General features: G+C 60.1%; 103 protein-coding genes and 1 riboswitch (2 of these 104 cut by a window edge). Of the genes, 60 read left to right on the plus strand and 43 right to left on the minus strand.

Going from position 1 to position 113,663, the window contains the following annotated elements; translation table 11 throughout:
• The 4 genes from ACSQ16_RS02680 to ACSQ16_RS02695 form a co-directional block, all read right to left on the minus strand.
• On the minus strand, positions 1–319 hold the beginning of the coding sequence (locus tag ACSQ16_RS02680; protein ID WP_243261790.1) for a diacylglycerol/lipid kinase family protein. 599 nt of this gene lie to the left of the window's left edge; the window shows 319 of its 918 coding nt (coding positions 1–319); the start codon lies at positions 317–319; its stop codon lies beyond the left edge, outside the window.
• 320 nt (positions 320–639) lie between these two features.
• Positions 640–1,038: an 8-oxo-dGTP diphosphatase MutT gene (mutT, locus tag ACSQ16_RS02685; RefSeq protein ID WP_243261789.1), complete on the minus strand. Its 399-nt coding sequence runs from the start codon at positions 1,036–1,038 to the stop codon at positions 640–642.
• Positions 1,039–1,042: 4 nt separating this feature from the next.
• Positions 1,043–2,269 carry a bifunctional glutamate N-acetyltransferase/amino-acid acetyltransferase ArgJ gene (argJ, locus tag ACSQ16_RS02690; RefSeq protein ID WP_243261788.1) on the minus strand — a complete coding sequence of 409 codons (1,227 nt, stop codon included), beginning with the start codon at positions 2,267–2,269 and terminating at the stop codon, positions 1,043–1,045.
• Positions 2,270–2,272: 3 nt separating this feature from the next.
• Positions 2,273–3,121 (minus strand): peptidylprolyl isomerase, encoded by an 849-nt coding sequence (locus ACSQ16_RS02695; protein ID WP_243261787.1) that lies wholly within the window; start codon positions 3,119–3,121, stop codon positions 2,273–2,275.
• Between the two features lie 173 nt (positions 3,122–3,294).
• Here ACSQ16_RS02695 and secA point away from each other — a divergent pair, with 173 nt between their 5' ends.
• The 3 genes from secA to ACSQ16_RS02710 all read left to right on the plus strand — a co-directional run bounded on the left by secA (position 3,295) and on the right by ACSQ16_RS02710 (position 8,649).
• The gene (gene secA, locus ACSQ16_RS02700; RefSeq protein ID WP_243261786.1) at positions 3,295–5,997 is read left to right on the plus strand and encodes a preprotein translocase subunit SecA; all 2,703 of its coding nucleotides are present in this window, start codon (positions 3,295–3,297) and stop codon (positions 5,995–5,997) included.
• Positions 5,998–6,098: 101 nt separating this feature from the next.
• Entirely contained in the window at positions 6,099–7,070 is a 972-nt protein-coding gene (locus tag ACSQ16_RS02705; RefSeq protein ID WP_243261785.1) for a hypothetical protein, read from the plus strand.
• 19 nt (positions 7,071–7,089) lie between these two features.
• Positions 7,090–8,649, plus strand: coding sequence for a phosphate ABC transporter substrate-binding/OmpA family protein (locus ACSQ16_RS02710; protein ID WP_243261784.1), 1,560 nt, complete (start codon positions 7,090–7,092; stop codon positions 8,647–8,649).
• Positions 8,650–8,660: 11 nt separating this feature from the next.
• Here ACSQ16_RS02710 and radC read toward each other — a convergent pair whose 3' ends face one another.
• From radC to dnaK, 3 genes are all read right to left on the minus strand, one after another.
• Complete coding sequence (radC, locus tag ACSQ16_RS02715; RefSeq protein ID WP_243261783.1) at positions 8,661–9,422, minus strand: RadC family protein; 762 nt, start codon at positions 9,420–9,422, stop codon at positions 8,661–8,663.
• A 116-nt stretch (positions 9,423–9,538) separates the two neighbouring features.
• The gene (gene dnaJ, locus ACSQ16_RS02720) at positions 9,539–10,687 is read right to left on the minus strand and encodes a molecular chaperone DnaJ (protein ID WP_093927552.1); all 1,149 of its coding nucleotides are present in this window, start codon (positions 10,685–10,687) and stop codon (positions 9,539–9,541) included.
• Between the two features lie 80 nt (positions 10,688–10,767).
• On the minus strand, positions 10,768–12,687 hold the full coding sequence (gene dnaK, locus ACSQ16_RS02725; protein WP_243261782.1) for a molecular chaperone DnaK: 1,920 nt from the start codon (positions 12,685–12,687) through the stop codon (positions 10,768–10,770).
• Positions 12,688–12,894: 207 nt separating this feature from the next.
• Between dnaK and ACSQ16_RS02730 the strand changes: the two genes are divergently transcribed.
• Positions 12,895–13,497: an alpha-ketoglutarate-dependent dioxygenase AlkB family protein gene (locus ACSQ16_RS02730; RefSeq protein WP_243261781.1), complete on the plus strand. Its 603-nt coding sequence runs from the start codon at positions 12,895–12,897 to the stop codon at positions 13,495–13,497.
• Between the two features lie 51 nt (positions 13,498–13,548).
• Here ACSQ16_RS02730 and ACSQ16_RS02735 read toward each other — a convergent pair whose 3' ends face one another.
• The gene (locus tag ACSQ16_RS02735; RefSeq protein WP_243261780.1) at positions 13,549–14,157 is read right to left on the minus strand and encodes a COG3650 family protein; all 609 of its coding nucleotides are present in this window, start codon (positions 14,155–14,157) and stop codon (positions 13,549–13,551) included.
• Entirely contained in the window at positions 14,154–14,978 is an 825-nt protein-coding gene (locus tag ACSQ16_RS02740; RefSeq protein ID WP_243261779.1) for an ABC transporter permease, read from the minus strand. Before ACSQ16_RS02740 ends, ACSQ16_RS02735 begins: the two co-directional genes overlap by 4 nt.
• Positions 14,979–15,094: 116 nt before the next feature.
• Between ACSQ16_RS02740 and cysQ the strand changes: the two genes are divergently transcribed.
• The 10 genes from cysQ (at position 15,095) to ACSQ16_RS02790 (ending at position 27,413) form a co-directional block, all read left to right on the plus strand.
• Positions 15,095–15,892 carry a 3'(2'),5'-bisphosphate nucleotidase CysQ gene (cysQ, locus tag ACSQ16_RS02745; protein ID WP_243261778.1) on the plus strand — a complete coding sequence of 266 codons (798 nt, stop codon included), beginning with the start codon at positions 15,095–15,097 and terminating at the stop codon, positions 15,890–15,892.
• Positions 15,892–16,692, plus strand: coding sequence for a 3-deoxy-manno-octulosonate cytidylyltransferase (locus tag ACSQ16_RS02750; RefSeq protein ID WP_243261777.1), 801 nt, complete (start codon positions 15,892–15,894; stop codon positions 16,690–16,692). Before cysQ ends, ACSQ16_RS02750 begins: the two co-directional genes overlap by 1 nt.
• Positions 16,689–17,966: a glycosyltransferase family 2 protein gene (locus ACSQ16_RS02755; protein ID WP_243261776.1), complete on the plus strand. Its 1,278-nt coding sequence runs from the start codon at positions 16,689–16,691 to the stop codon at positions 17,964–17,966. The genes ACSQ16_RS02750 and ACSQ16_RS02755 overlap by 4 nt, the downstream gene beginning before the upstream one ends.
• Positions 17,967–18,029: 63 nt before the next feature.
• Complete coding sequence (galU, locus tag ACSQ16_RS02760) at positions 18,030–18,923, plus strand: UTP--glucose-1-phosphate uridylyltransferase GalU (RefSeq protein ID WP_093927544.1); 894 nt, start codon at positions 18,030–18,032, stop codon at positions 18,921–18,923.
• A gap of 20 nt (positions 18,924–18,943) precedes the next feature.
• Positions 18,944–20,140 carry a glycosyltransferase family 4 protein gene (locus ACSQ16_RS02765; protein WP_435988584.1) on the plus strand — a complete coding sequence of 399 codons (1,197 nt, stop codon included), beginning with the start codon at positions 18,944–18,946 and terminating at the stop codon, positions 20,138–20,140.
• A gap of 45 nt (positions 20,141–20,185) precedes the next feature.
• On the plus strand, positions 20,186–21,196 hold the full coding sequence (locus ACSQ16_RS02770; RefSeq protein ID WP_093927542.1) for a glycosyltransferase family 2 protein: 1,011 nt from the start codon (positions 20,186–20,188) through the stop codon (positions 21,194–21,196).
• Positions 21,193–22,890 carry a beta-1,6-N-acetylglucosaminyltransferase gene (locus tag ACSQ16_RS02775; RefSeq protein ID WP_243261774.1) on the plus strand — a complete coding sequence of 566 codons (1,698 nt, stop codon included), beginning with the start codon at positions 21,193–21,195 and terminating at the stop codon, positions 22,888–22,890. Before ACSQ16_RS02770 ends, ACSQ16_RS02775 begins: the two co-directional genes overlap by 4 nt.
• Positions 22,891–22,893: 3 nt before the next feature.
• A complete protein-coding gene (locus ACSQ16_RS02780) occupies positions 22,894–24,321 on the plus strand; it encodes a nodulation protein NodH (protein ID WP_243261773.1) in 1,428 nt (475 codons plus the stop codon).
• An 83-nt stretch (positions 24,322–24,404) separates the two neighbouring features.
• Positions 24,405–25,061 (plus strand): YczE/YyaS/YitT family protein, encoded by a 657-nt coding sequence (locus ACSQ16_RS02785; RefSeq protein ID WP_243261772.1) that lies wholly within the window; start codon positions 24,405–24,407, stop codon positions 25,059–25,061.
• A gap of 162 nt (positions 25,062–25,223) precedes the next feature.
• Complete coding sequence (locus ACSQ16_RS02790) at positions 25,224–27,413, plus strand: NADP-dependent isocitrate dehydrogenase (RefSeq protein WP_243261771.1); 2,190 nt, start codon at positions 25,224–25,226, stop codon at positions 27,411–27,413.
• 158 nt (positions 27,414–27,571) lie between these two features.
• On the opposite strand, the gene gyrB is transcribed toward ACSQ16_RS02790, so the two are convergent.
• The 8 genes from gyrB to mutM all read right to left on the minus strand — a co-directional run bounded on the left by gyrB (position 27,572) and on the right by mutM (position 37,124).
• Entirely contained in the window at positions 27,572–29,986 is a 2,415-nt protein-coding gene (gene gyrB / locus ACSQ16_RS02795) for a DNA topoisomerase (ATP-hydrolyzing) subunit B (RefSeq protein ID WP_243261770.1), read from the minus strand.
• Positions 29,987–30,065: 79 nt separating this feature from the next.
• Entirely contained in the window at positions 30,066–30,602 is a 537-nt protein-coding gene (locus ACSQ16_RS02800; protein ID WP_435988585.1) for a LysE family translocator, read from the minus strand.
• A 68-nt stretch (positions 30,603–30,670) separates the two neighbouring features.
• Positions 30,671–31,768: a DNA replication/repair protein RecF gene (gene recF / locus ACSQ16_RS02805; protein WP_243261768.1), complete on the minus strand. Its 1,098-nt coding sequence runs from the start codon at positions 31,766–31,768 to the stop codon at positions 30,671–30,673.
• A gap of 59 nt (positions 31,769–31,827) precedes the next feature.
• A complete protein-coding gene (gene dnaN / locus ACSQ16_RS02810; RefSeq protein WP_093927535.1) occupies positions 31,828–32,946 on the minus strand; it encodes a DNA polymerase III subunit beta in 1,119 nt (372 codons plus the stop codon).
• A gap of 164 nt (positions 32,947–33,110) precedes the next feature.
• Complete coding sequence (gene dnaA / locus ACSQ16_RS02815) at positions 33,111–34,472, minus strand: chromosomal replication initiator protein DnaA (protein WP_093927534.1); 1,362 nt, start codon at positions 34,470–34,472, stop codon at positions 33,111–33,113.
• 521 nt (positions 34,473–34,993) lie between these two features.
• Positions 34,994–35,257 (minus strand): 30S ribosomal protein S20, encoded by a 264-nt coding sequence (gene rpsT / locus ACSQ16_RS02820; protein ID WP_067622964.1) that lies wholly within the window; start codon positions 35,255–35,257, stop codon positions 34,994–34,996.
• Positions 35,258–35,431: 174 nt separating this feature from the next.
• Positions 35,432–36,208: an enoyl-CoA hydratase gene (locus ACSQ16_RS02825; protein WP_093927533.1), complete on the minus strand. Its 777-nt coding sequence runs from the start codon at positions 36,206–36,208 to the stop codon at positions 35,432–35,434.
• A 64-nt stretch (positions 36,209–36,272) separates the two neighbouring features.
• Positions 36,273–37,124 carry a bifunctional DNA-formamidopyrimidine glycosylase/DNA-(apurinic or apyrimidinic site) lyase gene (gene mutM / locus ACSQ16_RS02830; protein ID WP_243261767.1) on the minus strand — a complete coding sequence of 284 codons (852 nt, stop codon included), beginning with the start codon at positions 37,122–37,124 and terminating at the stop codon, positions 36,273–36,275.
• Positions 37,125–37,224: 100 nt separating this feature from the next.
• On the opposite strand from mutM, the gene ubiE reads away from it, so the two are divergent.
• Together ubiE and ubiB are read left to right on the plus strand one after the other, a co-directional pair.
• Positions 37,225–37,977, plus strand: a complete 753-nt coding sequence (ubiE, locus tag ACSQ16_RS02835; protein WP_093927531.1) for a bifunctional demethylmenaquinone methyltransferase/2-methoxy-6-polyprenyl-1,4-benzoquinol methylase UbiE — start codon at positions 37,225–37,227, stop codon at positions 37,975–37,977.
• Positions 37,977–39,509 carry a 2-polyprenylphenol 6-hydroxylase gene (gene ubiB / locus ACSQ16_RS02840; protein ID WP_243261766.1) on the plus strand — a complete coding sequence of 511 codons (1,533 nt, stop codon included), beginning with the start codon at positions 37,977–37,979 and terminating at the stop codon, positions 39,507–39,509. Before ubiE ends, ubiB begins: the two co-directional genes overlap by 1 nt.
• Before the next feature lie 28 nt (positions 39,510–39,537).
• On the opposite strand, the gene ACSQ16_RS02845 is transcribed toward ubiB, so the two are convergent.
• Positions 39,538–40,719 (minus strand): acetyl-CoA C-acyltransferase family protein, encoded by a 1,182-nt coding sequence (locus ACSQ16_RS02845; RefSeq protein ID WP_243261765.1) that lies wholly within the window; start codon positions 40,717–40,719, stop codon positions 39,538–39,540.
• A 115-nt stretch (positions 40,720–40,834) separates the two neighbouring features.
• On the opposite strand from ACSQ16_RS02845, the gene ACSQ16_RS02850 reads away from it, so the two are divergent.
• The 3 genes from ACSQ16_RS02850 (at position 40,835) to tdh (ending at position 43,719) form a co-directional block, all read left to right on the plus strand.
• Positions 40,835–41,401, plus strand: coding sequence for a helix-turn-helix domain-containing protein (locus ACSQ16_RS02850; RefSeq protein WP_243263235.1), 567 nt, complete (start codon positions 40,835–40,837; stop codon positions 41,399–41,401).
• A 93-nt stretch (positions 41,402–41,494) separates the two neighbouring features.
• The gene (locus ACSQ16_RS02855) at positions 41,495–42,682 is read left to right on the plus strand and encodes a glycine C-acetyltransferase (RefSeq protein WP_243261764.1); all 1,188 of its coding nucleotides are present in this window, start codon (positions 41,495–41,497) and stop codon (positions 42,680–42,682) included.
• Complete coding sequence (gene tdh / locus ACSQ16_RS02860) at positions 42,679–43,719, plus strand: L-threonine 3-dehydrogenase (protein ID WP_243261763.1); 1,041 nt, start codon at positions 42,679–42,681, stop codon at positions 43,717–43,719. The genes ACSQ16_RS02855 and tdh overlap by 4 nt, the downstream gene beginning before the upstream one ends.
• 5 nt (positions 43,720–43,724) lie before the next feature.
• Here the strand turns inward: tdh and ACSQ16_RS02865 are convergent, their stop codons facing one another.
• From ACSQ16_RS02865 to ACSQ16_RS02875, 3 genes are all read right to left on the minus strand, one after another.
• A complete protein-coding gene (locus tag ACSQ16_RS02865; RefSeq protein WP_243261762.1) occupies positions 43,725–44,453 on the minus strand; it encodes a metallophosphoesterase family protein in 729 nt (242 codons plus the stop codon).
• 132 nt (positions 44,454–44,585) lie between these two features.
• Positions 44,586–46,181 carry a phosphoglycerate dehydrogenase gene (gene serA, locus ACSQ16_RS02870; RefSeq protein WP_067622990.1) on the minus strand — a complete coding sequence of 532 codons (1,596 nt, stop codon included), beginning with the start codon at positions 46,179–46,181 and terminating at the stop codon, positions 44,586–44,588.
• Between the two features lie 77 nt (positions 46,182–46,258).
• Positions 46,259–47,422 (minus strand): phosphoserine transaminase, encoded by a 1,164-nt coding sequence (locus ACSQ16_RS02875; RefSeq protein WP_243261761.1) that lies wholly within the window; start codon positions 47,420–47,422, stop codon positions 46,259–46,261.
• Positions 47,423–47,576: 154 nt separating this feature from the next.
• Between ACSQ16_RS02875 and serB the strand changes: the two genes are divergently transcribed.
• A complete protein-coding gene (gene serB, locus ACSQ16_RS02880; protein ID WP_243261760.1) occupies positions 47,577–48,452 on the plus strand; it encodes a phosphoserine phosphatase SerB in 876 nt (291 codons plus the stop codon).
• 50 nt (positions 48,453–48,502) lie between these two features.
• On the opposite strand, the gene ACSQ16_RS02885 is transcribed toward serB, so the two are convergent.
• Positions 48,503–49,483, minus strand: a complete 981-nt coding sequence (locus tag ACSQ16_RS02885; protein WP_243261759.1) for an asparaginase — start codon at positions 49,481–49,483, stop codon at positions 48,503–48,505.
• A 186-nt stretch (positions 49,484–49,669) separates the two neighbouring features.
• Between ACSQ16_RS02885 and ACSQ16_RS02890 the strand changes: the two genes are divergently transcribed.
• Positions 49,670–50,194 carry an invasion associated locus B family protein gene (locus ACSQ16_RS02890; protein ID WP_394805059.1) on the plus strand — a complete coding sequence of 175 codons (525 nt, stop codon included), beginning with the start codon at positions 49,670–49,672 and terminating at the stop codon, positions 50,192–50,194.
• Between the two features lie 175 nt (positions 50,195–50,369).
• Here ACSQ16_RS02890 and ACSQ16_RS02895 read toward each other — a convergent pair whose 3' ends face one another.
• Genes ACSQ16_RS02895 through ectA form a run of 4 tightly spaced genes read right to left on the minus strand, consistent with a single transcriptional unit; the run spans position 50,370 to position 54,089 of the window.
• Positions 50,370–51,761 (minus strand): aspartate kinase, encoded by a 1,392-nt coding sequence (locus ACSQ16_RS02895; protein ID WP_243261758.1) that lies wholly within the window; start codon positions 51,759–51,761, stop codon positions 50,370–50,372.
• Between the two features lie 50 nt (positions 51,762–51,811).
• The gene (locus tag ACSQ16_RS02900; protein ID WP_067625025.1) at positions 51,812–52,204 is read right to left on the minus strand and encodes an ectoine synthase; all 393 of its coding nucleotides are present in this window, start codon (positions 52,202–52,204) and stop codon (positions 51,812–51,814) included.
• A 5-nt stretch (positions 52,205–52,209) separates the two neighbouring features.
• Complete coding sequence (gene ectB / locus ACSQ16_RS02905; protein WP_093927518.1) at positions 52,210–53,502, minus strand: diaminobutyrate--2-oxoglutarate transaminase; 1,293 nt, start codon at positions 53,500–53,502, stop codon at positions 52,210–52,212.
• Between the two features lie 53 nt (positions 53,503–53,555).
• Positions 53,556–54,089 (minus strand): diaminobutyrate acetyltransferase, encoded by a 534-nt coding sequence (gene ectA, locus ACSQ16_RS02910; RefSeq protein ID WP_067937246.1) that lies wholly within the window; start codon positions 54,087–54,089, stop codon positions 53,556–53,558.
• A 234-nt stretch (positions 54,090–54,323) separates the two neighbouring features.
• On the opposite strand from ectA, the gene ACSQ16_RS02915 reads away from it, so the two are divergent.
• The gene (locus ACSQ16_RS02915) at positions 54,324–54,824 is read left to right on the plus strand and encodes a MarR family winged helix-turn-helix transcriptional regulator (RefSeq protein ID WP_243261757.1); all 501 of its coding nucleotides are present in this window, start codon (positions 54,324–54,326) and stop codon (positions 54,822–54,824) included.
• Positions 54,825–54,913: 89 nt separating this feature from the next.
• Positions 54,914–56,095, plus strand: coding sequence for a 23S rRNA (adenine(2503)-C(2))-methyltransferase RlmN (gene rlmN, locus ACSQ16_RS02920; RefSeq protein WP_243261756.1), 1,182 nt, complete (start codon positions 54,914–54,916; stop codon positions 56,093–56,095).
• Here the strand turns inward: rlmN and ACSQ16_RS02925 are convergent.
• Positions 56,092–57,222: an NAD(P)/FAD-dependent oxidoreductase gene (locus ACSQ16_RS02925; RefSeq protein ID WP_243261755.1), complete on the minus strand. Its 1,131-nt coding sequence runs from the start codon at positions 57,220–57,222 to the stop codon at positions 56,092–56,094. The genes rlmN and ACSQ16_RS02925 overlap by 4 nt on opposite strands.
• Before the next feature lie 240 nt (positions 57,223–57,462).
• Between ACSQ16_RS02925 and ACSQ16_RS02930 the strand changes: the two genes are divergently transcribed.
• The 13 genes from ACSQ16_RS02930 to ACSQ16_RS02990 all read left to right on the plus strand — a co-directional run bounded on the left by ACSQ16_RS02930 (position 57,463) and on the right by ACSQ16_RS02990 (position 70,786).
• Positions 57,463–58,950 carry an ABC transporter substrate-binding protein gene (locus ACSQ16_RS02930; protein ID WP_243261754.1) on the plus strand — a complete coding sequence of 496 codons (1,488 nt, stop codon included), beginning with the start codon at positions 57,463–57,465 and terminating at the stop codon, positions 58,948–58,950.
• 50 nt (positions 58,951–59,000) lie between these two features.
• The gene (locus tag ACSQ16_RS02935; protein WP_243261753.1) at positions 59,001–59,945 is read left to right on the plus strand and encodes an ABC transporter permease; all 945 of its coding nucleotides are present in this window, start codon (positions 59,001–59,003) and stop codon (positions 59,943–59,945) included.
• Complete coding sequence (locus ACSQ16_RS02940; RefSeq protein ID WP_243261752.1) at positions 59,942–60,760, plus strand: ABC transporter permease; 819 nt, start codon at positions 59,942–59,944, stop codon at positions 60,758–60,760. The genes ACSQ16_RS02935 and ACSQ16_RS02940 overlap by 4 nt, the downstream gene beginning before the upstream one ends.
• Positions 60,757–61,722, plus strand: a complete 966-nt coding sequence (locus ACSQ16_RS02945) for an ABC transporter ATP-binding protein (RefSeq protein WP_243261751.1) — start codon at positions 60,757–60,759, stop codon at positions 61,720–61,722. The genes ACSQ16_RS02940 and ACSQ16_RS02945 overlap by 4 nt, the downstream gene beginning before the upstream one ends.
• Positions 61,715–62,503: an ATP-binding cassette domain-containing protein gene (locus ACSQ16_RS02950; RefSeq protein WP_243261750.1), complete on the plus strand. Its 789-nt coding sequence runs from the start codon at positions 61,715–61,717 to the stop codon at positions 62,501–62,503. Before ACSQ16_RS02945 ends, ACSQ16_RS02950 begins: the two co-directional genes overlap by 8 nt.
• Positions 62,500–63,306 carry a metallophosphoesterase family protein gene (locus tag ACSQ16_RS02955; RefSeq protein ID WP_243261749.1) on the plus strand — a complete coding sequence of 269 codons (807 nt, stop codon included), beginning with the start codon at positions 62,500–62,502 and terminating at the stop codon, positions 63,304–63,306. The genes ACSQ16_RS02950 and ACSQ16_RS02955 overlap by 4 nt, the downstream gene beginning before the upstream one ends.
• A 222-nt stretch (positions 63,307–63,528) precedes the next feature.
• Complete coding sequence (locus ACSQ16_RS02960) at positions 63,529–64,098, plus strand: helix-turn-helix domain-containing protein (protein ID WP_435988586.1); 570 nt, start codon at positions 63,529–63,531, stop codon at positions 64,096–64,098.
• A gap of 64 nt (positions 64,099–64,162) precedes the next feature.
• On the plus strand, positions 64,163–65,755 hold the full coding sequence (locus ACSQ16_RS02965) for an ABC transporter substrate-binding protein (RefSeq protein WP_093927507.1): 1,593 nt from the start codon (positions 64,163–64,165) through the stop codon (positions 65,753–65,755).
• 78 nt (positions 65,756–65,833) lie between these two features.
• On the plus strand, positions 65,834–66,943 hold the full coding sequence (locus ACSQ16_RS02970; RefSeq protein ID WP_243261748.1) for a M24 family metallopeptidase: 1,110 nt from the start codon (positions 65,834–65,836) through the stop codon (positions 66,941–66,943).
• Positions 66,937–67,944, plus strand: coding sequence for an ABC transporter permease subunit (locus ACSQ16_RS02975; RefSeq protein ID WP_243261747.1), 1,008 nt, complete (start codon positions 66,937–66,939; stop codon positions 67,942–67,944). Before ACSQ16_RS02970 ends, ACSQ16_RS02975 begins: the two co-directional genes overlap by 7 nt.
• A complete protein-coding gene (locus ACSQ16_RS02980; RefSeq protein ID WP_243261746.1) occupies positions 67,944–68,849 on the plus strand; it encodes an ABC transporter permease subunit in 906 nt (301 codons plus the stop codon). Before ACSQ16_RS02975 ends, ACSQ16_RS02980 begins: the two co-directional genes overlap by 1 nt.
• A gap of 3 nt (positions 68,850–68,852) precedes the next feature.
• Positions 68,853–69,830, plus strand: coding sequence for an ABC transporter ATP-binding protein (locus tag ACSQ16_RS02985; RefSeq protein WP_243261745.1), 978 nt, complete (start codon positions 68,853–68,855; stop codon positions 69,828–69,830).
• Entirely contained in the window at positions 69,827–70,786 is a 960-nt protein-coding gene (locus ACSQ16_RS02990) for an ABC transporter ATP-binding protein (protein WP_093927504.1), read from the plus strand. Before ACSQ16_RS02985 ends, ACSQ16_RS02990 begins: the two co-directional genes overlap by 4 nt.
• 15 nt (positions 70,787–70,801) lie before the next feature.
• Here the strand turns inward: ACSQ16_RS02990 and doeB are convergent, their stop codons facing one another.
• The 8 genes from doeB to ACSQ16_RS03030 form a co-directional block, all read right to left on the minus strand.
• Positions 70,802–71,791 carry a N(2)-acetyl-L-2,4-diaminobutanoate deacetylase DoeB gene (doeB, locus tag ACSQ16_RS02995; RefSeq protein ID WP_243261744.1) on the minus strand — a complete coding sequence of 330 codons (990 nt, stop codon included), beginning with the start codon at positions 71,789–71,791 and terminating at the stop codon, positions 70,802–70,804.
• Positions 71,788–72,969, minus strand: a complete 1,182-nt coding sequence (gene doeA / locus ACSQ16_RS03000; RefSeq protein ID WP_243261743.1) for an ectoine hydrolase DoeA — start codon at positions 72,967–72,969, stop codon at positions 71,788–71,790. The genes doeB and doeA overlap by 4 nt, the downstream gene beginning before the upstream one ends.
• A gap of 60 nt (positions 72,970–73,029) precedes the next feature.
• Entirely contained in the window at positions 73,030–73,821 is a 792-nt protein-coding gene (locus ACSQ16_RS03005; RefSeq protein WP_243261742.1) for an aspartate/glutamate racemase family protein, read from the minus strand.
• 17 nt (positions 73,822–73,838) lie between these two features.
• Positions 73,839–74,279 carry a universal stress protein gene (locus tag ACSQ16_RS03010; protein WP_243261741.1) on the minus strand — a complete coding sequence of 147 codons (441 nt, stop codon included), beginning with the start codon at positions 74,277–74,279 and terminating at the stop codon, positions 73,839–73,841.
• Positions 74,280–74,291: 12 nt separating this feature from the next.
• Complete coding sequence (locus ACSQ16_RS03015) at positions 74,292–75,578, minus strand: TRAP transporter large permease (RefSeq protein WP_243261740.1); 1,287 nt, start codon at positions 75,576–75,578, stop codon at positions 74,292–74,294.
• 3 nt (positions 75,579–75,581) lie between these two features.
• Positions 75,582–76,220 carry a TRAP transporter small permease gene (locus tag ACSQ16_RS03020; RefSeq protein ID WP_201722001.1) on the minus strand — a complete coding sequence of 213 codons (639 nt, stop codon included), beginning with the start codon at positions 76,218–76,220 and terminating at the stop codon, positions 75,582–75,584.
• A gap of 76 nt (positions 76,221–76,296) precedes the next feature.
• Entirely contained in the window at positions 76,297–77,307 is a 1,011-nt protein-coding gene (locus ACSQ16_RS03025) for a TRAP transporter substrate-binding protein (RefSeq protein WP_243261739.1), read from the minus strand.
• A 137-nt stretch (positions 77,308–77,444) separates the two neighbouring features.
• Positions 77,445–78,821 (minus strand): PLP-dependent aminotransferase family protein, encoded by a 1,377-nt coding sequence (locus ACSQ16_RS03030; protein WP_243261738.1) that lies wholly within the window; start codon positions 78,819–78,821, stop codon positions 77,445–77,447.
• Between the two features lie 64 nt (positions 78,822–78,885).
• Here ACSQ16_RS03030 and ACSQ16_RS03035 point away from each other — a divergent pair, with 64 nt between their 5' ends.
• The 5 genes from ACSQ16_RS03035 to ACSQ16_RS03055 all read left to right on the plus strand — a co-directional run bounded on the left by ACSQ16_RS03035 (position 78,886) and on the right by ACSQ16_RS03055 (position 84,023).
• On the plus strand, positions 78,886–79,377 hold the full coding sequence (locus ACSQ16_RS03035; RefSeq protein WP_120352307.1) for an Lrp/AsnC family transcriptional regulator: 492 nt from the start codon (positions 78,886–78,888) through the stop codon (positions 79,375–79,377).
• A 128-nt stretch (positions 79,378–79,505) separates the two neighbouring features.
• A complete protein-coding gene (locus tag ACSQ16_RS03040; protein WP_243261737.1) occupies positions 79,506–80,990 on the plus strand; it encodes an NAD-dependent succinate-semialdehyde dehydrogenase in 1,485 nt (494 codons plus the stop codon).
• Between the two features lie 47 nt (positions 80,991–81,037).
• Entirely contained in the window at positions 81,038–82,408 is a 1,371-nt protein-coding gene (locus tag ACSQ16_RS03045; protein ID WP_243261736.1) for an aspartate aminotransferase family protein, read from the plus strand.
• A 287-nt stretch (positions 82,409–82,695) separates the two neighbouring features.
• Positions 82,696–83,667 (plus strand): response regulator, encoded by a 972-nt coding sequence (locus ACSQ16_RS03050; protein WP_435988587.1) that lies wholly within the window; start codon positions 82,696–82,698, stop codon positions 83,665–83,667.
• A complete protein-coding gene (locus ACSQ16_RS03055; RefSeq protein ID WP_093927495.1) occupies positions 83,664–84,023 on the plus strand; it encodes an Hpt domain-containing protein in 360 nt (119 codons plus the stop codon). Before ACSQ16_RS03050 ends, ACSQ16_RS03055 begins: the two co-directional genes overlap by 4 nt.
• A 90-nt stretch (positions 84,024–84,113) precedes the next feature.
• Here ACSQ16_RS03055 and ACSQ16_RS03060 read toward each other — a convergent pair whose 3' ends face one another.
• The 3 genes from ACSQ16_RS03060 to ACSQ16_RS03070 all read right to left on the minus strand — a co-directional run bounded on the left by ACSQ16_RS03060 (position 84,114) and on the right by ACSQ16_RS03070 (position 89,487).
• On the minus strand, positions 84,114–84,485 hold the full coding sequence (locus ACSQ16_RS03060) for a response regulator (RefSeq protein ID WP_093927494.1): 372 nt from the start codon (positions 84,483–84,485) through the stop codon (positions 84,114–84,116).
• A 12-nt stretch (positions 84,486–84,497) separates the two neighbouring features.
• Positions 84,498–86,150 carry a PAS domain-containing sensor histidine kinase gene (locus ACSQ16_RS03065; protein WP_243261735.1) on the minus strand — a complete coding sequence of 551 codons (1,653 nt, stop codon included), beginning with the start codon at positions 86,148–86,150 and terminating at the stop codon, positions 84,498–84,500.
• Positions 86,151–86,289: 139 nt separating this feature from the next.
• Complete coding sequence (locus ACSQ16_RS03070; protein ID WP_243261734.1) at positions 86,290–89,487, minus strand: CHASE domain-containing protein; 3,198 nt, start codon at positions 89,485–89,487, stop codon at positions 86,290–86,292.
• Positions 89,488–89,777: 290 nt separating this feature from the next.
• Here ACSQ16_RS03070 and ACSQ16_RS03075 point away from each other — a divergent pair, with 290 nt between their 5' ends.
• Together ACSQ16_RS03075 and ACSQ16_RS03080 are read left to right on the plus strand one after the other, a co-directional pair.
• Entirely contained in the window at positions 89,778–91,391 is a 1,614-nt protein-coding gene (locus ACSQ16_RS03075) for a GMC family oxidoreductase (protein ID WP_243261733.1), read from the plus strand.
• 3 nt (positions 91,392–91,394) lie between these two features.
• Positions 91,395–92,360, plus strand: a complete 966-nt coding sequence (locus tag ACSQ16_RS03080) for an NAD(P)H-dependent flavin oxidoreductase (protein ID WP_243261732.1) — start codon at positions 91,395–91,397, stop codon at positions 92,358–92,360.
• Positions 92,361–92,380: 20 nt separating this feature from the next.
• Here the strand turns inward: ACSQ16_RS03080 and ACSQ16_RS03085 are convergent, their stop codons facing one another.
• Complete coding sequence (locus tag ACSQ16_RS03085) at positions 92,381–93,244, minus strand: LOG family protein (RefSeq protein ID WP_243261731.1); 864 nt, start codon at positions 93,242–93,244, stop codon at positions 92,381–92,383.
• A 172-nt stretch (positions 93,245–93,416) separates the two neighbouring features.
• Between ACSQ16_RS03085 and dapD the strand changes: the two genes are divergently transcribed.
• The 7 genes from dapD to ACSQ16_RS03120 all read left to right on the plus strand — a co-directional run bounded on the left by dapD (position 93,417) and on the right by ACSQ16_RS03120 (position 100,506).
• Positions 93,417–94,244, plus strand: coding sequence for a 2,3,4,5-tetrahydropyridine-2,6-dicarboxylate N-succinyltransferase (dapD, locus tag ACSQ16_RS03090; RefSeq protein ID WP_243261730.1), 828 nt, complete (start codon positions 93,417–93,419; stop codon positions 94,242–94,244).
• Positions 94,245–94,300: 56 nt separating this feature from the next.
• Positions 94,301–94,555, plus strand: a complete 255-nt coding sequence (locus tag ACSQ16_RS03095; RefSeq protein WP_093927489.1) for a GlsB/YeaQ/YmgE family stress response membrane protein — start codon at positions 94,301–94,303, stop codon at positions 94,553–94,555.
• A 75-nt stretch (positions 94,556–94,630) separates the two neighbouring features.
• Complete coding sequence (locus ACSQ16_RS03100) at positions 94,631–94,969, plus strand: hypothetical protein (protein WP_093927488.1); 339 nt, start codon at positions 94,631–94,633, stop codon at positions 94,967–94,969.
• Between the two features lie 125 nt (positions 94,970–95,094).
• Entirely contained in the window at positions 95,095–96,240 is a 1,146-nt protein-coding gene (dapE, locus tag ACSQ16_RS03105; RefSeq protein ID WP_243261729.1) for a succinyl-diaminopimelate desuccinylase, read from the plus strand.
• Entirely contained in the window at positions 96,237–96,806 is a 570-nt protein-coding gene (locus tag ACSQ16_RS03110) for a TIGR04282 family arsenosugar biosynthesis glycosyltransferase (protein WP_243261728.1), read from the plus strand. Before dapE ends, ACSQ16_RS03110 begins: the two co-directional genes overlap by 4 nt.
• A gap of 32 nt (positions 96,807–96,838) precedes the next feature.
• Positions 96,839–99,106: a ribonuclease R gene (rnr, locus tag ACSQ16_RS03115; RefSeq protein WP_435988588.1), complete on the plus strand. Its 2,268-nt coding sequence runs from the start codon at positions 96,839–96,841 to the stop codon at positions 99,104–99,106.
• Positions 99,107–99,207: 101 nt separating this feature from the next.
• Positions 99,208–100,506, plus strand: coding sequence for a lytic murein transglycosylase (locus ACSQ16_RS03120; RefSeq protein WP_243261726.1), 1,299 nt, complete (start codon positions 99,208–99,210; stop codon positions 100,504–100,506).
• A 32-nt stretch (positions 100,507–100,538) separates the two neighbouring features.
• Here ACSQ16_RS03120 and ACSQ16_RS03125 read toward each other — a convergent pair whose 3' ends face one another.
• Both ACSQ16_RS03125 and ACSQ16_RS03130 read right to left on the minus strand, forming a co-directional pair.
• Positions 100,539–101,936, minus strand: coding sequence for an aspartate aminotransferase family protein (locus ACSQ16_RS03125; RefSeq protein ID WP_243261725.1), 1,398 nt, complete (start codon positions 101,934–101,936; stop codon positions 100,539–100,541).
• Between the two features lie 75 nt (positions 101,937–102,011).
• Entirely contained in the window at positions 102,012–102,713 is a 702-nt protein-coding gene (locus ACSQ16_RS03130; RefSeq protein WP_093927482.1) for a GntR family transcriptional regulator, read from the minus strand.
• Positions 102,714–102,858: 145 nt separating this feature from the next.
• On the opposite strand from ACSQ16_RS03130, the gene ACSQ16_RS03135 reads away from it, so the two are divergent.
• From ACSQ16_RS03135 to ACSQ16_RS03155, 5 genes are all read left to right on the plus strand, one after another.
• Entirely contained in the window at positions 102,859–103,944 is a 1,086-nt protein-coding gene (locus tag ACSQ16_RS03135; RefSeq protein ID WP_093927481.1) for a polyamine ABC transporter substrate-binding protein, read from the plus strand.
• A 79-nt stretch (positions 103,945–104,023) separates the two neighbouring features.
• Positions 104,024–105,151 (plus strand): ABC transporter ATP-binding protein, encoded by a 1,128-nt coding sequence (locus ACSQ16_RS03140; RefSeq protein ID WP_243261724.1) that lies wholly within the window; start codon positions 104,024–104,026, stop codon positions 105,149–105,151.
• A gap of 2 nt (positions 105,152–105,153) precedes the next feature.
• Positions 105,154–106,029 (plus strand): ABC transporter permease subunit, encoded by an 876-nt coding sequence (locus ACSQ16_RS03145; protein ID WP_243263232.1) that lies wholly within the window; start codon positions 105,154–105,156, stop codon positions 106,027–106,029.
• Positions 106,026–106,847 (plus strand): ABC transporter permease, encoded by an 822-nt coding sequence (locus ACSQ16_RS03150; RefSeq protein WP_243261723.1) that lies wholly within the window; start codon positions 106,026–106,028, stop codon positions 106,845–106,847. The genes ACSQ16_RS03145 and ACSQ16_RS03150 overlap by 4 nt, the downstream gene beginning before the upstream one ends.
• Positions 106,844–108,172 carry an NAD(P)/FAD-dependent oxidoreductase gene (locus ACSQ16_RS03155; protein WP_435988589.1) on the plus strand — a complete coding sequence of 443 codons (1,329 nt, stop codon included), beginning with the start codon at positions 106,844–106,846 and terminating at the stop codon, positions 108,170–108,172. The genes ACSQ16_RS03150 and ACSQ16_RS03155 overlap by 4 nt, the downstream gene beginning before the upstream one ends.
• Before the next feature lie 6 nt (positions 108,173–108,178).
• Here ACSQ16_RS03155 and trhO read toward each other — a convergent pair whose 3' ends face one another.
• Positions 108,179–109,078 carry an oxygen-dependent tRNA uridine(34) hydroxylase TrhO gene (gene trhO / locus ACSQ16_RS03160; RefSeq protein WP_243263231.1) on the minus strand — a complete coding sequence of 300 codons (900 nt, stop codon included), beginning with the start codon at positions 109,076–109,078 and terminating at the stop codon, positions 108,179–108,181.
• Between the two features lie 98 nt (positions 109,079–109,176).
• Between trhO and pncA the strand changes: the two genes are divergently transcribed.
• Complete coding sequence (gene pncA, locus ACSQ16_RS03165) at positions 109,177–109,773, plus strand: bifunctional nicotinamidase/pyrazinamidase (protein ID WP_243261721.1); 597 nt, start codon at positions 109,177–109,179, stop codon at positions 109,771–109,773.
• Positions 109,774–109,842: 69 nt separating this feature from the next.
• Positions 109,843–111,135 carry a nicotinate phosphoribosyltransferase gene (pncB, locus tag ACSQ16_RS03170; RefSeq protein ID WP_243261720.1) on the plus strand — a complete coding sequence of 431 codons (1,293 nt, stop codon included), beginning with the start codon at positions 109,843–109,845 and terminating at the stop codon, positions 111,133–111,135.
• 3 nt (positions 111,136–111,138) lie between these two features.
• On the opposite strand, the gene ACSQ16_RS03175 is transcribed toward pncB, so the two are convergent.
• Positions 111,139–112,149 carry a PAS domain-containing protein gene (locus ACSQ16_RS03175; RefSeq protein ID WP_243261719.1) on the minus strand — a complete coding sequence of 337 codons (1,011 nt, stop codon included), beginning with the start codon at positions 112,147–112,149 and terminating at the stop codon, positions 111,139–111,141.
• Positions 112,150–112,314: 165 nt separating this feature from the next.
• A riboswitch (cobalamin riboswitch) is annotated at positions 112,315–112,531 on the plus strand.
• Between the two features lie 34 nt (positions 112,532–112,565).
• On the opposite strand from ACSQ16_RS03175, the gene ACSQ16_RS03180 reads away from it, so the two are divergent.
• From ACSQ16_RS03180 to ACSQ16_RS03190, 3 genes are all read left to right on the plus strand, one after another.
• Positions 112,566–112,736: a CbtB domain-containing protein gene (locus ACSQ16_RS03180; protein WP_082849519.1), complete on the plus strand. Its 171-nt coding sequence runs from the start codon at positions 112,566–112,568 to the stop codon at positions 112,734–112,736.
• Between the two features lie 215 nt (positions 112,737–112,951).
• Positions 112,952–113,635: a CbtA family protein gene (locus ACSQ16_RS03185; protein WP_243261718.1), complete on the plus strand. Its 684-nt coding sequence runs from the start codon at positions 112,952–112,954 to the stop codon at positions 113,633–113,635.
• A gap of 11 nt (positions 113,636–113,646) precedes the next feature.
• Positions 113,647–113,663 carry the 5' end (the start) of a hypothetical protein gene (locus ACSQ16_RS03190; protein WP_243261717.1) on the plus strand. Its footprint extends 481 nt past the window's final position, so the window shows 17 of its 498 coding nt (coding positions 1–17); it begins with the start codon at positions 113,647–113,649; its stop codon lies off the right edge, out of view.

Here is a 113,663-nt window from a genome sequence, read left to right on the forward strand (position 1 = left end):
GGTCTTCGGGGATGCCCATAGAGCGTGCAAAGTAATTAAAAGTGCCCTGTGGAATGATTCCGAGCGGCCGATCTTGGTCTACCATCGCCGAGGTCACGCCCGAGATGGTGCCATCACCGCCGGCGACGGCAATGATGCCATCGCCCCTAGACAGCGCCTGATGCGCTGCACTTTTGGGATCATTACGCTTGTCGATATGAATAAATTCAGCCGTGATACCGTGTCGCGCAAATGCGTTTCGGATCGTTGTTTCGGCTTGGTCACCGTTTTGACGGCCTGAACCGCGGTTCAGAATGACAATTGCGCGCTGCGATGACATAATTTTCCCTACCACATGGTAAGGTAAAACGCGCCGGAACGCCTATTCGTTCACTCTGATAGGCGTTCCGTTGTGATTTTCTTAGACTGGCGTGCCTTCGAAAATCTTTCCGTCAACTTGGACGGCCATGCGGCCCCCAGCTAACATTTTTACAAAAATACCCTGAACGTAAATGGAACTTCCGATAGTGATTGTTTTCAGCATGTCGGCACCCTTTCATACAGATGTTACAAGTCTGCCTCAGTATGGTGCGCTAGTGGTTAAATATTTCGCAACATGCCGAGCTAGAGTAATTACTAGGGCATTTTTGCAACGATCCGCTAGAGCCAGTCACGCAGAGTTGATATAAGCGGCACGTCTGCTTCGGGCATGGGATAGGCGCGCATTTCGTTTGGGCGCACCCATTTCAACGTCTGCCCCTCACGTGAAACAGGCGTTCCGCCCCATTTTCGACAAGCGAAAAGCGGCATCAGAAGATGAAAATCACTATAGCTATGACTGGCAAAGGTCAGTGGGGCGAGGCAGGATTCCCACGTCTCGATCCCCAGTTCTTCGTGCAGTTCCCGGATCAGCGCCGCTTCGGGTGTTTCTCCGGGGTCGATCTTGCCGCCCGGAAACTCCCATAGGCCAGCCATGGGCTTGCCTTCGGGCCGCTGGGCCAGAAGGACGCGACCGTCGATGTCGATCAACGCGGCGGCAGAGACGAGCACTGTTTTCATCGGGTCAAGACCGGTAATCGGCGTTGATGTCGATGTAGCCGTGGGTTAGGTCGCAGGTCCAGACCGTGCAAGCGCCTTCGCCGAGGCCTAGGTCAACGCCGATCACGATATTTTCGCCCTGCATATGCGCGGCGGCGTCATCCTCTGAATAATCAGGACTGCGCCAGCCGTCTCGTGCGACTTCAACATCGCCGAACCGGATCGACAGGCGGTCGCGGTCTGCTGCGGCACCGGATTTGCCGATGGCCATCACGACGCGGCCCCAGTTAGGGTCTTGTCCTGCGATGGCGGTTTTGATCAGCGGAGAGTTCGCGATGGCCATGGCGTGAACCTTGGCTTCGGTATCGTTCGACGCACCCGTCACGGCCACTTCGACGAACTTTTGTGCCCCTTCGCCGTCTTTGACGACCTGATGCGCCAGATCAAGCATCACATCGCGCAGCGCTGCGTCAAAGTCTTCGTTGTCGGATACATCGACGCCGGATGCTCCCGTAGCGGCCATAATCAGCGCGTCTGACGTTGATGTGTCGCTATCAACTGTGATGCAGTTGAACGTCGTCTCTGTATGGGTCGACAGGCGCTGTTGCAGTTTGTCTTGGGAGATAAGAGCGTCAGTAAAGATATAGACCAGCATGGTGGCCATATCGGGGGCAATCATGCCCGATCCTTTGGCGATACCGGCGATTGAAACCGTTTTGCCGTCAATCTCGAGCTTGGCGCTCGCGCCTTTAGGGAAAGTGTCGGTGGTCATGATCGCCCGCGCGGCGTCTTCGATGCCTGCAGGGTCAAGTTTCGCGTGAAGGTCCCCCAATACGGCAGTGATACGCTCATGGGGCAGGGGTTCACCGATGACGCCGGTGGAGGAGGTGAAGACTCGCGATTGCGGCACACCGCAGGCTTCGGCAGCGGCGGCGGTGATCGCCTCAACCGCGTCGGTGCCGCCGCGCCCGGTAAAGGCGTTGGCATTGCCGGAGTTCACGACGATGGCGGCGCCCTCATCTGAGGCGCCGCCGATTTTTGCCTGGCAGTCCAGCACCGGGGCCGCACGGGTGGCAGAGCGTGTGAACGCCCCCGCCACAGCACTGCCCGGCGCCAGTTTCGCCAACATCACGTCGGTGCGGTCTTGATAGCGCACGCCAGCGGCGATGGTGGCAAATGTCACGCCGTCGATGACCGGCAGTTCAGGGAAACGGGCCGGGGCGAGCGGCGAGACAGCCAGTGATTTAGCCATGAGTTAGTTCAGCCATTCAGTGTTTTTGAGAACAGTAGGATCGATGCCTTCGGCGGCGCTGCGGTCAACCTCGGCGGCTTCGGTCAGGCTTTCGATGGCATCCTGCACTTTGGTCTGGCGCACTTGGGTCTCAAGCTCTTCACGCACATCTTCCAGCGCGGGCGCTTCGGCGGTGCGGGTCTCGTTCAGCTTGATGACATGCCAGCCAAACTGGGTTTCCACGGGATCAGACACGCTGCCGGCTTCCATGCCAGCCACGGCCTCTTCAAAGGCGGGAACCATCATGCCGGGGCCGAACCAACCGAGCGAACCGCCACCGGGGCCGGAGGGGCCGGTCGATTTCTCTTTGGCGATTTCAGCAAAGTCCGCACCGCCGTCGAGTTCAGCCTTTATCGCGTCGGCTTCTTCCTTGGTTTCGACAAGGATGTGCGAGGCGTTGAATTCCTGCTCAGGCTCGGCGTCTTTGTACTGCGCGTCATAGGCGGCTTGCAGTTCTTCGTCGCTGACATCTTCGGCCATCACGCCTTCGATCGCCTCACCTGCGGTGAGCGAACGGGTTTCGTTTTCGATCGACAAGGTCACGCGTGGCGGCAATTCGCCGGTAAAGCTGTCGGCGAGGGCTGTCTGCTGCACAAGCTGGTCAAGGATGCCTTTGAACAGCACGTCATCGGGCAACTGCTGATACTGCTGGGGCAGGGTGACACGTGCTACGAGCATATGCCCAAGCGTGATCTCGGTGTCGTTGACTGTGGCAACAACCGTGTCGACACCCGGTTCGTCTTGGGCGGCTACAGGCAGCGCCACAGCGGCAGCAAGCGCCAAAGACGACAGAAAAGTGAGGGGTTTTTGCATGGTTGGGTCCAATCGCTTCCTTCGTAGCAGGGCTGCTACATTGACAGTGTATGGCACGCCCCTTACATCGCCTTATGGCGCTGAGAGGCGCGGGCTCATCCACTATCTATGGGCTGCTATGGCGCTCGGCAAGCGGGTCGGCGCAAGACACCATAACTTCGGCGGGAGATTACATGCTGGGTATCGGAACAATCGCCAAAAAGGTCTTTGGCACGCCAAACGACCGGAAAATCAAGGCGACCCGTCCGCTTGTGGCACAGATTAACGCGCTGGAGCCTGAGTTTGAAAAGCTGAGCGATGATGAGATCAAGGTGCGCACCGCCGAGCTGGGCAAGCGCGCCGAAGCGGGCGAAAGCCTTGACGATCTGTTGCCCGAAGCCTTTGCAAACTGCCGCGAGGCTGCGCGCCGCACATTGGGTCTGCGCGCCTTTGACACGCAGCTTCTGGGCGGGATCTTCCTGCATCAGGGCAATATCGCGGAGCAAAAAACAGGTGAAGGCAAGACCCTGACCGCGACCTTTGCCGCCTATCTGAACGGGCTGACGCATAAGGGCGTGCATATCGTCACCGTCAACGAATACCTCGCCCAGCGTGACGCGGAGTGGATGGGCAAAGTCTTTGGCGCTTTGGGTTTGACCACTGGTGTTGCCTATTCCGGCATGCCCGAGGACCAGAAGCGCGCAGCCTATGCCTGCGATATCACCTACGCCACAAACAACGAGTTGGGCTTCGACTACCTGCGCGACAACATGAAGTCGAACCTGTCGGACATGCTGCAACACGGGCATAACTTTGCCATCGTGGACGAAGTCGACAGCATTCTGATCGACGAAGCGCGGACGCCGCTGATCATCTCCGGCCCCTCGCAGGATCGTTCCGAGATGTATCAGATCATCGATACGCTGATCCCCTCGTTGACCGAAGAGCATTACGAGCTCGACGAGAAAACCCGCAACGTGACCTTCACCGATGAGGGCAATGAGTTCCTCGAAGAGCAGTTGCGCGCCCGTGATCTGATCGAAGAGGGCATGACCCTTTATGATCCGGAAAGCACGACCATCGTGCACCACGTCAACCAAGGTCTGCGTGCGCATAAACTGTTCCAGCGCGACAAAGACTACATCGTCCGCGATGGCGCTGTGACGTTGATCGACGAATTCACCGGTCGCATGATGCCGGGCCGCCGCCTCTCGGATGGCCTGCACCAAGCGATTGAGGCCAAAGAGGGCGTCGATATCCAGCCTGAGAACGTGACCCTCGCAAGCGTTACTTTCCAGAACTACTTCCGTCTTTACGACAAGCTGGGCGGTATGACCGGCACGGCCCTGACCGAAGCCGAGGAATTCGCCGAGATCTACGGTCTTGGCGTTGTCGAAGTGCCGACCAACGTGCCAATTGCCCGTGTCGACGAAGACGACGCCGTTTACCGCACCGCGCGCGAGAAATACGAGGCGATGATTGAAAAGGTGAAGGAGGCCCACGCCAAGGGTCAGCCCTGCCTTGTCGGCACCACCTCGATCGAAAAGTCCGAACAGCTGAGCGCTATGCTGACGGCCGATGGGATCGCGCATAATGTGCTTAACGCCCGCCAGCACGAGCAAGAAGCACAGATCATCGCCGATGCTGGTAAGCTGGGTGCCGTGACCATCGCCACCAACATGGCGGGTCGGGGCACCGACATCCAGCTGGGCGGCAACGTTGAGTTGAAAGTGTTGGATGCACTGGACGCTGACCCCGAAGCTGACCCGGCGAACATCCGTGCCCAGATCGAGGCGCAGCACGCCGAGGAAAAACAGAAGGTGCTAGAGGCCGGTGGTCTCTACGTTCTGGCGTCTGAGCGTCACGAGAGCCGCCGCATCGACAACCAGCTACGCGGCCGTTCGGGCCGTCAGGGCGATCCGGGCCGCACCTCTTTCTTCCTGTCGCTTGAAGATGATCTGATGCGCATCTTCGGCTCGGAACGGCTCGAGAAAGTGCTGACCACGCTCGGCCTCAAAGAAGGCGAAGCGATTGTGCACCCTTGGGTAAACAAGTCGCTTGAGCGCGCGCAGGCGAAGGTCGAAGGTCGCAACTTTGACATCCGTAAGCAGTTGTTGAAGTTCGACGATGTGATGAACGAGCAGCGCAAAGTCATCTTTGGCCAGCGCCGCGAGATCATGGAGGCGGAGAACCTTAATGAGATCGTCACAGACATGCGCGAGCAGGTGATCGACGATCTGATCGACACCTATATGCCGCCCAAAACCTACGCCGATCAGTGGGACACCCAAGGCTTCTATGCCGCGGTGATCGAACAGCTGAACGTCGACGTGCCGATCATCGCATGGTGTGAAGAAGATGGCGTGGATGACGAAGTGATCCGCGAGCGTCTGATGAAAGCCACGGATGAGCTGATGGCCAAAAAGGCCGAGGCCTTTGGCGAAGAGAACATGCGCAACATCGAGAAACAGTTGCTGTTGCAGGCCATCGACACCAAATGGCGCGACCATCTGCTCACGCTGGAACATCTGCGCTCGGTCGTGGGCTTCCGCAGCTACGCGCAGCGTGATCCGTTGAACGAGTATAAGAACGAAGCCTTCCAACTGTTTGAGACGATGCTCGACAGCCTGCGGCAGGACGTGACCCAGAAGCTGGGCCAAATCCAACCGATGAGCGAAGAGCAGCGCCGCGAGATGATGCAGGAAATGGCTGACCGTCAGGCCGCGATGCAAGCCGCTGCAACCGAGGCCGCAGATGAGGCATCTGAGCAGGCAGAGGCTGCCGCACCGGGCTTTGATGAGAATGATCCGTCCACATGGGGCAACCCAGGCCGGAACGATCTCTGCCCCTGTGGCTCGGGCAAAAAGTTCAAACATTGCCACGGCGAAATCAAATAGGTCCGCCACCTTTTCGCCCATAACTTGGCTTTTCAGGGCCATACCCCGGCCCTGATCCTAGCCCATAAAGTCTCCAACGAATCCGTTGAAGGAGACTTGTCATGCGCCGCACCAAAGAAATTCTGACCGCTGTCGGTACTCTGGCCTGCGCCGTAGGCATCGGCTTTGTCATGCAAAGCTCTGACACTGCCGAACAGCGCTATGGTGCGGCCGAAAAGCAGCGCCCTGTGGCGAGCAATGGCGCGTTGCTAGAAGTTGAGGGCATCACCCTAACTTCTGCCACCCTTGACAGTGAAATCGCTCTTCCGCTGCCTGACGCGCAGGTGACCAAGGCCGCCGCCCCGCAAGGTCTGCCGCCCGCCCCCGAAAGCCATGGCGTCGCGATCACCGCTGCATGTGACATTACCGCAGATGCTCAGGCCGTTGCAGCGGCGATGGTAAAGTTGGCGCTGGATGCTGCGTGCCTGCCCAATGAGCGGCTGACCGTGCACCACAACGGGATGATCTTCACCGAAGTAACGGATGACAAGGGGCGGTTGAATGTCACCGTGCCCGCCCTGGCCGAAGAGGCGGTTTTTATCTTGGCCTTCGGCAACGGCGATGGCGCTGTGGCGCAAACCACTGTGCCGGAACTGTCTGACTTCAACCGCGTGGTGTTGCAATGGAAAGGCGCCGCTGGCTTTGAACTGCATGCCCGCGAATTTGGTGCGGATTACGGCGATGCAGGCCATGTTTGGTCGGGAGCGCCCCGCGATATGGCAACCGCCGTGCTGGGCGAAGGTGGCTTCATGATCCGCAATGGCGATACCGATGTGGCTGAGCCGTTGATGGCCGAAATCTATAGCTTTCCAGTCGCCGCAGCGGCGCAAGAAGGTGATGTCGCGCTGAGTGTGGAGGCCGAGGTCAGCAAGTCCAACTGTGGGCTTGAGATCGAAGCACAGGCGCTGGAATTGCGTGGCACCGATCAGGTGAAAACCCAGAACCTGACCCTCGCGGTGCCGGACTGTGATGCGGTTGGCAACTTTCTGGTGTTGAATAATTTGCTCCAAGACCTGAAAGTCGCGCAGAACTGACGCAACCGGGTAGGTCTAGATGAACGGGTTGAAACGTGCGGCGATCAGCGCCGCACTTTTGCTTTTTACGGCGGTTACGGGCGCGGCGCAGGATGTCGCGCTATCCTCACGCGATGGCAGCGTCGAACTCAGCGGTACCCTGCTAGGGTTTGACGGGGAATTCTACCGGGTCGAAACCGACTATGGCGAGTTAACTGTCGACAGCAGCGGCGTGTCCTGCGCCGGGCCGGGTTGCCCCAACCTAGAGGATTTCGTGGCCGAGGTGCGCTTCTCGGGCTCCGCCACCATGGGAGCAGTCTTGATGCCCGCGCTGATCGATGCCTTCGCTGCGCGGCAGGGCTATACCGTCGACCGCGAAGACGGCGAAGCGGGGCGTTTTGCGCTGCTGCTGTCGCGTAAGGGTGACGGCAAACTTGCCGCCCGGTTTGATTTTCGCGCGACCAATACCAACGAAGGCTTTGCCGATCTATTGGCGGATGAAGCAGATGTGGTGATGGCCCTGCGTGAAGTGCGCCGCGACGAGCGGATCAACGCCCGCGATGCGGGGCTGGGTGATCTGACCGGGACCAACCGCAGTCGGGTCCTAGCGCTGGATGCTGTGGTTCCTGTGGTGGCGGCGTCAAATCCGGTGAAACAGATTTCTCCGCTGACATTGGCGCGGGTGTTTGCCGGAGAGATCAAGAACTGGCAGCGCTTAGGTGGTCCAGACGCGCCCATTGAATTGCACCTGCCGACTGTCGACAGCGGGCTGAGCCAAGCGATCGTGGATCAGGTGCTCACACCCGCCGGGCTGGAACTGAGCGCCGATGTCACCCGCCATGCCATGCCCGACGCGCTGGCTGAGGCGGTCGCGCGGGATGTCTTTGCGCTTGGCATCACCAGCTATGCCGAACAGGGGGGGACCGAAGTGCTGACCCTTGGCGGTAACTGCGGCTTTGCGCTGGATGCCGCGCGGCGCACGATCAAAACCGAAGACTACCCGCTGACCGCGCCAATGTTCCTCTATTTCCCGGCGCGTCGGCTGCCGCTAATTACACGCGAATTTCTCGCCTTTACCCGCGGCCCATCGGCACAGATCGTGATCCGTAGGGCCGGCTTCGTGGATCAAACACCCGAAGAAATCCCGGTAGAGGAACAGGGCAATCGTTTTGCAAATGCGATCATCACCGCCGGTGTTGAAACCCCGCTGGAAGAGTTGCAGCGCATGACGGCGACGCTTGTGCCGATGGCGCGGCTCACCACCTCTTTCCGGTTCGAGGCCGGGTCGATCCGGCTTGATGCGCAGTCGCGGTCCAACATCCAGCAATTGGCCCGCGCGCTGGAGCAGGGCCAGTATGACGCGCGGCGGTTGATGTTCGTGGGGTTCAGCGATGGAGAGGGGGCCGCAAGGGCCAATCGTGAAATCGCGCTGCGCCGCGCCGAGGCGGTGCAACGTGCGGTCAGCGCTGCTGCGGTGACCGCCAATCTGTCGCGTATTGATCTGCGGGTGGATGCCTTTGGCGAAGCAATGCCGATTGCCTGCGATGACAGCGAATGGGGCCGTCAGGCCAACCGTCGGGTTGAGGTTTGGGTGCGCTAAGGGGCGCGTGCCTAAAGGTGCCCCTCGCTCCGGAAACTTAGCTCGCGCGATTTGCCGATGATCAGGTGATCATGCAGGGTTAACCCCAAAGCGTCACAGGCAGCGGCGACTTGCCGCGTCATGTCGATGTCTGATCTTGAAGGGCTGGGATCGCCCGACGGGTGGTTGTGCACGAGAATGATTGCGCTGGCATTCAGTTCTAACGCCCGTTTGGCAACTTCGCGCGGGTAGACCGGCACATGATCAACGGTCCCCTTGGCCTGTGCTTCATCCGCGATAAGGACGTTCTTGCGGTCCAGATAGAGGACGCGAAACTGCTCCATCTCCAGATGGGCCATGGTGGTGTGACAGTAGTCCAGCAAAGCATCCCAAGAGGACACGATATGCCGCTGCAGCACCTTCGCACGGGCCAATCGCTGGGCTGCAGCCTCAATAATCTTGAGTTCGACAATCACCGCTTCGCCGATGCCTTTGATATCACGCAGGCGCGGTGCGGGTGCTGTGATGACGCGGTTGAAGTCGCCGAAATGGTCCAGCAATTCGCGGGCGAGTGGTTTCACATCGCGGCGGGGAATGGCTCGGAAAAGAATAAGTTCCAGCATCTCATAATCCGGCATCGCCGCCGCGCCCCCTTCGATAAAGCGGCAGCGCAGGCGTTGCCGGTGATCTGCGATATAGGAGGGTTGTTTGCCTGTGTTAGACGGCGCATTTCGCGTCTCGTGCAGCAGATAGGGCAGGGGCTGGTCAGCCAAGGTTCTCGGGGCGCGGGTCATGCCTAGAGTTTCGCGCCAAAGTGGTTAGTAATTGATTAACGGGTAATTAAAAGTTCTTTCACCATGTTTAGCCGTGGCGAAAAAGGGAGCCGCATCTGTCGCGGCTCCCTCAGATATCAGCCTTTCATCGAATCCCAAAAGGATTTGACGGACGAGAAGAAATTGCTGCTTTCCGGGTTGTTGTTATGGGCTTCGCCCTCAAACTCCCGCAGCAGTTCTTTCTGACGGCCGGTCAGGTTCACCGGGGTTTCCACCGCCAGTTCGATAATCATGTCACCCACACCACCGCCACGTAGCGGCGGCATGCCCTTGCCGCGCAGACGCATCTGACGGCCCGATTGGCTACCTGCGGGAATCTGCACGCGGCCACGGCCTCCGTCGATGGTGGGCACTTCGATATTACCACCCAAGGCGGCTGTGCTCATCGACACGGGAACGCGGCAGAAGAGGTTCGGCCCGTCACGCTCAAAGAGTTCATGATCGGCCACCTCGATAAAGATATAGAGGTCACCCGACGGTCCGCCGCGCATGCCCGCCTCGCCCTCACCGGCCAGCCGGATGCGGGTGCCGGTTTCGACGCCTGCGGGGATGTTGACTGAGAGCGTGCGCTCTTTCTCAACACGGCCCGCGCCGCGGCATTTCTTGCAGGGGTTCTTGACGATCTGACCCATGCCAGAGCAGGTGGGGCAGGTGCGTTCAACAGTGAAGAAACCCTGCTGCGCACGAACTTTACCCATGCCCGAACAGGTGGGGCAAGTTGTCGGCTCTGCGCCGCCCTCGGCACCGCTGCCGTCACATGAATCACACTGGACCGAGGCCGGAACGGTGATCGACTTTTGCATGCCCGAGAAGGCATCTTCGAGCGAAATGCGCAGGTTGTAGCGCAAGTCGGCACCGCGTGCGGCACGGCGTCCGCCGCCCCCCCCACGTTGGCCCATGAAGTCACCGAAAAGATCGTCAAAGACGTCGGAAAAGGCCGAAGAGAAATCGCCCTGACCGCCGCCCATGCCGCCGCCGGGACGCCCGCCGCCCATGCCACCTTCAAAGGCGGCGTGGCCGTAGCGATCATAGGCCGCTTTCTTGTCGTCGCTTTTCAGCACGTCATAAGCTTCGCCCACTTCTTTGAACTGGGCTTCGGCGTTTGGATTGTCTTTGTTGCGGTCGGGGTGAAGGTCTTTGACCTTGCTGCGGTAGGCCTTCTTGATCTCGTCGGCAGAGGCCCCTTTGGCAACGCCAAGCACCTCGTAGTAGTCACGTTTTGCCATGGGTTATCATGCTCCTACGCTGGAACGTGATGGGCCGGCCCGTCTGACGGACCGGCCCTTTCACAGGTTCCGTTTCACGCTTACGCGCGCTTGTCGTCGTCCAGATCTTCGAACTCGGCGTCGAGGATGTCGTCGTCGCCACCCTGCGATTGCTGAGCATCGGAAGGCTGTGCCGTATCGTCGTTGCCTTCCTCCTGAGCGTTCTTATAGATGGCTTCGCCCAGTTTCATTGCTGCTTCGGTGACGTTCTGGATGCCGGATTTGATCTTGTCGGCATTATCGGTTTCCAGTTCGTCTTTCAGCGCGGCAATGGCCAGTTCGATCGCTTCGACGGTGGTCGGATCGACCTTGTCGGAATGCTCTTCCAGCGACTTTTCGGTCGAGTGGATCAGCGATTCCGCTTGGTTTTTCGCTTCGATCAGCTCGCGACGGGATTTGTCCGCCTCGGCGTTCTCTTCCGCGTCCTTGACCATCTTTTCGATATCCGCATCCGACAGACCGCCCGACGCTTGGATCGTGATCTTCTGCTCTTTGCCGGTGCCTTTGTCGAGCGCGCCCACGGACACGATGCCGTTGGCGTCGATGTCAAAGGTCACTTCGATCTGCGGCATGCCGCGCGGGGCAGGCGGGATGTTCTCAAGGTTGAAGGCACCGAGCATCTTATTGTCGGCTGCCATCTCACGCTCACCTTGGAAAACCCGGATTGTCACAGCGTTCTGGTTGTCTTCGGCGGTCGAGAAGACCTGAGACTTCTTCGTCGGGATCGTGGTGTTACGGTCGATCAGACGGGTGAAGACACCACCAAGGGTCTCAATGCCCAAGGACAGCGGTGTCACGTCCAGCAGAACCACGTCTTTGACGTCGCCTTGCAGAACACCGGCCTGAATGGCGGCACCAAGGGCCACAACTTCGTCAGGGTTCACACCCTTGTGCGGCTCTTTACCGAAGAACTTGGTCACTTCTTCTGCGACTTTCGGCATACGGGTCATACCACCGACCAGCACGACTTCGTCGATGTCGGAAGCCGAGAGACCGGCATCCTTCAGCGCTGCGGCGCAGGGCTTCATCGACGCTTTGATCAGGTCGCCCACAAGGCTTTCCAGCTTGGCGCGGGTCAGCTTCATCACCATGTGCAGCGGCGAGCCGTCTTTGCCCATCGAGATGAAGGGTTGGTTGATCTCGGTCTGGCTGGACGAGGAAAGCTCGATCTTCGCTTTCTCGGCAGCTTCTTTCAGACGCTGCAGCGCCATCTTGTCTTGCGTCAGGTCAACGCCGTTGGCCTTTTTGAACTCATCGGCAAGATAGTTGACGATGCGCATGTCAAAGTCTTCACCACCAAGGAACGTGTCGCCGTTGGTGGATTTCACTTCGAAGAGGCCGTCGTCGATCTCAAGGATGGTCACGTCGAATGTACCGCCGCCAAGGTCATAGACCGCGATGGTTTGCGTGTTCTCTTTGTCGAGGCCATAGGCCAGCGCGGCGGCTGTCGGCTCGTTGATGATCCGCAGCACTTCGAGACCGGCGATCTTGCCAGCGTCTTTGGTCGCCTGACGCTGGGCGTCGTTAAAGTATGCGGGCACGGTGATAACCGCCTGCGTGACTTCCTCACCCAGATAGCTTTCTGCGGTTTCTTTCATCTTACCAAGGATGAAGGCCGAGATTTGGCTAGGGGAGTACTTTTCACCACGGGCCTGCACCCATGCGTCGCCGTTGCCGCCATCAATGACGTTGAACGGCATGTTCTTTTTGTCTTTGGCCAGATCCGCATCGTCGTTGCGGCGGCCAATCAGGCGCTTAACGCCGAAGACTGTGTTTTCTGGGTTGGTGACCGCTTGGCGTTTCGCTGGTTGGCCGACAAGGCGCTCATCGTCGGTGAAAGCAACGATCGACGGCGTTGTGCGCGCGCCTTCAGCGTTTTCGATCACACGCGGCTGGCTGCCATCCATGATGGCGATACAGCTGTTGGTGGTGCCAAGGTCAATACCGATTACTTTGGACATGTTTCGATCCCTCTTTGAATCTAAGGCGATGACACGAGACGCGGACCCGTTTTGGCATCCTGCCCCGATCTGTTGACATCGAAGACCACGTGCCTTCGACGGTTCGGAGCGTATATAGGGAGGGTATTTGCACCCTGCAACCATTGGCTTGTCAGGATGGTCGCGATTCCGTGATGTTTTTGCCAAACGAGTGGGGAAGAACGAAAAATGACTGCTTTGCGCCTGCGGGGCTTCGATATCCACAAAGAATTTCTGGGCAGGGTCGCTCAGCAGGAGGTGCTGGACGCGGTACGGGGCGTGGTGCGGCAGGCGCCGTTTTTTCGCCCCGAAGTCCCGCGCGGTGGGCGCATGTCGGTCCGGATGAGCGCGGCGGGGCGCTATGGCTGGTTCTCGGACCGGCGTGGCTATCGTTACGTCACCGAACATCCCGATGGGCAGCCTTGGCCCGAGATCCCCGCACCGGTTCTGGCGATCTGGGACAAGTTGACGGGGTTGGAACGCCGTCCCGAATGCTGCTTGATAAACTACTACGATGCCGATGCGCGCATGGGGCTGCATCAGGACCGGGATGAGGCCGACTTTCAGTGGCCCGTGGTCTCGGTCTCTCTGGGAGATGACGGATTGTTTCGGATCGGCAACCTGACGCGCGGCGGCAAGACGGAATCGATCTGGCTGCAGTCGGGCGATGTGGTGGTGATGGGCGGTGATGCGCGGTTGACCTATCACGGGGTGGATCGGATCAAGCCCGGCACGTCGACGCTGCTGCCCAAAGGGGGGCGGATCAATCTGACGCTTCGGGTGGTGGAGTGACGTTTTCTTTTAAAGAAAACGGAGACGAACTTTTTTGAAAAGTCCGTCGTTTCAGCGGCTGAGCGAACAGCATCCCGTTTGATGTTGCCAGCCGTCATTTCCTTGCAAGAGGAGGTCGACAGAAAGCCCGTAGGCGCGGTCTGACATGCCGTCACTACAGGCGCGGGTCGTCAGTGTGGCGATCGCCGCACCCTGCGGCCCCACACCAATCAAATGAAAGCTGTCACGCCGTCCCTGCGCCGCCCCGGACTGCGTGATGCGAAAATCGCGCGGGCTGTCCGCCAATGCATCATAGCTCAGCGTTTCGCCGGTCACGTCGAAGGACCAGAACGGCTCCGTCCCCCCACAGCGCGCCACGGGTGGCATCGCACCAGCCCATTGCCCCGGTTGCCGGGTGAGATAGCGAAGGGAGACCCAGCCGCGCCCTTCGCCGCTGTTTACCAAGCCCCAGCCGTGGTGGTCATCGGGGCGGACCACTTCGATCCCTTCCGCATCGGGCGCAAGGCTGCCGATAATCGGCGCGGCAGCATCAGGCGCTTGTCGGATGTTCAGTGCATCATTCTCTGCCACGCCGCTCACGTCATACAAGGCGGGCCATGCGTCCTGTGTTGCGGTGGCAGGAAGCGCCCAGAGACAAAGGAGGACGGCCAGCAGTCTCATCGCCGCGCGTTCCAACTGATCGAAGCATGGCGGCGGGTATAGAATTCGCCCATCAACCCGACCATCAGCAAGACAAGCCCCACCCAAAGCGGATACTCCCAATTGCTGTAACGCGGGTTGTAGTTGATGAAGGCGAATCCGCGCGCTTGATCAATGCTGTGGAATAGTGGGTTCCAGTCAAACATCGCCAGCATGTAGCCGGGCAGGGAGTTGGCCAGAAACATCTTGCCTGAGGCGATCATATTGGCCCGCTGATAGACGGTTGAAAAGATCGTCACAAAAGAGGGAAACCACGGTTTAATCGCCAGCATCACCAGCCCAAGCGCGCAGCCAGTAAACCATGCCGTCAGCAACATGCCAAAGGCGGGGATCGGCTGATCAATGGTGATCGGCGTGAAAGCCACATGGTAGATGAACAAGATTACAAAGAGCGACAGCACCTGAATATAAAGCGCCCCCATCGCCGCCGATGCGATGGCAATAATCGTATTCATCGGCGCGTGTTGCATCATCGGGCTGGCCGGCCCTTCAGACCCGACGACGGCCCCCAGTGCCTTTACATGCGTCAGGTAAAGGAAGATTCCCGACATCAGATAAACAAGGAAATCGCCTCGTACTGCCGATCCGCGCATCCCGAGGATTGAGAACATCACGTAAAAGGCCACCACAAACAGTACGGTTTGCAGCATGTTCATTACAATGGCGACGAGGGCATTGTTGTGCTGTTTGCGGACGTTGCGCACGACAGAATGGTAAATCAGCTCTGCCATAGAGAGGGCAGACCCGATGCCGGATTTCCGTTTTCTGTTGGATTGGAACATGCGCGCGTCCTTGACGAAGCCCTAACGTGGCACGGAATTCTTGCTGTTCCGTTAGCTGCACAGCATAAGGGAAACGATTAATTGAAGCAACGACAGCCCGCAGGGCCGGAGGCAAAATGGATTACGAGAAATTGGTCGCAGAAATGCGGCGGCTGGCATTGGAAGCCGGGGATAAGATCATGGAGATCTATGGTCAGAATGATTTCGAGGTGAAGTCAAAGTCTGACGACAGCCCCGTCACCGCCGCCGATGAAGCCGCCGATGCGATCATTTCGGAAGGACTGCGCCGTGCGTTCCCCGACATGATGTTGGTGACGGAAGAGCAATCTGTGACCCATACCGCCAAGGGCGACACGTTTCTAATCGTCGACCCGCTGGACGGAACAAAAGAATTTGTTCACCGCCGGGGGGATTTCACAGTGAATATTGCATTGGTCGAAGGGGGCGTTCCTACACGCGGTGTGGTCTATGCGCCTGCCAAGTCGCGGATGTTCTTCACCCAAGCCGACGGTCAGTCTGTCGAAGAAACAGGCGATTTCGCCAAAGATCAGTTGGGAGAGACCAAGGCAATTTCCGTCTCTGATCCAGACAATTCTGCCCTGATGGTTGTCGCCTCTAAATCGCACCGCGATCAGGCGACCGACGATTACATCGGCAAATACGGTGTGCGTGATATGACTTCGGCAGGATCTTCACTGAAGTTCTGTTTGGTGGCAACGGGCGAGGCTGACCTCTACCCGCGTCTTGGCCGCACGATGGAATGGGACACTGCAGCTGGCCATGCGGTTCTGAACGGTGCCGGGGGCGACGTGGTGCGTTTTGATGATCTCACGCCGCTGACCTATGGCAAAGAAGATTTCGCCAACCCCTTCTTTATCGCCCATGCGCCGGGCGTTGATCTGAAGGCGGGCTGATGTCTGTCCTTATCGTCATTCCTGCCCGCTATGCCTCGACCCGCTATCCGGGCAAACCGCTCGTCGCACTTACCGGTGCGTCGGGCAAAAAGCAGTCACTAATTGAGCGAAGCTGGCGGGCGGCCTGCGCCGTGTCTGGCGTGGACCGCGTTGTGGTGGCCACCGATGACGACCGCATCCGCGAAGTTGCCGAGGGTTTTGGCGCTGAGGTGGTGATGACCTCGGAAACCTGCGCCAACGGGACTGAACGCTGTGCCGAAGCACATGCCGCGCTGGGTGGTCGATATGATGTAGTGGTGAACCTGCAAGGCGATGCACCGCTGACGCCGCATTGGTTTGTCGAGGGGCTGGTGCAAGGACTGAAAGACATGCCCGAGGCTGAAATCGCCACTCCCGTTCTGCGCTGCGATGGTGCCACGCTCAACAGTCTGCTGGGCGATCGCAAAGCAGGCCGGGTCGGCGGCACGACGGCGGTTTTCAGTGCCGACAACCGGGCGCTCTACTTCTCGAAAGAGGTCGTTCCCTATACCGGAAAGCCCTATACAGAGGCTGAGATGACCCCGGTTTTCCACCATGTCGGCGTCTATGCCTACCGGCCTCAAGCCTTGGCGCAATACCCAAGCTGGCCTGTCGGTCCCTTGGAGCAGTTGGAAGGGCTGGAACAGCTTCGTTTCCTTGAAAATGGCCGTTCGGTGCTTTGTGCCGAGGTTGAAGCGAAAGGGCGCGAGTTCTGGGAGTTGAACAATCCCGAAGATGTGCCGAAGCTCGAAGCCATGATGGCGAAAATGGGATTGGAATGACAACCACCCCCGTCAATGGCGCGCTGGGAAACGGTGTGCCGGTCAGCATCGTGATTGTCAGCCGGAATCGGCCTGAAGCATTGCGGCGCTGTTTGACGGGGGTCGGGCAGCTTCAGTATGCCCCTTTCGAAGTTATCGTTGTGGCAGATCCTGCCGGGATCGCCGCGGTGCGTGATCTGCCCTTTACCGACGCATTGAAATTGGTGAACTTTGATACAGCCAATATCTCTGTCGCGCGTAACCTTGGGATCGCGCAGGCCGCGGGAGAGGTCGTCGCCTTTATCGACGATGATGCCGTGCCAGAGCCACTATGGCTGCGCCACTTGATGGCCCCAGCGGCGCAGCCCGACGTAGCCGCCATGACCGGCTTTGTTCGGGGGCGCAACGGGATCTCCTTTCAGTATCGTGCGCGCCAGCTAAATGCGCTGGGTGAGCCGGAACACTTGGACGTTGACGCCGAAACCCCTAGCGTTATGCTTCCTTCGCCCAGCCGGGCGATCAAAACCGAAGGCACCAATATGGCCTTTCGGCGTGATGTCTTGGCCGACCTCGGTGGGTTCGACCCCGCCTTTCACTATTTTTTGGATGAGACCGATTTGAACATGCGCCTCGCGCGGGCGGGGCATGCCACGGCAATTGTGCCTTTGGCCGAAGTCCACCACGGGTTTGCGGCTAACCAGATGCGCAGTGCCAACCGTGTGCCGCGCGATCTGTATGATATCGGCGCCAGCTGGGCTGTGTTTCACCGCAAACATCTGCCTGAGCAGGATCGCGCTGCCCAATGGGCGCATTTGCGCGCATCTGAACGCCGCCGGTTGTTGCGCTATTTGGTGAGCGGCGGGCTTGAACCGCGCGATGTCATCCGGCTGCTGCATAGGCTAGATAAGGGCCACGCCGAAGGAATGGAGCGCGTGATCGGCAACAGCGCCGTACCACGCGAAGCCCACAGCGCATTTCGCCCATTTCCTGCTTGTCTGCGTCGCAGCGTGGCGATGTTCACGCGGCCTATAAAACTGGCCAAGGACCGAGCAAAAGCCGCAAAGCGCGCCGAATCTGGCGAAATCGTCACTCTATTCAGCCTGTCACCCACAGCCCTTTATCACCACGTTGCCTTTGACCCGATCAACGCTATCTGGCTGCAAACTGGTGGAATATATGGAAAATCTTCACGGGATGAAGCGGTTTTTCGCTTAACTCGGCGGCAGGATCGGCTGAAAAAGGAAGTCAGGCGAGTTGCCAGACAGCGCGGTTTCAGCGATGATAATTGCCGGTAGAAAAGCGCAGGTGAGAATTGACCGTGGCGTTCTGTATATTTCGAATAAGTTGTAAGGATTAAAATGCGCAAGAAGGTAACAAAAGCGATCTTTCCCGTTGCAGGAATGGGAACACGCTTTCTGCCCGCCACCAAGTCGGTGCCTAAAGAGATCATGACTCTCGTTGATCGGCCGTTGGTTCAATATGCAATCGACGAAGCGCGGGCTGCCGGTATCAAAGAGTTCATTTTTGTAACCTCGCGCGGCAAGGGGGCGTTGGAGGATTACTTTGACCACGCGCCGCAGCTTGAGCAAGAGTTGCGCAAGAAGGGTAAACTCGAACTTCTCAAGACCCTAGAAGACACCAATATGGACAGCGGTGCGATTGCTTATATCCGCCAACATAAGGCGCTTGGCCTAGGTCACGCCGTCTGGTGCGCGCGCCGTTTGATCGGCAATGAACCCTTTGCGGTGATGTTGCCGGATGACGTGATCGCCGCCGATAAGCCCTGTTTGAAGCAGATGATCGAAGCCTATGAAGAAACCGGCGGCAGCATGGTCGCCGCGATGGAGGTCGAACCCGCGCGGGCGTCCTCATACGGTATTCTAGATACAAGCGAAGAGCAGGGCGACCTGGTCAAAGTCAAAGGCATGGTGGAAAAACCCGCCGCAGATAAAGCGCCTTCAAACCTTGCTGTGATCGGGCGCTATATCCTTGCGCCGACGGTTCTAAAGAACCTCAACAAGCTTAAGTCTGGTTCCGGCGGAGAAATCCAACTGACCGATGCGATCGCACAGGAAATCGAACAGGAGCGTGATGTTTACGGCTTCCGTTTCCGGGGCCAGCGGTTTGATTGCGGTTCTAAGGCAGGTTTCTTGCAGGCGACAGTGGCCTTTGGCCTTGCGCGCGAAGAACTGCGGGATGATCTGTCAGCTTACCTACAAAGCATTGCCCAAGTTGACCGGGCAGCGCAGTAAGCTCTTACAGCGGCATACCAATGATTGAACCCGCAGTTCGGCTGCTCGACCTGACGCGCTCTTTGCGCCGGGTCGGGCGGACGGCTACGGGGGTTGATCGGGTCGAACTGGCCTATCTTTCACATCTTCTTACAGTAGACGCGCCGCTATTTGGCGTGGCACGTACGGCTTTGGGCTATGTCTTGATTGATCGTGCCGGATTGCAAGCTTTCTATAATCGGCTAGCAGGCCGACGGCCTTGGGGCCGGGCCGATTTGTTGTCCCGTCTGCCGCGGGGGCGACAGGTGGCTTTAATGCGGGCGGAAAGCGATTTGCGGCGCTTGGCGCTGGCGCGGTGCTTGCCTTCTGAGTTGTCACGTATGCTTGGGCGCTATTTGCCGCCGGGCTTTGCCTATCTAAACGTGGGGCACAGCAATCTGACAGACCGGGTTTTGGTCGCCGTAAAAGAGGCGCAGGGGCAGATTTCGGTTCTGATACACGATGTGATCCCGCTGGAATATCCTGCATACCAGCGCCCCGGCACGGTCGCGCCTTTTCGGGCCAAAATTGACCGAGTGTGCGCACATGCCGATCTGGTAATCTACAATTCTCAAGATACGAAACGTCGCTGTGAGGCGCAAATGCAGGGACGGGTGCCGCCCGCGGTGGTGGCCCATCTTGGGCTTGAAGCACCAACACCAGACGCAAGCGCATTGCCCATCGGCCTGCCGCCCAAACGGCCCTACTTCATAATCGTTGGCACGATAGAGCCACGCAAGAACCATGAGTTCTTGCTTGATCTGTGGCAGACCATGGGCCTTGGCGCACCACCATTGTTGATCTGCGGCAGCCGGGGGTGGAATAACGCGGCGGTCTTTGATCGGCTCGACCAACTGCCGCCCGATGGCCCGGTTCAAGAGCTTTCTGGCCTTGGCGACAGTGCAATGGCGGCCTTGGTGCAGGGGGCGGCGGGAATGCTTTTTCCCAGCCATGCCGAAGGCTTTGGCCTGCCCCCCGTCGAAGCACTACACCTAGGAGCGCGTGTTTTATGCAACGATTTACCGGTCTTGCACGAGGTCTTGGGTGACAAAGCCGTTTACGCCGCCACAACCGAGCCCTATTCATGGATCAGAATAATCGAAGAATGGGCCACATCTCCGCCAGACCCGCGCCCTGCGACGACTTTTATCGCGCCAACATGGGCCGAACACTTCAAGACCGTGTTAAAGTCGACGTGATAGCGCAGCTAAAGAGCGGTCAGGTCCGAAAAGGTAAGGGGCGGTTTGGGCTTAATTCAGTCATATCGGTTGCGGCTGCAACGCAAGCGCTGGCGCATCCGCGCCTTTCGCAAGCGGCGCGAGTTGACCTCTGTGGCGAACCGGACGGCGCAGATCAAAGCTGACGATATTTTGCTATTCTGCACGCAGCGCAACGAAGCGATCCGGCTGCCCTATTTCCTGAAATACTACCGTGAGATGGGTGTCGGGCATTTCTTCTTCGTGGACAATGACAGCGACGATGGCGCCCTCGACTATCTGGCCAAGCAACCCGATGTTTCGGTCTGGAGCGCCAAGGCCAGCTACAAGCGCGCGCGCTTCGGCGTCGACTGGCTGAACTGGCTACAAATGAAATACGCCCATGGCCATTGGGCGCTGACGGTCGATCCCGATGAATTTCTGGTCTACCCCTTTTGCGACACGCGGCCCCTGCGGGCGCTGACCGATTGGCTTGATGCGTCGTCGATCAAAAGCTTTTCCGCGATGTTGCTGGATATGTATCCCAAAGGGCGGCTTGACGAGGAACCTTACCAAGCGGGCCAAAATCCGTTTGAGATTGCGTCGTGGTTCGACAGCGGCAACTACACCATTTCGCGCAATAGACGGTTCGGGAACCTTTGGATTCAGGGCGGGCCACGGGCGCGGGTATTCTTTCCCGACGCGCCCGCAAAGGCCCCGGCGCTTAACAAGGTGCCGCTGGTCAAATGGGACCGGCGTTATGCCTATGTCAGTTCGACCCATATGCTGCTGCCGCGTGGGCTTAATCAGGTCTATGACGAATGGGGCGGAGAGAAAGCCTCCGGCGTGTTGCTTCATGCCAAGTTCCTCGACACCTTCGGTGCCAAGGCGGCAGAGGAGCTACAGCGCAGCGAGCATTACGCGGCTTCGGTCGAATACAAAGCCTATGCAGCGCAGTTAAAGGACGATCCGCAGCTTTGGTGCAAGTGGTCAGAGCGGTACATCAATTGGCGGCAGCTTGAGATTCTCGGCCTTATGTCCAAGGGGAACTGGGCATGAGCGTCGGGATCGTCATGCTGGTGCACAACGCTTTTGACCGGGCCGAGCAGGTCGCGCGCCATTGGGCCGCTGCGGGATGCCCCGTGGTGATCCATATCGACAAGGCCGTGCCCCGGCGGGCGCATGATGCTTTCGTGGCGGCACTCTCTGACCTGAAGGATGTGCATTTCAGCCCCCGCAAACGCTGCGAGTGGGGCACTTGGGGGATCGTTGCCGCCTCGCAGGGGGCGGCGGAACTGATGCTCTCGCGCTTTCCGAAGGTAGCCCATGTCTATCTCGCCTCCGGTTCCTGCCTGCCGCTGCGCCCGGTGCAGGAATTGATCGACTATCTTGAGGACCGCCCCCAGACCGATTTCATCGAAAGCGCCACCACGGCGGATGTGCCCTGGACCGTGGGCGGGCTGGATGCGGAGCGGTTTACCCTGCGGTTCCCCTTCTCGTGGCGGCGCAATCGCTATCTGTTCGACCGCGCGGTCGAGGTGCAGCGCCTGCTGCGGCTGAAGCGCTGGATTCCGCGCGGGATCGTGCCTCATATGGGCTCGCAATGGTGGTGCCTGACCCGGCGCACCCTGTCGGCGATCCTGCAAGACCCCGACAGGCCGACCTACGACAAGTTCTTTCGCCATGTCTGGATCCCGGATGAGAGCTATTTCCAGACCCTTGCAAGGCTCTATTCCAGCAAGATCGAAAGCCGGTCGCTGACCCTGTCCAAGTTCGATTTTCAGGGCAAGCCGCATATTTTTTACGACGACCACCTCCAGCTTCTGCGCCGCTCGGACTGCTTTGTCGCGCGCAAGATTTGGCCCCATGCGGACAGGCTCTATGATGCCTTCCTGACTGACCCCGCAGGGGCGATGAAAAAGACCGAGCCGAACCCCGGCAAGATCGACCGCATCTTTGCCAAGGCCGTGGAACGGCGGACGCGGGGCCGTGCGGGGCTCTATATGCAAAGCCGGTTTCCCAATGAGGATTGGGAGAATGGTGTCACCGCCGCGCCTTACTCGGTATTTCAGGGTTTCACCGAGATTTTCGAGGATTTCGAACATTGGCTGAGCCGTGCCAGCGGGGCCCGGGTGCATGGGCATCTCTTTGCCCCTGACCGTGTGCATTTTGCTGAAGGCCAGACCGCGCTGAACGGAGCCTTGTCGGACAACCCGGTGCTGCGCGATCACAATGCCAGTGCGTTCCTGACCAACCTGATCTGGAATACGAGGGGCGAGCGACAGTGTTTTCAGTTCGGCCCAATGGACAACCAAGACATCAATTGGCGCGTGGCCAGAGACCCTAACGCACAGATTTCGGTCATCACAGGTGCTTGGGCAGTGCCGCTGTTCCGCTCAAACCTTGATTTTGCTGATATTCGCCGTCTTGCTGCAAAGCTGCAAAAAACGGAAAGTACGCATATGGATGTGCTGCGTTCACCCCATGCCAAAGCGCGCGTGCGGATCTGGACGATGTCTGAATTCATCGAAGCGCCGATGGAGCCTTTACAGGGCATATTGGACGAGATTGGCCGCCCCCGTCTGCGCCGTCTGTCAGAGGCGCCGCGCATGGTTGATCTGAACGGATTCGGCCAATTCCTTCAGAACCTCAAGAACCAAGGTATGCATCCCTATTTGGTCGGCGATTTCCCCGTCGCCCGCGGGGTGATTGGCGATGCCAAACCCTCTCCTAAACCCTATCTGGTGAAATAATCCATGCGCGATAAATTCGATAGTTTCGTGGTCTTCGCCGAGATGCGAACCGGGTCTAACTTTCTGGAAGCGAACCTGAATGCCTTTGCGGGGATCGCTTGTCATGGAGAGGCCTTTAACCCTTTCTTCATGGGCTATCCCAAAAGTGAGCCGATCCTTGGCGTCGATCAGGCCACGCGGGACGAAAACCCCAAAAAGCTACTGGCGGCGATCCGGGGGCAGCAGGATGCTCTGGGCGGCTTCCGCTATTTCCACGATCACGATCCGCGCGTCTTTGATACCATTATCAAAGACCAGCGCTGCGCGAAAATCGTGCTGACCCGCAATCCGGTCGACAGCTACGTGAGTTGGAAGATCGCGCAGGCGACGGGACAGTGGAAGCTGACCGATATGAAGGCGCAGAAGGTGGCACAGGCGGTCTTTGACGCTGACGAGTTCAGCGCGCATCTGGACGCCTTGCAGCGCTTTCAGATCACGCTACTGAACCGCTTGCAGACCTCGGGCCAGACGGCGTTTTACGTGGCTTACGAAGACCTGCAAAGCGTTGAGGTGATGAACGGCCTTGCGCGGTACCTTGGTGTGGATGAGCAGTTGGAAGCGCTGGACAAGAACCTTAAGAAACAGAACCCCAGCCCGATCTCGGCCAAGGTCAGCAACTATGACGAGATGCTGGAGGCGCTGGCGCGGTTGGACCGTTTCGACCTGACACGCACCCCCAACTTTGAACCGCGGCGCGGGCCAAATGTGCCCTCCTATGTGGCCGCTGCGACCAGCGGGTTGATCTATCTGCCGATCAAGTCCGGGCCAGAGGATCAGGTGTTGAATTGGCTGGCCGCGCTGGATGGTGTGCCGCGCGAGGCGCTGCGGGATAAGTTGTCGCAAAAAGAGCTGCGCCAGTGGAAACGCAAAACGCCGGGGCATCGCGGCTTTACCGTGCTGCGCCATCCGGCCTTGCGGGCACATGATGCCTTTTGCCGCCATATCCTAACCACAGGGGAGGGCAGCTATCGTCAACTGCGCAACACGCTGATGCGCCGCTACAAGATGCCGCTGCCGAAGGACGGCCCTGATGCGGGGTATGACCGTGACGCGCATCGCACCGCCTTTGTCGCCTTTCTGAAATTTCTTAAAGGCAATCTGGCCGGACAAACCTCAATCCGTGTGGATTCCGCGTGGTGCTCGCAGGCCCAAGCCATCGCGGGTTTCGGCGAGTTTTGCCTGCCGGATCGTATCATCCGCGAAGAGGATTTGGCCGCTGAATTGGCCGCACTGGCCGCGACCCAAGGCCATGCGACCAGCCCCGGCGTACCAGCGCCTGTCGAGCCGGGCCCTTTCATGCTTGCCGATATTTATGACAATGAGATCGAAGCATTGGCGGCGGATGCTTATCAGAAAGATTATATGACCTTCGGCTTCTCGCGCTGGCGTTAAATTCGTGGGCGGATTGACCTTGCCGGGTCTGGCGTAAACTGGAACAAGTGCGCATCTAGATTGCATCGCCAGAGGTCGCGCCCGTGAGTTTCCTGTCTGTCACCTCTGTCCCCACGCTGCGGTGGAGTTCGCCCAAGGCCTTCACCCTCAAGCCACCCTTCGTCTCGATGGTGTTTCTGATCCTCGGGCTGGTGATGTTCGGCACGGGCGAAGCGCTTTTGGTAAATGCAGGCGTTGGAGTCAGCCCTTGGACCGTTTTTGCCGAAGGCGTGACCAACATCACGGGCTGGAGCCTTGGGCTCGCGACATTCCTCATCAGTGCGACGGTGCTGCTGCTTTGGATTCCGCTGCGCCAGACGCCGGGCATCGGCACCATTCTGAACGCGGTGATCGTGGCGCTGGTGCTGGAATATGCACTGCCGATCCTGCCACGGTTTGAGAGCTATCTGGCGAATGCCCTGTTGGCTTTGACAGGTGTTTTCGTAACAGGCTTTGGCGGCGCGATTTATCTTGTGGCAAACCTCGGCCCCGGCCCGCGTGATGGGCTGATGACGGGACTGCAGCGGGTCACGGGCAAACCCATCGCGCTGGTGCGCATGAGTATTGAGTTGACCGTGGTCGCGATTGGCTGGGCGTTAGGAGGCACTTTGGGCCTTGGCACGTTGCTGTTTGCGGTGGGCATTGGCCCGGCCATGGCGGTTGGGATGCAGATCCTACAGCTGCGCAGCGTGTCTCGCTAAGGTAATCGCCACGCTTTCTGGCCGCTTGGCCCGCCCGATGGCTGGAATCCGCTAAATCACCGCATTTTCCCATGCCGACCCCACCGCATACTGCGGTATACCGTCGACCTTCGCTGTCTGTTCAGCTATCAGGGCAACAAATGCAGCAATTTGGAGCATATCATGTCCGACATCATTTACACTAAAGTTGACGAAGCGCCGGAGCTGGCCTCGGCGTCCCTGTTGCCGATCATCCAAAAATTCGCCAAAGCCGCTGGTGTGAGCGTCGGCACGAAAGACATCAGCCTTGCCGGGCGTATTCTGGCGACCTTCCCTGAGGCTTTGACCGAAGACCAGCGTCAATCCGACGATCTGGCCGAACTGGGCCGTTTGGTAAAAACCCCCGAGGCGAATGTCATCAAGCTGCCGAATATCTCTGCCTCTGTGCCGCAATTGGTCGGCGCCATCAAAGAGCTGCAGTCCCAAGGCTTTGCCTTGCCTGATTACCCAGATTCCCCCAGCACCGACGAAGAGAAAGCCGTTCGGGCCAAGTATGACACGATCAAGGGCTCGGCTGTGAACCCGGTTCTGCGCGAAGGCAACTCTGACCGCCGCGCTGCCAAAGCGGTGAAAAGCTTCGCGCAATCGAACCCGCACCGGATGGGCGATTGGGCATCCGACAGCAAGACGCATGTGTCGTCGATGTCTGGCAATGACTTCTTCTCGAACGAAGTGTCGGCCACGCTCGACAAAGCCTCCGGCGCGAAAATCGTGCTAGAGACCGCGGATGGTGAGAAGGTGCTGAAAGACGGCCTTGATTACCCCGCAGGCACCGTCGTCGACGCGACATTCATGAGCGCTGCGGCCCTCAAAGAATTCCTCGCCACTCAGATCGAAAAGACCAAAGAAGACGGCATCCTTTTCTCGCTGCACCTCAAAGCGACGATGATGAAGGTTTCTGACCCGATCCTGTTCGGTCACGCAGTCAAAGCCTACCTTGCGCCGGTGTTTGAAAAGCATGGGCAAAAGCTCAAGGAACTGGGTGTGAACCCCAACTCCGGCCTCGGCGACCTGATGGAGCGCGTGAAAGGCGAGAGCGAGATCATGGCCGATATCGATGCCTGCATGGACGACCGTCCGCCGATGTATATGGTCGATTCCGACAAGGGCATCACCAACTTGCATGTCTCCTCTGACGTGATCATCGACGCCTCAATGCCCGCGCTGATCCGCGCCGGCGGCAAAGGCTGGGGCCCGAACGGCAAGGAACACGACGCCAATTGCGTGATCCCCGACAACTCCTATGCCCCGGTCTATGACGAAGCGATCAATTTCTTCAAAGAAAATGGCAAGCTGAACCCGGCGACCGCAGGCACCGTGCAGAACATCGGTCTGATGGCCCAAAAGGCCGAGGAATATGGCTCGCACCCGACCACCTTTGAACTGGCTGAGGCCGGCACCGTGAAAATGATCCTCGACGACGGCACCGTGCTGCACCAGCACAAGGTCGAGGCCGGTGACATCTGGCGCTCTTCCTCCGCGCGCAAGGCGCCGATTGAGGATTGGGTGAACCTTGCCATCTCGCGTCAAAAGGCCGAAGGCTGCCGGGCGATCTTCTGGCTGGACGAAAGCCGCGCCCATGATGCCGAACTGATCTCCTACGTGAAGCCGATCCTTGAGGCCCAAGGTGTCGCCGACAAGTTCGAGATCATGGCCCCCCGCGAAGCCACCCGTGCCTCGCTTGAGACGATCACCAAAGGCGAGAACACGATTGCCATCACCGGCAACGTGCTGCGCGATTACCTGACCGACCTCTTCCCGATCTTGGAATTGGCGACCTCTGCCAAGATGCTATCGATCGTGAAGCTGATGAACGGCGGCGGCTTGTTCGAAACCGGCGCGGGTGGTTCGGCCCCGAAACACGTGCAGCAACTTGTCGAGCAGAACCACCTGCGGTGGGACAGCCTTGGCGAATTCTGTGCGCTTGGCGAGAGCCTGATGTTCTTGGCCGATGCCAAGGGCAACGATAAGGCCCGCATCTTGGGCGAAGCCGTCGAAGTGGCAACGCAGGGCATCCTCGACAATGGCCGCTCCCCCTCGCGCAAAGTGGGTGAGCCGGACAACCGCGACAGCCACTACTGGTTCGCGCGGTATTGGGCCGAAGCGGTTGCCGCACAAAGCAAGGATACAGAGCTTGCCGCCCACTTCGCGCCAATCGCAGAAGCACTGGCAACCAATGAAGCGGCTATTTTAGCCGAGCTTGCAGCGGTTCAGGGGCCAGCGGCTGATCTGGGCGGATACTACCGCACCGACGCGGCCAAGACCGACTCCGTGATGCGCCCATCCAAGACGCTAAACAGCATCATCGGCTAAATCACCCGATTTAAAAAATGTGCCGCGCAGTTACGGCTGCGCGGCACATATGTCTGAAAGTCAAGGTAAAGCGCTAAGGGGTTTGTCATAGGCCGCTATAAGTAAACGGATTATTGTACCTATACGCAGCGGAGACAGTCCCGCTTCCCTACACCTCCCTAAAAATCCAAGTTCTCCACGCTCAAGGCGTTCTGTTGGATGAATTCGCGCCGTGGTTCGACCACGTCGCCCATCAGCTTGGTAAAGAGATCATCCGCTTCGGCCATGTCCTCCACCCGGACCTGAAGCAGCGTACGCGCGTCAGGGTCTAGCGTGGTCTCCCACAGCTGATCGGGGTTCATCTCGCCCAGACCTTTGTAGCGCTGCAACGACAGGCCCTTCTCGCCCTCAGCAAGGATCGCATCTAGCAGGTCCATGGGGCCATAGATCATCTGGCTGCGGTCCTTGCGGATCAGTTTGGCAGGCTGGTCGTAGACCTCTTGCAAGTGCTTGGTGAAGCTGCCGGATTTCTTGGCCTCGCCGGAACGCATCATGCGGCCGTCCAGCGTGCGCACCTCTTCGACGCCGCGCAGAATGCGGGCGAGGCGGATGCCGTGGTCTTGGGTGATGCGACCCTGCCAGCCGCGCTCGTATTCCAGCGCGATCAGGTTCAGACGGTCGGCGACCTTGTCGGCGACGCCTTGCAGGTCACTGTCCACCGCGCCATCGACGAAGGCGCCGGCGATGGCGGCTTGTTCGAGGATGTGGCGCGGATAATGGGTCGGGAAGGCTTCCAGAACGCGGCGCAACTGGCGGGCCATGTCGACCACACGGGTCAGGTCTTGGCCGCTGATCTCTTCACCGTTGCCCTGACGCAGCATTGCGCCGTCGACGCCCTGCTGGATCAGATAATCTTCCATCGCCGCTTGGTCCTTGAGGTAAACTTCGGACTTGCCACGCGACACTTTGTAGAGCGGCGGCTGCGCGATGTAGAGGTGACCGTTTTCGATCAGCTCAGGCATCTGGCGGTAGAAGAAGGTCAGCAAAAGCGTCCGGATGTGCGCGCCGTCGACGTCGGCGTCGGTCATGATGACGATCTTGTGGTAGCGCAGCTTGGATAGGTTGAACTCGTCCCGCCCGATCCCGGTGCCGAGCGCCATGACGAGATTGCCGATCTCCTGGCTTCCCAGCATCCGGTCGAACCGCGCGCGTTCGACGTTGAGAATCTTACCCTTCAACGGCAGGATCGCTTGCGTCTGCCGGTCGCGGCCGGTCTGGGCGGAGCCACCGGCGCTGTCACCCTCGACGAGGAAGACTTCGGTTTTCGACGGGTCTTTTTCCGAGCAATCTTTGAGCTTCCCGGCAAGGAAGTTCACGTCCATCGCCGATTTGCGGCGCGTTAGTTCGCGTGCCTTGCGAGCGGCTTCGCGGGCCTGTGCGGCTTCGACGATCTTGCCGACGATCTGCTTGGCTTCATTGGGGTTTTCTTCAAACCACTCGGCCAGCTTTTCGTTTACCAGACCTTCGACAGCCGGGCGCACTTCGGAGGAGACCAGCTTGTCCTTGGTCTGGGAGGAGAACTTTGGATCCGGCACTTTGACAGACAACACGCAGGTCAGTCCTTCGCGGGCATCGTCGCCAGTAAAGTTGATCTTCTCACGTTTGGCGATGCCGCTGGATTGCGCATAGCCGTTGATCGTGCGGGTCAGCGCACCACGGAAGCCCGCCATATGGGTGCCGCCATCGCGCTGCGGGATATTGTTGGTAAAGGGCAGGACGTTTTCATGGTAGCTGTCGTTCCACCACATCGCCACTTCGATGCCGATGTCGTCCCGCTCCCCGGTGATAAAGATCGGTTCGGGCATGACAGAGGTTTTGTGCCGATCAAGGTATTTAACGAATTCCTTGACGCCGCCGTCGTAGTAAAGCTCTGTCCGCAGCGGCTCTACTGGGCGTTCATCGGTAAGGATTATGCGCACACCGGAGTTCAAGAAGGCCAGTTCGCGCAGGCGCTTTTCCAGCGTTTCAAAGCTGTATTCCCGGTTCGAGAACGTGTCGGTAGAGGCCATAAAGCGGACCTCGGTGCCGGTACGGTCGGTGTCGCCCAAGACTTCGAGGTGTTTGGTCGTAAAGCCACCTTCGAACCGGGCGATATGTTCCTTGCCTTCGCGCCAGATGCGCAATTCCAGCCAGTCAGACAGGGCGTTCACAACGGAAACGCCGACCCCGTGCAGACCGCCGGATACCTTGTAGGAGTTGCTGTCGAACTTACCGCCTGCGTGCAGCTGGGTCATGATGACCTCGGCCGCGGAAACGCCCTCTTCCTCGTGGATGCCCACCGGAATGCCGCGTCCGTTGTCGCTGACCGAAACGCTCTCATCCGCGTGGATTGTGACCGTCACCGCGTCGGCGTGACCGGCCAGTGCTTCGTCAATCCCGTTGTCCACGACCTCATAGACCATGTGGTGCAAGCCAGAGCCATCATCGGTGTCACCGATATACATGCCGGGGCGTTTGCGGACGGCCTCCAACCCTTTGAGAACCTTGATGGAATCGGCGCCGTATTCCTGTGGTGTCTGCGCGGTATCGGACATGCGGAAATAACCCTTCTCGTTTGCCCGATTTATAGTGTTTTCGACCAGCATTGTCACGCGAATGACACAAGATTTTGTGTCAGGCGAAGGGGATGACAAGGCCCACGAAAACCAGCATGCCACCAGAGACTAGATTGATCCGCCTCAGCGTACGCGGGGTGGTCAAAAAGCCGCGCAAACGGCCGACCAAAAGCGCGATGGAAAGGTTACCGATTAGCGGTACAATGACCGACGCGGCGAGGATCAGGCCAATGTCAGGCCCGGTGACTGCGCGCAGATCAAAAAAACCGGGCAGTACGCCGATGTAGAACAGCACCGCTTTCGGATTGCCAAGGATCGCGACAATGCCCGCGACGAAACCGGACCACATCCCGGGGCGGGTCAGGCGGCTGTCGCTGCTGATCTTCTCGCCCGCCTGCCGGATCAGGGCCACGCCCATCAGGATAAACACCCCACTGGCGATCCAGCGCAGCACCTCCATCACCGTATCAAAAACCGAGAGGATCCATGTGATCCCGAGCACCGCCACCAGCGGCCAGAGCATGTCGCCAATCGCGACGCCAAGTGCCAGCGGCCATGCGGCCTGAAACCCGCCTGAAAGCGCCCGCGCCATCATCGCCAGCCAGACCGGGCCGGGGGTAAGGAAGAGGATCAGCTAGAGCAGCAGGTCGGCAAGGGAAATGGTCATACGCTGGCCTCCACCCGAGAGAGACCCTTCTCTTCGGTCACTTCGACATACTGCGCGCGGTTGCCAAGATTCTCAAACAGTTCAGGCCCGGTGCCGGTCATCCAAGCTTGGGCGCCAAGCGCACAGATTTCATCGTAAAGCGCCGCGCGACGGGTGGCATCAAGATGTGCCGCTACCTCATCCAGCAGCAGCAGCGGCGGGGCACCGAAATCGGCGGCGATGGCGCGGGCATTGGCGAGGATCAGCGAGACGAGAAGCGCCTTTTGCTCTCCGGTAGAGCAATCGCGCGCAGCGACCCCCTTGGCGGCATAGGTGCCTTCCAGATCGGCGCGGTGCGGGCCAATCAGTGTACGCCCAGCAGAAAGATCCCGCATTCGGTTGTCTGACAGGGCACGGCGCAGCGCGTCGGTCTCACTCGGCATGTCGCATTGTAAGGCCAAAGTGGCGATAGGGAATGCGGTCTGCGCTTCGTCTTGAGCGGCTTCCAGCGCCGCGAGGGCGTGGAGGCGGTTGGCATGAATTTGCGCGCCCGTTTCGGCCATGCTACTTTCAAGCGCGGCATACCACGCAGGCTCGCGCACCATATCCTTTAGCAAGCGATTCCGCTCGCGCATGGCCTTTTCGTAGCTCAACGACAGTTCCGCATGATCGGGCAGCATCGACAGGGTGACGCGATCCAGAAACCGCCGCCGCCCTTCGGCCCCTTCAATCCACAGCCGGTCCATCGCGGGGATCAACCAAAGCACCCGCGCGATCCGACCTAGCGCGGTCTGCGCGGCAGCTTTGCCGTCGATCTTGGTTTGCCGCGCAGCGCCCGCCTCAGACCAGATGTCGACCTCATGCAAAACCGACGGGCCGTGCAGCAAGCCGGTCACCTTCCAACCAAGCGCTTCGGGCCGACGTGCCATATCTTGCGCGCTGGTCCGGCGCAGGCCGCGGCCCGGGGAGAGTAGAGAAATGGCCTCGATGATATTGGTCTTGCCCGCACCGTTCGGCCCATAAATCGCCACGGGTCGCGCGTCGACATCGATCACCGCGCGGCGGTGCGAGCGGAAATGCGAGAGGCCGAGGTTGGATAGATACAGCTGCGTCATTCAGACTCCGTTTTCTTTCAAAGAAAACGGCGCGGGAATTTCAAAAATTCCCGCCCAAGTCACACGCGCATTGGCATGACGACATAGACCGCAGACGTATCATTGCCTTCGCGCATCAGTGTCGGGTCGCCAGAGGAGTTGAACAGGAAGACGGCGTTCTCGCGGTCCACTTGGCTTGCGATCTCAAGCAGGTATTTCGCGTTGAAGCCAATCTCCAGCCGCTCGTCGGCATAGGCCACGGCAAGCTCTTCTTCCGCAGCACCGCTGTCAGGTGCGTTGACCGACAGCACAAGACGGTCTTCGTCCAGTTGCAGTTTCACGGCGCGCGAACGCTCGGAACTCACGGTTGCCACGCGGTCCACCGCGCGGGCGAAATCGGCGGCGTCGACTTCCATCTTGCGGGTGTTCCCTTGGGGAATCACACGGGTGTAGTCGGGGAAAGTACCGTCGATCACCTTGGATGTCAGGGTGATGGCAGGGGTGGCAAACCGGATCTTGGTCTCCGAAACGGAAACCGCAATCTCCATCTCGTCGTCATCCAGAAGTTTGCGCAGTTCGCCCACGGTCTTGCGCGGCACGATGACGCCGGGCATCTCAGCTGCGCCCTCAGGCATTGCGGCGTCGATCCGCGCGAGGCGGTGGCCATCGGTCGCCACGCAGCGCAGCGCTTTGCCGCTTTCGGCATCCGCAATGTGCAGGTAGACGCCGTTGAGGTAGTAGCGCGTCTCTTCGGTAGAGATGGCAAATTTGGATTTGTCGAACAGGCGGCGCAGCACCGGAGCAGGCGCCGAGAAGTTGGAGGCATATTCCGACGAGGCCATAACCGGGAAATCTTCGCGCGGCAGTGTCGCCAGTGAAAAGTTTGACCGGCCCGCTTCGACGGTCAGACGGCCAGCGGCGGTGTCGGCGGTAAGGCTGATCAACGCACCGTCGGGCAGTTTGCGCACGATCTCATGCAGCAGCGTCGCCGAAACGGTGGTGGCCCCGGCGCGCTCAACCTGCGCGGCGACCTTGTCGACCACTTCGATATCCAGATCGGTGGCGCGGAAGGAGACATCGCTGCCCTCAGCCTCGATCAGCACGTTGGCGAGGATCGGAATGGTGTTGCGGCGCTCGACCACGGATTGGGCTTGCGAAACGGCCTTGAGCAGTGCCGCGCGTTCGATGCTGAATTTCATATGCCTTCTCCCATACCGATTGCCGGGAGAGGCAAACTACCCGGTTCCCACGCTTACACAAGAACTTTTGTGGCTTTGTTGCTGCGATTGCAAGAGGGGCGCAAGCTGCGCCCCTGATCGCTGTTTAACCGTGTCCTGAACACAACCCCGTCAGCAGATTTGGATCAGGATTCGAGCGCCCGGCGCAGCAGCTCCAGATCCTCGGCGATCTGACCGTCGGAAACCTTCAGTTCTTCGATCCGGCGCACGCCATGCATGACGGTGGTATGATCACGCCCGCCAAAGCGGCGGCCAATCTCTGGCAAGGAGCGGCTGGTCATCTGCTTGCACAGATACATCGCCACCTGACGTGGGCGGGCATAGCTGCGCAGCCGTTTGGGGCCGATCATGTCGCTCAGACGGATGTTGTAGTGATCCGACACTTTTCGCTGGATTTCCTCGACCGAGATTTTGCGCTCGGAGGCGCGCAGCACGTCGGCCAGACAATCTTGGGTCAGGCCCATGTCGATCTCACGGCCCACGAGCGAGGCGAAAGCGAACAGGCGGGTCAGCGCACCTTCAAGCACGCGGACGTTCGAGGTGATGCGATGCGCGAGGAATTCCAAAACGCCATCGGCAACTTCGAGGTCTGGATATGTCTTGCGCTGCACTTCGACCTTGCTTTGCAGAATGCCGAGGCGAAGCTCATAGTCCGTCGGGTGCAGGTCCACGATCAAGCCGCATTGCAGGCGTGATTTCACCCGATCTTCGAGGTCTTTGATCTCACCCGGTGCGCGGTCGGCAGAGATGATGATCTGTTTGTGCTGGTCCACGAGCGCATTGAAAGTGTGGAAGAACTCTTCCTGCGTTGAATCCTTGCCCGCGATGAATTGCACGTCATCGACCATCAGCACGTCGACCGAACGGAAGATCTCTTTGAAGTCCATCATCTTACGGTCGCGCAGCGCCTGCACAAAACGGTACATGAATTGCTCGGCCGACAGGTAAAGCACATTCATCTCGGGCTTGCGCTCATGCAATTCGCGGGCGATCGCGTGCATCAGGTGGGTCTTACCCAGACCAACACCGCCATAGAGGAACAGCGGGTTGAACGTGACCGGGCCACCTTCGGCGACACGGCGCGCGGCGGCATGGGCCAGTTCGTTTGGTTTGCCGACAACAAAGTTGTCAAAGCTAAAGCGCGGGTCGAGCGGGGCAGTGCTCAGCTGGCTATTGGCGGCGGGCTTTGCAGCGGCGGTGGTCTGCCGCGCAGCTGGGGCGGGCTTGTCGGCGGCATTGGCGGGCTGCTGGTTCAGCGCAAAATTCAGGCGCGTGGCATCGGTGCCAGCGGCGTTAATTTCATGCAAGATCAGGTCCGAGAAGTTCTGGCTAACGTAATTGCCAAAGAAGTTCGTGGGCACCTTGAGTGTCACGATTCCATCTTCGACATCGCCGGGCACAAGCGGCTCAATCCAAGTGGTGTAGTTGTTTTGCCCAACGGTCTTCAGAAGCCGCTCTTTGATCTCGCCCCAGTGATCTAATGTCATCGTGCCTAACGTCCCGCTTTGCTCTTCGCACAGAGGCCGAGTGGATCCCGACCCTAAATTTTCGTTTCACCCGGCAACAGATCATCCACCCGGTCCCACGCGGATGACCGACCTGTGTCCTTCGGACTTTGCTAGAATGGCCTGCCCATTAGCCTGTCACACCGTAAACCGGCGCAAGAGGCGCTGAACGAACCGTTCGTGTTCTCATCGACAGGGTAAACGTGCTGGCAGCAGCATTCACGACAGTGCATCGTGCCGTATTTCAACGGCCATCCGCACTTCCCTGAAGTTGGCATTCTGCCAATTGGCTGACGCCTGTTTCAGGGCCTGTCCCCCCAAGCGAAATGAATCGCTGAACCTTTGGTAGCAAGTGTTTCAGGTCCGCTTCAACATATCTTCCATCTTGACTCAGAGATTGCCTGAAAAGAATCTCTGACGTGTTTTTTTCGCTGCACTCGCACGAAAAAAGGCGCCGCAATGCGGCGCCTCTTGTCTTTCAAAGGGTTGGCTGTGGAGCCAGATTAACCCAGTGCTTTGACCCGTGCGGCCAGACGCGACATTTTGCGCGAAGCGGTGTTTTTGTGGAAAACGCCTTTGGTGACGCCGCGCATCAGCTCGGGCTGGGCGGCTTTCAAAGCGGCGGTTGCGGCTTCTTTATCACCGGAGGTGATCGCCTCTTCGACTTTGCGCAGGTAGGTGCGGATGCGCGAACGACGGGCTTTGTTGATCGCAAAACGTTTCTCGTTTTGACGTGCGCGCTTTGCGGATTGTGTTGTGTTTGCCATGAGTATCAGCCTTCGGGTTCATTTTGTTGCGTAGCAATGCGTGACGCCAACCCTACCGGAAATCCGGGCCCCCAAAGGGCAGGTGATTCTAGCCAGAGCGGGCTGCACGCGCATGTATTGGGGCTGCCTATAAGACAGCAGGCGCGGCAATGCAAGCCGCGCCACTGGAATCGCTTACTTGTCGCGGAACTGCGCTTCGCGCTTTTCAAGGAAGGCCGACATGCCTTCTTTCTGGTCTTCGGTGTTGAACAGCGAATGGAACATGCGGCGCTCGAACAGAAGGCCTTCGCTCAGCGGCACCTCATAGGCGCGGTTCACGCATTCCTTGACCACGGTGGCCGAGATCATCGATTTCTCGGCAATCTTGCCGGCGGCGGCCATGGCTTCTTCCATCAGCTTTTTCACCGGCACAACGCGGGAGACGAGGCCCGAACGTTCCGCTTCTTCGGCATCCATGAAACGGCCCGTCAGGTTCATGTCCATCGCTTTGGACTTGCCCACCAGACGGGTCAGACGCTGTGTCCCGCCGATGCCTGCCACAACACCAAGGTTGATCTCGGGCTGACCGAACTTGGCGCTTTCCGAACAGATGATGAAATCGCACATCATCGCCAATTCGCAGCCACCGCCCAAGGCATAGCCCGACACGGCTGCGATGATCGGCTTGCGCACGCGCAGGATTTGATCGGTCTCTGGCGTGAAGAGATCCCCCATGAAGACGTCGACAAAGCTTTTCTCGCGCATCATTGCGATGTCGGCCCCGGCAGCGAATGCCTTTTCCGACCCGGTAATAACGATGCAACGCACCTTGTCGTTTTCCTGCGCGCCTTTCAGCGCCTTGGCCAATTCACCCAGCAACGCGTCGTTGAGCGCATTGAGCGCATCCGGGCGGTTGAGGGTGATCAGGGCCACATGGTTGTCCACGTCCACGGTGATCGTTTCGTAAGCCATCAAGAATGCTCTTTGTTGTTGCGCTCAGGGGAATGTGCATACCACGGCACCCCCATGTTTCAAGTTATCTTTGGCAACGGGGGCAATAGAAGGAAGATCGCCCGCTCTGAACAATGCGGCCAATGGTGCCATCACAACCCGGTCTGCGACAGGGTTCGCCCTCCCGCCCATAGACATCAAAGCTATGTTGGAAGTAGCCCAATTCGCCATCGGCTTGGCGGAAGTCTTTCAGTGACGATCCCCCCGCCTCGATCGCATCGGCCAGCACGTTGCGGATGATCGGCACCAGCCCCGCGATCCGGGTGGCCGAGATACGCCCGGCCTTGCGGGCCGGGTGAATGCCCGCCCGGTAAAGCGCTTCGCAGACATAGATATTTCCCAAACCTGCTACGATCCGCTGATCCAGCAGGGCGGACTTGATCGGTGTATTGCGCCCCTTAAGCTTTGCCACCAGATGCGCTTCGTGAAAGTCATTGCCCAAGGGTTCCGGCCCGAGCGAGGCCAGCAGTTTATGCGTCTCGGCCCCGGCGGTGGGCATCAGATCCATCGCGCCGAAACGGCGGGGGTCGTTAAAGGTGATCCGCGCACCGTTACCCATATGCAACACGACGTGGTCATGTTTCTCGGGCGCGGGGTGGTTGTGCTGAAATTGCCCCAGTGGGTCGCCCGAGACCAGCATCCGCCCGGACATGCCCAGATGCACCAGCAGCGATTCCCCACTCGCCAGATCGGCGAGGATGTATTTCGACCGCCGCCGCAGCAGCCCGACCCGCTGCCCGGTCAGCCGCTCTGCCATCCGTTCGGGGAAGGGCCAGCGCAGGTCGGGGCGGTTTACCTCGGCGCGGGCGATCACCTGCCCTTCCATCGCGGGGGCCAGCCCTCGGCGGACGGTTTCGACCTCTGGCAGTTCCGGCATCTCGGTTTCCCCTCTGGCTTGCCTGTGACAAAAGGCACGCATTGTCCCCAGCCTACGGCACCCTATAACAAGGGACTGAACCAGAGGATCGCAAGAGCAGATGACCCAGGACGCCGACAAAACCACCCATTTCGGGTTCGAGACCGTACCCGAGCATGAAAAAGCAGGTCGCGTGCAGGGTGTGTTCAACTCCGTCGCCAGCAAATACGACATCATGAACGATGTGATGAGCATGGGGATCCACCGCGTCTGGAAAGAAGCGATGATGGATTGGCTCGCCCCGCGTCCAGGTCAGAAGTTGCTCGATGTGGCGGGGGGCACGGGCGATGTGTCTTTCAAATTTCTAGGCCGCGCGGGCCACGGTCATGCCACGGTGCTTGACTTGACCGAGCCGATGCTCGTCGAAGGCCGCAAACGGGCCGAGGCCGACAGCCTGACCGGCAGCCTCGATTGGGTGGTGGGCGATGCCATGGCGCTGCCGTTTCCCGAAAATACATTCGACGTCTACACGATCAGCTTCGGCATCCGAAACGTGACCCGCCCTCAAGAGGCGCTGAACGAGGCTTACCGCGTGCTGCGCCCCGGTGGCCGTCTGATGGTGTTGGAGTTCAGCCAACTGCCCAACCCGGCGATGCAAAAAGCCTATGACCTCTACAGTTTCAACGTGATCCCGCGCATGGGACAGGCCATCGCGGGCGACCGCGACAGCTATCAATATCTGGTCGAATCGATCCGTAACTTCCCCGATCAAGAGACCTTCTTGTCGATGGTCCGCGCGGCGGGCTTTGGGCAGGCCAAATATCGCAACCTGACCATGGGGATCGCGGCGTTGCATTCGGGCTGGAAACTCTGATGCGCGGTCCGCACAACATCTGGCGGTTGATCCGCACCGGCGCGACGCTGGAACGCGCGGGCGCGATGAATGTGGTGCTGGATGCTTTTGACGCCTCCCCGCCGCTGCGTTTCGTCGCCCGCGCGCTTGGCCTGCCGTTCAAATGGCTGGGCTACAAGGGCGACCCGAACATGCCGCCCGCCACCCGCGCGCTCACGGCGCTTGGCCCGGCCTACATCAAATTTGGTCAGGTGCTGTCGACCCGGCCTGACGTGGTGGGCGACGATCTGGCGGTGCAATTGCGCGTGCTGCAAGACAAGCTGCCGCCTTTTGAAACGGCGCTTGCCCGCAGGGCGGTCGAGCAAGAGTTGGGTGAGCCGGTCAACGCGATCTTTTCCGAGTTCAGCGAACCCGTCGCCGCGGCCTCCATCGCGCAGGTGCATCACGCGCGGCTGGCCGAGACCGGCGAAGAGGTCGCCGTCAAAGTCCTGCGCCCCGGCATCGAAAAAGCCTTCCGCAAGGACATTGACGCCTTCTACCTCGCCGCGCGCATGGCCGAGATTTTCTCGCCCGGTTCACGCCGCCTGCGCCCGATGGACGTGATCGAGCATTTCGACGGCGTGGTGCGTGGCGAGTTGGACCTGCGGCTGGAAAGCTCTGCCGCGTCCGAGTTCGCGGCCAACACCAAGGATGATCCCGGCTTTCAACTGCCCGAAATCAAATGGAATTATTCGGGCCGCCGCGTGATGACGCTGGGCTGGGCCGATGGCCTGCCGCTGGGCGACAATGCCGCGCTGGATGCGGCGGGTCACGACCGGGTAGCGCTGTCGGAACGGGTGTTGCAACTCTTCCTCCAGCACGCCCTGCGCGATGGTTATTTCCACGCCGACATGCACCAAGGCAACCTCAAGGTTGCGGCCAATGGCGATATCATCGCCTATGACTTCGGCATCATGGGCCATATCGACAGCTATACCCGTCGGGTGTACGCGGAAATTCTCTATGGTTTTATCCGCCGTGACTATATGCGCGTGGCCAAAGTGCATTTCGAGGCGGGTTATGTCCCCGCCGACAAGGATGTCGATGAATTCGCCCGCGCCCTGCGCGCGGTGGGCGAGCCGATTTTCGGCATGGACGCTACCCGCATTTCCATGGCTCGGTTGCTGACCTACCTCTTTGAAGTGACTGAGCGTTTCGGCATGGAAACCCGGACCGAGCTGATCTTGCTGCAACGTACCATGGTCGTGGTCGAAGGGGTCGCCCGCTCGCTCAACCCGCATATCAACATCTGGGAAGTCGCGAGCCCGATTGTGACCGATTACATCACCAAGTCGCTAGGGCCGCGCGCGATCGTTTCTGACCTACGCGATACGGCGATGGTCATGGCCCGCTTTGGCCCGCGCCTGCCGGGGCTGGTCGAGCAGGCGCTGAATCGTCAAGCCGAGGAGCAGCCAGAGCGCCGCCCGCGGTTCTGGCGCTACATCGCGGCGACTGCGGTGATGTCCGGCATTGCCGGGGCCACCACAATCGCCCTGATTGGCGCGCTGCTTTAGGGCAGGGGGCCGCGGAGGCCCCCCGCATTTAGGCAATACGTTCGATGGCCATGGCGATGCCTTGCCCGCCGCCGATGCACATGGTGATCAACGCGCGCTTGCCGCCGATCCGCTCCAGCTCATAAAGCGCCTTCACGGTGATGATCGCCCCCGTCGCGCCGACCGGATGGCCAAGCGCAATCGCCCCACCGTTGGGGTTCACCTTCGCAGGATCAAAGCCCAGCTCTTTGTTTACAGCTAGTGCTTGGCTGGCGAAGGCCTCGTTGCTTTCGATCACGTCGAAGTCGCTGGCTTTCAGCCCGGTGCGTTTCAGCAGGTTCTGCACGGCAGGGATCGGCCCGATGCCCATCACCTCAGGCCGCACACCAGCATGGGCGTAGCCTATAATGCGCGCACGGGGTTTCAACCCAGCGGCCTCAGCCGCTTCGGCGCGAGCCAGCACCAGTGCTGCCGCACCGTCATTGATGCCGCTGGCGTTGCCCGCTGTGACGCGTCCATCTTTCTGGAACACCGGACGCAGCCCGGCCAGCGCTTCGGCGGTGGTCGCCTTGGGGTGTTCGTCGGTGTCGAACGGCACCATGTCGCGTTTGACCTTTACGTCGACCGGCACGATCTGATCCTTGAAATGCCCCGCCGCGATGGCCGCCGCTGCGCGCTCTTGGCTTTGCAGGGCAAAGGCGTCCATCTCCTCGCGGGTGACGGTATGTTCATCTGCCACATTCTCGGCGGTGACCCCCATGTGGCCGGTGCCGAAGGGGCAGTTCAGTGTGCCCAAAAGCATGTCGAGGCTGCGGACATCGCCCATCTTTTGGCCCCAGCGGGCGTCGGGCAGGATATAGGGTGCGCGCGACATGCTCTCGGCCCCGCCAGCAAGGGCGAAATCCGCATCGCCCAGCATGAGGCTTTGAGTGGCCGAGACCAGCGCCTGCACGCCCGAACCGCACAGGCGGTTCACGTTCATCGCAGGCACTTCATCAGGCACACCCGCCTCCCGCGCGGCGACGCGGCTGAGGTACATGTCGCGCGGCTCGGTGTTAATGACATTGCCGAAAACCACATGGCCGATCTGCGCCGGATCAACGCCCGCCTGCTCCATCGCGGCGCGGGCCACGGTGCTGCCCAAGGTGGTTGGCGGGGTCGCGGCAAGGCTGCCGCCGAAAGTGCCGATGGCGGTGCGTGCGCCGCCCAAGATGACGATATCGTTTGACATGAAGCTCTCCTCTATCCGTTGGCGGCACTATGCGGCGGAGATGACCCATTGTCAGGCGAAACGTCCCGTCAAAGCGCCGCTTGACAGGGGCAGTGCGCCGCGCGACATATCCGCCATGACGGAAAATAATGACAAGATCCTGACGCAACTGCCCGCCCGCTTGAAAGAAGCGCGGCAGGGGCAGGGGTTGTCGCTTGATGCCGTGGCCAAGCTATCGGGCGTGTCGCGCTCTATGGTGAGCCAGATTGAGCGCGGGGAATCGAGCCCGACCATCGCCACGCTGTGGAACCTGACCCGTGCATTGCAGGTGGATTTCGCGGGTCTTTTGGATGGCGCGCCAACCGAAGCGCAGATTGAAGTGCTGCGCAATGCGGCGGTGCCGACGATCAACAACCTTGGCTCCGGCTGTCGCATCCGCATCCTATCCCCGCCGGAAGAAGCTGGGCATCATGAGGTGTATGAGTTGCTCATCGCCGAGGGCGGCATGTTGGACAGCGCCCCGCATACCCGTGGTGCCCGTGAGCATCTGAGCGTCTTTGAAGGTGCTGTCGAGATCACAAGCGGCACGGGGACCGAGCAATTGCAGGCCGGAGACACCGCCCGTTATGCTGCCGATGTGCCCCACGCCATCCGCGCCACGGCGGGACCGGTGCGGGCCTTCCTGGTCGTGCAGGACGCCTGATATCCGGTATATCGGAAAAAATCCGCTATTCAAGAAATCCTCTATTCCGGAATAGCCTCCGCTATGGTAGATGATTCTCAAAAGGAGAGTCTCATGACCAAAGCATTTCTGGACCACATCACCGACACTCTGGCCGAGATCGACGCCGAGGGCATGATGAAGCGCGAGCGCCTGATCACCACACCGCAGGGCGGGGAGATTGAGGTTGGCACCCGCGAAGTCATCAACCTCTGCGCCAACAACTATCTCGGCCTTGCCGATCATCCCGACCTGATCGCCACCGCCAAAGAGGCGATGGACGAGAAGGGATTCGGCATGGCCTCGGTCCGCTTCATCTGCGGCACGCAGGACATCCACCGTGAGTTGGAGCAGAAGCTGGCGAGCTTTCTCGGCCATGACGATTCGATCCTCTTTGCCGCCTGTTTTGACGCCAACGGCGGGCTGTTCGAGCCGCTTTTGGGGCCGGAGGATGCGGTGATCTCGGACGCGCTGAACCATGCGTCGATCATCGACGGCATTCGTCTGTGCAAGGCAAAGCGCTATCGCTACGCCAACAGCGACATGGACGATCTGGAGGCCAAGCTGAAGCAGGCCCGCGATGACGGTGCGCGTTTCATTATGATCGCCACCGACGGGGTCTTCTCCATGGACGGCTATCTGGCGAAGCTGCCCGAGATCACCGCACTGGCGGAGAAATACGAGGCGTTGGTGATGGTCGACGACTGCCACTCCACCGGCTTTATGGGGCCGAAAGGCGCAGGCACGCCCGCGCATTACGGGGTCAAGGTCGACATCGTGACCGGCACGCTGGGCAAGGCGCTTGGCGGGGCGATTGGCGGCTATATCGCCGGGCCGCAGGCGGTGATCGACCTGCTGCGCCAGCGCGCGCGGCCCTATCTGTTTTCCAATTCGCTGCCCTCGTCGATTGTCATGGCAGGGATGCGGGCGCTGGAACTGGTGGAGCAAGGCGATGATCTACGCGCGCAGTTGTTCGAAAACACAGCATACTGGCGTGCGGGGCTGGAAAGGCTTGGCTTTGACCTGCTGCCGGGCGAGCATCCCATCGTGCCGGTCATGCTGGGCGAGGCGCAACTGGCGCAGGACATGGCGGCACGGCTTTTCGAGGAGGGGGTCTATGTCTCCGGCTTCTTCTTCCCGGTCGTGCCGCGCGGTCAGGCGCGCATCCGCACGCAGATGAACGCAGCCTTAACGCGCGAGCAGCTGGACCGCGCGTTGAAGGCATTCGAAGTCGCGGGCAAAGCCTGTGGGCTGATCCAATGACCACGAATGAAATGAAAGCGTTGGCCAAGCTGCACCCCCGCGAGGGGCTGTGGATGACCCACGCCCCAGTGCCGGAAATCGGCCCGGATGACGTGCTGATTAAGATCAACAAAACCGGCATCTGCGGCACCGATATTCACATCTGGAACTGGGATGACTGGGCCGCCGGGACCGTGCCGGTGGGGCTGATCACCGGCCATGAGTTCGCGGGCGAGATCGTGGAATTGGGCCGCAACGTCGAAGGGCTGGAGATCGGCCAGCGCTGCTCAGGCGAGGGGCATCTGATCGGCAAGCAGTCGCGCCAGAGCCGGGCGGGCAAGTTCCACCTCGATCCCGCGACGCGGGGCATCGGCGTCAATGAACAGGGCGCCTTTGCGCAGTATCTCAAGCTACCTGCCTTCAACGTTGTCCCGCTGCCGGATGAGATTTCGGACGACATCGGCGCGATCCTCGATCCCTTAGGCAACGCGGTGCATACAGCGCTCAGCTTCGATCTGGTGGGCGAGGATGTGTTGATCACAGGCGCTGGCCCCATCGGCATCATGGCCGCCGCTGTCGCGCGGCATGTAGGCGCGCGGCATGTGGTGATTACGGATGTGAACCCCGCCCGGCTGGCGCTGGCGGAAAAAGTCGCCGATGTGGTGACAGTGAACGTCGCCAAGGAGGACTTGGCGGATGTGATCCCCCGATTGAAAATGAAGCAGGGCTTTGACGTGGGTTTAGAGATGTCCGGCAACCAACAGGCGCTGGATCAGATGGTTGAGGCCATGACCATGGGCGGGCGTATCGCCATGCTGGGCATCCCACCGGGCAAGTCGCCGATGGACTGGAGCCGGATCGTTTTCAAGGCGATCACCATCAAGGGCGTCTATGGCCGCGAGATTTTCGAGACGTGGTACAAGATGATCGCCATGCTGGAAAACGGGCTCGACGTCTCGCAGATCATCACCCATCGCTTCGGCGTAGATGATTTCGAGAAGGGCTTCGCCGCGATGAAGTCCGGCCAGTCGGGCAAAGTAGTCCTCGACTGGACGTGAACCACTCAGGGGCGCAGGCGATTGCGCCCCTGTTGCGTCAGAACCCAAACGTCTTCGCCCTCAAACACCGCTGCACAAAGCGGTTTTCCGTAGCCCGCGCCGGTGTCGAGGTTGACGCGGTTACCGTAATGCGTAGCGCTATCCACGGGGGTGTGGCCGTGCACGATCAGTTTGGGATGTGGTGCGGTGTACTCGTGAAACTCTTTGCGGATCCACAGCAGGTCATTCTCGGTCTGATCATCCAGCGGCACGCCGGGGCGGATACCCGCATGGGCAAAGAAGTAGTCGAGCGTTTGATGCGACAGCGCGAGGGTTTTCAAGAAATCGACATGCGCCTGCGGTACCGCTTCGCGGGCCTTTGCATGAACGTCTGACATCCGGTCGCGTCCGTTGACGGGTACACCGTAAGAACCAAGCGTCGTGTCGCCGCCTAAGCGCGGGTTCAGCCAATTCAGTTCAACTAGCAAAAGCGGATCATGACGCGGGAAATCCTCCATAAACCAGCTGAACATGCGGTCATGATTGCCCATCAAAAAGGTCCAGTTGCGGCCGTCGGCCTTGCCGGTGGCCAGCCGGTCAATCACCGCTTTGCTGTCGGGGCCACGGTCGGTGTAATCGCCAAGGAAGAAGATGCGCGCGTCTGGCCCGCCGTCTTCTTCGATCAAAGTCAGCACGCGCTCAAGCTCGGCAGCGTAACCGTGGATATCTCCGATGGCATAGATGGGGTTTGGCATGGTCGTTCCTGTCCTTCTGCGCCCCCTCGTGATGCCGCAAAGCCAGCGCGAAGGAAAGGCTTGGACCAAGGATACTCCCAAAAGCAAAAGCGCCCCACGAGGGGGCGCTTTCAGATTGTGCAGTTGCGAGGCTTAGGCCACGTCGAATTGCAGCGGCTTGATCTGCCGGAACATGCCGGTGTCGCGCAGCTTGCCGATCACGGTTTCTGGCACCTGATCGTCGACGTAAAGCAGGGCAATCGCCTCGCCCTTGGCGGTGTGGCGGCCCAAGGTGAAGTTGGCGATGTTCACGCCGTTTTCGCCCATGGTCTGGCCCAAGGTGCCGATGATCCCCGGCACGTCTTCGTTCGTTGTGTAGAGCATGTGCTCCCCGATCTCGGCGTCGATGGTGATGCCTTTGATCTGGATGAAGCGCGGCTTGCCATCTGAGAACACGGTGCCCGCGATGGAGCGCTCGCGCTTTTCGGTCACCACGGTCACTTTGACATAGCCGTCGAAGACCCCGGATTTGTCTTGATTGGTAGTGCTGATCTGAATGCCCTTTTCACGGGCGACCACGGGGGCGGAAACCATGTTCACGTCCGGGTTGGCGCGTTTCATGATACCCGCCACGACGCCACAGTTCAGCGCCTTGAGGTTCATCTGTGCGACGGAGCCGTCATAAAGGATATTGATCGCCTTGATCGGCTCGTCGGTCATCTGACCGATGAAGGCACCGAGGTGACCAGCCAGTTTGACCCATGGGCCCATGACCTTGGCTTCTTCGGCGGTGACCGATGGCATGTTCAGCGCGTTGGTTACGGCACCGGTCAGTAGGTAGTCCGACATCTGCTCGGCCACTTGCAGCGCCACGTTTTCCTGCGCCTCTGTGGTCGCGGCACCAAGGTGCGGCGTGCAGACCACGTTGGGCAGGTTGAACAACGGGTTCTCTTTGGCCGGTTCCTCTGCGAAGACGTCGAAACCCGCGCCCGCCACATGGCCGGATTTCAACAGGTCGGCGAGCGCTTCTTCGTCAACCAGACCCCCACGGGCGCAGTTGATGATACGCACGCCGGGCTTGGTCTTTTCAAGGTTCTCGCGGCTGAGGATATTCGCCGTCTGCTCGGTAAAGGGAACGTGGAGGGTAATGAAATCGGCGCGGGTCAGCAGTTCGTCCAGCTCGACCTTTTCGACACCCATCTTCTCGGCCTTTTCTTCGCCCAAGAAGGGGTCATAGGCCACGACTTTCATCTTGAGGCCCCGCGCGCGGTCGCAAACGATGCCGCCGATGTTGCCCGCGCCGATGACGCCCAGCGTCTTGCCGGTCAGCTCAACGCCCATGAACTTCGACTTTTCCCATTTGCCCGCGTGGGTGGAGGCCGACGCTTCGGGGATCTGGCGCGCCACGGCGAACATCATCGCGATGGCATGTTCGGCAGTGGTAATCATGTTGCCGAAGGGCGTGTTCATCACGATCACGCCCTGCTTCGACGCGGCTTCCTTGTCGATGTTGTCGGTGCCGATGCCCGCGCGGCCGACCACTTTGAGGTTGGGCGCATTGGCGAGGATCTTTTCCGTCACCTTGGTGGCGGAGCGGATCGCGAGCCCGTCATAGTTGCCGATAACTTCGGCCAGTTTGTCTTTGTCCTTGCCCAGATCGGGCTGGAAATCAACGTCGATGCCACGGTCGCGAAAGATCTGAACGGCGGCTTCCGACAGGCTGTCGGAAATGAGTACTTTGGGAGCCATTTTTTGGTCCTTTTCAAAAATAGGGGACAGGGGCGGCGCGTAGGATCACGCGCCCGCCGGAATGCTTTAGGCGTTGATTAGGCGTTGATTTCGGCTTCAAAGGCCCATTCGAGCCACGGCAGCATCGCTTCGATATCAGCCGTTTCAACCGTGCCGCCGCACCAGATGCGCAGGCCCGGAGGGGCATCGCGGTAAGCGCCGACATCGAGGGCCGCACCCTCGTCCGCAAGCCGTTTGGCCACGGCCTTGGCAAAGGCTGCACCGTCCTGAATGCGATCATCAGTGAACTTGAGGCAGACCGAGGTGTTGGACCGTGTCGCCGGATCGGTGGCGAGGAAGTCGATCCAGTCATGCGCTTCGACGAATTCGGCGATGGCCGCCGTATTGGCATCGGCCCGTGCGATCAGCCCCTTGAGGCCGCCTACGGATTTCGCCCAATCGAGTGCCAGCAGGTAATCTTCGACGCAGAGCATCGAAGGCGTGTTGATCGTCTCGCCCTTAAAGATGCCCTCGTTCAGCTTGCCGCCTTTGGTCAGGCGGAAGATTTTCGGCAGGGGCCATGCGGGGGTGTAGCTTTCCAACCGCTCAACTGCGCGGGGGCTGAGGATCAGCATGCCATGGGCCGCTTCGCCGCCCAGCACCTTCTGCCAAGAGAAGGTCGTCACATCCAGCTTGTCCCACGGCAGGTCCATTGCAAAGGCCGCCGAGGTGGCGTCGCAAAGCGTCAGGCCGGCGCGGTCAGCGGGGATCGCGTCGCCGTTCGCCATCCGCACGCCGGAGGTGGTGCCGTTCCAAGTGAAGCAGACATCGTTGTCGTAGTTCAGCGCGGCCATGTCTACGATCTCGCCGTATTCGGCGGTGTGAACCTGCGCTTCGATTTTCAGCTGTTTGACCACATCGGTGACCCAGCCTGCGCCGAAGGATTCCCAAGCCACCATCTCAGTCGGGCGTTCGCCCAAGAGCGACCACATGGCCATCTCGAATGCGCCGGTGTCAGAGGCGGGCACGATGCCGATGCGGTAATCCGCAGGCACGCCGAGCACCTCGCGGGTGGTCTCGATTGCCTCAAGCAACTTGGCCTTGCCGGGTGCGGCACGGTGGCTGCGGCCCAATGGTGCATCGCCAAGCTTGGTCAAATCGAATGTGGGGATTTTGGCGCAGGGGCCGGAAGAGAAACGCGGATTTGCCGGTACGGCAACAGGTTTCGTGTCCGGGCGCGATGCCGGTTGTGTAATAGCCATTTATGCTACCCTCTCAGATAATCGCCCTTCGTTGGGGAAGGGTGTCCCACTTGTCGGCATACGCGGGGAGGCTGGACTGGCGCAAGTCGCAAAATGGCGCTAGGACGCCGGTCATGTCGCTTTGCGCGGCGCGAATGATGCGGATCGGAAACTTATGTTCACGGCAATCTTGTTGACCTCCCCCTCCAACCCCTCTCTCGATGCGGCGCTGGTCGAAAGCCTGCGCAACGCTTGGGGCGGGGGCGACGCACTTTGGCTGGCCCCGGATGAGGCGGCGGAATTCTCGCTGGCCCAGATGCCGGAAAACCGTTGGGACGTTTGGGAAAGCTGCCAATCCATGGGCGTCGATCTGGTGATCGTGCCCAGCGAAGGCCGCCGCAAGAAGATGCTGCTGGCCGATATGGACAGCACGATGATCCAGCAGGAATGTATCGACGAATTGGCCGAAGAAGCGGGCGTTGGCGCGCATGTGAAAGAGATCACCGCCCGCGCCATGAACGGTGAGTTGGATTTCGACGGCGCGCTGCGCGAACGTGTCGGTCTGCTGAAAGGGCTGGAAGCCGCTGTCATCGACAAGGTTTTGGCCGAGCGGATTACCCTGATGCCCGGCGGCGGTGCCTTGGTGGGCACGATGAAGGCCAACGGCGGCTATGCCGCGCTGGTTTCGGGTGGGTTCACTGCCTTTACTGCCAAAGTGGCCGAGATGCTGGGCTTTGATGAGAACCGCGCCAATACGCTGCTGGTCGATGGGGCCGCGCTGACCGGCGATGTGGGTATGCCGATCTTGGGCCGCGAAGCCAAAGTCACCGCGCTGGAAGAGATCACCGCGAAGCTAGGGATCACCGAAGATCAGGTCGTCGCCGTGGGCGACGGGGCCAATGATCTGGGCATGTTGGGGCGGGCTGGCATGGGCGTAGCGCTGCACGCAAAGCCGTCGGTCGCGGCGGAATGCGACATCCGCGTCAATTTCGGCGATCTGACCGCGCTGCTGTTCGTACAGGGCTATGCGCGCACCGAATTTGCGGGCTGAGACTGCGTGGCGCTGCGGCTTCGTTTGAATAAAGCGGCAGCGCGAGAGGTTTAGAGCAGTCCCGCCGCCGGTTTCAGCATCCCGGTTTCTAGCCCACGCCAGTTCGTAATCGGCGTGTTCATCCGCTTGATCGCCGCCGGGTGATTGGCGTCCAGCGCGCCCAGTTTGACCAGCAGCGCGGTGATCGCGCATTCGGCGGCCCGGGTGGTGCCGCAGGCGGCTTTGAGCGCGATGCCCAACTTGCGCTCGGGCCAGATCGCGATGAAGAAGCCTTCGGCCCCAGTTTTCAGTGCTACCTTACCGTCCATTGCCCGCATCAGTTCCGTGCAGGCGCGGCCTTCGCCGGCGACCAGTTCGGGGTGCAGCCGCATGGCTTGGTGCAGGCGCGCTTCGGCAGAGCCTTCGGGGGCGGCGGCGAAATGCGCCATGGCGCGGGCCATGCCGTGTAGGGTGCAGGCCGGGTTGGGGGCCGAACAGCCGTCAATGCCATAGCCGGGCGAGGTTTCTTGGGTGACCGTCTCGAAAGCCTCAAGGCAGGCTTTTTGCACCGCGTGATCGGGCTTTTCGTAATCCGCTCCCCCGCCGAGGTGTTTGTTCAGCGTGAGGAACCCCGCGTGTTTACCCGAACAGTTGTTGTGGATCTGGCAGGGTTTCTCATGGGCGCGGATCAGCGCTTCCATGGCGTCACGGTCATTGGGTTCCTGTGCGCCGCAGCGAAAATCATCATCGCCCAGCCCCAGCGTGTCGAGCCAGACGCCGACACGGTCGGTGTGGATCGCCGCCCCTTGGTGCGAGGCACAGGCAAGGGCCAGTTGTTCGGTGCTCAGACCCGCTGCGTCGGCGGCGCCGGAATTGATCAGCGGCAGCGCCTGGATCATCTTGGAGGACGAACGCGGCAGGATTACCTTTTCCGGATCGCCCCATGCTTCGACGATCTGGCCGCTCGCGTCGCAGATCACGGCATGACCAGAATGAACGCTTTCCAGAAAGGGTCCGCGCCAGATTTCCGCAAATGGGGCTGCTTTGGTCATGAGGTTCATCCTGTTTCTGGGCGAAATCCTGCCAATCAGGGTTTCGTCGGTCGCGCGTTTGCCGTTATTGTGGTTGGTGTCGAACAGATAGCAGACACCCGCAAGAGAGCAACCCGCCCAAGGTTGCCCGGACGGGGTCTGTGGACGTGTTGAGGTCAAGGACGGCTGGAGGCTGGACAGATGGGAATGATGAAGACATGTGGTCTTGCACTTGGGGCGCTCGCCCTTGTGGCAAGTGGCGCCGTGGCGCAGGAGCAGAGCACCAACCGGGTGGCTGCCAAGACCGACTGGAGCGTCTTTGTAGAAGATAACCCGACAGAATGCTGGGGCGTTTCAACGCCTAAGGAAGTCGTCAACACGCGCGATGGGCGTGTGGTGGCGGTGAACCGGGGTCAGACATTGCTGATGGTATTCTACCGCCCCTCGGCTGAGGCCAAGGGTCAGGTCGCTTTCACCGGCGGGTATCCTTTCGCATCCGGTTCGACCGTGACAATGGATATTTCGGGCGATAGCTACGAGCTGTTCACCGAAGGGGAGTGGGCATGGCCTGCAACCACGGCGGATGACGCCAAGATCATCGCCGCCATGAAACGCGGCGCGGATGCGACTTTGGTCGGCCGCTCATCGCGCGGCACACAGACCAGCGACAAGTTCTCGCTGCTGGGGTTCACAGCGGCGGTGGAAGATGCGGCGAAGCGCTGCGGCGGCTGAGAGCGGCCAGAGCAATTTTTGGAACGGCCTCGCGAATTGCGGGGCCGTTTTTGTTTGTGGCAGTGCGTTTGCAACCCGGAACCGGGACAAGCCGTAGGCGCCGGACCTCAGGCATGAAAAAGCCGCGGCTTCCTTTTGGGAGCCGCGGCTAAGGATACGTCGAATGTACCGGGCCTCAGGCCGCCCGCGACAGCGACGTCGCGACTTCTTCCTCAATGAAAGCACCATGCAGCGCCTTGATCACCAGTTGCAGGCTCTCCCGCTCGACGATGAACTGCACATCCACGTTGCGCGGCCCTTGGCTCGCACCGATCGCCGTCTCTCCGGCCTCGGCGATGGCCACGAGGCCCCGCTGCAGTACCGACAAGCCGTTCAGATCGCGCCCGATGACCGAAGCCATCGACAGGGTGCGGGTGGTGATCTCGGCAGCGGGATAAATCTGTGCCAGATCCTTCTCCACCCGGCGCATCGTCTTGAGCGACGCATCAAGGTAGTGCGTAATCGTATTGGCGTTCGAGACCTTCGAGACGATCCGCACATTGTGCCGTGTCAGCACGTCGAGAATCGCGGTGTCATAGCCTTTCACGCCGACCATATCCTGCTCGAACAGCTCGAAAGCCACGATATCGAGGCCCGTGACAATCTCCACCGCAGGCGTCTCGGCCTTGCGGTCGTCGATCAGCGTGCCGGGGTCTTCGGGCTCAAAAGCGTTTGTTACGCGTAGCGGTACGTCAGCTTGGCGCAGGGTCTTGGCTGCCTTGGGGTGGATCGCCTCCATCCCCATGTTCGACAGTTGGTCCGCCACGTCATAGTTCGTGCGCCCGATCTTTTTGACGGCATGCTCGCCGACCAGTTTCGGGTCGCAGGAGGACAAGTGGAATTCCTTGTGAATGATCGCCTCGCGCGCACCCGTCAGGGCCGCCAGCTTGGAGAAGGTCACTTCGGAGTAGCCACGGTCAAACTCACGCATCAAGCCTTCGGCGCATTGTGCATAGCCGGTGACGATGGGCATTTCGGTGTGTGGATCAATGCCGTCCATCGCCTGCTCGATGCGCTCGTCCAGCGTGACATTACCCTCATCGCGCCAACCGGAGAGGTCAACGAAACGGGCATTCACGCCAGCGCGCTGCAGCAGGATCGTGGTGACGAAAGCGGAATGCGCCTCGCCCAACCCGGACAGCAACTCGCGTATTTGCAGCATGTGCTCCGACAGGCGGAAGTGGCCGTAGGCGCAGAGGCGTTGCAGATCGATCAGGCAGTTGCGGGCACCATGGGTGCGCTCAGACACAAAGGCGTCGGCCTGTTCGATGTCACCGGGATGCTCCAGCACCTCGCGGTGCACGCGCTGCATCTCGGCAGACACCCGGGTCAGCGCCTCGTGCCAGCCGTGATCGTTGCTGGCGTTGGCCAGATGCGCATAAACGCCCGGCTCGCCGGATTTCTTATGCTCCAGCAGCAGGTTCGTGATCCCGCCAAAGGCGGAGACCACGAAGACGCGCCCATAGATGTCCTCGCCCTTACGGTCACCGACAAAGAGTGTATCCTTGAGCTGGTTCACGCGGGACATGGACGTCCCGCCGATTTTTTCGACAGTGTGGGACGGTTGAGTCATATAACTTACGCTACCTCCTCGGCAGGCGCATAGGAGCCGTCTTCACGGTGCACTTCGTTGCCGGTGACCGGCGGGTTGAAGCAGCACGCCATGTGCAGTTCTTCCTCTGCGCGCAATGTGTGTTTGTCGTTCAGGTTCAGGGCGTACATCACGCCGGGGGTGATCTCATGGGTCTCGCCAGTGGCGAGATCAGTGATCGAGCCCTTGCCCTTCATGCAATAGACGCTCTCAAAGTGGTGCTTGTAGTGGAACGTGTGTTCCGACCCGGCCTCAAGAACGGTGATGTGGAAAGAGAATCCCATCTTGTCATCAGCCAAAAGCAAGCGTGTGGACGTCCATTGAGCGTCACCAACGTGACGGTCTGTGCCCTGAAGTTTGTTAAAATCACGTACAATCATCGGTATTACTCCGCTGCCAGTTTCATGTTGCCCGTCACGTCACGGGTCGCTTGAAGGAGGATATCAAACCCTTCGCGCATGACCTTCTCCGGTGTGGTGAGCGGGGCAAGATATTTAACGATTTCGTCGTTCGCGCCCGATGTTTCGATCACAAGGCCCAATTCATAGGCACGCGCACAGATCGCACCGGCCAGTTCACCAGAACCAACGTCGACACCCTGCATCAGGCCGCGGCCTTTCAGCGTGGCGCCCTCGACCAGATCGGCAACGTCCTTGAGCGCGGTGGTCAGTACCACGGCTTTTTCGGCCAGCGACTTTTCGAACTTGTCGTCGGACCAGAATTTTTCAATCGCGACGCGGGCGGTGACAAAGGCGTGGGTGTTGCCACGGAAGGTGCCGTTGTGCTCGGCGGGCTTCCAGATGTCATGCTCAGGCGCGATCAGCAGGGCTGCGAAGGGCAGGCCAAAACCGGAAAGCGATTTCGCTTGGGTGATCATGTCAGGCTTGATGCCGGACGCCTCAAACGAGAAGAAGCTGCCCGAACGGCCACAACCGGCCTGAATGTCGTCGATGATCAGGAGTGCGCCATGCTTGCGGGCGATTTTCTCAATGCCCTGCATCCATGCGTCGGAGGCCGCGTTCAGACCGCCTTCGCCTTGGATCGGCTCAAAGATGAGTGCCGCAGGGGCGTCGATGCCCGATGACGGGTTCGACAGCATTGCGTCGATCATTTCCAGCGTGTCGACATTTTTGCCCAGCGATCCCTCGAAGGGCATATGCGTCACATCGGCCAACGAGCCACCGCCCGCGCCGCCGCGTTTGCCTTTGTTGCCGGTCAGCGCCAGCGCGCCCATGGTCATGCCATGAAAGCCATTGGTGAAGGAGATCACGTTCGTGCGGCCTGTCACCTTGCGCGCAAGCTTGATCGCGGCTTCGACGGCATTGGTGCCGGTCGGGCCGGTCATCATGACTTTGTAATCCATGCCGCGCGGCTTGAGGATGTTTTCCTCATAGGCGTTCAGGAACGCCGCCTTGGTGTCGCTATGGAAGTCGAGACCATGGGCGATGCCGTCATTGGTGATGTGTTCCACCAGCGCGGCCTTCATGTCCGCATCGTTGTGGCCGTAGTTCAGCGAGGAACAGCCGGCGAGGAAGTCGATGTAGCGATTGCCTTCGCCGTCAAACATCTCGGACCCACTGGCGCGGGTGAAAACGGCGTTCATGCCACGGCAATAGGAGCGTGCTTCGCTCTCGCGGCGGGTAAAGATCGTTGTGTTCTGTGCCATGTCTTTAGGCATAGGAATATCCTTTCTCTTCAAGAGAATCTGTCGTGTGAATTGTCAGCTGCGGTTTACGCGGCGCGTTTGAGCGCGGCAGTCTCGGGCAGCGTGATCGTCACCATATGTTCGGTGTCATGCGCGCCCTCGAAATGGGCGTCTTTGGTAAAGTGCGGGGCATCCGAAAGGTCGCCGCCGACGTGATTGGCAAAGCTGCGGAACAGCCCCCAGGAGGCGTCGTTGTCCCTGGTGATCGTGGTCTTGAGGGTCTTGGCGTCCTCAGTCTCATCGCGGTTCACCAGTTCCATCAGCATGGTTTTACCCAGACCAAGGCCACGGGCCTTGGGGCTGACGGCGACCTGCCAGACAAAGAAGGCGTCTTGGGCAGGGATCATATGGCCAGAAATCCAGCCAACGATGTCGCCGTCCATTTCCGCTACAACACAAGTGTCGCGGAAGTGGTCGGCTTGGATCAGGTTCGCGTAAAGCGAGTTCTCGTCGAGCGGCTTGCAGTCGCGAATCAACCGCCAGATGGCGGCTCCGTCCTCGGCAATGGGCTTACGCAGCTTGGGTGTGCGGGCTTTCTTTATGTCGAGTTCATTCTGCATCCGGTCGGGGCTCCCTTGTTGTTTCGATAAGCTAAGTAGGGCATGTCCGGTGATACTTCAACATTCAAAGCAAAATACCTGAAAATACGCTTATAGCGTGGTTTCAGAGGCATACTTATGTGCATATTTGTTTCGTAAGACTAATGAAATTGGACCGTTTCGTTTAGCTATACTAAGCATTCAGGGTGGTTTTGACCGATTGCTGAAATTGGCTGCGTTGTGCAATGATGCACCATGACGCAAAAACATCCTGACCGGGTCGACGAGAGTCTAATCGCTTTACGCCGCATTTTGCGGGCCACAGAGCTTTATGCCCGCGATTTGGCGCAGGCTGCGGGGGTCACCCCCGCGCAGCTGCGCGTGTTGCAGATCGTGGGAGAGAAGAAAGACCCAACCGCCAAGACCCTCGCCAACCAGATGGGCGTCAGCCAAGCCACCGTCACCGCCTTGGTCGATAAGCTGGTGGCACGCGAATTGGTATCGCGGCAGCCCTCGGCGCAGGATCGTCGGCAGACCAACATCACCCTGACCACTCAAGGTGAGGATGTGTTGGAGGAAGCCCCTGATGCCTTGCAGCAACGCTACGTCCGCGCCTTTGCGGATCTTGCAGATTGGGAGCAGGCGCAGTTGGTGTCCTCGTTGGAACGGGTGGCGGCGATGCTGAATGTGGACAGTCTGGATGCCGCGCCGGTTCTGGCGACGGGTGAATTGCGGACAAGCAAGAAGGCCTATTGAGCGCGGCTCTATGCCCGCGAGGCCAAACCCTTTTGCAAATCGCGCCATTTCTTATATAGAGACCCATCCCTAGCCTGTGAGTCTTTGAAATGTCCGCTTCCGCGCCCATCACCCAAGACGTGATGACCCTCCCCCGCAAGTTGCCTGAGGGGCCGATCAACCTTGTCGGTCTGACCCGTGACGCCATGCGCGATGTGTTGATCGCAAACGGCACGCCTGAGAAACAGGCGAAGATGCGTGTGGGGCAAATCTGGCAATGGATTTATCAATGGGGTGTGCGTGACTTCGACTCCATGACCAACCTTGCCAAAGGCTATCGCGCTGAACTGGCAGAGAAATTCGTGATCGAAGTGCCTGAGGTCGTGACCCGTCAGGAAAGCGAAGACGGCACGCGCAAGTATCTTGTGCGGATCGCGGGCGGCCACGAGGTTGAGGTGGTCTATATCCCCGAAGAGGGTCGCGGCACGCTGTGTGTGTCCAGCCAAGTCGGCTGCACGCTGACCTGTTCCTTCTGCCACACGGGCACGCAGAAACTGGTGCGTAACCTTACCGCCGCTGAGATTATCGGTCAGGTTATGGTGGCGCGCGACGATCTGGATGAATGGCCCGAGACTGGCACTCGGACCGAAGAGGCCCGTCTTTTGAGCAATATCGTGCTGATGGGCATGGGTGAGCCACTCTATAACTTCGAGAACGTGCGCGACGCGATGAAGATTGCGATGGACCCCGAGGGCATCCAGCTTTCGCGCCGCCGCATCACGCTGTCGACATCCGGCGTTGTGCCGGAAATTCATCGCACCGCCGCCGAGATTGGCTGCCAGTTGGCCGTGTCTTTCCACGCCACCACCGATGAGGTGCGCAACAAGCTGGTGCCGATCAACAAGCGTTGGAACATCGAAGAACTGCTCGACGCCCTACGCGCCTATCCCAAGGTCAGTAATTCCGAGCGGATCACCTTTGAGTACGTGATGCTGAAAGGTGTGAACGACAGCGACGAAGACGCGCATCGGCTCGTTGAGTTGATCAAGGGCATCCCGGCCAAGATCAACCTGATCCCCTTCAACGAATGGCCCGGTTCGCCTTACGAGCGGTCGTCCAACAACCGCATCCGCGCTTTTGCCGATATCGTTTATAACGCGGGCTATGCCTCGCCCGTGCGTAAACCGCGTGGCGAAGACATCATGGCCGCTTGCGGTCAGCTGAAATCGGCGACAGAGCGCGCGCGCAAGTCGCGCAAGCAGATCGAAGCTGAAGCTGGGATGAACGGCTAAGCCAATCCCGCACGGCCCCTTGCAAGGGCTGCAGCAGTAACCCCCTCGGCGGCAATGTCGCCGGGGATATCTTCGCCCCGTACCAGTGCGGCGGCAGCGCGGGCCAGAGCGGGCGCGGTTTGAATGCCATAACCGCCTTGCCCCGCCAGCCAAAAGAACCCTTCCCCATCAGGATCATATCCCGCCACTGGATCGCCATCTGGCACAAAGCTGCGCAGACCGGCCCAGCGGCTCTCAATCCGGCGCAAGCTGAGGTCAAAGGCGGTTTCGATCCGGTCAATACAGATCGCCACGTCCAACTCCTCGGGTTGCGCATCGCAGGGCGCGGAGGGGGTCGCGTCTGCAGGAGAGATCAGCAGCTTGCCTGCATCGGCCTTGAGGTAGAACTGCTCGTCTATATCCACCACCATAGGCCAGCGGTCTGGCAGCATGCCCTCAGGCGGGGCCACGGTCAGCGCGGTGCGGCGTTTCGGGGTCAGACCGACAGGGGTGAGGCCCGCCATTGTGGCGATCCCGTCCGCCCAGGCCCCCGCTGCATTAACGACGAAGGGCGCGTGGAACATGCCCTGATGGGTCTCGACTTGCCAATCGCCCTCCTTGCGGAGCGATAGCACCTCGGCCTTGGTCTGTAAAACCCCGCCCGCCGCGCGGAAGGTTTTGAGGTAATGCTGGTGTAGCCCATTCACGTCTATATCTGCCGCCGAGGCATCGCGCAGCCCGGCAGTGGCATAGCTTTTGCGCAGCAGCGGCACGAGGGTTTCGATCTCCGCTCCGGTCAGCGGTGTCACATGCGGCCCTAGTTCCTCGGCAGTGCGTGCCAGCGATGCTTGCTGGTCCTGTCGTGCAATAAACACTGCGCCGCGCGGCTCCAGCAACGGGTGGTCCAGATAGGGGCTGGCGGGATCGTTGAAAAAGGCGGCGGAGGCGCGGGAAAGGGCGCGGATCACCTTCGGCCCATAGGTCACCGTGAACAGCGCGGCAGACCGGCCCGTGGTGTGATAGCCCGGCTGGCTTTCCCGCTCCAGCAGAAGAACCCGGCGGTCGCTGGAGAGTTCAGCCGCGACAGAAGCGCCCGCGATGCCCGCGCCGACGACAATGCAATCGAAACCGATGGTTGAATTGTTCATAGATGCCCCCTTTGCGCGGAGGCTAGCACCGCCGTCCATTAGGCAAAAGGGCCGAACCACGGTCAATCTCAACCTTATAACCCATCCGGTGAAGCCAGCCAGAGTGTTGCAATTGCATGAAGTTTTTCCGCAGCGCCGCAAAGCCGTTGACCGGACGCCCCCGCCCGTCGCAGTCTGTCATAAAGGGGGCGCTCGGCCGGACAGGTCGCATGGTGCTCCTGCCAACAGGAGTGCTGCCCCATGTCTCATTTGCCCCTCACCAAAACCCTGCCCGCGCTAACACTGGCTTTCGGCCTTATGGCCTCGGCCTCTGCCGCCGCCGAGCTTGTCATCGGTATGCAACAGGAGCCCACGTCGCTCGACCCGACGGCGGATGCCACCGCCTCCATCGACAGCATGATGACGCAAAACGTCTTCGAATCGCTCACAACCGTGGCCGAGAACGGGGAGGTTCAGCCCAACCTTGCGACCTCATGGGAGGTCTCCGAGGACGGTCTGACCTACACGTTCAAGCTCGCCGAAGGCGTGACCTTCCACGACGGCAGCACGCTGGATGCAGAGGATGTCGTCTATTCCTTCGACCGCGCCATGGGCGAGGACAGCGTGAACCCTTCGAAGGACATCTTCGAGCCAATCGAAAGCGTCAAAGCGGTCGATCCGCAAACGGTCGAGATCACGCTCAAGGCCAAAGATGCCTTCTTCCTCTTCAACATGGGGCAGGGCGACAGCGCCATCGTGGCCGCCGAAAGCGCGGAGACCAACAACGCCAACCCGGTGGGCTCCGGCCCCTTCAAGTTTGACAGCTGGACCCGTGGCGACCGTCTGACTTTGGTCAAGAACCCCGATCACCGCGATGCCGCCGATGTGGCGCTCGATAAGGTCGTCTTCCGCTTCATCTCAGACCCCGCCGCGGCGACAGCGGCAATGATGGCCGAAGAGCTGGACGCCTTTCCCGGCTTCCCCGCGCCGGAGCTGCTGCCGCAGTTCGAAGCCGACCCGCGCTTCCGCGTCAACGTTGGCTCGACCGAGGGCGAAGTGATCCTCGCCATGAACAACGCCAAGCCGCCCTTCGACAATGTCGAGGTGCGCCGCGCCGTGGCCACCGCCATCGACCGGGACGAGATCATCGAGGGCGCGATGTACGGCCAAGCCGTGCCCATCGGCAGCTTCTACCCGCCGCATGGCACCGCCTATGTCGACCTGACGGACGCCTATCCGCATGACAGCACCAAGGCCGAAGAGATGTTCGAAGCCGCCGGCGTGGCCGGCACGACGATGACCCTGCGCGTGCCGCCGTTTCCTTATGCCACCCGCTCGGCCGAGATCATTCAGAACCAGCTTTCAGAGGCCGGGATCGACGCCAAGGTTGAGAATGTCGAATGGGGTTTCTGGATCGATGAGGTCTATAAGCAGAAGCACTACGACATGACCATCATCGCCCACACCAGCCCCAACGACATGGGCAATTTCGCCCGTGGGCCGGACTACTTCTACGGCTATGACAATGCCGAGATGACCGCCCTGTGGGAGCAGATCACGACAGAGGTCGACCCCGCCAAGCGCGATGAACTGCTCAAGCAGGGCCAGCAGATGCTGTCGGATCAGTCAGTTCATGGTTTCCTGTTCCAGCTGCCATTGCTCGGTGTTTTCCGTGAGGGGGTAGAAGGCTATTGGTCCTCTTCGCCTGTGCTCTACATGCCGCTCAAGGGCGTCAGCGTCGCCAATTGACCTAAACCGGCTGCGGTGCCACGCGTGCCGCAGCCATTGGACCTGACCCCGTGGCCTATTTCCTTTTCCGCCGCACGCTTGGTTTCGTGCTGACCCTTTTGGCCGTGTCGGTCGTGGTCTTTGCCGTGATGAACGTGCTGCCGGGTGACCCTGCGCTGACGATCCTTGGGATGGACGCCAGCGAAGACGCTTTGGCGGCGCTGCGCGAGCAGTTGGGGCTGAACGCGCCGCTGGTGACGCGCTATGTTTCATGGGTCTGGAACGCCTTGCAGGGAGATTTCGGGATCAGCCATTCTTTCCGTGTCCCGGTCTCGGAACTGATTTCCGAGCGGTTGCCAATGACCATTTCACTTGCTGTGGCGGGGATGTTGGTGACGCTGGTGCTTGCCCTGAGCCTTGGCATCACGGCTGCGGCGCAGCATGGCCGCGCGGGCGACTGGGGGGTGATGTTCCTCAGCCAGCTTGGCATCGCCGTGCCGGCGTTCTGGCTGTCGATCCTCTTGGTGATGCTCTTTGCGGTGAAGCTGCGCTGGCTGCCCCCCGGGGGCTTTGCGGGCTGGGAAAATCCGGTCGCTGCGCTGCGCTCGCTCATTCTGCCCACGGTGGCGCTGGCACTGGTGCAATCCGCGGTACTGGCACGGGTCACGCGGTCTTCGGCGCTGGAGGTGATGCGCCAAGATTTCGTGCGCACTGCGCGGGCCAGTGGGTTGTCGCACCGTCGGATACTGTGGCGGCATGTGCTGCCCAATGCGTTAGTACCTATTGTCACTATTGTCGGGATGCAGTTTGCGGCTTTGGTGACGGGGACCATCGTAATCGAGAACGTCTTCTACCTGCCCGGTCTGGGACGGCTGATTTTTCAATCCATCGCCAACCGAGACCTGCCCACGGTGCAAGCGCTGGTGATGCTCTTTGCCGCCATCGTAGTAACGGCGAATTTCGTGGTCGATCTGCTCTACGTCGCGATCGACCCCCGGCTGAAGGCGCGGGCATGAGGCGGCTTCCCGCGAATTTCTTGTTGGGCGCGGTTCTGGTCAGCTTAGTGATCGGGGTGGCGGCTCTGTCGTTGATCTGGACCCCGCATGACCCGCAGACCATGTCGATCTCGACCAAATTCGCGCCGCCTTCGATAGAGCATTGGCTGGGCACCGATCAGCTGGGCCGCGACGTGGTGGCGCAGCTTATGGCGGCGGCGCGTAATTCGATGACCGTGGCGCTGGTGGCGGTCCTGCTGGGCGGTAGCATCGGCGTAGCGCTTGGGTTGCTCGCCTCGGCGCTTGGCGGTTGGGTCGAGGATGCGGTGATGCGGCTTGCTGATCTGGGGTTCGCCTTTCCGGCGCTCTTGTTTGCAATCATGCTGGCGGCGGTCTTTGGGCCGTCGCTGACCAATGCGGTGCTGGCAATCTCATTTATCAACATCCCCATCTTCGCCCGCGTCACCCGTGCCTCCGCCAACCAAATCTGGACGCGCGATTACGTCGCCGCTGCACGCGCGGCGGGGCGGGGGCGCTTCGTGATCAGCCGCGATCACATCCTGCCCAATATCGCCGCGGCCATCATCGTTCAGGCCACCATCGAATTTGCCGTTGCAATCCTCGCCGAAGCGGCGCTGAGCTATCTTGGCCTCGGTGCGCAGCCGCCTGCGTCTAGTTGGGGGCGGATGTTGTCGGAGGCGCAGACGTTGATGTATCTCGCCCCGCAGCTGGCAATCTATCCCGGCCTTTGCATCGTCGTGGCGGTGCTGGGCTTCGGCCTTCTGGGCGACGGGCTGCGCGATATCACTGACCCCCGACTGGTGCGCGCGCGATGATTGAGCTTAGCAATCTTTCGATCCATTTCGGCACTGCCGCCGCCCTACGCGACGCCAGTTTGGTGATCCGGCGCGGCGATCGGCTGGGCATCGTGGGCGAAAGCGGGTCTGGCAAGACGCTGCTTGCGCTTTGCCTGATGGGCATGGCACCCGACAGCGCGCATCTGACCGGGCGGCTCAGCATCGACGGGCGGGAAATGGCCCGCGCGGCTGAACGGGACTGGCAGAGGCTGCGCAGCCGCCGGGTGGCGATGGTGTTTCAGGAGCCGATGGCGGCGCTCAACCCGCTGCGGCGGGTGGGCGATACGGTGATAGAGCCGATGCTGTTGCACGACGGTCTGACCCGCCGCGCGGCCCGCGACCGGGCGCTGAGCCTGTTCGAAGAGGTGGGCATCCCCGACCCGGACCGACGCCTGCGGCAGTTCCCGCATGAGATGTCAGGGGGGCAGCGGCAGCGTGTGTTGATCGCGCTGGCCTTGGCCTGCAACCCTATGCTGCTGATCGCGGATGAGCCAACCACTGCATTGGATGCCAATGTGGCGCTGCGGATCACCGACCTGCTGCAGCGGCTGGCGCGAGAGCGCGAGATGGCGCTGGTTTTCATCAGCCATGACCTTGCTGCCGTGGCGCGGGCCACCGAAGACATCGTGGTGATGTATGCGGGCGATATGGTTGAGCGGGGCCGCACGTCAGAGGTGCTTGGCGCGCCCGCGCATCCCTATACCAAGGGGCTATTGGGCGCGCGGCCTGATGTCGGTGTGGCGGGACGGAATGCCGATGGGAAACGGCGGCGCCTACCAACCATTCCGGGATCTGTGCCGCCCCTCCAGGGCCTGCCCGAAGGCTGCCGTTTCGCAGGGCGCTGTCCCGTCGAATTGCCCCAATGCGCCACGCAGCGCCCGGCATTCACGCAGACCGAAGTTGCTGCCTGTCACTTATTGACGGAGGCACGCCATGACTGACGTGCCGCTCTTGGAGGTCCGCAACCTCACCCGCCACTACAAGCTGCCACGGCAAAGCCTTCTGCGCCGGGCACCCGTGCTGGCGGCGCTAGAGGGGGCTGCATTTTCGCTGCGCGCCGGAGAGACCTTGGGCGTGGTCGGCGAAAGCGGTTCGGGCAAATCGACCTTGGCGCGGCTCATTATGGCGTTTGAGCGTCCGGAGGCGGGGGAGGTGCTGTTTCAGGGCCGCGATCTGCACGGCTTGACCGCAGAGGAATTGCGCAAGCTGCGGCGCGGCTTTCAGATGGTGTTTCAAGATCCTTTCGGCTCGCTTAATCCGCGCCGCCGCATTGGCTGGTCCATCGCGGAGCCGCTGCGCGCCAACGGAGAGACGGAGAATATCACCCATCGCGTCGCCGAAGCCTTGGAGCAGGTCGGGCTGCATCCAGCCGACGCAGGCAAATATCCGCATGAGTTCTCAGGCGGGCAGCGTCAACGCATCGCCATTGCCCGCGCGATCATAACCCGGCCCGCGCTGCTGGTCGCGGATGAGGCGGTCTCGGCCTTGGATGTGTCAGTGCAGGCGCAGATCCTGAACCTTCTAATGGACCTGCAAGATGATCTGGGCCTTGGCATGGTCTTTATCAGCCATGACCTTGCAGTGGTGGCGTCGATCTGTGACCGGGTGCTGGTGCTTCAGCACGGCAAGACGTTGGAAAGCGGTCCCGCCGCTGATGTGTTGCGCGCGCCTAAGCACCCTTATACGAAAACCCTGCTGAAAGCCGCAGGAGTACGCCCATGACCCGCTTTATCCACCTGACCGACCTGCACATCTCGCACCCCGATCTGAACGATCCACATCTGCAAAGTGACACCCCCGCAACGCTGCGCCGCGTGGTTGAGGTGATCAACGCGATGGACCCGCAGCCCGATTTCGTGGTGGCCAGCGGCGATCTAACAAATCAGGGCGACCGTGAAAGCTATGCGCTGGTGCGCGACATTCTTAGCGATCTGCGCGCCCCTTTGGTGCTGGCGCTTGGCAATCACGACAAACGCGCCGGGTTCAACGCGGTCTTTGCGCCGGGGCTGGCGGATGCGCCTTATTTCCACGATGCACGGCACGGTGACCTGCACGTGATTGCGTTGGATAGTAGCGTGCCGAACAAGGTGGCTGGAGCGCTTGATGATCCGCAGTTCGAGTTTCTTGAGGCGGCGTTAGAGCGCCATTCCGATCTGGCAAAGCTATTGGTCATCCACCACCCGCCGCGCATTGACCCTGATGCGCTGGCTTGGGGCAGTCTTGATGAGGCAAGCAGCGCGCGCTTGGCCGGAATGCTGAAAGGTAAGCACGTCGCGGGGATTTTGTCGGGCCATGTGCATGTGAACCGGGTGAGCCATTGGCATGGTATTCCAGTGGTGATCTCTAACGGGCTGCATTCCACCATCGACCTGACAGAAACGCGCGATCTGCGTATCGTCGAAGGCACCGGATTCGGCCTGTGCGACTGGCATTCCAGCGGGCTAAGCGTTGCATTTGCTCCGCTTGACCCCACGGCGCGTGAACTCGCGCGGATCGGCCACGATCGGCTAAGGTCCTTTGAATAAGAAGATTTTACCCGATCCGGTGCCGAAAATTTAGGCACATCGCCCTTTCGGTAAAAAAATTATTGTTGACCCTCAACCTTTTTAATTTCACACAGCGATACATCATAATGCAATATCCGGCGTTAGATCGGGTTGCTGTTCACGGGGAGGGTGAATTTGCCAACTGCCAATGGCGATAGTGTATCCACACTTGGCGCGCGTATGCGTAGGCAGCGCCACCGTTTGTCCCTGACATTGCAGCAGTTGGGCGAAGCTTCTGGCGTGTCGGTTGGCTATCTGAGCCAAGTTGAACGGGGCAGGGCCACGCCATCACTGGGCACCCTGTCGCAGATCGCGGTCGCCTTGCAGGTTGAGGTTAGCTTTTTCATCCATACCCCCAAGACCCAAGACAGCCTGACCCGCGCGGATGAACGTCAGCGTTTTGCCGTGTCGGGGTCTTCGATCGAATACGAAAAGCTTGGCGCGGATTTTCCGGGGCATGAACTGTCGTCCTACATAATGAACGTGCCACCGGGTTATGCTTCGGAAGAAGTCGTGCATGAGGGCGAAGAAGTGATCTATATCCTTGAGGGAGAGATCGTGCAGGTCGTCGATGGGGGCGAACATATCATGCGCCCCGGTGACAGCCTGCATTACCTCGGCAGCAGCCCGCATTCGTGGTCCAACAAGACAGATAAACCTGCGCGTATGCTCTGGGTTGGCCGGATGCAGTACGATCTGGCCGCTGGCGCCAATAGAATACGCCCGAATGAAGGGGCATTAGCCACCGCATTCGCGTCGTCTCGCCCGTAAGGGCGTATCACCTGCGGCGGACAAACCGCTGCCAAAAAACAAACCAATCAGGAGAGAGAAAATTATGTCTTTTACAACGAAATTGGCCACCGGCGCCATGCTGGCGGCATTGGGTGCCACAGCCGCCTCGGCTCAATCGCTGGTCTATTGCTCCGAAGGCTCGCCCGAGGGTTTTGACCCGGCGCTTTACACAGCCGGCACCACCTTTGATGCCTCCAGCCACCCGATCTACAACCGTCTGGCCGAGTTCAAAGTCGGCACGACCGAAGTCGTGCCTGCGCTGGCTGAAAGCTGGGAAGTCAGCGAAGACGGCATGACCGTGACCTTCAAGCTGCGTCAGGGTGTGAAATTCCACTCCAACGACCAGTTCACGCCGACACGCGATTTCAACGCTGACGACGTGATCTTCAGCTTTGACCGTCAGGGCAACGAAGAAAACCCCTATCACACCGTCTCTGGCGGCACATGGGAATACTACGGCGGCATGTCCATGCCTGACCTGATCGAGAGCATCGAAAAGGTCGACGATTACACCGTGGCCTTCAACCTGACCCGTCCCGAAGCGCCCTTCATCGCCAACATGGCAATGGATTTCGCCTCGATCGTGTCCAAGGAATATGCCGACGCGATGATGGAAGCTGGCACACCTGAGATGGTGAACCAAGCGCCCATCGGTACAGGCCCGTTCCAGTTCCAAGCCTACCAGAAAGACGCGGTCATCCGTTACCTGCGTAACGACGAATACTGGGGTGACCCGGCCAAAGTCGAAAGCCTGATCTTCGCGATCACGCCTGACGCTTCGGTCCGCTACCAAAAGGTGCAGGCGGGTGAATGCCACGTGACGGCATATCCGAACCCTGCCGATGTTCAGGCGATGAAAGACGCCGAAGACATCGTCGTGATGGAGCAAGAAGGACTGAACGTGGGCTACTTGGCTTACAACACGCAGGTTGCGCCCTTTGACAACGCCAATGTCCGCAAGGCGCTGAACATGGCGATCGACAAACAGGCGATCATCGACGTGGTATTCCAAGGTTCCGGCGAAATCGCGAAGAACCCGATCCCGCCGACCATGTGGTCCTACAACGACGCCATCGAAGACGACAACTATGACCCCGAGGCCGCCAAGGCGATGCTTGAGGAAGAAGGCGTGACCGACCTGTCCATGAAGATCTGGGCGATGCCGGTTCAGCGTCCCTACAACCCCAACGCCCGCCGTATGGCTGAGCTGATGCAGGAAGACTTCTCCAAAGTCGGCGTCGATGTTGAAATCGTCTCCTACGAATGGGGTGAGTACCTTGAGCGTTCCAAGTCCAAGGACCGTGACGGTGCCGTGCTGCTGGGTTGGACCGGTGACAACGGTGACCCAGACAACTTCCTCGCGGTTCTGCTGGGCTGTGACGGTGTGGAGAAATCCAACCGCGCCCAGTGGTGCAACGAGGAATTCGACGCGCTGATCCAGAAAGCCAAGGTTCTGCCGACCCAAGAAGAGCGTGCGCCGCTGTACGAAGAAGCGCAGCAGATCTTCAAGGATCAAGCGCCTTGGGCCACTATCGCGCATTCGGTTGTTTACATGACCATGCGCCCCGAAGTTGAAAACTATGTCGTGCACCCGCTGGGTGGCCACATCTTCAACCAAGTTGGCCTGAAGCAGTAACCCTGCCGCTTTGACCAAAGGGGGCGGCATTCTATGCCGTCCCCATTTTATTAACTTCGCCAGCTCGAAAGCCAGCCCATGTCCAATTCACTGAATGATCGCCTCTCGGCCTATGCCGATATCGCCGCCGCACTATCGGTGGACGCCGTGGCGCTGGTGCCCGGCCCGAATTTCACCCGCGCCGTCGACCATCTTTTTATGAGCAACGAGCGCCCCTTTCTTTTGGTAATCCCCGCTCACGGCCCCGCCGCCGCTTTGGTCCCGAACCTTGAATTGGGCAGCTGGGATCTGGTCGGCTTTGACGGTGCCGTTTTCGATTGGCGCGACCAGACAGGCTATGACGATGCCTTTGCCGCGCTGATGCAGCATCTGAACATCACCTCGCTGGCTGTCGAGGGCCAAGTGATGCGCGTCTTTGTGCATCACGCGCTGAAGAAAGCGCAGCCCGACCTGCGGATCATAGACGCCGAGCGTGAAATTTCCGCCCCGCGCATGATCAAGACCGAGGCCGAGGTCGCCGCCCTGCAAGAGGCCATTAAAATTTCCGAACGCGCCCTGCGCGCCACGCTCCACTCTGTGAAACTCGGCCAGACCGAGAAAGAGATTGAGCAGAAACTGGTGCAGATGGTCTTTGCTGAAGGGGCCGATGATCTGTCCTTCGCGCCTATCGTCGCCGCTGGCGACGGCTCGGCCCGTCCACACGCCAAAGCGCGCGAAGATTACCGCGTCAAAGCGGGCGATGCGCTGCTGATCGACTTCGGCGCGCGCAAGAACGGCTTTGCCGCCGACATCACCCGCACCGTTTTCCTCGGCTACGTCAGCGACGAGGGGCGCGAGGTTTATGACACCGTGCTGCGCGCCAACCTCGCCGGGCTGGAGGCCACCCGCGCCGGTGTCACCGCGCATGAGATCGACGATGTGGTGATTTCAGTCCTCGAAGCCTCGCCCTATGCCGACCGCATCCGCACCAAGACAGGCCACGGCCTTGGCCGCGATGTACATGAAGCGCCTTATATCATGCGTGGCAACCATATGACTTTACCCGCCGGAACGGTGTACACCAACGAACCCGGCCTCTATGAGATCGGCAACTTTGGGGTGCGCATCGAAGATGACGTGCTGATCACCGAAGATGGCTACAAATCCCTGACCAACTTTCCGAAGGAACTGATGGTGCTCCCGTGCTGAAATATGTCTTGTCGCGCCTTGCGACCTTCATCCCGACCTTTATCGGCGTCACGCTGATTTCATTTGCCTTTATCCGCATGCTGCCGGGCGACCCGATCGTCGTCATGGCGGGCGAGCGGGGCATTTCCGAAGAGCGCTACTTGGAGCTGCAACAGCAGTTCGGGTTTGATCGCCCTATCTATGTGCAGTTCTGGGACTACTTCACCGGCGTTCTGCAGGGCGATTTGGGCAACTCTTTCGTGACCAAACGGCCTGTTTGGGATGAGTTCTTCTCGCTCTTTCCGGCGACGTTGGAACTGTCTGTCTGCGCGATGATCTTTGCGGTGGCCTTGGGCCTGCCCGCGGGGGTGATTGCTGCGGTGAACCGGGGCAAGTTCTTTGACCGGGCGCTGATGTCGACCGCGCTGGTGGGCTATTCGATGCCGATCTTCTGGTGGGCGCTGCTGCTGATCATCGTGTTCTCGGGCAACCTAGGCTGGACGCCGGTCTCGGGCCGGATTGATCTGCTTTATTACTTCCCCAACGCCACGGGCTTCATGCTGATCGATAGTATTGCCTCGGGGCAGAACGGAGCGTTTACCTCGGCTTTGCGGCACCTGCTGCTGCCGACCATCGTGCTGGGCACCATCCCACTGGCGGTGATCGCACGGCAGACCCGCTCGGCCATGCTCGAAGTGCTGGGCGAAGACTACATCCGCACCGCCCGGGCCAAGGGCATGTCCTCGGGCCGGATCAATGGCATCCACGCACTGCGCAACGCACTTATCCCCGTCATTACCGTGATCGGCCTCTCGGTCGGTACGCTGCTGGCGGGCGCCATTCTGACCGAGACTATCTTTAGCTGGCCGGGCATCGGCAAGTGGATGGTCGACAGCATTTTCCGCCGCGACTACCCGGTGGTGCAGGGTGGCCTGCTGCTGATCGCCGTCATGGTCATGGTCGTGAACCTCACCGTTGACATGCTCTATGGCATCATCAACCCCAAGATCAGGAAACGCTAATGGACGACGCACTCTCTGCCGAAGCCGAAATGGTACACGCGCGCCCCGGACGCCTGCGCGAATTCTGGTTCTATTTCCGCGAAAACCGTGGGGCCGTAATTGGCCTGTGGATCTTTGCCGTCTTCGCCTTTCTGGCGCTGTTCGGTCCTTGGATCGCCCCGCATGACGCGACCCAGCAGTTCCGCGCAGCCACGCTGCAGCCGCCTGTCTGGCAGGACGGTGGCACGTGGAGCCACATCCTCGGCACCGACCCACTGGGCCGCGATATGCTGTCGCGTCTGATCGTCGGTGCGCGCTACTCCTTCTTTGTCGGCATCGTTGTGGTCTCCATCGCCGCCTCCGGCGGGATCATTGTGGGCCTGATCTCAGGCTTCGCGCCGAAATGGCTCGACAGCATCATCATGCGGATCATGGACATCATCCTTGCCTTCCCATCGCTGCTGCTGGCGCTGGTGCTGGTGGCCATCCTTGGGCCATCGCTGACCAACGCGATGATCGCCATCGCCATCGTCTTGCAGCCGCATTATGTGCGCCTGACCCGCGCAAGCGTGCTCTCGGAACGGCAAAAGGACTACGTGACCTCGGCCCGCGTTGTCGGCGCTGGTACGCTGCGGCTGATGGTCGTGACCGTGCTGCCGAACTGCCTTGCGCCGATCATCGTGCAGGCCGCGCTGTCGTTTTCCACCGCGATCCTCGACGCCGCCGCGCTTGGCTTCCTCGGCATGGGGGCGCAGCCGCCCACGCCGGAATGGGGCACTATGCTGGCCGAAGCGCGCGAGTTCATTCTGCGGGCGTGGTGGGTTGTGACCTTCCCCGGCCTTGCGATCCTCGTCACCGTGTTGGCGATCAACCTCATGGGTGACGGGCTGCGCGACGCCCTTGACCCGAAACTAAAGCGGAGCTGATTGATGTCTCTTCTGCGTATCCGCAACCTATCGGTCGATTTCGCCACCGCCTCGGGCAAGTTCCGCGCGGTGGACTCGGTTGACCAAGATGTCGCCACCGGCGAAATCCTCGCCATCGTCGGCGAAAGTGGCTCGGGCAAGTCGGTGTCGATGTTGGCACTGATGGGCCTGCTGCCTTGGACGGCGACTGTCACCGCCGATGAGCTGACCTTCGATGGTCACGATCTGCTGAAAATGGACCGCCGCGCCCGGCGCAAGATTGTCGGCAATGATCTGGCGATGATCTTCCAAGAGCCGATGTCCTCGCTCAACCCCTGCTTCCCAGTGGGCTGGCAGATCAAAGAATCTCTGCGCTTTCACCTTGGCCTGAACCGGGCCGAGCGGCACAAGCGGGCGATTGAACTCTTTGAGCAGGTCGGCATCCCAGACCCGGAAAAGCGCCTGTCGGTCTTCCCGCACCAGATGTCGGGCGGGATGAACCAGCGCGTGATGATCGCCATGGCGATTGCCTGCAAGCCCAAGCTGCTGATCGCGGATGAGCCGACGACCGCGCTCGACGTGACCATTCAGGCGCAGATCCTCGACCTGCTGACCTCGCTGCGCGATGAGACGGGGATGGGGCTGGTGCTGATCACCCACGATATGGGCGTGGTGGCCGAAACCGCCGAGCGTGTCTCGGTGCAATATGCCGGTCAGAAGATCGAAGAGCAGCAGGTGCTGCCGCTCTTCCGCGAGCCGCACCACCCTTATACGGCGGCGCTCTTGGACGCATTGCCGGAACGTGCGACTGAGAAACGCCTGCCGACGATCCCCGGCGTGGTGCCCGGCCAGTTCGACCGGCCCGCGGGCTGCCTCTTCTCTCCGCGGTGCAAGTTCGCCAACGACAAATGCCGCGCCGAGAACCCGCCGCCCTTGGGCGAGGACTTGGGCAAGGCGCGTTGTTTCTATCCGCTTAATACCGATGAAAGGGTCGCGTCATGACTGCCCCCGTAATGACCGCCGACGCGCTGGAGCGTCACTATCAGGTTGGTGGCGGCTTCCTGCGCAAGACCCAGACGCTCAAGGCCGTTGCGGGCCTCGATTTCCAACTGCACCCCGGCAAGACGCTGGCTGTGGTGGGCGAAAGCGGCTGTGGCAAATCCACGCTGGCGCGCATGGTCACGATGATCGAAGAGCCGACCGCCGGGTCGCTCACGCTCGATGGCAAACAGGTGCGCCCCGAAGATTGGGCCGACCTGCGCCAGCATGTGCAGATCGTGTTCCAAGACCCCTATGGCTCGCTCAACCCGCGCCAGCAGATCGGCACGATCCTGCAAGAGCCGCTGGTCATCAACCGCAAGGACATGTCCAAGAAGCAGCGCGAGGAAAAGGCGCGCGAGATGCTGCGTCTGGTTGGCCTGCGGCCCGAGCATTACGACCGCTACCCGCATATGTTCTCAGGCGGGCAGCGCCAGCGGATCGCGGTGGCGCGGGCTTTGATGTTGGACCCGAAGGTGCTGGTGCTGGACGAGCCTGTCTCGGCTTTGGACCTGTCGATCCAGTCGGCGATCCTGAACCTGTTGGTGGACCTTCAGGAAAAGATGCAGCTGGCCTATCTTTTCATCAGCCATGACCTGTCAGTGGTGCGCCACGTCGCCGATGATGTGATCGTCATGTATCTGGGCCGCGCGGTCGAGAAGGGTCCGAAGGACGAAGTCTTTGAGAACCCGCGCCATCCCTATACGGCAGCACTGCTCTCCGCGACCCCACGCGCTGACCCCGAAGGCGGCAAGGAGCGCATCAAGCTGCAGGGCGAATTGCCCTCCCCACTGGCGATCCCCGAGGGCTGCCCCTTTGCGCCGCGCTGCTGGAAGGTGCAGGACGTCTGCCGGAAAGAACGCCCCGTGCTTGAGGGGGCACCGCATCCGGCAGCCTGCTACTTCCCCGTCGACGAATGAGGCGTTGCAGGTGGTTCAGACCACCTGCGCCACCACGCCGATACAATCGCCCATCTTGACCAGCCCCGGCACATGTCGGGCGGTCAGGATGCCGCCAAGCTGCGCATGGGCGGTAATTGCGGGCTGACCGCTGCGGTCGCTGGGCCAGAGCCGCGCAATGGCTTGGCCTTCGGTCACTTCATCCCCCAAATCGACCAGCGGCTCCAGCAGCGCATTCGTCTCGCTAAAGGTGAAGCAGCGCCCATCGGGCATGTCGAGCATCACGGTCTCTGCCATCTCGGGCTCGCCAGCCAGAATTCCAGCATGGATCAACAGATTGCGCGCGCCTTTGCGGGCGACAGCGACGCTCTTGGCCGTCGACGTGCCCGCGCCGCCAAGCTCGGTGGTGACAAAGACCTTGCCCTGCTCCTCTACCTCGGTGTCGAACATGCCGCGGTTGTCGATCTCTAGCATCTTCATCGAATAGGGTGCGTTGAACGCCTCCATCGCGGCCATGCAGGCGGCCTCCTGTTTCTTGTCGGGCAGGATATGCGCGGCGGCGAAGGGCAGGAAATCCAGCGTGCGTCCGCCTGAGTGGTAATCCAGCACGATGTCGGCCAGCGGCACCAGTTCGGTCGCGATGTAATGCGCGATCTTCTGGGTCACCGTGCCGCCGGGGCTGCCCGGAAAGCTGCGGTTCATATTGCCGCCATCGATGGGCGAACAGCGGCGGCCTGCGGCAAAGGCGGGTTGGTTCATCATCGGCAGGATGATGACGCGGCCCGTGACCTGCGCCGGATCCAGCGTTGCCGCCAGTTCCTGCAACGCAATCGGGCCTTCGTATTCATCGCCGTGGTTGCCGCCTGTCAGCAGCGCCGTGGGGCCGTCGCCGCCATGGATGACAGTGATCGGCACCATGACAGAGCCCCAGGCGCTATCATCGCGGCTGTAGGGCAGGCGCAGGAAACCGTGATGCGCGCCGGGTTTGTCGAGCGGGATGGTCGGGGTGATGGGATTGCTGGTCATGCGGAAACAAACAACTTTCGCGGTGTGGTGCAGAAACATTCATGGCCGGTCTCGGTAATGCGAATGGGCTCGGTAATCTCAAGCCCGCCGTCGTCGAGCCAAAGCGCAGGCATGAAATGGAAGGTCATGTTCGGCTCAAGGATCGTCGTATCACCCCGCCGGAAAGAGATTGTGCGCTCGCCCCAGTCGGGCGGGTAGCTGATGCCAATGGCGTAGCCGCAGCGGCTGTCTTTCTCAAACCCGGCCTTGTTGAGCGTTTTGTTAAAAGCGTTGGCGATGTCCTCGGCCTTGTTGCCGGGTTTTGCCTGTTCGAGCCCGGCGTCGATGGCATCTAGCACCGCCTGTTCGGCGTCTCGGTATTTCTGCGGCACATCCCCGAAAAAGAGTGTGCGCGACTGTGGGCATTGGTAGCGGCGGTGCGCGCCGGCGATCTCGAAAAACGTCGCCTCATTGGGCTGCATCGGCCGGTCGTCCCATGTCAGGTGGGGGGCGGTGGCGTCCATGCCCGAAGGGGCCATCGGCACAATTGCCGGGTAATCGCCCCAGAACCCATGCGCGCCGCGAATGCCGGTGGCGTAGATTTCAGCCACCAGATCGTTCTTGCGCATGCCCGGCACGGCGACCTCGAGGATGCGGACGTGCATTTCCTCCACGATGCGGGCGGCGCGTTCCATATATTCGATCTCGCGCTCGGATTTCACGGCGCGTTCCCAGTTCACCAGTGCGGTGGCATCCATAAAGGTCGCCTTGGGCAGCTGGGTTTTCAGCGTCTCATGGGCGCGGGCGGAGTAGTAGTAGTTGTCCATCTCAACGCCGATACGCGCGTTCTCTAACCCCATTTCGCTCAGTAGGGCCGAGAGGTCTTCCATCGGGTGTTTTTCGGGGTTCTGGACGTAGCTGTCATCGTAGCCGCGGATGCAGTCATCCTCCATGAAGACGGTGCGTCGTGCGCCAAGCGCGTCCATGCCGCGGCCCCACCAAACGGGCTCTCCCTCATGGGTCACGATCACCGCTTGGTAGACATAGAAGGACCAACCATCATAGCCCGACAGCCAAGACATGTTCGACGGGTCGCTGACCACGATCGCATCCATGTTGCGCGCGGCCATGGTCTTGCGCGTTCGGTCGACCCGGCGCTGGTACTCGCTGTTGGTAAAATTCGCCTCATACGTGGTCATAGGCCAGCCCCTTTCATGTCTGGTTACTCGAATATTGTGATCCGGCCAGAGGGGCCGGGATCACGGAATGATGCCCTGTGCATGGACGCTTGGCATGTCGCAGTCGAACAGACGGCCATAGCCATCGGGACGGCCCGACAGCCCGCCCATTCGTTGCAATGCCCAGCACAGCGCTTGGTTAGAGGTCACGACCGGTTTGCCCAAAGCGGCTTCGATCCGGTCGATCACGTCGACACCGCGCAAAGACGTGCAGGAGAGGAAAAATGCCTCTACTTCCGCTCCGTCCAGTGCTTTGGCGCCGTTGATGATGCTTTCGTCGTCGATCCGCGCCATGTCGCGGTCGTCTTCCAACCCGAAGGCGCCGTTGCGCATGACCTGTAGGCCTTGTTCCTCGAAATAGGCGGCGAGGGGGGCGGCGGTTTCGGGCAGATAGGGGGTGAGCATTGCCACACGTTTCACGCCAAGTGCTGCAAAACCCGCGATAGCGGCAGAGGCGGGGGTGATGACCGGCACGCCGGGGAGCCCTTCGCCGATGGCCTCGCGTACCGCAGGATTACCGATGGCGACAGAGGCCGAGGTGCAGCAAAAGGCGATGGCCGAAAGCTTGATCCCCGGCACCAGCAGCGCCGCTGTGCGGGCCATATCGGGGGTCATGGCGCGCAGGCGCTCGGGAGTGGTGGGGTTCTCAAACGCGATCCGCGCCACATGCAATGCGGCCTGCGCGGGGTCGATCAACCGTGCGGCGTCACGCTCAAAGGTCATGTCGGTCGACAGCAGCATCGCGCCAAGGCGCACGGGATCATCTTCACGCAAACGGCAGTCAAGCGTTTCGCTTTGCACAGGGGGTGTCACCTGAATATTCCTTTGATCTAGACGACAAGCACAGGGCATTTCGCAAGCCCCGTGACTTTGTGTGACACCGATCCCAGCAGATAGCTATCGCCTGTCGCCCCCAACCCGCGAGAGCCGATGACGATAAGATCGGCATCATGTTTCTTGGCGAATTCGGTCACCGCCCGCGCCGGTCGGCCCGAGCGCACGAAAGCGCGTACATTCTCGACGCCTGCGTCTTTCATCAACTGTTTGCCGTGGCTGATGATCTCGGTCGCATGGGCCTGCATCGCATCGTCGATATTGCCCGGATCGTTCACCCGCACCATCGACAGCGACGCCTCCAGCATCGAATGATGCCGGTAGATCGTCAGCAGCGTCACCTTCGCCCCGGTCAGATTGGCCATCTCTGCCGCCTTCTTCAGCGCGCGGTCGGCATTGATCGAGCCGTCATAGGGGGCGAGGATATGGGTGAACATGACGCTCTCCTCTTATTTCGCAAAGGCCAGATCGCGCAGGAACAGGGCGATCTGTGGGAAGAAGATCAGGGCAACCGAGACGCTCAGCAACATGATGATGAAAGGCGGGGTGCCGCGGATGACCTCCATATAGGGACGTTTGAAGACCGCGATGGCGGTGAAGATGTCACAACCAAAGGGGGGCGTGGCCGAACCGATGGCGACTTGCAGCGTGATGACCGTGCCGACCAGCACCGGATCAAGGCCAACCGAGTCGACCACCGGCGCAAAGATCGGCACGAAGACGAGGATCACCACGATCGGATCCACGAACATACAGCCGATGAAGAAGGCGATGGAGATTACAAAGAGCACGCCGATTGGCCCCATGCTGTCGATCCCGATGCCCGCCAAAACCGCCTGCGGGATTTGCGCGAAAGAGATCACCCAAGAGAAGGCCGCGCCCGCCCCAACAAGGATGAAGACCACGGCGGTGATCAGCCCGGTGGATTTCGCCGTTTCATAGATGCCCGCAAAGTCGATCTCACGAAAGACGATCATCTCAAGAAAGATGGCATAGAGCACACAGGCCGCCGCCGCTTCGGTCGGAGAGAAAACACCGCCGTAGATGCCGCCGATGATGATCGCCGGGAAGCCCAGCGGCCAAAGCGCTTGTTGTACCGCGCGGGCACGCTCGCCCCATGTGGCTTTCTCTTCGGTAGGGACGTTGTGGCGGTAGGCGTAGATCACCGAATAGACCGAAAACAACGCGAGAATCAGCAGGCCCGGCCCAATGCCCGCGATGAAGAGCTCTGCAATCGAGGTGTTGGAGACGACGCCGTAGATGATCATCCCGATGGAGGGCGGGATCAGGAAGGCGATGTCGGAGGAGTTCACGATCAGCGCCAGCACAAAGCTGTCTTTGTAGCCCGCTTTCAGCATCCGGGGCCGCAGGGGGGAGCCGACGGCGACGACCGTCGCCTGAGTGGAGCCCGAGACCGCGCCGAACATGGTGCAGGCTGCGGCGGTGGCGACCGCAAGACCGCCCTTCATATGGCCGACGAAGGACATCACCATGTCGATCAGCCGCCCGGCGGACTGGCCGCGCGTCATGATATCGGCGGCAAAGATGAACATCGGCACGGCGATCAGCGAGGCGGGCCGGACGCCAGCCATCATCTGCTGCACCATCGTCTCAAGCTGGCCGAAACCGCCGAAGAGGGAATAGAAGCCAACAAACGCGCCGACGATCAGCGGGATCATCATGGGAAAGCCGAGCAGCAGCAGGACGACCATGATGGAGAAAATGGTAGTAGCCATCGCTTAGACCTCCCGCTCGTTGTCGTCGTAGCCTTCCAGCACGCTGGTCGACAGGTAGATGTCAGGCTCGATAATGTTTTTGATGGCGGTCAGCAGGTATTGCAGCCCGGTCATGAAGAAGCCGAAGGGCACCCAGACCAGCGTCCACCAGACCGGCACTTGCAGCGCAGGCAACAGGCGGCCACGCCCGGCTTGGGTCATGATATATTGCAGCGCGTACCACGCGAGGCCGAACATGAAGATGGCGGTGACGAAGGCGATGAAGATCATCAGCACCTTGCGGGGGCGCGGGGGCAGGGCGTCGAAAATCGCCGACATGCGAATATGCCGCCCGTGCCGCGCGGCATAGGAGATGCCCGCGAAGGTGATGAGGATGATCAGGATGCTGTTCAGCTCTTCGGAAAAGAAGATCGAGCTTTGAAAGACGAAACGGCCCACCACATTGGCAATCGTATTGGCCGCCATCAGCAAAACACCAGCGGCGAGCATCACAGACTCAAGCCAGCTGATGGCGTTGTCGATTGTGCCCAAAGGGCCGGGAAGGGTGGATTTATAGGTGCCCACGGGGGCGTCATCGGTGCCGGTGGTGTCTGTCTGCGATTGCAGTTGCGAACTGTGGTTGTCTTCCGTCACCGGCGTCATCCCGTGAATGGTTCAAAATGGATCGCGTCAAAATAAGGTCACCCCCCGGACAGTGCCGGAGGGTGAAAGGATGCGTTTACTTAACGGCTTCGAGGTCGGCCTTGAATTGCTCAAGGATTTCCTTGCCGCTGTCGCCTGTCATCTCGATAAAGGCTTCTTCGACCGATGCAGCCTTGTCTTTGAAGGGCTGGCGCTCTTCTTCGGACAGGATGTTGATCTGCATGTCAGGCTTCGCCGCTGCGATGTTTTCCAGCGACTTTTCCTGCAGGCCGGACTGGTATTCGAGGATATAATCGAATGCCGCGTCAGAAGCGTTCTGCACAACCTCTTTGTCCTCATCGGACAGGTCGTCATAGAAATCCTTGTTGGCCATCACAGCGGTGGTGAAGTTGTTGTGGCCGATGCAGGTGATGACGTCTGTCACCTCATACATCTTGGTGGATTCCAGATAGAAGCCCGGGTTTTCCTGACCTTGGATGATGCCGGTCTGCATCGCGCCATAGACTTCGCCCCATGGCAGCGGTGTCGGCGTGGCACCAAAGGCTTTGTAGCTCTCCACCAAAAGCGGGTTGGTCATGACGCGGAATTTCACCTCGTTGAGGTCTTCGGGCGTTTTGACCGGCTCTTGCGTGGTCATGCAGACTTCGCCTTCGGGGAACATCTTGAGAAGCTCCAGACCTTGCTCTGCATAGAGCTCTGGGAACATCTCGTTGATGGCCTTGGAGGTGCGGAAGAACTCGTTGAGTTGCTCACCGTCCTGCGGCAGCAGGTAAGGCACGAAGAAGACCTGCGCCTCGGGGATCAGCGCGCCGGTGAAGCCGGGCGACTGGTCGACGAACTGCAAGATGCCGGCCTGCGCCTGTTCCATCGTGTCGACGGATTCACCCAAGGTGCCGTAGGGGAAAAGCTGAACTTCGTGGTCAGAGTTCGCTTCGACTTCTTCTTTGAACTTCTGGGCGTATTTGCCCTGCACTTCGTCCAGTGCCTCTTCGAAGGCATAGCGCCATGTGTCTGCAGAGGCCGCGCCTGCGACACTCGTCACGGCTGCGAGGATACCCCCGGTGATAACGGTCTTGAAAATAGCCATGTTACTCCCTTTCATTTATTGCCCGCGCAGCACAAAGGCCGCAGCGAAACTAATGTCCTGACTGCTAGATCATTTAAACCGATCCCAATCATGTCAATGTGAATATTGATCCATGACAATTTGAGACGCTCTCACAGTCACTCCGTCCTACCCCTGTTGCGTAATCTTGCATCGATCATGCGAATCCCGCGGGCAAATTCGGGAAAGGATTGCCCCCCGATCGAGACGCGAAGCCCCGGGTGGCGGTCCGGCGGGCCGATGGCAAAGCTGGCTCCATTGGCCACGGCGACGCCGCTTTCGCGGATGGATTTGACCAGTTCGGCCTCTTCGTAGGTGTCGTGGCAGGGCAGCCAAAGATGCAGCCCGTTTGGGCTGGTGCGCATGTCGAGCCCGCGAAAGACGTTTGCGGCGAAATCGGCGCGGTCGCGCAGGGCTAGTTGCTGACGGTTGAGGAGAGTCTGGGCAGTGCCTTCTTCGATCCAGCGCCCGGCGATCTCGGTCATCATATTGGTGGCCATCCAATTGGTTACCATATGCCGGTTGCCCGCCGATGCCCCAAGGTGGTCCGGCACCACCAGATAACCGACCCGCAGCCCCGGCATCAGGCATTTGGTGAGGCTGGTGAAATAGAGCACCCGTTCTGGCGCCATGGCTGCCATCGGCGGTGGCGGCGCGTCTTGCAGCGGCCCCCATGATTGGTTTTCGATGATTAGCAAGTCATGGCGTCTTGCCACCTCGATCACCGCGGCGCGGCGGCTTTCGGTCATGGTAAAGGCCAGCGGGTTGGCCCCGTTGGGGATCAGGTAGACGGCTTTGACAGGTTCTTTCGCGCAGACCCGCTCCAGCGCCTCGGGGCAGATGCCGCCTGCGTCAACCGTTACCCCTTGCAGACGGACGCCCAAAAAACGGGCGAGGGGGCGAAGGGTGTGGTGGCCGATGTCTTCGCTTACAATCAGATCACCGGGTTGGGCCGCCGTCATCATCGCCACGGTCATCGCGCTGGTGCTGCCATTGGTCGGGATCACTGCCATCCCCTGCAGATCCAACCCACAGAGCGAGAGCCAGCGCCGCACCGCGCTGCTGCTGTCTCCGGCGCGGAGGTCTTGGCGAAACCCGCCCATCATCGCGCGGGGCAAGGAGCGTGCCAATGCGCGGAGCGTCTTTTGCATTGCCTCTTCATGAGCGTGATCCAGCACAGGTTTGAGGATCGACATATCCAGCAACCGTCCGGCGGCCTTGCGGCTGACGAAGGGCATGGAGATATCATCGCTCGCCGCGCGTACGAAAGTGCCGCGCCCTACCTCTCCGACGATCTTGCCCGCCTCAACCAGCTTGTCATAGGCGCGGCTGACGGTTTGCACGCTAAGCGACAGATCGAACGCCAGTTGGCGCTGCGTCGGCATCCGGTCTCCGGGTTTCAGCACGCCATTTTGAATCGCCGTTTCAATCGCCTGAACGAGTGATCGGTAGGCAGGTCGGGTCAGGGATCCGGGGTCTGGGCGCCATTTTGTCATGATCGGGATGATCACCACAATCATGACAATTGACAAGTCTGACCTGCGCTCTCATGAAACTGCCATGAGCTTTGTCAAACTGGATAAACGCGATATCGCGGTGCTTTCGATCCTCTCTCGCGAGGGGCGCATCGCCAAATCTGCGCTTGCCGACAAGGTTAATCTAAGTCCCACCGCCTGCGGCGAACGGCTGGCGCGGTTGGAGTCTGCGGGCATTATCACCGGCTATCAGGCCCATGTCGCCCTGCGCCGCATCGCCCCGCATGTCACCGTCTTTGTGCAGGCCGAACTGGGCAACCACCGGGCCGAGGCGTTTCAGCGGTTCGAAGCCGTGATCGCGCAGCATGATGAGATCGTGCAGTGCTGGGCTTTGGGCGGCGGGTTTGACTATCTGCTACAGGTCGTCACCCGCGACATCGACAGTTACCAACGTCTGATGGATGCGCTTTTGGATCAGCAGGCCGGGCTGAGCCGTTACTTTACCTATGTGGTAACCAAATCGGTCAAATCGGCACCGCTGCCGCTGTCGCTGCTCTTGCCCGAAGACGAAAGCTGAGCCGCCGTAGTTTTTGCGGCGGGCAGGGGGCCGCGCCGCAAAACCTCCTGCTGATGGGCTGATATTCGGTCAAACCCGCGCCGCATCCTGTCTTACCTTCGGGGCAATTCATCCCAAGGAGGTGCCCGATGACCAAAATGATCCCAACCCCCGCCGATGGTCTGCCCGCGCTGACGCGGGGCGAGCTGGCCCGTCATTTCGCCTATGTCGGCGGCGCATGGGTTGCTGGCGCGCAGAGCGACGACTTCAAGGTGACTGACCCGGCAAGCGGTGCGGTCTTGGGGTCGGTTGCCAAGCTTAACGCCGACGACAGCCGCGCCGCGGTGGATGCCGCCCATGCCGCTTTCCCCCATTGGGCCGGGCTGTTGCCGCAAGAGCGTGGCGCCATCCTGCGCCGCTGGCGCGATCTGATGTTGGAGAACCGCGAGGATCTAGCGCGGATCATGACCGCCGAACAGGGCAAACCCATCTCGGAATCGCGCGGAGAGATCGACTATGCCGCGTCTTTCTTTGAGTTCTATTCCGAAGAGGCGCGCCGCCCCAACATCGAAGGCGTCACCTCGCATCTGCCGGATGCCGAAGTCGAAATCTGGCGCGAGCCTGTGGGCGTGGCCGCACTCATCACGCCGTGGAACTTCCCCTCCGCCATGCTGACCCGCAAGGCAGGGGCCGCGCTGGCGGCGGGCTGCACCGTAGTGGCGCATCCTTCGGCAGAGACGCCGTTCTCGGCGCTGGCACTGGCCGAATTGGGCGAACAGGCGGGGCTGCCGAAAGGCGTGTTCAACGTCGTCACCGGGGAGGCCCCCGAGATCGTGAAGCCATGGATGGAAGACACCCGCGTGCGGGCGATCTCCTTCACCGGCTCCACCGAGATCGGCAAACTGCTGTATCGTCAAGCATCCGACAGCGTGAAACGCTTGGTGCTGGAACTCGGCGGCCATGCGCCTTTCATCATGTTCGATGATGCCGATATGGACCGCGCGGTCGAAGAGGCGATCAAGGCCAAGTTCGCCACCTCCGGTCAGGACTGCCTCGGCGCGAACCGCTTTTTCATTGCCCGCGACAGCTATGCCACCTTCTGCGCGCGGTTCACCGCAGCAACGCAGGCGCTGACCGTGGGTATCGGTGCGGATGATCCCGACATCGGCCCGTTGATGAACGAAAAGGCCGTGGCCAAACAAGAAGAACACGTCAAAGATGCGCTTGACCGTGGGGCGCGGCTGCTTTGTGGTGGCAAGCGTCACGCGGCGGGGCCGCTGTTCTTTGAGCCGACGGTGCTGGCGGATGTGCCTGCGGATGCGCTGATCATGCGCGAGGAAACCTTTGGCCCCGTGGCCGCCATCGCGGCCTTCGACAGCGAGGATGAGGCGATCCAGCGGGCCAATGACACGGAGTATGGGTTGGTGGCCTATGTCCACAGCCAAGACCCGCGCCGCATCTACCGCGCCAGCCGGGCGCTGTGTTTCGGCATGGTGGCCGTGAACCGCACCAAGGTGACCGGCGCGCCGATCCCCTTTGGCGGGACGAAACAATCGGGCATCGGACGCGAGGGATCGCGGCTGGGGCTCGAAGCCTTTACGGAAGTGAAATACGTCTGCCGTGACTGGGCCTAAGATTTGAAGATACGGCGCAAAGGCGCGTCGGAAGAAAGGAAAGACCAATGCTGAAGAACGATATGCTCGAACAATGGGACCGTGAAAATTTCTTTCACCCCTCCACCCATCTGGCGCAGCACGCGCGCGGCGAAAGCCCTACCCGTGTGATCAAGACCGCCAAGGGCAGTCATATCACTGACCGCGACGGCAACGAATTGCTCGACGCTTTTGCCGGCCTCTACTGCGTGAACGTGGGGTATGGCCGCACCGAGATTGCAGAGGCGATTGCCGAGCAGGCGCATGAACTGGCCTATTACCACTCCTACGTCGGCCATGGCACCGAGGCGAGCATCACCCTGTCCAAGATGATCCTCGACCGCGCGCCCGAAGGCATGAGCAAGGTCTATTTCGGCCTTGGCGGTTCGGACGCGAATGAGACCAACGTCAAGCTGATCTGGTACTACAACAACATCCTTGGCCGTCCTGAAAAGAAAAAGATCATCTCGCGCTGGCGTGGCTATCACGGCTCGGGTCTGGTGACCGGCTCGCTGACCGGGTTGGAGCTGTTCCACAAGAAATTCGACCTGCCGCTGGCGCAGGTGGTGCACACCGACGCGCCCTATTACTACCGCCGCCCCGACGCCAACATGAGCGAAGCAGAGTTCACCGCGCATCTGGTAGGTGAGCTTGAGGCGCTGATCGAACGCGAAGGTGCCGACACCATCGCCGCTTTCATCGGGGAGCCGGTTCTGGGCACCGGGGGCATCGTGCCGCCGCCCGAAGGCTATTGGGCCGCCGTGCAGGAGGTGCTGAACAAGCACGACATTCTGCTGGTCGCGGATGAGGTCGTTACCGGCTTTGGCCGTCTGGGCAGCATGTTCGGCTCGGATCACTACGGGATGAAGCCTGACCTCATCACCATCGCCAAGGGGCTGACCTCGGCCTATGCGCCGCTGTCGGGCTCCATTGTGGGTGACAAGATGTGGAAGGTGCTGGAGCGGGGCACCGATGAAAACGGCCCCATCGGCCATGGCTGGACCTATTCGGCCCACCCCATCGGCGCGGCAGCGGGGATCGCGAACCTCAAGCTGATCGACGATCTGAAGCTGATCGAGAATGCCTCGGACGTGGGCGGCTATCTGAATGCGCAGATGAAGGCCGCATTGGGCGACCACCCCAAGGTGGGCGACATTCGCGGCGAAGGGATGCTCTGCGCCGTAGAACTGGTTGAAGACCGCGATGGCCGTACGCAGTTTGATCCAGCGCGCAAAGTGGTGCCGACCATCGTTGGCGATATGCTCAAGGCCGGGGTCATTGCCCGCGCCATGCCCCAAGGCGACATCATCGGCTTTGCGCCGCCCTTCTGCCTGACCCGCGAAGAAGCGGACAAGGTTGTGGGTGCCACCGCTGACGCGATCAAGACAACCTTGGGCTAAGATTTGAAAACATCAAAGATCGAAGGGCCCGGCGGAAACGTCGGGCCATTTTCATTAGAAGAATCACAATTGAGTGAGGAGTGATCGGAAGTTCCTCAAAAAAAGAGATCAGGTAAAATTTGCGGATTAGTTTTGGAAAAAATGCATCGGACTGGAAACAGTACCCCGGTTTGTCGTCTATTTACTAAGGAATCGCCCAAATTAGGCCACACTTCACAGGGAAATTAGGAGAAAGCAGCGGCCCGTCCAGTTTGGGGCCCGAAGATTTTTATCTGTGGAGAGATGTAATGAGAATTCTGGCGGTGGATGACGATCCGATTATCCTCGAATTGCTTGGGCAATTCGTAGAGATCATCGGCGCGCATGAACTGACGACCGCCCCATCGGCTCTGCATGCGATTGATATGCTAGGCGATCCGAACCTAGGGCCGATTGATTGCTTCATGCTTGATATTCAGATGCCGGGGATGGATGGGATCGAACTGGCGCAGCACATTCGCAATTCCTCGCGCCATGCCGATACGCCGATCCTGATGCTGACCGCGATGTCCGATAAACGCTATATCGATGCGGCTTTTGCCGCCGGGGCCACCGACTATGTGACCAAACCGTTTGAGATTGCCGAACTGAAAGCACGCATCGGTCTGGTCGAAGGCATGGTGAAGGATCGCCAGCAGCGAACCAAGAAAATCTTTGCCGCCAAAACGATAGCTGACCAAGCCACCCATATGGAGCTGTTTGAGCCAATCCCGATCTATGACGTGGACAATGTGATCGACTACACCGTGATGGAAAACTACGTCGCGCAGTTGTCGCGCAGTGCGCTGTTCGGTTCTACCGCCTTTGCATTCACCATCCGCGAGGTCGACGCTTTCCACGCGACGATGACCTCTTTTGAGTTCTATAGCCTTGTGTCCGATGTGGCCGAGATCCTGTCCGATACGCTTGTCGATCATCAAGTGCTCATGTCTTACGCGGGTAACGGCACATTTGTGTGCATTACGGAAAGCGGCTGGCGCCCGAATATGGGCGGGTTGATGGATGCGGTTAACTTTGAGTTGTCTCAAACTGAATTGTTCGACAATAATGGCGAGCGCGTTCACCCGCGTGTCAGTTCGGGCGAGGCCGTGCGGCTGATTTGGAAGAGCGGCAACTCCGTCATGGACGCGCTGGGGCAGGCCCATGCAAGCGCAGAAGCCGCCAGTGTGGCACATACGAAATCGCTCAATGACTTTTGGCAGAATGATCAACAGGCATGACTAAAATGTTAGCTGAACTTCCCGGCATAGAGCGCATTCGCAAGCGCTTTGTCGAAATGTTGGCCGAGCGTCAGACGCAGATTGCAAGCCATGGGCTGGCGGCGTGGGACGCTACGACTGTGGAAGAGATCAAAGGTAATCTGGCAAGCGCACAGGCCATCCTGCACCAGATTGCTGGAAGTGCTGGATCCTTGGGGTTCGAAGAGCTGGGCCGTATGGCGCGTAAATGTGAGACGCAGATCGTGGACCATCTGGCCGGGCCAAGCGCCAACCGGGCGGATTGCCCTATCGAGATCATCTCGGAACTGGATGGTTTCGTTGCGCAGTGTCGTAAAGAAATCGACGCTCACGCCTAATGACGTGGCGGCCGTGCCCGGCGTGGCACGTCCTTATTCATTACAACTCACAACCAAGCCGACGAAATGGTAAACTGAGGGGGTGCTGGCTTAGGCGCCCTGCATCGCTGCTTTGACCTGATCGGCCAGGGCGATGGGATCAAACGGCTTGCTGATGACATCAGCCGCGCCCAGATCACGCAGTTCTTCAATTTCATTATGCTGGGCACGAGCGGTCATAAAGATCGCCGGCACATCGCGCAGGCTGTCCATTTCACGCATTTTTTCAAGGGTCTGGCGACCGGTCATGCCGGGCATCATCATATCGAGCAGGATAACATCGGGCGTGTAGGACTGAACCTGTTTCAGCGCCACTTCTCCGGTTTCGCATTGGACGACATCGAAATCGCCGCTCAGCTCAAGCGCCATCAGCGCGATTTCCCGAATATCCGCGTCATCCTCGACGTGCAGCAATTTGATCATTCCGTACTCTCTCTAGGAGGCTTCGCGCAGCAGCGAAGCCGGTTCCTCTGCCGCTACCAGAGAATTTTTCTTCGGCAGGGTAAAGTAAAATGTCGTACCAAATCCCTCGCGGCTGTCAAAACCTATTTTGCCACCAAGGTTTTCGACGATGGCCTTGCACACGCTAAGGCCAAGCCCCGTACCACCCTTTTCAGCGCGGCTTGAGTTGGACAGATCGGCGAAACGCTGGAACACTTTGTGCTCTTCAGACGCCGGAATGCCCGGCCCCCTGTCCGACACAGAAATGCGCAATTCATCGTCAGTCTCTTTGGCGCGGATGACGATCCGCTCACCGGGTTTCGAAAATTTGGCCGCGTTGGATAGAAAGTTTGTCAGCACCTGAATGACCCGGTTTGGATCCGTGACGACCTGCATCGGGGCATCCGCGCTTTCAACTTGAATGCGTACCCCGTGGCGCTGTTCAAGCGAGGCGTTGGCGGCACTCGTTTCCCGAAGAAGTTCAGATATATCAATCTGTTGAAGGTTGAACTCCAGCCGTCCATTCGAGATTTTTTCAAGATCAAGAATGTCATTGATGATCAATACCAAGCGGTCTGCATTGCGGTGCGATATCTCCAACAGGGCGCGTGCCTTGCTGGGCAGTTCACCCGCCGCACGCGACAAAAGCAGCCCCATCGACCCTTTGATCGAGGTGAGCGGCGAGCGCAGCTCATGGCTGACCATCGAGATGAACTCCGACTTCATCCGCTCTTCGTCGATGATGTCCGTAATGTCGTGCATCATGATCAAAAAGCGCCCCGCCGTGCCGCCGATGGGCAGCAGTTTGATCGTGACCTGAAAGTGATTGCCCATAATTTCTGTGTCGAACTGGGTCATCCCCTTGCCCGAAGCAGAAAGGTTGCGGCAGGCTTCAAGCACGGTTTGGTTGCCGCTTTTTTCGGCAAGGTCTTGAAGGGTGCGTTCTGAATATGAATCGTTGCGCCAGCCGGTACGGCTCATTGCGACGCGGTTCATATAGCTAAAGCGAAGCGTTTCGGCATCGACGATCCAGATGTCATCGCGCAGTTCATACAGCGTTTCCGCAGTGTCGCGCTCGGCCAAAAGCTCATTGGCGTGGGTCACATCTGTACGGGCCGAGATTGACCCGGCCCATGCCCCTTGTTGGTCAAAAAGCGGCATGACTGTGCATTGGGTTTGTATTACCCGACCATCGGCACAGCGCAGAGGGGTTTCGCCCTGCCACGTCTTGCCTTGCATCAAAGTGGCGCGCATTTCTGCAGCGAGTTCGCGAGACCGTTCGTTGTAAAGCATCGAAACGGGCTGACCTATCAGCTGGTCGCGGGCATAGCCGGTCAGTTCGATAAAGCGATCATTCACCTGTGTGAGGATGCCGCCTGTATCTAAGATGTTCACGATGGCATGGCTGTCAAAGGCTTTAAGCCGTTGCGCCATGTTATGGATTTCGAGAGGTTGATCGCTGCCTGAACGTAACGCGTTCATCGCAAAGGGTGTAATACCCGCAAGAACGATTGCGCCGACCACGGGCAGAACCTCCCCGATTTGGCCTGCGAACAGTGCAGAAGTTGCTGTGTACCAACTGCCTGAAATGGCGCTGCCCAGAAAAAATGTGGCGGCGGTACGTTTGTTAAATGACTTCGACGACACTCGTAAATCCTCGCCCAGAAGCGTGCATGCTGCAAACTATAGCATGACCTATGAGTTGTAATTTAATTAAACTGGCACACTATCTTGGCAATAATATGGCATGCAGCACTTTAGCGTCATGCCGTAGGGTTACCAGCTTTTAGGATGCGCGTGCGGTTGTTCCTGTAATTGAATTGACCACCGAGCTAATGCCGCTCCGTGATTTGATAAGATTAATCCCGACCCGCGGGTCGGGTTCGCGATTGTTGTCGGCAGAAAGGCTGATGATCTTGGCGGCGGGGTGCAGCCGCGTAATGTCTTCCAGCAAAGAGCGGGCATCACCATCGGGCAAGGACCAATCAAGGATCACGACATCGAGCTCCTCTTTGCCGATCAACTTTCGCGCTTGGGCAAGGTTGGTCACATTGGTCACATCCGCAACGCTGTCCAATCCTGTGCGGATGACCTCAGCAAAATCTAGATCGTCTTCGATGTGCAGCACACGAAGTTTTTCATCGCGCGCCGCAATTCGCATGTCTGGCAGGGTGGGCGTCTGTGTGGTCTCGGCATTGGCGATGGGGCAGGTGAACCAAAAGACGGTGACGCCATTCGGAATGCTTTCAAAGCCGATGGTTCCATCCTGACGTTTGATAATCTGCCGGGTGATGTTCAGCCCCAGCCCGGTACCGCCCTTGGCCCGGGTGTCTGATCCATCCGCCTGAGAGAAAGCTTGAAATATCCGGGGACGGAAATTCTCAGGCACGCCAGGGCCAGTGTTTTGAATAAAGACAATCGCCCGGTCGCCCAAACGCTCGGCACGGATTTGCACCTCAGATTCCGCGTCGGAATACTTGCAGGCGTTAGAGATCAGATTGGCCAGCACCTGCCGGGTGCGGCTTTCATCGACCCTGACCATCAGCGGGCTTTCGGGCAATTGCAGGCCCAAGGTGTTGTTATGGGTGGTCGCAAAGGGCGACATTTCATTCACGGAATCGCTGATCACGTCGTTCAAATCAACGTCATGAAAATCAAACTGAACCTCCCCAGATGAGATTTTTTCGAGGTCGAGGATATCGTTCACGATATGCGATAGCCGGTCGGCGTTGCTGCGCGCGATGTCGATCAGCCGAATATGTGCCGGAAGTAGGCGCGTGTTGTCCGTGGTGTCGATCAGGCCCAATGCCCCCTTGATCGAAGTGAGCGGAGTGCGCAACTCATGGCTGACGGTTGAGACAAATTCGCTTTTAATCTGCTCAAGCTTCTTTTGATCGGTAATGTCGTTGATCTGCACGATGAAGACATAGCTTCGGTTGTTCTTGTCGTATGTCCAAGAGACGTTGAACAGGCCCCAACGTTCATAGCCCAATTTATGCGTGATGCGGTATTCGGCCTGATACGTCTGCGAACTGTGGGATTCGACCAGCCCGCGAACCTCTCCGTAAAGTTTCTGCAAATCGCCATTGGGCATCAGATCGCCCAGTTTGGTGTTCGATAGCAGTTCATCTTCGCTATAGCCGCAGAGCGTACACAGCGCACTGTTGACGCTGTTAAAGACGCCGCCTTCGCCGAGAATGGCCATGCCCACCGGTGCGGCGGAAAGCACCTGCCGGAACCGCCGCTCGCTGGTTTCAAGAGCGTTACGCGCATGAACGACATCTGTCACATCAGTCTGGGTGCCGACCATCCGCAGGGCGGCGCCATTCTCATCACGTTCGGTCACCACCGCGTCAGAGCGCATCCAGCGCCATTCCCCGGTGCCCACCTTCAACCGATATTCGGTCACGGATCGCTTTTGCTGACCTGCAATGCAGGCTTGATCGGTCTGGGTGAGTAGGGGCAGATCATCGGGGTGAACCCGTTTCAGAAATTCCGCCTGCGGATCGGTAAGCCGCTCGTAATCCGCCATTCCCAAGATATGGCGCCAAGTGTCTGAAACCTCGGATTTGCCGCTGCGCAGGTCAATGTCGAAAACGCCAATCTGCGCGCCTTCAAGGGCTAGGTCATAAAGCGCCTTATTGCGCGCCAGTTCATCCTGTACCGCAAGTTCAGAGGTAAGATCGCGCACAATCGCCGTCACGCGCCGCTCGCCGGTGTGGGTGGTCCAATTGTTGCGTTGCAGGTCAAGTTTCAGCTCTTGGCCAAAGCAGGTCTTGCCCGCCGCATTGACTTGTTCATGGTCGTGATCATTGATCCGTTCGGTCACAAGATCGGCAAAGTCCATGCCTTCAAGCGCCTCGCGGCCATAGCCGAAACAGACCAGTGCCGCTTGGTTGGCGAAACGCACGCGATCCTTGCTGTCGAGCAGGAACACAGGCGTCACAGCGTTTTCGATGACCGAGCGGTTTTCCTCTTCATGGGCGTCGATCTGACGTTCGCGCAAGACGGCAAGCTGGCTGAGCGCTGCGCTGCGTTGGCGCAGGCTGCGGAAGGCCACAAAGAATAGGATCGCCAGCAAAATACCAGAGATAAGCAGGATTTCCGGCACGGCGCTGTGCATGGCGCTGTCGAAACCGGCTGTACTGACTTGGACGACCGTCCAAGGTCGTCCAAAGCGTTCGATTGTTTGTACGACGCTTTGGCGTCCGCCCTCGGCATTTTCGTTAGTGCTGTCAAAAATCAGGTTTTCTGGGGCTGTGGTCAGCCCATCGAATACCTTGATGTCATATGCCTCTCCCTGCGCGGAGGTCAGCTTGTTCAAGAGGTTTGCACCGACAAAGGGCGCATAGACCCAGCCGGAAAATTCCGTTGCTTCCTGCGTGCCCGCAGTAGCGGCATAGACCGGGCGGAGCAGGAGAAAACCGGGCTGCCGGGTCTTATCCTGCACCAACAGAATGCGCGGTGTTAGCTGTGGCTCTCCGGTTTCGCGGGCGCGCAGGGCAGCGCGGCGGCGGTCGTCGTTAAAACTGATGTCGAGGCCGACAGCCTCTGCATTTGGCCCTTGGGGGTAGATATATTGGATCACCAACTTCTCGGCGTTGCCGGTATCTGGGTGGATGCGGAAGTCCTTGATCCCAAGGGCGGTGACTTCTTCGACGAATGCGTCCTCTGTCCCTTTGGCCACCGACGCGACAAAACCGATGCCATTGATGCCGGGCAAGAAGCTGTCGATTTGCAGGGTGTCGACGTAATGCGCAAAATCGCGGGCAGTCACCTCGTCAGAGGCGTTCAAGAAAGCGGCGACGCCGTTGAGGCTTTGCAGGTAGGTACGAATACGCGCGTCGAGGCTTTGCAGGCTTTCCTCGGCTATCCGGTCAAAGGCCTGTTCGGCGGCGGCATCGTTGCTGCGGCTGCTGTAAAGAAACACCCCAAAAGTGATGGCAAGACATCCGAGGAACAATATAAATTCGGGTCGCCGCAACAGTTTCAACCTTCGTATCTAGCCACCGCGCGGCGATAAAATTCTCTTCGTTAAAGGAACAATCTAGCGCTTCGGGGCAGTATATCCAATCTGGCCATATTCACCTGTGGGTCAAAAAAAGCAACAAACGGATGCGATGCGGACGCTAAGCGCCGCAGATGTGGCTTTGGGGCAAAAGGTCGGCAGAGGGGGCGGTGCGCTTCATTTACGGCAGGGATTGTGACCTGTCGCCGGGCGCTCTACCAATATCGAGCCGGGAGGCGGCGCAGGCATATTGGGAAGGGATCACCATGCACGACGAGACACAGCTAGAGGGCCGCTATGATTACATCATCGTCGGCGCAGGCACCGCAGGCTGTGTACTTGCCAACCGTCTCAGTGCCGATCCGGCCAATAACGTCTTGCTGCTCGAGGCCGGGGGGGATGACAATTACCACTGGGTCAAGGTGCCGGTGGGCTATCTCTACTGCATTGGCAATCCGCGCACCGATTGGATGATGAAAACCGCCCCTGAGCCGGGGTTGAACGGGCGCTCTCTGACCTATCCGCGCGGCAAAGTGCTGGGCGGCTGTAGCTCCATCAACGGCATGATCTACATGCGCGGGCAGGCGGCGGATTATGACCACTGGCGGCAACTCGGCAACATCGGGTGGAGCTGGGACGACGTGCTGCCCTATTTCCTCAAGTCCGAAGATCACCACGCGGGCGATAATGACATGCACCGCGCGGGGGGCGAGTGGAAGGTCAGCAAACAGCGTCTGCGGTGGGACATTCTGGAGGCCGTGCAGGACGGCGCGCGGGAGTTCGGGATCGAACCGCGTGCCGATTTCAATGACGGCGACAACGAAGGGTCGGGCTTTTTCGAGGTGAACCAAAAGGACGGCGTGCGCTGGAACACCGCGCGTGGCTTCCTCCGCCCGGCGATGCAGCGGCCCAATCTTCGGGTGATGACCCATGCCCATACCAATGGGCTGATCCTTGAGGGCAAGCGTGTGACCGGCGTCCGTTTCACCCATAAGGGCCGCGCCCTTCGGGCCGTGGCCGAGGCGGAGGTGCTCTTGGCCGCCGGGGCGATCAACTCGCCGAAAATCTTGGAGCTGTCAGGTATTGGACAGAGCGAGCTTTTGAGCGGCATGGGGATCACCACGCTGCATGAACTGCCCGGCGTGGGGGAAAGCCTTCAGGACCATTTGCAGATCCGCACCGTTTATAAAGTTCAAAACACCAAGACGCTCAACACGATGACCCATTCGCTTTGGGGGAAGGGGCGGATGGGGCTGGAATATCTTCTGCGGCGCAGCGGCCCCTTGGCGATGGCGCCCAGCCAGTTCGGCATGTTCACCAAGTCCGACCCCGCGTTGGAGACGCCCGATCTGGAATACCACGTTCAGCCCCTGTCGACCGACAAGCTGGGCGATCCGCTTCATCCCTTCCCCGCGATCACCGTTTCGGTCTGTAACCTGCGGCCTGAGAGTATCGGCTCTTGCCATCTGACCAGCCGCGACAGCGCGGTGCAGCCCGACATCCGTCTGAACTATCTTTCCGCCGAGAGCGACAAGCGCATCGCGGTCGCGGCCATGAAACAGGCGCGACACATTATGACGGCCAAGGCGTTGCACCCCTATCAGCCCGAGGAAATCTTGCCCGGCCCTGCTGTGCAGAGCGACGAAGACCTGCTCGACAAGGCACGCGATATTGCCACGACGATTTTCCATCCCGTCGGCACCTGCAAGATGGGCAGCGACCCGATGGCGGTGGTCGATAGCGATCTGCGGGTGCATGGCTTAGGCGGTCTGCGTGTGGTGGATGCGTCGATCATGCCCAAGATCGTCTCGGGCAACACGGCTTCGCCGACGGTGATGATCGCCGAAAAGGCCGCTGACGCCATTCTGGCGGGGCGGTAGGCGATGCTGACCACGCGGCTGACCAAACGGCTGGGGATCGACCACCCGATTATCCAAGCGCCGATGGCCTTCGCCGCAGGCGGGCGGCTCGCGGCGGCGGTCTCAGGCGCGGGTGGTTTGGGGATGATCGGCGGGGCTTATGATGCCGGCGATTGGATCGCCGAGCAGATGGATGTGGCGGGCAACCAATCGGTCGGCTGCGGTTTTATCACTTGGAAACTGCGCGAGCATCCGCAGGCGTTGGAGCAGGTGCTCGCCCGCAATCCGGCGGCGGTCTTTCTTTCCTTCGGCGATCCGGCAGAGTTCGTCCCCGCGATCCAAGCGGCCAAAGTGCCGCTGATCTGTCAGGTGCAAACCCTGCGCGATGCCGCCCATGCGATCGATCTGGGGGCCGAGATCATCGTCGCCCAAGGGGCCGAAGCCGGTGGCCACGGCGAGAAACGCGCGACCTTTACGCTGGTGCCAGAGGTCGCCGATTACATTGCCCGCCACGCACCTGACACGCTGCTTTGTGCCGCAGGTGGCGTGGGCGATGGGCGCGGGCTGGCGGCGGCGCTAATGCTGGGGGCCGATGGGGTGGTCGTGGGCTCACGTTTCTGGGCGTCAGAAGAGGCGCTGGTGCATCCTGCTATGCTTGAGGCAGCGATCAAAGCGAGCGGCGATGACACGCTGCGCAGCACGGTGACCGACATCATGCGCGGCTATGACTGGCCCCAACGCTACACGGGCCGCGTGCTGCGTAATGAGTTCACCGACCGCTGGCATGATGACCCTGACGGGCTGCGCGCCGCTCTGGCGCAGGAGTTGCCGCGCTGGCAGGCGGCAGTGGCAGAAGGGGATGCCCGCACTGCCAATGCCTTTGTCGGAGAGGTCACAGGGCTGATCGGCGCGGTCAAACCCGCAGCCGATATCCTGCGCGATATTGTCCAAGGGGCCGAAGTGGCCTTGGGCCAGACCTTTACCCGGTGACGGGGCCGGGCAAAGCCCGATTAGCCATGATCTTCGACCTCTTCCCGGCCCGGCACATGTTCGCGGGCGGGAGCAGTTTCCCAATTGTCGATCACCTCCATCGCCTCATCCGCGCTTTCGACAAAGCGGAACAGGTCGAGGTCTTCGGCAGAGATCGTCCCAGCATCGGCCAGCGCGTCCCAGTTGATGATTTTTTTCCAGAACTCGCGCCCAAACAGCAAGAAGGGCACGCGATTCATCCGGCCGGTCTGGATCAGCGTCAGCGCCTCAAAAAGCTCGTCCATGGTGCCGAAACCACCGGGGAAAACACAGATCGCGCGGGCACGCATCAGGAAATGCATCTTGCGGATCGCGAAATAGTGGAAGTTAAAGCAAAGCTCCGGCGTGACATATTCGTTGGGCGCCTGCTCAAACGGCAGCACGATGTTCAGGCCGATGGAATGGCCACCTGCGTCCAACGCGCCGCGGTTGCCAGCCTCCATCACACCCGGGCCCCCGCCAGTGACGATGACGTTCTCCACGCCGCCGGTCTCCATCGACTTTTCGGTCATCAGGCGGGCAAAGGTGCGCGTTTCATCATAAAAACGCGACAGGTCGGCCAGCGTCTTGGTGCGGGCGGTGTGTTTATCGGCTGGCGCGGGAATGCGCGCACCGCCAAAAAGCACGATGGTCGATTGGATGCCGTGGGCATCCAGCAGCAACTCCGGCTTGAGCAGTTCCAGTTGCAGGCGCACCGGGCGCAACTCATCGCGGCACATGAAGTCATCGTCGGTAAAGGCCAGACGGTAGGCGGGCGCGCGGGTCTGTGGCGTGTCGGGGGCGTCTTGGGCCTTGGCGCGGTCAACATTGGCGCGGCGCAGGGGGTGGCGGTGTTCCTCGGTCATCCTCGGGTCTTTCCTTGGTCTAGGGCTTGGCTCAGGTGGCGCGATGGCCGTTCAGGTCAACATGCATTGTTGGTCGCAGAATGACCACGCCTCACTTTGCCCGGCAATTGCACCCTCGGCAGTGCGAGGCTATAGCCCTCAAAAGGCCTTTTCACATTCGGAGACTTGCCCCATGTCCAACGCCCAACTTGAAACCGCCATCGAAGCCGCTTGGGATACCCGCGACCAGATCACGTCCGCCACCACCGGCGAAGTGCGCGACGCCATCGAAGAGACGCTGAATGCGCTCGACAGCGGCAAGCTGCGCGTGGCGGAAAAGCAGGAAGACGGCAACTGGAAGGTTAACCAATGGGCCAAGAAGGCCGTGCTGCTGGGCTTCCGCATTAAGGATATGGAGCATCAAGAGGGCGGCCCGCAGGGCGCTGGCTGGTGGGACAAGGTCGACAGCAAATTCAAAGGCTGGGGCGATGCCGAGTGGAAAGAGGCCGGTTTCCGCGCCGTGCCGAACTGCGTTGTGCGCCGCTCGGCCTTTATCGCGCCCGGCGTGGTGCTGATGCCGTCCTTCGTGAACATCGGCGCCTATGTGGATAGTGGCACCATGGTTGACACATGGGCGACCGTCGGCAGCTGCGCGCAGATCGGCAAGAACGTTCACCTCTCGGGCGGCGTCGGCATTGGCGGCGTGTTGGAGCCGATGCAGGCAGGCCCGACCATCATCGAAGACAATTGCTTTATCGGCGCGCGCTCAGAAGTCGTCGAAGGCTGCATCGTGCGCGAAGGTTCGGTGCTGGGCATGGGTGTCTTCATCGGCCAGTCGACCAAGATCGTCGACCGCGAAACCGGTGAGATCATGTATGGCGAAGTCCCCGCAGGGTCGGTCGTTGTTGCAGGTACCATGCCGTCGAAAAACAACGTGAACCTTTATTGCGCTGTGATCGTCAAACGGGTGGATGCCAAGACCCGCTCCAAGACCTCGATCAACGAGTTGCTGCGCGACTGAGGGAACCAAATGCCCGGTCATGGCGTTGATCCCTGAATTTAAAGGAGATTAACAACATGACTGGTATTGGTTGGTTTGCCGCAATCATCGTAGGCGGCCTTGCAGGCTGGATCGCGGAAAAAATCATGAAGTCGGACATGGGTCTGATCATGAACATCATCCTTGGCATCGTTGGTGCCTTGGTCGCGAACTGGCTCTTGGTTCTGATCGTCGGCAGCACGCTGGGCGGTTGGTTGGGTCAACTCGTCGTCGGTGTGATCGGTGCATGTCTGTTGATCTGGGTCACCCGGATGGTGCGCGGCAAGTCATAACGGCGGGGGCTACGGCCCCTTTCCAAGTCTATGCGAAAAGGTTAGGGCTGCCGAAAGCAATCGGCGGCCCTTATCATGTCTGAACCTAAGAAAACCAAAAAACCTTCGCGCCAGCAGGTCTTTACCCTTTTGGTGCAGATCGGGCGCAAGGATGGTGACGGTTTGCCCGACAAGGCCACCGGTGCCGCGCTGATGTGTTTTGCATCTGGGATTGATGAAGCCGAAGCGGTTCGCGAAACCGTGGCGATCCTGAAACAAGCTGACACCAACCCGCTCGACGTGACCGGCTATGGCACGCTGGAAGAGCGCGAGGCCGAAGGTCAGGAGATCGACAGCGAAGAACGCGAACTCATGCAACGCGCTTTGGAAGAGAATTCGGTCATCGTCGCGCAGATGACGCCATTCTTCGACTGACATTTCAATCGTATTGCGACTTCAACGCTGATCCTCGCGGGGATTTGCGCTGGCCCCCCTTGGCATCTTAGGTTTTTCCCCACAAAAGTATCGGGAAACGCGAAATACCCTGAAAAGGAGCCGAAATGTCCGGTCTCGATCCTGCTGAACTCACCGCGAAACTGGTGCGCTGCGCCTCTGTGACCCCCATCAACGACGGCGCGCTTGAAGTGCTGGAGGAAGTTTTGGGTACCGCTGGGTTTGACTGCACGCGGGTTGACCGGGGCGGTGTTTGCAACCTCTTTGCTCGTTGGGGGAAGAAGGGCAACCACAAGTCCTTCGGCTTTAACGGGCACACCGACGTTGTGCCAATCGGAGACGAAGCGGATTGGTCCGTGCTGCCCTTTGGTGCCGAAGTGAAAGATGGCATCATGTATGGCCGTGGCACCACTGATATGAAATCGGGCGTGGCGGCCTTTGTCGCGGCGGCGGTGGATTTCGTGGGTGACACACTGGCAGATGGGTCTATCGTGCTGGCGATCACCGGGGATGAAGAGGGTGACGCCGTCGACGGAACGACGGCATTGCTGGATTACATGGCCGAAAACGGCGAGCGCATGGATGTCTGTCTGGTGGGCGAGCCGACCTGCCCAGAGACGATGGGCGACATGATCAAGATCGGGCGGCGCGGGTCGATGAATGCGCATTTCAAGGTGACGGGTAAACAGGGCCACGCGGCCTATCCGCACCGGGCCAACAACCCGCTGCCTGCGATGATGCGGCTGATGGACCGTTTGGCGAGCCATGAGTTGGATCAGGGCAGCGATCATTTTGATCCTTCCACGCTGGCGGTTGTAACGGTCGACACTGGCAACAAAGCCACCAATGTAATCCCGGCCCAATGTCGCGGTGCGGTAAATATTCGGTTCAACGACCACCATTCCGGCGACGGCCTAAGTGATTGGCTGCGCAGCGAGGCGGATAAAATCGCAGCCGAGTTTGGCGTGCAGGTGGATGTGCAAATTAAGATTTCGGGCGAAAGCTTTATCACGCCGCCGGGCGCGCTGTCTGATCTGATCTCAGGCGCGGTCGAGGCTGAGACGGGCGTAAAACCGGAGCTCTCGACCACGGGCGGCACCTCGGATGCGCGTTTCGTCAAGGCGCATTGCCCGGTGGTGGAGTTCGGTCTGGTCGGTCAATCCATGCACCAAGTCGATGAACATGTGCGGGTCGAGCATATCCACCAGCTTAAATCCATCTACGCGCGCGTGCTGCGGGATTATTTCACGTGAAACCAACGCTCATCGTTATGGTGAAAGAACCGCATCCCGGTCGGGTGAAAACCCGGCTGGGCCGTGACGTCGGCATGGTGGGCGCGGCATGGTGGTTTCGCCACCAGACGCGCCGCCTGCTGCGCCGCATCGAAGATCCGCGTTGGCAAGTGGTGCTGGCTGTCGCGCCGGATGTCGAAGGGCTGCAAAGCCGGGTTTGGCCCGCGCATTTGCCCCGCTGGCCGCAGGGCAGGGGCAATCTGGGCGACCGCATGGCACGGATGCTGCGCGCGGCACCGGGGCCGGCTTGCGTGATCGGGGCGGATATTCCGGGGGTTAACCGGGCTGAATTGGCTCGCGCGTTCAAAACGCTTGGCAGCCATGACGCGGTTTTTGGTCCTGCACCTGACGGCGGCTACTGGCTCGTTGGGCTAAAACACCCCCGCCGCGCGCCGCCCAGCCTGTTTGACGGGGTGCGCTGGTCCGGCCCCCATGCGCTGTCCGACAGCCGCGCGACCCTGCCGGGCTACCGCATCGCCGAAGTCTCCACCCTGCGCGACGTGGACGAAATTCACGATTTGCCATGACGACAGGGGGGCTGCGTGCTACCTGCTTAGGTATGAGCAAGATACCCAGCAAATCCGAGATCCTCGACTGGATCGAACAGAACCCCACGCTGACCGCCAAGCGCGACATCGCCAAAGCCTTTGGCATCAAAGGAGCGGCGCGGATCGATCTGAAGCGCGTACTGAAAGAGCTGGAGGCCGAAGGCCATCTGGAGAAGCGCAAGCGCAGCTATCAAGATCCGGATCGCTTGCCGCCGGTCTCGGTGCTGTTGGTCACGGGGCCGGACAAGGATGGCGATCTGTTTGCCAAGCCGATGGAATGGCTCGGTGAGGGGAAAGAGCCCGTCGTGCTGCTGATCCCGCGCGACAGCGACCCCGCCCTTGGCGAAGGCGACCGCATTCTGGCGCGGCTGACGCTGGTGAAGGGCGAAGACCACCATTATGAGGCGCGGCTGATCCGGCGCATTAGCAGCAACCCGAAAAAGGTGCTGGGCATCTTCCGCAAGGCTGCCGAGGGCGGGCGGATCGTGCCGATCGACAAGGGCGCAGACCGTGAATGGCGCGTCGGGGCGGACCATACCCACGGAGCCAAGGATGGCGAATTGGTCGAGGCCGAGCAGACCGGACCAAAGGGGCGCATGGGCTCTCCCCGTGCGCGAATTGTCGAGCGGTTGGGCGACCCATCAGAGCCGCGTGCAGTGTCACTTATCGCGATCCATCAGCACGGCATTCCCGATGACTTCCCCGATGCGGTGATCGCACAAGCCGATGCAGCGAAGCCACAGGGCCTTAAGGGCCGCGAAGACCTGCGTGATCTGCCATTAGTCACCATCGACCCGTCGGATGCGCGTGACCATGATGACGCCTGCTATGCCCATGCGGATGAAGACCCCAAGAACGAGGGTGGTCATGTCGTCTGGGTCGCCATCGCCGATGTGGCCGCCTATGTCACGCCCGGTTCGGCGCTGGATGTCGAGGCGCGCAAACGGGGCAACTCCACCTATTTCCCCGACCGCGTTGTGCCGATGCTGCCGGATCGCCTGTCGGGCGACCTGTGTTCATTGCACGAAGGTGTCCCGCGCGCCTGTATCGCCGTGCGTATGGTGCTGGACGCCAAGGGCAACAAGACCGGTCATACGTTCCATCGCGGGCTGATGCGCTCGCCCGCATCCTTGCATTACGAAGAGGTGCAGGACGCCATCGACGGCAATCCGAATGACCGCACCGGACCTCTGTTGGAGCCGGTGCTGAAGCCGCTCTACGCCGCTTATGGCGCGTTGAAGCTGGCCCGGGCCGAGCGCCAGCCGCTGGAATTGGACCTCCCCGAACGCCGCATCGAATTGGGCGACGACGGCAAGGTAAAATCGGTCAACTTCCGCGAAAGGCTCGACGCGCATAAGCTGATCGAAGAGTTCATGGTGCTGGCCAATGTCGCTGCCGCCGAGACCTTGCTGAAAAAGAAAACGCCGCTGCTGTTCCGCATCCACGAGGAGCCCTCACCGGAGAAACTGGAATCCCTGCGCGAGACGGCGCAGGCGGCCGGGCTGACGCTGGCCAAGGGGCAGGTGCTGATGACATCGCATCTGAACCGGCTGCTGGATCAGGCGGCGGGCACCGACGACGCCGAATTGATCAACATCAGCACCCTGCGCTCGCTGACGCAGGCCTATTACGGCCCTGCGCACATCGGGCACTTTGGCCTTGCGTTGCGGTCTTACGCGCATTTCACCTCCCCGATCCGGCGCTATGCCGACCTCATTGTCCACCGTGCGCTGATCACGGCGCATGGCTGGGGCAAAGACGGGCTGACGGTGGAAGAAATTGAAGGGCTGGAACAGACCGGCGCGCATATCTCGGACACCGAGCGGCGCTCAATGGTGGCGGAGCGGGACACGACCGACCGCTACCTCGCTGCCTTTCTGTCAGAACGTGTGGGCAATGAATTCACCGGGCGCATCAGCGGCATCGCGCGGTTCGGCGCGTTCGTGAAGCTGGACGAAACCGGCGCCGATGGGCTGGTGCCGATGCGCTCTTTGGGGCGCGAGTATTTCCACCACGACGCCGAGGCGCAGACGCTGATGGGCTCCGATACCGGCATGATCATCGGCATCGGCCAGCGCGTGACCGTGCGCTTGGCCGAGGCGGTCCCGGTGACAGGGGGCATCGCGCTGGAACTGCTTGAGATCGAAGATCAGAAGGTAAAACAAGGCGGGGGCGCTGGTCGGCGTAGCCCGGCGGGTCGCAACCCGCGCGGCAAGGCCGTGAAGGCCAAGCGCAAGAAAGACAAGATCAAACGCAAAGTGACCCGCACCCGCCGCTGAGGCGGCAAACCGGCGGAGCTTTGCGGATGCTTGTGCCCCTCCCTTCCCACCGGGGCGGGGCACGCATAGGATTTACCGCAACTTTATCAGGCGAGGCGTTTATGATCCGGCACTATGCGATGATTTCAAGCATTATGGCGACCGCGGGTATGGCGGTTCCGGCCTTCGGGTCCGGCCCGTCTGAATCCGCGCGCCCCGCGCCGCGTGCGTCTGAGGTTGTGCTCGTCTCCTCTACCCCGGCGGGTCAGGATGCACCTGTGGAAACCATGGGCGACGATGCGGGGCTTCGCGCTTGGGTAAAAGAATTCCGCCCCCGCGCCCTGCAAGAGAACATTGATCCAGATGTCTTTGACCGCGCGCTTGATACGGTAAGCTATGACCCTGAGGTGATCCGCCGCGACCGCAACCAGTCGGAATTTACCAAGACGATCTGGGATTACCTTGATACCGCGACCTCGGACCTGCGGGTGCAGAACGGGCAGAAGGCGCTGGCACAGTGGCAGCGTACGCTGGAAGATATCGAAGCGAAATACGGCGTCGAGAAAGAGATCGTCACTGCGATCTGGGGGTTAGAGAGCGCCTATGGCAGCTTCCGGGGCGGCGATAGTGTGCTGTCTTCGCTGGCCACCCTTGCCTATGACGCGCGGCGGGCCGAGTTTTTTGAGGGCGAATTAATCGATGCGCTGCGCATCCTTCAGGCGGGGGATACCGATGCTGAACAATTGCGCGGCTCTTGGGCGGGCGCGATGGGGCATACGCAGTTTATGCCGTCGTCCTTCCACGCCCATGCCGTTGACTGGGATGGTGACGGGCGGCGCGACATTTGGGGCGATAATCCCGGTGATGCGCTTGCGTCGACCGCAGCCTATCTCAAGCATTTCGGTTGGACCGAAGGTCAGCCTTGGGGCGTCGAAGTGGCCTTGCCCGAGGGGTTCGACTATTTGCTGGCCGATCGTGAGGTCACCAAAACCCCGGCGGAATGGGCGGCGCTTGGTGTGACCGCGCGGGACGGCTCTGCGGTGGCAGATCACGGTCCGGCGTCTGTGCTGCTGCCCGCCGGGGCGCAGGGCGCGGCCTTCATGATTTTCCCGAACTTCGAAGTGATCGAGCGTTACAACACCGCTGATGCCTATGTCATCGGCGTGGGCCATCTGGCGGATAGGATCGGTGGCGCGGAAGAGTTTCAGCAAGACTGGCCGCGTGAAGACCGCGCGCTGAGCTTTGATGAGCGGATCGAATTGCAGACCTTGCTGACCAAAGCCGGGTTTGACACGCAAAAGATCGACGCAAAAATAGGCCCGCTGACCGTCAACGCCGTGCGCAGCTTCCAACAAGCCGAGGGGATTGCGCCAGATGGCTATGCCTCTCCCCGGCTGCTGGAACGCCTACGCAAAGAGTAACGGGCCGCCCTACGTGGGGGCAGCCCGGTTGCTTAGGACGCTGCTTTCAACAGGTCTTTGTCTTTCAGGTCCGCATAAGTCGCATCCAGCGCCTTGGTGGCCCGTTCGGCGAAAATCTTGATCTCTTCGGGCGTGATGATCAACGGCGGAGAGATGATCATCCGGTCGCCCACATGGCGCATCACCAGATTATTGGCAAAGCAATGCTCCCGGCAGGTATACCCCGCCACGCCACCATCGGTGGCAAATTTGGCACGGCTTTCTTTATGCGGTGTCAGGGGCAAGGACGCCATAAGGCCAGAGACGTTAACCCCACCGACCAAGGGATGTTCACCCAGTTTTTCCAGCGCTTCTTTTAGCGCGGGGGCGGCGACGTCGCGCACATGGTCGATGATGTTCTCTTCTTGCATGATACGCAGGTTTTCCAGCGCCACGGCGGCGCAGACCGGGTGGCCGGAATATGTGTAGCCGTGGTTGAATTCGCAGGCGTTGATGACCTCAGCCACCTCGTCACAAACGATTGACCCGCCAATCGGTGCATAGCCAGAGCTGAGCCCCTTGGCGATGGTCATGATATGCGGCGTGATGCCCATGGTTTGCGAGCCGAACCAGTTGCCTGTCCGGCCAAAGCCGCAGATCACTTCGTCGGCGATCAGCAAGATGTCATGCTTTTCACAAATGCGCTGGATTTCAGGCCAGTAAGTGCTGGGCGGGATGACAACGCCACCGGCACCCTGCACGGGCTCACCAATGAACGCAGCGACCTTATCCGCGCCCAGTTCAAGGATTTTCTCCTCCAACTCACGTGCGCGGGCGAGGCCGAACTCCTCGGGGGATTGGTCGCCCCCTTCGGCGTACCAATCGGGTTGGCCGATATGATGGATGCCGGGGATCGGAAGACCACCCTGTTCGTGCATCGGCGTCATGCCCCCAAGGCTGGCCGATCCAACAGAGGACCCGTGATAGGCGTTCTTGCGGCTGATGATGTGGCTCTTTTCGGGTTTGCCCTTTTGCGCCCAATAGGTGCGAACCATGCGCAGGTTGGTGTCATTCGCCTCTGATCCGGAACCGGCGAAAAAGACGTGGTTCAGATCACCGGGGGCGAGGTCGGCCAGTTCCTTGGCCAGCGCGATGGCGGGCACATGAGTCGTTTGGAAGAAGGTGTTGTAATAGGGCAGTTCATTCATCTGCCGCGCGGCTACTTTGCCCATCTCTTCGCGGCCATAGCCAAGGTTCACACACCAAAGCCCCGCCATCGCGTCGAGGATTTCGTTGCCTTCGCTGTCGGTCAGATAGATGCCCTTGGCCCGCGTGATGATGCGCGCGCCCTTTTTACCCAAGTCGTCATTGGTGGTGAAAGGGTGCATGTGATGTGCCGCATCAAGGGCCTGAAGGTCTGCGGTGGGGAGGTGATTCGTGATTGGCGGCATGGGGACGCACCTTCTATCTGCGTGAAAATTAATCTTCGTCGGAGAATATGATCAAATTATAGCATGTCAATCGAATCAACGCGGAACGGGCAATCCATCAAGAGCTGCGCGGATTTGGCTCATTCCTTGGGCAACATCGCCTGCCATGACCTCCCCGGCGAGAATGACGTTGCCTGCAGAAAAGGCAGCCATAAGCTCTGCGTGTTTATCGGGCAGATTGCTGGTGCCATAGCGCCCACAGACCACCCGCAGCGAAGGGCCGAACCGCAGCCAAAGCCGATCTACCGTGGCGGCCATGATCGGCGCTTCGGCAAGGTCATAGATCATTGCGTGGAAGTTGTAGTTCTGCATCAAGTAGCCGCCAACATCGCCCCGGTCGATGGCAAGGTTCAGCGCGGTGTCGCACTCTTTCAGGGCGTCCATACGCCCTTTTGTCATGCGTTCCGCGGCCCGCCGTGTCAGCTCTGGCTCTAGCGTTTCACGCATGAAACCCAGTTCTTCAAGGCCCGTATGGGTGAGTTCTGGCACGGTAACCCGGCGGTTGCCCAAATGGGTTAACGCGCCTTCGGAAATCAAGCGGCGGATGGCCTCGCGAACGGGGGTCATGCCCGCGTCAAGCGCGGCTGTCAGGCCTTGGATCGTCACCCCCTGACCGGGGGCCAAATCGCCGAAAAGAATCATCTTGCGCAGACGTTCATATACATGCTGATGGATGGGTGTCTTGGCCGCCGCGTCGGCGGCGGGAAGCAGTCTCGAATCGGTTTTTTCTGAACCCATGGGAGCGGTCTTTCCATCTTGTTTCGCCGTAGCTTGCAGCATTTCCTTCTGCATGAAAGCATAAACCATCTTGCCCGAAGAGGCAAAACTTGATCAAATTGACGAAAGGTGGGGATCAACCCGACCTGTCTAACGGGAGTATGATATGAAACATGTGCTACTAAGCAGCGCCGCCGTTGCCACCTTGATGGCAGGTGCCGCTTCTGCCGAAACAGTTCGGGTCTACAACTGGTCCGACTACATCGATGAATCCCTGCTGGAGAAATTTGAAGAAGAGACCGGCATCGAACTGGTCTATGATGTGTTCGACAGCAACGAAATGCTGGAAACCAAAATGCTGTCCGGTGGGTCGGGCTATGACGTGGTTGTGCCCACGGGCACCTTCCTGCAGCGCCAGATCACTGCCGGGGCATTCCAGCCGCTGGACGCCTCCAAGCTGCCCAACTTGGAAAATATGTGGGACGTAGTCTCCTCGCGGACCGAACAATATGATCCCGACAACGCACATTCGATCAACTACATGTGGGGCACCACCGGGATCGGCGTAAACCTCGGCAAGGTCAAAGAGGTTTTGGGCGAAGACGCCCCGGTCGACTCCTGGGATCTGGTTTTCGACCCTGCCAATATGGAAAAACTGGCCGATTGTGGCGTGCATTTCCTCGATGCCCCGGCCGAGATGATTCCCGCAGCGCTGAACTACATCGGCGAAGACCCCAACAGCCATGACCCCGATGTCATCGCGAAGGCCGAAGACGTCTTCATGCCGATCCGCCCCTATATCCAGAAGTTCCACTCCTCGGAATATATCAATGCTCTAGCGAATGGTGACGTTTGCGTCGCAGTCGGCTGGTCCGGCGATATTCTGCAGGCCCGTGACCGCGCGGCCGAAGCTGAAAACGGCGTTGAAGTGGCCTATAATGCTCCCTCCGAAGGGGCGCAGATGTGGTTTGACCAAATGGCCATCCCGGCCGATGCGCCAAACCCCGAGGGCGCGCATAAGTTTCTTAACTTTATCATGGACGCCGAAAATATGGCGGCTGCGTCGAACTATGTTTACTACGCGAACGGCAATAAAGCCTCGCAAGAACATCTGGTCGAAGATGTGATCGGCGACCCCGCGATCTACCCTTCTGAGGCGGCGTTGGACAACCTGTTCACCACCACACCTTACCCGCCAAAAGTTCAGCGCGTGGTGACCCGGCTCTGGACTAAGATCAAGTCCGGTACCTGATCTGAGACAAGGGGTGCGGCCAGTCTGGTCGCGCCCCTTTTTCTTGCCCTCCGCGACCTGATCAAAGGATGTCTCAATCGTGAGCCCAACCGTTTTCGCCCCCTGGAACAACCCTGACGAAAAGCCGCTCATTCGCTTTAAGAATGTGACCAAGAAATTCGGTGAATTCGTCGCCATCGATGATCTGTCTTTGGACATCTACGCACAGGAATTCTTTGCCCTGCTTGGGCCTTCTGGCTGTGGCAAGACCACGATGATGAGGATGCTGGCGGGGTTTGAAAACCCGACATCGGGGCGGATCGAATTGGCAGGGCAAGACATCGCGCCGGTGCCGCCGAACAAACGTGCGGTGAACATGATGTTCCAGTCCTACGCGCTGTTCCCGCATCTAAGCATTTGGGACAATATCGCCTTCGGCCTGCGCCGCGATAAGATGAGCAAAGACGCGATTGAGGCCCGCGTGGCCGAGATGCTCAAGCTCACCCGCCTTGAGAAATTCGCTCGCCGTAAGCCCCATCAGATTTCCGGTGGCCAACGGCAGCGCGTGGCGCTTGCCCGGTCGCTTGCGAAAGCTCCGAAGCTTTTGTTGCTGGATGAACCCTTAGGCGCTCTCGACAAAAAGCTGCGCCAAGATACCCAGTTTGAACTGATGGACATTCAAGAATCCACCGGCACCACCTTTGTCATCGTGACCCACGACCAAGAAGAGGCGATGACCGTTGCCTCCCGCGTGGCGGTGATGGACGAGGGCCGCGTCATTCAGGTGGCCACCCCGGCCGAGATCTATGAGGCACCCAATTCTGTCTATGTGGCCGACTTCATCGGTGACGTGAACATCATCACGGCCAGCACCAAGGCCATCGGTCAAGATCAATACCATCTGAACTGGATCGAGGGGCAGCCGCCGCTGACCGCGACCTCCGCCTTGCCGTTCAGCGAGGGGCAGCAGGCCCATCTGGCGATCCGACCTGAGAAAATAAAAATCTCGACCGACCGGCCCGAGGACGCGCCCAACGCGCTACAGGGCAAAGTGCTCGATATCGCTTATCTGGGGAACCTCTCCACCTATCACGTCGAACTGCCCGGCGGGCAGGTGATTAAGGCGCAGACGGCCAACACCCGGCGCATCGCGCGGCGTGACATCACGTGGGAAGACCCGGTCTGGATTTCATGGAGCGCCACCGCAGGCGTTTTGTTGGCGCAATGAATATGCGTCGCTTTGCCCTGATCGCGGTCCCGTATTTCTGGCTGCTGGCGCTGTTTCTGGTACCTTTCCTGATCGTTTTCAAAATCTCGCTGTCCGACACGGCGCTGGCGATCCCGCCCTATACGCCGACCATCAAGGACGGCATCAGCGCGTTGATTGCGCAGCTGGATTTCGAGAATTTCGCCTTCCTCGCCTCTGACGATCTTTATTGGAAAGCCTACCTTAGTTCGCTGCGCATCGCGGTGATCTCTACCGCCTTTACGTTGCTGGTCGGCTATCCCATCGCCTACGGCATGGCCCGCGCCCCCGAAGAGTGGCGCGCCACATTGATGATGTTGGTGATCTTACCCTTCTGGACCTCCTTCTTGATCCGCGTCTATGCGTGGATGGGCATTCTCAGCAACGAAGGGCTGCTGAATCAATTGCTGATGTGGGTGGGTCTAACGGCAGAGCCTTTACAGATCCTTAATACCAACACGGCAGTCTATATCGGCATCGTCTATACCTACCTGCCGTTCATGATCTTGCCGATTTACGCTGCGCTGGACCGTCTGGATGAATCGCTAAACGAGGCGGCCGAGGATTTGGGCTGTTCGCGGCTGCAAGCCTTCTGGCTGGTGACGATTCCGCTGTCGCGCAATGGCATCGTGGCGGGCAGTTTTCTGGTCTTCATCCCCGCTTTGGGCGAATTCGTGATCCCCTCGCTTTTGGGCGGTTCGGGCACGCTGATGATCGGCAAAGTGCTCTGGGAAGAGTTCTTTAACAACCGCGACTGGCCGGTGGCGAGCGCCGTTGCCGTGATCTTGCTGCTGATCCTGATCATTCCGATCATCCTGTTCCAACGTAACCAGCAGAAACAGGCGGAGGCCGAACAATGAAGCGGATGACATGGTTCAACGTGACCTCGCTGACGCTGGGGTTTGCTTTTCTTTACCTGCCGATGATCATTCTGGTGATCTACAGCTTTAACGCCTCGAAACTGGTGACGGTCTGGGCTGGCTTTTCGACCCAGTGGTATGGCGAATTGCTGCAAAACGAGGCCTTCTTGAACGCCGCTTGGGTGACGATCAAAGTCGCCGTGGTGTCGTCTTCCATCGCCACTGTCTTGGGCACAATGGCCGCCTATGTGCTGGTGCGCGGCGGGCGGTTTATGGGGCGGACGCTGTTTTCGGGGATGATCTACGCGCCACTGGTGATGCCCGAAGTCATCACCGGCCTATCGCTGCTGCTCTTGTTCATCGGCATCGGGCTGGACCGGGGGGTGCTGACCATTGTGCTGGCGCATACGACCTTTTCGATGTGCTATGTCTCGGTCGTCGTGTCGTCGCGGTTGGTGTCCTTTGACCGCTCGCTAGAAGAGGCCGCGCTTGATCTGGGTTCGTCCCCTTGGGAAGCGTTCCGGCTTGTCACCCTGCCGATCATCGCGCCTGCGGTGATCTCAGGCTGGCTTTTGGCCTTCACGCTCAGCCTTGATGATCTGGTGATCGCCTCCTTCACCGCTGGGCCATCGGCCACAACGCTGCCGATCAAGATCTTCTCGGCAGTGCGGCTTGGCGTCTCGCCAGAGATCAATGCGCTCTCGACGATCATGATCGCCATCGTCACCGTGGGGGTCATCACCGCCTCGCTGGTCAGCAAGCGCTCAAGCCTACGCGCACAGGAGGAGACGCGTGCGGCGGAACGGCCTGCCACATGAGGCGCATCTACCCGGCCTTCGCCTATTCCGAAGCACCCCGCGCGGGCTGCTGGTGGGATGAAACCTGCGCCGCGCCGGATCGTCCGGCGCAGCACGGCGACGCGCAGGCCGATGTGGTGATCATCGGCGGCGGGTTCACCGGCCTCAACGCGGCGCTGCATCTGGCGCAGGCCGGGGTAGGGGCCACGGTGCTGGAGGCCGAGCGGGTGGGCTTTGGCGCTTCGGGCCGCAACGGGGGCTTTTGCTGCTTGGGCGGCGGGATGCTGGAAGACGCCATGCTTGATCGCAAGTTTGGGCGGGAGGGGCGGCTCGGTTGGCGGCAGGCCGAATTGGCCGCGGTCCGGCAAGTGGAGGATTTTATCACCACCCGCGGTGTCGATGTCGACCGGCATTCCCAAGGCGAAACCCAGCTTGCCCACCGCCCCCGCGATTTCGATGAGATGCGCGGCAAGCTGGACTATTACGCAGAGAATTACGGCGTCACGGTGCGGCTGACCGAAAGGACCGACCTTGCTGCCGAAGGGCTGAATGCGGATTTCGAAGGCGCGATCACCGTGCCGATTGGCTTTGGTCTCAACCCCCGAAAATACGTAACCGCCCTAGCGCAGGCCGCCGAAGAGGCGGGGGCGACGATCTATCACAACAGCCCAGCCCTCAACGTGACCCGGCGCGAGGGCGCATTCGACGTTACCACCCCCAAGGGCTCCATCCGCGCCGAGCGGGTGATCATCGCCACCAACGGCTATTCCTCCGAAGACCTGCCGCCGTGGCTTGCCGCGCGTTACATGCCGACGCAATCCAGCGTGATCGTGACCCGCCCGATGACCGAAGGCGAGCTGGCCGCGCAAGGCTGGACGAGCCAGCAAGCCAGCTATGACAGCCGCCACCTGCTTCATTACTTTCGCCTGATGCCCGACAATCGCATGTTGTTCGGCGTGCGCGGCGGGTTGCTGTCTAACCCGGCGTCCGAGGCGCGTGCCCTGCGCCGCGCACGGGCGGATTTCGAGGCGATGTTCCCCGCGTGGCGCAATGTTGAAACGCCGCATGGCTGGTCCGGCATGGTCTGTATCGCGCGCAACCGGATGCCCTTTGTGGGCGAGGTGCCGGATCAACCGGGCATGTTCGCGGGGCTGTGTTACCATGGCAATGGCGTGGCGATGGGCAGTTATTCCGGCGCGCTTTTGGCTGATCTGGTACGCGGCAAAACGCCAGAGCGGCCCTATCCCGCTCCCATGCGCGCCCCGCTAGCACGGTTCGAGTTGGGCCGCTTTCGCCGGGCGGTCATGCCTTTTGCCTATGCGGGGTTCGCGCTGTCGGATCGTTGATGGCTTTTAGCCCTGCTCCCGCGCGGCACGTTCTTTCGCCAACATGATCTGGCGCTGACGTTCGCGGAATCGTTCCTTGTCAGCCTCCGAAGTCTCTTCCGCACATTGATGACAGGAAACGCCAGCCTCATAGGCGGGGTGTTTCGTATCCTCAGGCAGGATCGGACGGCGGCACCCGTGACAGAGCATATGCGGCCCTTCGCGCAGCCCGTGGCCGACGCTGACGCGGTTGTCGAAGACAAAGCAATCGCCTTCCCACGTGCTTTCCTGTTCGGGCACCTCTTCGAGGTATTTCAGGATGCCGCCCTTAAGGTGAAAGACATCCTCAACGCCCTGACCAATGAGGTAATTGGTTGATTTCTCACAACGGATGCCGCCGGTACAGAACATCGCGATCTTCTTATTGTGGAAGCGGTCTTTGTTCGCCTCCCACCACGCGGGGAATTCGCCGAAGCTTTCGGTCTGCGGGTCGACCGCGCCTTCAAAGGTGCCGATGGCCACTTCGTAATTGTTGCGCGTGTCGATCACCGCCACATCGGGCGAGCGGATCAATTCGTTCCACTCTTTGGGGTCGACATAGTGCCCCACCTTGGCGCGCGGATCGACATCGGGCTGGCCCATAGTGACGATCTCGCGCTTGATGCGGACCTTCATCTTGCCAAAAGGCGGCTTGTCGCTCGTCGCCTCTTTCCACTCCAGATCCGCGCAGCCGGGCAGGGCGCGCAGATGGGCGATCACCGCGTCGATCCCGGCGCGCGGCCCGGCGATCGTGCCGTTCACCCCTTCGGGGGCCAAAAGCAACGTGCCCATGACCGATTGCGCCTCGCAAAGCGCGAGCAGCGCAGGCTTGAGCGCGGCGGGGTCCTCAAAGCGGGTGAAGTGATATAGGGCGGCAATGGTATACATGAGCGTCAAATAAGCGCTTCGGGCGCAAAGCTCAATCCGGGGCGTGCCATTGACCTACCCCATGCACAGCCCTACCCCTTTCGTTAAGGAGAATGCCCATGACCCATGCCCTGATCGTGATCGATGTCCAAAATGATTTCTGCCCCGGTGGCGCGCTGGAAGTGCCGCAAGGCGATGAGATTTTGCGCGGCATCAATGCGCTGATGCCCGAGTTTGACGCGGTTGTTCTGACGCAAGACTGGCACCCGGCGGGGCATTCGTCATTCGCTTCTTCGCATGACGGCAATGCGCCTTATGAAGTTGTCACCATGCCCTATGGCCCGCAGGTGCTCTGGCCCGATCACTGCATTCAAGGCAGCATCGGCGCGCAGTTCCATCCTGATCTGCAAACAGACCGGGCCGATCTGATCATTCGCAAAGGCTATAATCCAGACATCGACAGCTATTCGGCGTTTTTTGAGAATGACCACAGCACCCCCACGGGGCTTGAAGGTTACCTGCGCACCCGCGGGATTGAACGGCTGACGATGGTCGGGCTGGCACTGGATTTCTGCGTGAACTTCTCGGCAGTGGATGCGGCGAAACTTGGGTTCAAGGTCGATGTGCGCGAAGACCTGTGCCGCGCGATTGATTTGGACGGATCGCTTGGCCAATCCCGCGAAGGGATGCGCGCCGCCGGGGTCACGCTGGCCTGAGCCGCCGCTTTCCACTTGCCCATCTGCCCGCCCCCTTGGCATGAAGGGGCATGCAATAAGGAACCTCCCATGGTCGACATCGCCACCCGCGTCTATAACCACAAGTGGAAGATCGACCCCATCGTGCGGTCGCTGATCGACACGGATTTCTATAAGCTGCTGATGTGCCAATCGGTGTTTCGCAACAAGCCGGACACGCAGGTTACCTTTAGCCTGATCAACCGCTCCACCCACATCCCGCTGGCCAAGCTGATCGACGAGGGGGAGCTGCGCGAGCAACTCGATCATATTCGCTCGCTCAGCCTCAGCCGGGGCGAAAGCACTTGGCTGCGCGGCAATACCTTCTACGGCAAGCGCCAGATGTTCCGTCCCGATTTCATGGAGTGGTTCGAAGGCATGCGCCTGCCGCCCTACCATCTGGAGCGGAAGGGCGATCAATATGAGCTGACCTTTGAGGGCAAGTGGCACGAGGTCATGCTGTGGGAGATCCCCGCGCTGGCGGTGCTGATGGAGCTGCGCAGCCGCGCGGCGCTGGACCCGATGGGCAAGTTCGAGCTTCAGGTGCTTTACGCCCGCGCGATGACCCGCGTCTGGGAAAAGATCGAAGCGCTGCGCGAGGTGGATAACCTCTCGATTGCGGACTTTGGCACCCGGCGGCGGCATTCGTACCTCTGGCAAGACTGGTGCGTGCAGGCGATGCATGAGGGGCTGGGAAATGCGTTCACCGGCACCTCTAACTGTCGCATTGCCATGATGCGTGAGCTAGAGGCGATTGGTACGAACGCGCATGAGTTGCCGATGGTCTATGCTGCCTTGGCCGATGATGACGCCGAGCTTGCCCGCGCACCTTACGACGTGCTGTCGGACTGGCATGATGAACACGAAGGCAATCTGCGGATCATCTTGCCCGACACTTACGGCACCAAGGGTTTCCTTGATCACGCGCCCGACTGGCTAGCGGGCTGGACCGGTATCCGCGTCGACAGCGGTGATCCGGCCACGGCGGCGCAGACGGCCATCGACTGGTGGCGGGCGCGCGGCGAAGACCCGACGACCAAGCGGGTGATCTTTAGCGATGGGCTGGATGTCGACAAGATCAAGGAGTTGCACGCGCAGTTCGCGGGCAAGGCCAAGGTCTCCTTCGGCTGGGGCACCTTGCTGACCAATGACTTCCGCGGATTGGTGCCGAAGGATGCGCTGGCGCCGTTCAGCCTTGTCTGCAAAGCGGTCAGCGCCAACGGGCGGCCTACGGTCAAACTCTCGGACAACCCGAACAAGGCGATGGGCCCGGCGGATGAGATCGCGCGCTACAAGCGGGTCTTCGGGGTAGGAGAACAGACCGCGCAGCAGGTGATCGTCTAACGGTCAGCCGTCCGCCGTGGCGGTCATCGGGAATTCCGCCGTGGCGATCAATCCTTCGGGCTGCCAGTCATAATGCAAAGTGCCACCGACCGCGCGGGTCAGCGATTGGATGATCCGCGACCCGCTGTCGCGATCAGACTTGGTCACCTTCGGCCCCCCGATTTCCTGCCAAACGAAACGCAGACGTGCAGGCGCTTGAAGGATCGCGATGTGCAGCGATACCTGCCCGCTCTCCGTGCTGAGCGATCCATGTTTCACCGCGTTTGTCGCCAATTCATGCAGAGCCAGCGTCAGGGGTGAGACTAGCCGATGCGATATCAGCGGGTTGTCTCCAGAGAGGGTGATCTGCTCTTCGGTCGCCGAGGTATAGGCCCGCATGATCGGCCCCATCAACGTCTCGAAATCCACCTCTTGCTGGTCACTGCGGCCAATCGTGTCGAAATGCGCAGCACCCAAGGCTGACAGCCGGTCAATTACCTTGTCGGCAAAGGCTCCGGGCGTGGGCTCCTCTCGGGCGGTAATGCGGACCATGGCAGTCATAACATTAACGATATTACGCAGCCGGTGCAGCAGTTCATCGTCTGCCAGTTGGCGGTGTTCGCGCTCCACGCGGCGACGCTCAGAGACATCAAGCTGAGAGCCGAAGAAATAGATCAGCTTGCCGTCTTCATCATTGATCGGGCCAAGCTGCAGCGCGTTCACAAAGCGGCTGCCGTCTTTGCGGTAGTTCACGATTTCCACCGTATCAACCCGGCGGTCCAAGAGAATCTGGCGCACCGTCTCCACGCTTTCGGGTGTCGTGTCCGGGCCTTGCAGAAACCGGCAATTCTGACCGACGATCTCTTCCATGCGGTAGCCGGTAAGGTCGGTGAAAGCCTCGTTGACATAGACAATCGGATTGTCCGGCAGCGTCGGGTCGGTGATGCACAATGGCAAGCGGGCATAGCGCACGACCTTGCCAAGAACGTCATCGGTCAGGGTGGGGCGATCGGCGGAGACCGTCTTGTCGTTCATAAATTCCCGCCCTTCGCTTAAAACTGGCCGACAATGTGCCCTGAGCGTAGCTTTTGGGTCAACCCGCATACTGGGGTGCGACCCATATTTAGCTACTAGATGATGTATGCGCCATCGGGTTTTGCCAGGCTGAATAAATGCGGCTTGTCATGAAGGGTCGAAAATGCGTAATTGGACCCGCTTGGTGTCCCGAAAAGCGCCTTTGGGTGTGGGACCGAAAAGGGAATTCAGTAAGGGGTCGCAAGACCCCGAAGCCGAAGCCGCCCCCGCGACTGTAAGCGGTGAGCTAATGCCCCTCGTGCCACTTGTCCATTCGGACGGGGAAGGCGGGCAAAGGCCACGACCCGCGAGCCAGGAGACCTGCCAAGCGAGTGAAACGCTAGATGCCGTCGGGTGTGACGGTAAGGAGAATGAAGATGACGACAATGATTAAGACCGCCGGTGCCACGCGCAGCAAACTCGTACCGGCGCTGTTTGCCGCTGTATTGGGTGTGGCTCTGATGGCGCTGACCGGCCATGTGCAGGCCGCAGCTCTGCATGATGCCGCCCATGACGTGCGCCACGCGACAGGCTTTCCCTGCCACTAAGCGCCCGTGTTCGGTATCACAGGGGTCCGGGCTGCCATGCCGCAGTCCGGCTGTCTGTGATTCTGGCTTTCTTTCCATGCCCGCCTCTTGCCGTTTTGCCTGCGCCCGCCGTTCGCCGCGTCGGGAGGGCTTTGGCACATCTTGAGGCTGGGTAATGTCCTCGGCCCGCGTGTCGCGCGGCGCTGAGTATCATTTCGCATCCAAGGATCATTGCGATGTTTTCACGTTTTCTGACTTCCGCCCTCTTTGCAGGGGCCTCTGCCGGTTTGCTGACCGGCCTTCTGCAGCTCTATTTCGTGCAGCCCGTTCTGCTTCATGCCGAGCTTTATGAGACTGGCGCGCTAGTGCATTTTGGTGCGGACGCGGTCAGCGCGCACCCCGATCTGCCCGGTTTCGACGCCGTCCGCGATGGGCTGAGCCTGATTTTCACCATGCTGACCTATACCGCCTATGCGCTGATCCTTTTGGCCGCGATGAGCTTTGGCGAAGAGCGCGGCGCGGTGATTGATGGCCGCTGGGGCATCCTTTGGGGCGTGGCGGGTTTCGTCGCCTTCCACCTCGCGCCGGGCTTCAGCCTTGCGCCCGAGGTGCCCGGCGTGGCCGCTGCAGACATCACCGCACGGCAGATCTGGTGGTTCGCCACGGCGGGGGCGGCGCTGGTGGCGCTCTGGCTGCTGGCCTTTGGCAAGGGCTGGGGCGCGTGGATCGGGGCGGCGGTGTTGCTGATGGCCCCGCATGTCGTCGGTGCACCCGAGCCCGACAGCTTCAGCGGCCCGGTGCCCACCGAGATCGGCGCGCTGTTCGCTGCCCGCGCGCTTGGCATCGGCCTTGCCGCATGGGTGTTGCTGGGCAGTTTCGCCGGGTTCTTTTGGCAACGTGAAGGCGCGCAAAGCGCCTGAGGGAGGTCGAAATGGACAGATCACTGGC

This window comes from Sulfitobacter sp. SH24, assembly GCF_965641895.1.
GTDB lineage: Bacteria > Pseudomonadota > Alphaproteobacteria > Rhodobacterales > Rhodobacteraceae > Sulfitobacter > Sulfitobacter dubius.

What these genes read in the sequence shown, in the direction of transcription:
- mutT (WP_243261789.1), bottom strand. Translation starts at nt 1,038, where the DNA reads ATGAAAACAGTGCTCGTCTCTGCCGCCGCGTTGATCGACATCGACGGT.
- argJ (WP_243261788.1), bottom strand. Translation starts at nt 2,269, where the DNA reads ATGGCTAAATCACTGGCTGTCTCGCCGCTCGCCCCGGCCCGTTTCCCT.
- ACSQ16_RS02695 (WP_243261787.1), bottom strand. Translation starts at nt 3,121, where the DNA reads ATGCAAAAACCCCTCACTTTTCTGTCGTCTTTGGCGCTTGCTGCCGCT.
- secA (WP_243261786.1), top strand. Translation starts at nt 3,295, where the DNA reads ATGCTGGGTATCGGAACAATCGCCAAAAAGGTCTTTGGCACGCCAAAC.
- ACSQ16_RS02705 (WP_243261785.1), top strand. Translation starts at nt 6,099, where the DNA reads ATGCGCCGCACCAAAGAAATTCTGACCGCTGTCGGTACTCTGGCCTGC.
- ACSQ16_RS02710 (WP_243261784.1), top strand. Translation starts at nt 7,090, where the DNA reads ATGAACGGGTTGAAACGTGCGGCGATCAGCGCCGCACTTTTGCTTTTT.
- radC (WP_243261783.1), bottom strand. Translation starts at nt 9,422, where the DNA reads ATGACCCGCGCCCCGAGAACCTTGGCTGACCAGCCCCTGCCCTATCTG.
- dnaJ (WP_093927552.1), bottom strand. Translation starts at nt 10,687, where the DNA reads ATGGCAAAACGTGACTACTACGAGGTGCTTGGCGTTGCCAAAGGGGCC.
- dnaK (WP_243261782.1), bottom strand. Translation starts at nt 12,687, where the DNA reads ATGTCCAAAGTAATCGGTATTGACCTTGGCACCACCAACAGCTGTATC.
- ACSQ16_RS02730 (WP_243261781.1), top strand. Translation starts at nt 12,895, where the DNA reads ATGACTGCTTTGCGCCTGCGGGGCTTCGATATCCACAAAGAATTTCTG.
- ACSQ16_RS02735 (WP_243261780.1), bottom strand. Translation starts at nt 14,157, where the DNA reads ATGAGACTGCTGGCCGTCCTCCTTTGTCTCTGGGCGCTTCCTGCCACC.
- ACSQ16_RS02740 (WP_243261779.1), bottom strand. Translation starts at nt 14,978, where the DNA reads ATGTTCCAATCCAACAGAAAACGGAAATCCGGCATCGGGTCTGCCCTC.
- cysQ (WP_243261778.1), top strand. Translation starts at nt 15,095, where the DNA reads ATGGATTACGAGAAATTGGTCGCAGAAATGCGGCGGCTGGCATTGGAA.
- ACSQ16_RS02750 (WP_243261777.1), top strand. Translation starts at nt 15,892, where the DNA reads ATGTCTGTCCTTATCGTCATTCCTGCCCGCTATGCCTCGACCCGCTAT.
- ACSQ16_RS02755 (WP_243261776.1), top strand. Translation starts at nt 16,689, where the DNA reads ATGACAACCACCCCCGTCAATGGCGCGCTGGGAAACGGTGTGCCGGTC.
- galU (WP_093927544.1), top strand. Translation starts at nt 18,030, where the DNA reads ATGCGCAAGAAGGTAACAAAAGCGATCTTTCCCGTTGCAGGAATGGGA.
- ACSQ16_RS02765 (WP_435988584.1), top strand. Translation starts at nt 18,944, where the DNA reads ATGATTGAACCCGCAGTTCGGCTGCTCGACCTGACGCGCTCTTTGCGC.
- ACSQ16_RS02775 (WP_243261774.1), top strand. Translation starts at nt 21,193, where the DNA reads ATGAGCGTCGGGATCGTCATGCTGGTGCACAACGCTTTTGACCGGGCC.
- ACSQ16_RS02780 (WP_243261773.1), top strand. Translation starts at nt 22,894, where the DNA reads ATGCGCGATAAATTCGATAGTTTCGTGGTCTTCGCCGAGATGCGAACC.
- ACSQ16_RS02790 (WP_243261771.1), top strand. Translation starts at nt 25,224, where the DNA reads ATGTCCGACATCATTTACACTAAAGTTGACGAAGCGCCGGAGCTGGCC.
- gyrB (WP_243261770.1), bottom strand. Translation starts at nt 29,986, where the DNA reads ATGTCCGATACCGCGCAGACACCACAGGAATACGGCGCCGATTCCATC.
- ACSQ16_RS02800 (WP_435988585.1), bottom strand. Translation starts at nt 30,602, where the DNA reads ATGATGGCGCGGGCGCTTTCAGGCGGGTTTCAGGCCGCATGGCCGCTG.
- recF (WP_243261768.1), bottom strand. Translation starts at nt 31,768, where the DNA reads ATGACGCAGCTGTATCTATCCAACCTCGGCCTCTCGCATTTCCGCTCG.
- dnaN (WP_093927535.1), bottom strand. Translation starts at nt 32,946, where the DNA reads ATGAAATTCAGCATCGAACGCGCGGCACTGCTCAAGGCCGTTTCGCAA.
- dnaA (WP_093927534.1), bottom strand. Translation starts at nt 34,472, where the DNA reads ATGACATTAGATCACTGGGGCGAGATCAAAGAGCGGCTTCTGAAGACC.
- rpsT (WP_067622964.1), bottom strand. Translation starts at nt 35,257, where the DNA reads ATGGCAAACACAACACAATCCGCAAAGCGCGCACGTCAAAACGAGAAA.
- ACSQ16_RS02825 (WP_093927533.1), bottom strand. Translation starts at nt 36,208, where the DNA reads ATGGCTTACGAAACGATCACCGTGGACGTGGACAACCATGTGGCCCTG.
- mutM (WP_243261767.1), bottom strand. Translation starts at nt 37,124, where the DNA reads ATGCCGGAACTGCCAGAGGTCGAAACCGTCCGCCGAGGGCTGGCCCCC.
- ubiE (WP_093927531.1), top strand. Translation starts at nt 37,225, where the DNA reads ATGACCCAGGACGCCGACAAAACCACCCATTTCGGGTTCGAGACCGTA.
- ubiB (WP_243261766.1), top strand. Translation starts at nt 37,977, where the DNA reads ATGCGCGGTCCGCACAACATCTGGCGGTTGATCCGCACCGGCGCGACG.
- ACSQ16_RS02845 (WP_243261765.1), bottom strand. Translation starts at nt 40,719, where the DNA reads ATGTCAAACGATATCGTCATCTTGGGCGGCGCACGCACCGCCATCGGC.
- ACSQ16_RS02850 (WP_243263235.1), top strand. Translation starts at nt 40,835, where the DNA reads ATGACGGAAAATAATGACAAGATCCTGACGCAACTGCCCGCCCGCTTG.
- ACSQ16_RS02855 (WP_243261764.1), top strand. Translation starts at nt 41,495, where the DNA reads ATGACCAAAGCATTTCTGGACCACATCACCGACACTCTGGCCGAGATC.
- tdh (WP_243261763.1), top strand. Translation starts at nt 42,679, where the DNA reads ATGACCACGAATGAAATGAAAGCGTTGGCCAAGCTGCACCCCCGCGAG.
- ACSQ16_RS02865 (WP_243261762.1), bottom strand. Translation starts at nt 44,453, where the DNA reads ATGCCAAACCCCATCTATGCCATCGGAGATATCCACGGTTACGCTGCC.
- serA (WP_067622990.1), bottom strand. Translation starts at nt 46,181, where the DNA reads ATGGCTCCCAAAGTACTCATTTCCGACAGCCTGTCGGAAGCCGCCGTT.
- ACSQ16_RS02875 (WP_243261761.1), bottom strand. Translation starts at nt 47,422, where the DNA reads ATGGCTATTACACAACCGGCATCGCGCCCGGACACGAAACCTGTTGCC.
- serB (WP_243261760.1), top strand. Translation starts at nt 47,577, where the DNA reads ATGTTCACGGCAATCTTGTTGACCTCCCCCTCCAACCCCTCTCTCGAT.
- ACSQ16_RS02885 (WP_243261759.1), bottom strand. Translation starts at nt 49,483, where the DNA reads ATGACCAAAGCAGCCCCATTTGCGGAAATCTGGCGCGGACCCTTTCTG.
- ACSQ16_RS02890 (WP_394805059.1), top strand. Translation starts at nt 49,670, where the DNA reads ATGATGAAGACATGTGGTCTTGCACTTGGGGCGCTCGCCCTTGTGGCA.
- ACSQ16_RS02895 (WP_243261758.1), bottom strand. Translation starts at nt 51,761, where the DNA reads ATGTCCCGCGTGAACCAGCTCAAGGATACACTCTTTGTCGGTGACCGT.
- ACSQ16_RS02900 (WP_067625025.1), bottom strand. Translation starts at nt 52,204, where the DNA reads ATGATTGTACGTGATTTTAACAAACTTCAGGGCACAGACCGTCACGTT.
- ectB (WP_093927518.1), bottom strand. Translation starts at nt 53,502, where the DNA reads ATGCCTAAAGACATGGCACAGAACACAACGATCTTTACCCGCCGCGAG.
- ectA (WP_067937246.1), bottom strand. Translation starts at nt 54,089, where the DNA reads ATGCAGAATGAACTCGACATAAAGAAAGCCCGCACACCCAAGCTGCGT.
- ACSQ16_RS02915 (WP_243261757.1), top strand. Translation starts at nt 54,324, where the DNA reads ATGACGCAAAAACATCCTGACCGGGTCGACGAGAGTCTAATCGCTTTA.
- rlmN (WP_243261756.1), top strand. Translation starts at nt 54,914, where the DNA reads ATGTCCGCTTCCGCGCCCATCACCCAAGACGTGATGACCCTCCCCCGC.
- ACSQ16_RS02925 (WP_243261755.1), bottom strand. Translation starts at nt 57,222, where the DNA reads ATGAACAATTCAACCATCGGTTTCGATTGCATTGTCGTCGGCGCGGGC.
- ACSQ16_RS02930 (WP_243261754.1), top strand. Translation starts at nt 57,463, where the DNA reads ATGTCTCATTTGCCCCTCACCAAAACCCTGCCCGCGCTAACACTGGCT.
- ACSQ16_RS02940 (WP_243261752.1), top strand. Translation starts at nt 59,942, where the DNA reads ATGAGGCGGCTTCCCGCGAATTTCTTGTTGGGCGCGGTTCTGGTCAGC.
- ACSQ16_RS02945 (WP_243261751.1), top strand. Translation starts at nt 60,757, where the DNA reads ATGATTGAGCTTAGCAATCTTTCGATCCATTTCGGCACTGCCGCCGCC.
- ACSQ16_RS02950 (WP_243261750.1), top strand. Translation starts at nt 61,715, where the DNA reads ATGACTGACGTGCCGCTCTTGGAGGTCCGCAACCTCACCCGCCACTAC.
- ACSQ16_RS02955 (WP_243261749.1), top strand. Translation starts at nt 62,500, where the DNA reads ATGACCCGCTTTATCCACCTGACCGACCTGCACATCTCGCACCCCGAT.
- ACSQ16_RS02965 (WP_093927507.1), top strand. Translation starts at nt 64,163, where the DNA reads ATGTCTTTTACAACGAAATTGGCCACCGGCGCCATGCTGGCGGCATTG.
- ACSQ16_RS02970 (WP_243261748.1), top strand. Translation starts at nt 65,834, where the DNA reads ATGTCCAATTCACTGAATGATCGCCTCTCGGCCTATGCCGATATCGCC.
- ACSQ16_RS02980 (WP_243261746.1), top strand. Translation starts at nt 67,944, where the DNA reads ATGGACGACGCACTCTCTGCCGAAGCCGAAATGGTACACGCGCGCCCC.
- ACSQ16_RS02985 (WP_243261745.1), top strand. Translation starts at nt 68,853, where the DNA reads ATGTCTCTTCTGCGTATCCGCAACCTATCGGTCGATTTCGCCACCGCC.
- ACSQ16_RS02990 (WP_093927504.1), top strand. Translation starts at nt 69,827, where the DNA reads ATGACTGCCCCCGTAATGACCGCCGACGCGCTGGAGCGTCACTATCAG.
- doeB (WP_243261744.1), bottom strand. Translation starts at nt 71,791, where the DNA reads ATGACCAGCAATCCCATCACCCCGACCATCCCGCTCGACAAACCCGGC.
- doeA (WP_243261743.1), bottom strand. Translation starts at nt 72,969, where the DNA reads ATGACCACGTATGAGGCGAATTTTACCAACAGCGAGTACCAGCGCCGG.
- ACSQ16_RS03010 (WP_243261741.1), bottom strand. Translation starts at nt 74,279, where the DNA reads ATGTTCACCCATATCCTCGCCCCCTATGACGGCTCGATCAATGCCGAC.
- ACSQ16_RS03015 (WP_243261740.1), bottom strand. Translation starts at nt 75,578, where the DNA reads ATGGCTACTACCATTTTCTCCATCATGGTCGTCCTGCTGCTGCTCGGC.
- ACSQ16_RS03020 (WP_201722001.1), bottom strand. Translation starts at nt 76,220, where the DNA reads ATGACGCCGGTGACGGAAGACAACCACAGTTCGCAACTGCAATCGCAG.
- ACSQ16_RS03025 (WP_243261739.1), bottom strand. Translation starts at nt 77,307, where the DNA reads ATGGCTATTTTCAAGACCGTTATCACCGGGGGTATCCTCGCAGCCGTG.
- ACSQ16_RS03030 (WP_243261738.1), bottom strand. Translation starts at nt 78,821, where the DNA reads ATGACAAAATGGCGCCCAGACCCCGGATCCCTGACCCGACCTGCCTAC.
- ACSQ16_RS03035 (WP_120352307.1), top strand. Translation starts at nt 78,886, where the DNA reads ATGAGCTTTGTCAAACTGGATAAACGCGATATCGCGGTGCTTTCGATC.
- ACSQ16_RS03040 (WP_243261737.1), top strand. Translation starts at nt 79,506, where the DNA reads ATGACCAAAATGATCCCAACCCCCGCCGATGGTCTGCCCGCGCTGACG.
- ACSQ16_RS03045 (WP_243261736.1), top strand. Translation starts at nt 81,038, where the DNA reads ATGCTGAAGAACGATATGCTCGAACAATGGGACCGTGAAAATTTCTTT.
- ACSQ16_RS03050 (WP_435988587.1), top strand. Translation starts at nt 82,696, where the DNA reads ATGAGAATTCTGGCGGTGGATGACGATCCGATTATCCTCGAATTGCTT.
- ACSQ16_RS03055 (WP_093927495.1), top strand. Translation starts at nt 83,664, where the DNA reads ATGACTAAAATGTTAGCTGAACTTCCCGGCATAGAGCGCATTCGCAAG.
- ACSQ16_RS03060 (WP_093927494.1), bottom strand. Translation starts at nt 84,485, where the DNA reads ATGATCAAATTGCTGCACGTCGAGGATGACGCGGATATTCGGGAAATC.
- ACSQ16_RS03075 (WP_243261733.1), top strand. Translation starts at nt 89,778, where the DNA reads ATGCACGACGAGACACAGCTAGAGGGCCGCTATGATTACATCATCGTC.
- ACSQ16_RS03080 (WP_243261732.1), top strand. Translation starts at nt 91,395, where the DNA reads ATGCTGACCACGCGGCTGACCAAACGGCTGGGGATCGACCACCCGATT.
- ACSQ16_RS03085 (WP_243261731.1), bottom strand. Translation starts at nt 93,244, where the DNA reads ATGACCGAGGAACACCGCCACCCCCTGCGCCGCGCCAATGTTGACCGC.
- dapD (WP_243261730.1), top strand. Translation starts at nt 93,417, where the DNA reads ATGTCCAACGCCCAACTTGAAACCGCCATCGAAGCCGCTTGGGATACC.
- ACSQ16_RS03095 (WP_093927489.1), top strand. Translation starts at nt 94,301, where the DNA reads ATGACTGGTATTGGTTGGTTTGCCGCAATCATCGTAGGCGGCCTTGCA.
- ACSQ16_RS03100 (WP_093927488.1), top strand. Translation starts at nt 94,631, where the DNA reads ATGTCTGAACCTAAGAAAACCAAAAAACCTTCGCGCCAGCAGGTCTTT.
- dapE (WP_243261729.1), top strand. Translation starts at nt 95,095, where the DNA reads ATGTCCGGTCTCGATCCTGCTGAACTCACCGCGAAACTGGTGCGCTGC.
- rnr (WP_435988588.1), top strand. Translation starts at nt 96,839, where the DNA reads ATGAGCAAGATACCCAGCAAATCCGAGATCCTCGACTGGATCGAACAG.
- ACSQ16_RS03120 (WP_243261726.1), top strand. Translation starts at nt 99,208, where the DNA reads ATGATCCGGCACTATGCGATGATTTCAAGCATTATGGCGACCGCGGGT.
- ACSQ16_RS03125 (WP_243261725.1), bottom strand. Translation starts at nt 101,936, where the DNA reads ATGCCGCCAATCACGAATCACCTCCCCACCGCAGACCTTCAGGCCCTT.
- ACSQ16_RS03130 (WP_093927482.1), bottom strand. Translation starts at nt 102,713, where the DNA reads ATGGGTTCAGAAAAAACCGATTCGAGACTGCTTCCCGCCGCCGACGCG.
- ACSQ16_RS03135 (WP_093927481.1), top strand. Translation starts at nt 102,859, where the DNA reads ATGAAACATGTGCTACTAAGCAGCGCCGCCGTTGCCACCTTGATGGCA.
- ACSQ16_RS03145 (WP_243263232.1), top strand. Translation starts at nt 105,154, where the DNA reads ATGCGTCGCTTTGCCCTGATCGCGGTCCCGTATTTCTGGCTGCTGGCG.
- ACSQ16_RS03150 (WP_243261723.1), top strand. Translation starts at nt 106,026, where the DNA reads ATGAAGCGGATGACATGGTTCAACGTGACCTCGCTGACGCTGGGGTTT.
- ACSQ16_RS03155 (WP_435988589.1), top strand. Translation starts at nt 106,844, where the DNA reads ATGAGGCGCATCTACCCGGCCTTCGCCTATTCCGAAGCACCCCGCGCG.
- trhO (WP_243263231.1), bottom strand. Translation starts at nt 109,078, where the DNA reads ATGTATACCATTGCCGCCCTATATCACTTCACCCGCTTTGAGGACCCC.
- pncA (WP_243261721.1), top strand. Translation starts at nt 109,177, where the DNA reads ATGACCCATGCCCTGATCGTGATCGATGTCCAAAATGATTTCTGCCCC.
- pncB (WP_243261720.1), top strand. Translation starts at nt 109,843, where the DNA reads ATGGTCGACATCGCCACCCGCGTCTATAACCACAAGTGGAAGATCGAC.
- ACSQ16_RS03175 (WP_243261719.1), bottom strand. Translation starts at nt 112,149, where the DNA reads ATGAACGACAAGACGGTCTCCGCCGATCGCCCCACCCTGACCGATGAC.
- ACSQ16_RS03180 (WP_082849519.1), top strand. Translation starts at nt 112,566, where the DNA reads ATGACGACAATGATTAAGACCGCCGGTGCCACGCGCAGCAAACTCGTA.
- ACSQ16_RS03185 (WP_243261718.1), top strand. Translation starts at nt 112,952, where the DNA reads ATGTTTTCACGTTTTCTGACTTCCGCCCTCTTTGCAGGGGCCTCTGCC.